Below are 115,343 nucleotides of genomic sequence, written 5' to 3'. Positions count from 1 at the left end.
CGACGTTATCGCTCTCATCCTTACCGGCGGGCACCGAGTCATGGGGCAGGTTCGGAATAGCCAGAGCCAGGGCTTCAAGCTCGGCCAGTACTTCATCCTGTTTGCGTTTGCAGTCGTCCAGCTCGGAGCCCAACTCACCTACCTGCGCCATCAGCGGTGCGACATCTTCGCCGCGACGCTTGGCGTCACCGATGGCCTTGGAACGGGCATTACGCTCGGCTTGCAACTCCTGGGTCCGGGTTTGCAACGTCTTGCGTTGCTCTTCCAGGCCATTGATACGAGCCACATCCAGAGTGAACCCCCGGGCAGCCAACCGTTCTGCCGCTTCGATGATATCAGCGCGCAAGTATTTGGGATCTAACATGTCTGACCTGCTTGTAGTTATTACTTGGTAATGAAAGAGAGCTTACCGATGCCGGGTTAACTCGCGCGCCACACAACAGAAGGCGGTGGCTCGGGTCAAGGCAAAGACAAACTTTTAGTTGGCAACGAGTCTATCAAAATCCGCCGCTGCCTGTCATGGTCGGCACCAGGATTCCTTGCGCCAAGGGTTCATTAGGCTTTCGTACCATACGACGCCTGAGTATCGATCAGCGATAGCGCTTGCGCGGGCTTTGGGCATCCAGCTCGGCCAGGTACGCCAGCTTCTGGGCAATCTGCTTTTCCAGCCCCCGATCGCTGGGGTGGTAGTACTGCCGATCAGCCAGCTCCGGCGGCAAGAAGCACTCCCCGGCGGCATAAGCACCCGGCTCATCATGGGCATAGCGATACTCGGCCCCATAACCCAGCTCACTCATCAAGCGGGTCGGCGCATTGCGCAGATGGGCCGGCACTTCGTAATCGGAGAGCTGCTTGGCATCCTGCAACGCCGCCTTCCAGGCGACATAGACAGCATTACTCTTCGGCGCACAGGCCAGATAGACGATGGCCTGGGCGATAGCGCGCTCCCCTTCGGCAGGACCAACCCGGGTAAAACAATCCCAAGCGGCCAACGCCACCTGCATCGCTCGTGGGTCGGCATTGCCTACATCTTCGGAGGCTATCGCCAGCAAGCGGCGCGCCACATACAGCGGATCGCCACCGGCCGCCACGATGCGGGCATACCAGTAAAGAGCCGCCTGGGGAGAAGAACCCCGGATCGATTTGTGAACCGCGGAGATCAGGTCGTAATAGACGTCGCCCTGATTATCAAACCGGGCCATTCGCTCACCGGTCACCTCGGCGAGCAAGCGCCTGTCAATCAGCTTGCGGCCATCCAGCTCCTCGACCATGTCATTGAGCAGCTCCAGATAATTCAGCGCCTTGCGACCGTCGCCATCCACCAGTTGCACCAGTGCCTGTAGCACTCCTTCGGCAAACTCCAGCGGCTCATGGGCCAGACCCCGGGGATCGGTCAGTGCCTGACGGATGATGGCTTCGATGGCGGTCTCATCCAGCCGCTTGAGCAGATAGACCCGAGCCCGGGAGAGCAAGGCGTTATTCAGTTCAAACGAGGGATTCTCGGTAGTAGCACCGATAAACGTGATGGTGCCATCTTCGATATGGGGCAAGAAGGCATCTTGCTGGCTCTTGTTGAAGCGATGGACTTCATCGACAAACAACAAGGTGCGCACGCCGCGAAATTTGTTATCCCGCGCCTTGTCGATGGCAGCCCGGATCTCCTTGACCCCGGAGGTGACCGCAGACACCCGCTCCACCTCAGCCTGGCAATAATGCGCCATCAGCTCCGCCAAGGTAGTTTTACCGGTGCCCGGTGGCCCCCAGAGGATCATGGAATGGCAATGCCCGGCTTCGATGGCACGACGCAACGGCTTGCCCGGGGCCAGCAGATGTTCCTGCCCGATATAGTGCTCAAAGCACTCTGGCCGCATACGGGCGGCCAGAGGTCGGAAATCAGCGGAAAAATCCAGTGACAGGGTACTCATCAGCGTTGATCGTCGAGAGTGACACCATCCGGAATCGTAAAGCGGAAGGTCTGCGCCTGGACCGCCGGATGCTGGTTGACCTGACTCAGCTGGAATTCGCTGCGTTGTCCTTGAGCCTCATTGACTTCGAAGCGGCTGATTTGTGATTTGCCATCAAACACGATGCGCAATGACTCGATGCGCTGGTTCTTCTGCTTGCTGGTGACAGTAAAGCTGTCGTCCTCTTTAAGAATTTCGTAGCGCTCCCACAGCTTGGGATCGCTGCTGGTGATCAGCAGGAATGGAGTATTTTGCACCGCAGTCGCCAACTTCATCACCGAAACCTGCTCGACGAAGGGATCGTATAACCAGACATCGGATCCATCAGAAACAATCAGGTTTTCATCCGGTTGCTTGGTATCCCAGCGGAAACGATCCGGCCGCGAGACCAGCATCTCACCCGATGATTGCTGCAACTTCTTGCCTTCAATATCGAACACCGTCTGTTCAAAATGGGCAGAAAACAACTTCACACTAGCCAGTTTGGCCTTCAGCTCTCCGGCATCATCGGCCATCACCGAGGTCGCCACCAACATCAGGGTCACCGCTACACGGTTATAAAACTTCATCGTGGATCCTCTTCCCTTGGTCGATTGAATCAGGCTAATGCTATTCATCACACATCGGCATTAATCGCGCATCGGTGCTGGCGCCAATACGTCACGCTGACCGTTGCTTCCGGGCGGACTGACGATGCCCTGCATCTCCATCTGATCAATGATCCGTGCCGCACGGTTGTAACCAATCTTGAAACGGCGCTGCACACTGGAGGTCGAGCCCCGACGGGACTCCACCACAAATGCCACCGCTTCGTCGAACAGAGGATCCAGCTCCTCATCGCTACCGGCATTCTGTTCGCCCGGTAACAGGGTATCACTGGTCATCTCACCGCTGAGAATTTCCTCAATGTAGTTCGGCTCACCACGTAACTTCCAATCCGCGACCACCTTGTGGACTTCATCATCATCGACAAAGGCACCGTGAACGCGGGTCGGAGTACTGTCGCCCGCGGGTAAATAAAGCATATCCCCCATCCCCAGCAGCGACTCCGCACCTTGCTGATCCAGGATGGTTCGGGAGTCAATCTTGGAAGAAACCTGGAACGAAATCCGGGTCGGGATATTGGCCTTGATGAGGCCGGTAATCACATCCACCGAGGGGCGTTGTGTCGCCAGAATCAAGTGAATACCTGCGGCCCGCGCCTTCTGGGCAATACGCGCAATCAGCTCTTCCACCTTCTTGCCGACGATCATCATCATGTCGGCAAATTCATCGATGACCACCACGATCTGCGGCAATTTTTCCAAGTCTGGTGCAATAGCATCAAAGGTATCACCCGGCTTCCAGAACGGATCCTTGATCGGATTGCCGCTGGCATGGGCTGCGGAAACCTTGGTGTTGTAGCCCTTGAGATTACGCACGCCCATAACCGACATCAACTTGTAACGCCGCTCCATCTCTCCGACACACCAGCGCAGGGCATTGGCGGCATCTTTCATATCGGTGACCACTTCGGTCAGCAGGTGCGGAATACCTTCATAGACCGACAACTCCAGCATTTTGGGGTCGATCATGATAAAGCGCAGCTCTTCCGGTGTGGCCTTGTAGAGCATGGAGAGGATCATCACATTGACCCCCACCGACTTACCGGAGCCGGTGGTGCCAGCCACCAGCAGGTGCGGCATCTTGGCCAGATTGACCACCACAGGATCACCTGCGATATCCTGGCCCAACACCATAGTCAACGGGCTTTCGGCACTGCGGAAACGATCGCAATCCAGGACCTCTTTCATATACACGGTCTGGCGCTTGGCATTCGGTAACTCAATGCCCACGTAGGGCTTGCCGGGAATTACCTCGACCACCCGCACACTGACCGCCGAGAGAGAACGGGCCAAGTCACGGGACAAGCTGGTAATTTTGCTGGCTTTCATCCCGGGAGCCAGGTCGAGTTCGAATCGGGTAATCACAGGGCCCGGATAACAACCGACCACCCGAGCCTGAACGTTGTAATCCGCCAGCTTGGCTTCTACCAGCCGGGCCATCCGCTCCAGTTCATCCGCAGACATCATCTGGGTCTTCACCGGCGGGGTATTCAGCAAATTCACTGAAGGCAGCTCCCCTTCCACCTTCGGCTTGGGCTTGATCGCCGCCAATGCCGAGGCCAGTGACTGGGGCAATGCGGTTTGCGCAACCGCAGGGACAACAGCAGGAACTGCAGCCTGTGCCGAGTTGTCCCATGGCAAGGTCAGCTCCTCCTCATCATCGTCATCCACTGCCGTCATCACTGGAGCCTGTGGGGCCGCTCTGTTCACAAGCGGTGCAGTGACGGCAGCTTGCATGGCCGATGATGGGGCCACAACGGTTGTTGATGCAGGCGCTTGTGTCGCAGAAAAATTCATCACCGGCTCACGGCGACCCGTGGTTGCCGTGACCGATGGGCTGGCGATATAGGGCTCATCGAAGCCATCATCTTCATCGTCATCATCCAGCTCGGGTTCAGGAGCAGGACGGCGGTTGAAGGAAAAACGAGGGGCTTTGGCTACCGGTTCACTGGCTGCAACCACAGGCTTGATCACAACGGGCAGATCATCGTCATCATCGTCAAATGCATCTGGATCGGAGATCGGCTGATAGCCTGCCTTACGAGCAAACCAACCCGCAATACGGCTCGGCAAGGTCACAAAGAAATGACCGGAGCCGGTTATGCACTCCCCCATCTTCTCGACGATCATGATCCACGACCAACCGGTAAACAGCGTGATACCGGCAGCAATGCAGCACAACAAGACCAGCGTACTACCCAGATCGCCCAGCACCGGCAGGATGCTGGTATAGATCATGTCGCCGATCAGACCACCGGAGGAGAAGTTATAGATATCGGTAAAGTTCATGCTTCCCAACGCCGACATCGACAGGAACAGCACCAGGAAACCGAGAATGCGCAAGCCCAAGGCCAGGTAATCAACCTCGAGCAAGCGGTAGGGACGCCAGAAAATACTCCAGCCTAAAAACACCAACACAGCCGGGATCAGGTAGGCAAAGATACCAAAGACAAAGAAGGTGAGATCGGCGATCCAGGCACCGGCACTGCCGGCGGCATTGTGTACCTTTCCGCCCCATGCGGTCTGAGACCAGCCCGGATCAGCAGGATGATAAGTCAATAGGGCCAGCAATAAGAAAAGAGCGCCAACGCTCAGGACAATGAGCCCTGTTTCGAAAATGCGCTGAAACCCGGAAATAGGTGTGAACTTGTTGCTAGCCGTCAAACCCCGACTCCTTTTTTAGAATAATTAAACCTGGGCTGGCCACCGTCGCTGACGGCGGTGCCAAGCCGCGACATTATACTCGGGAGAGGTCGCACAAATGCAAATAAGAAATGAGCGGCAGGCCGCTCATTTGCTGGATATCTATACATGAAGTTCAGTGAGCGTCAGATCTGCATCACTTGGTGCTGATCACCAGGCGATTACTCTGCTTGACTTCTTCCATGACCACATAGGTTCGCGTGTCATTAACACCCGGCAAACGCAACAAGGTCTCGCCCAGCAGACGACGATAGGCCGACATATCCGATACCCGGGTCTTCAACAGATAGTCAAAGTCTCCTGAGACCAGATGACACTCCTGGATCTCTTCCAGGGTTTGCACCGCTTTGTTGAATTGTTCGAAGACATCCGGAGCCCCCCGATTCAGGGTAATCTCGACAAACACCAACAATGAAGCATCCAGAAAATGCGGATTGAGGATTGCCGTGTAGCCTTCGATAAAACCCTGGCGTTCCAGGCGGCGCACACGTTCCAGGCAGGGAGTTGGACTCAAGCCCACACGCTTGGACAATTCAACATTCGAAATTCTGCCATCCTTCTGCAGCTCATTCAGAATATTGCGGTCAATCCGGTCCAAGTCTCTCAGCCGACTGTTCTCTTCCAGCATATTATTCCATCCTTTGACAAACTTTTAGAGCAAGACCTGGTGAATTTATATTCACACCAGCAATTAATGTCAATCTACGCCCGACATTCAAAATTATAATATTTGGGTATAACATTATAATAACAATATTCAAGCGTTGTATGCAGCCAAAATCGGTATAAAAATACAGCAATGAAGCATAATTATCCACTACTCAGTGGTGAATAAAACAACATATCTGGCTTTCAAACCGCCATAAACACCGGCTGCAACCCGATGCACTAGCATCGTCTGGCAGGGTTTATGGGAAAGAGGCGGAGTAAGACAGCAGAAACACTCCTTCCCTCGCTACGCTACAGAACTAACAATTGCCATATTTATGCATATTATTCAAGAGAATTGGCTTGATGAATGGCATAAAGCAGCATACTCCACCAAGAGGTCACACCAGATACCGAGGAACAGGGGGCCGGGCAACGACAAATCGCCGCATGAAATGCTTTTCTACTTGTCGCCCAATCCCGGAAAAGCGGTATGAGCTCCAGCGCGGCCCGACTGATGTTGGAAAAATCGATTGCCCCAATCGAATTATCGATCTTTACCCCCTGCCCCCCTTTACCTAGAATCGATGGGTCATTTACTGGAGAATTCGAGCATGAGTCAAATCAAGCACGCCAAGCTTTTGATCCTGGGATCAGGCCCCGCTGGCTACACAGCAGCCGTCTATGCCGCCCGGGCGAACCTCAATCCTGTTCTGCTGACTGGCATGCAGCAAGGCGGCCAGCTCACCACCACCACCGAAGTCGAAAACTGGCCCGGTGATGCCGAAGGCTTGACGGGGCCTGGCCTGATGGAGCGGATGAAAGCTCACGCCGAGCATTTCAATACCGAGATGGTCTTTGACCATATCCATAGTGTCAACCTGCAGCAAAAACCGTTTCGCCTGAGCGGTGACAGTGGCGAATACAGCTGTGATGCGCTGATCATCGCAACTGGCGCCTCTGCTCGTTACCTGGGCTTGGAATCCGAAGAGGCCTTCAAGGGCAAGGGGGTCTCCGCCTGTGCCACCTGCGACGGTTTCTTCTATCGCAAACAGAAAGTGGCGGTCATCGGTGGTGGTAATACCGCCGTCGAAGAAGCTCTCTATTTGGCGAATATTGCTTCCGAGGTTCATCTCGTTCATCGCCGTGATGAATTCCGTTCGGAAAAAATCCTGATCCAGCGTCTGCACGACAAGGTTGAACAAGGCATCATCAAGCTGCACCTGAACCAGACTCTGGATGAAGTCCTGGGTGATGAGATGGGTGTGACCGGGGTCCGGTTGCGCAGCACGAAAGATGGTTCAGTCTCCGAAGTCGACGTCATGGGTGTATTCATCGCGATTGGTCATAGCCCGAATACTGCGATCTTCCAAGATCAGCTGGAGATGAAAGACGGCTATCTGAAGGTCAAAGGCGGCAGTGATGGTTTCGCCACCCAGACCAGTGTGGAAGGTGTGTTTGCCGCAGGCGATGTTGCGGATCATATTTACCGTCAAGCCATTACTTCGGCTGGCACAGGGTGTATGGCTGCGCTAGATGCCGAGCGCTATCTGGACAGTCAACGCTAAAAAAGCGCAATTTGACAAAGGCACACCTTGGTGTGCCTTTTTCTTGTCCGCACGTTTGACACCGCCTTAGAAGGTTTTATCGACCCGCACACCGTCATCGAAATAGAGGATCCGGACCGGGTCCCCGGCCATGAACACCATAGCCGGATCATAATCTTGTATCACATTGATCAGCTTGCCCTTCTCATCACGAATGAGGAGTTCCACCAGTTGATATTCCCGGCTCTGGGGTTGCGTCCAAGCCTGCGTGGCACCCGCACCGACCAAGGCCCCCACCGCAGTCGCTATCTCCCGGCCGTGACCGCTACCGAACTGATTACCGACCAAGCCCCCTAGTACGGCACCACCCAAGGTTTTCCAACCGTTATATTCAGACTCCACCACTTGAGTCTGGGTAATATTCCTGACCGAATCGATTTTACCAAATACCACCTGATTGACGGGCCTGGCAACATTCCGTTGGTATGGAGCCGCTTGAACACCCACTACGGTGACAAGCAGCAGCACTATCGTTATGATCAGCCTGTACTCATTCATGAAGGTATCCTGCATCTATGTCTAGGTCGCTGGCGCAGTTAGAGCCGGGATCGCTATGGTTCCCCCAGCCGCATTCGGCGTTGCACGAACCCAATGGACTGTTGGCGATTGGCGGCGATTTGATGCCTGCTCGTTTGCTGCAAGCATACCACAATGGCATTTTCCCTTGGTATGGCGCCCATCAACCCATCCTCTGGTGGTCGCCGGATCCGCGAGGGGTTCTCCAGCCAAGTAATCTACACATCAGCCGCAGCCTGCAGAAACGTATCCGCAAGCAGGATGTCGCAGTCTGGATCAATCGTGATTTTATGGCCGTCGTTGCGGCTTGTGCCGCCCCGCGCCGTGACTGTTACGACACCTGGATCCACGAAGAACTGATGGCGAGCTATGCCCAACTGCATGCCGCAGGCCATGCCCACTCGGTTGAAGTCTGGCAGGGTGACGAGATGGTTGGCGGCCTGTACGGAATTTCGGTTGGACGGTTATTCTGTGGTGAATCGATGTTTTCACGACAAGCAGATGGGTCAAAGCTCGCGCTGGTCGCACTATGTCGACATTTTAGTCATAGTGGTGGTGAATTAATTGACTGCCAGATGCAAACTGAGCATCTACTCTCGTTGGGTGCTGAAGAGTGGCCCAGAGCTGCCTTCATCCAGCGATTGCATCAATTGCGTTCCCAATCCGTAACTCCTGATTGCTGGAAGCGCCAGCAGGTAGCCTTATGACAGAATTAGCGTTACGAATTGGTCTGACACCGGAACACAGCTGTAGCTACCTGCCGGGAGAATCCGAGCGGCTGATGGTGCTGCTGGAAGACAAGTTCAGAAATCCGGCTGGGTACGAAAATCTGCTGGTCGCCGGCTTCCGACGCAGTGGCAACGACCTGTATCGTCCTCATTGTCAACATTGTGAAGCCTGCCGCTCACTGCGGATCCCGGTGGCACAATTTACCCCCTCCCGCAGTCAAAAGCGGATCCGCCAGCTCAATCGCGATGTGCACATGGTATTGAGTACGCAAGATAAACCCGAGTATTACGACCTATTTGCTCGCTATATCAACGAGCGGCATTTTGACGGCAGTATGTTTCCCGCCACGCGGAATCAATACGACAACTTTTTACTCTGCGACTGGCTCCAACCCTACTATCTGGAATTTCGACTGGATCAGCATCTGATTGCGCTGGCAATAACCGATCCGCTCCCGCACAGTCTGAGTGCTATGTACACCTTCTTCGCTCCGGAGCACGCAGACCGCTCCCTGGGGACCCATGCCGTTCTCTCTCAACTGGATTTAGCCCGGCGCATGAACCGTAAGTGGCTCTATCTGGGCTACCAGGTAGATGCCTGTCGCAAGATGAAATACAAGACCCGCTTCCACCCTCACGAGTTGTTGTGTGGTCACGAATGGAAAACTAGCACGGCAAACGAGGAGTAAACTTTACACAGCGAGCTAAATCCGGCATGATCCGCACGTTTTTTATAGTGGCTATCACGAGGATTAAATGTCTAAAGAAGACAGTATTGAGATGCAAGGTACCATCCTGGAAACCCTGCCTAACACTATGTTTCGGGTTGAATTGGAAAACGGTCATGTGGTTATTGCCCATATTTCCGGAAAGATGCGCAAAAACTACATCCGCATCCTGACTGGTGACAAAGTCACAGTGCAGCTCACCCCTTACGACCTGTCTAAAGGCCGCATCGTTTTCCGCTCTCGATAAGCCCGGGAAAAATCATTTCAGCCCCCAGCAGATGCTGGGGGCTGAGCTTTTTATTGCCTAATTAACAGCCTCAACCGGTTGGTGTGCAGACTGGATGTCGAACTTCAATTCATCCTCCTGCAGATCAACGCGGACTGAGCCACCACCCACCAACTCACCAAATAACAACTCGTTTGCTAATGGCTTCTTGAGTTTGTCCTGGATTAAGCGGGCCATCGGTCGCGCGCCCATCGCCTTGTCATATCCCTTCTCGGCCAGCCAGTTACGTGCGGCAGACGTGATTTCCAAAGAGACACCCTTGGCATCCAGCTGAACCTGCAACTCAACCACGAATTTATCGACAACCTGATGAATCACCACCATATCCAGTTGGTTGAACCAGATAATATGATCCAGCCGATTACGGAATTCCGGACTGAAGGTACGGTTGATTTCCGACATCGCATCGAAACTGTGATCCTGTTGCTGGAAGCCAATGGACTTGCGCTGAGTTTCCTGAACACCGGCGTTGGTCGTCATCACCAAGATCACATTCCGAAAGTCCGCCTTGCGGCCATTGTTATCGGTCAAACTGCCGTTATCCATCACCTGCAACAGCAGATTAAAGACATCCGAGTGCGCCTTTTCGATTTCGTCCAGCAACACCACACAATGAGGATGCTTGATGACGGCATCGGTCAATAACCCTCCCTGTTCAAAGCCCACATATCCCGGCGGTGCACCAATCAGGCGTGAAACCGTATGACGCTCCATGTATTCAGACATGTCAAAACGCAACAATTCAACGCCCATCGCCTTGGCCAACTGCAGCGTGACTTCCGTCTTACCAACCCCGGTTGGACCCGCAAACAGGAAGGAACCTACCGGTTTGCGCTCATTACCCAAACCAGAACGGCTCAGACGAATAGCATCCGTCAACACATCAATGGCGCGATCCTGACCAAACACCACCAGCTTCAGGTTGCGTTCGAGGTTCCTCAACACTTCCCGATCGGAAGAGGAAACCGATTTTTCAGGGATCCGGGCGATCTTGGCGACGATCGATTCAATTTCACCAACATTGATCACCTTCTTGCGCCGGCTGACCGGCAACATCCGCTGGCTGGCACCCGCCTCATCAATCACATCAATGGCCTTGTCCGGCAAGTGACGATCATTGATGTACTTGGCGGCTAACTCTGCAGCCGCACGCAAAGCTTTGGCGGTATAGCGCACGTTATGATGAGCCTCATAGCGACTCTTGAGCCCCATCAAGATACGTGTCGTATCGTCCACCGATGGCTCCAGCACATCGATCTTCTGGAAACGACGGGCCAGCGCATGATCTTTTTCAAAGACCTGGGAATATTCCTGATAGGTAGTTGAGCCGATGCAGCGCAGCAAACCGGCAGAGAGGATCGGTTTGATCAGGTTAGCCGCATCCAGTTGACCGCCGGAGGCAGCGCCTGCACCTATGATGGTATGGATCTCGTCGATGAAAAGAACCGCACCTTCCTGTTTCTCCAGCTGTTTGAGGAGCACTTTGAAGCGTTTTTCAAAGTCGCCCCGATATTTAGTGCCAGCCAGCAAGGAGCCCATATCCAGAGAATAAATAACATTATTGGCAATAACTTCTGGAACATCGCCTTTAACGATCCGGTAGGCCAGTCCTTCGGCGATAGCAGTCTTCCCTACCCCTGCCTCACCAACCAGCAGCGGATTATTTTTACGACGGCGACAGAGGATCTGCACGGTGCGATTAACTTCATCATCGCGACCAATCAACGGATCAATTTTGCCTTCCAGAACCCGCTGGTTCAGATTGGTGACAAACTGTTCCATCTGGATGGAGCCGGATTCTTCGCCCGAACCGTCTCCGTCTGCAGAATGGCTTGCTCCCGGCGAGGAACCCCGCAATTCATCTCCCAGATGATTGTCCTTGCGGATACCGTGGGAGAGAAAATTCACCACATCCAGACGGCTGATATCGGATTTTTTCAGGAAATAGGCAGCTTGTGATTCTTGCTCACTGAATATGGCCACCAGAACATTGGCCCCGCTGACCTCGCTGTTCCCTGAGGACTGCACATGGAATACAGCTCGCTGTAATACTCGTTGAAATCCCAAGGTGGGTTGAGTCTCACGTTCAAAATCATCTTTCGGGATCAGCGGAGTCGTTTGCTGGATAAACCCGGTAATATCCTTGCGCAATTGTTCCAGATTGGCGCCACATGCCGTCAATGCATCCTTGGCAGAATGATTATCCAGCAAAGCTAATAACAAATGCTCCACCGTCATGAACTCATGATGGGCATCACGGGCATCTTTGAACGCAAGGTTCAGAGTTTGTTCTAGTTCTTTACTCAGCATGGGCACCTCCCCCCGAGAATACTGAATTCGCTCTGTAATGGGATACTCAAGCCTGCTCCATGGTACACAACAAAGGATGCAGGTTTTCCCGTGCATACTCGTTGACCTGTGCCACCTTGGTCTCTGCAATCTCCGCAGTGTAGATACCACATACCCCCTTTCCCTGGTAATGCACTGCGAGCATGACTTCTGTTGCTTGCTCCAGATTCATCCGAAAAAACTTCTGCAAAATCTCTACCACAAAATCCATCGGCGTGTAGTCGTCATTGTTAAGCACCACTTTATACATCGAAGGTGGTTGCAACACTGTAGCAGTGTCTGCGGACTCCTGATGCTGCGGTGAGGCGGCTTCCTTAAACTTACCCATAAACACGACCCTTACACTTAATTACTACCCTGACCACGGGCATTGTCAATATCACATTTGATTTACAACTTTTTATAACATGCGCACCTAGGCACACAATGAATCCAAGGCTTGACTTGGCGATTTTTCACACTAGATTGGTTCTTTGGTGACCAATCCCATCAATTCCTCGAGGTACCCCCTCAGTTATAAATGGCCTTGGTTACTGACTCAACGGCTTTAAGGTGTTTTTGATTAAGGACGTAGGCGTATGGCTACCGGAACGGTGAAGTGGTTTAACAACGCAAAAGGATTTGGGTTTATTTGCCCGGAAGGCGGTGGAGACGATATTTTCGCCCACTACTCCACTATCGATATGAATGGATACAAGACCTTGAAAGCAGGCCAGAGTGTTCATTTTGAGATGCAGGCAGGTCCCAAGGGGTACCATGCGGTGAGCATAGTACCGACCGGGGCACAAGAATCCTGAGCTCGTAACACCCCATTTGAGCATGAAAAAAGCGGGCCGAAAGCCCGCTTTTCATTTGTAGGGAAAAAGCGGTAGTTTCCCGCCGCTATAAGACATCACATCTGGGCAATCATATCGTCCGCAAACTCGGAACACTTGCGCAGAGTGGCGCCTTCCATCAAGCGTTCAAAGTCATAGGTTACTGTCTTGTTACGAATGGCAGCTTCCATGCCTTTGATGATCAGATCGGCCGCTTCCACCCAACCCATATGGCGCAACATCATTTCCGCAGAGAGGATTAGAGAACCCGGGTTCACCTTATCCTGACCGGCGTACTTGGGTGCAGTACCATGGGTCGCTTCAAACAGGGCCACGCCATCACCGATGTTGGCACCCGGTGCAATACCGATACCACCAACCTGAGCCGCCAGAGCGTCAGAGATGTAATCGCCGTTGAGATTCATACAGGCAATGACATCATATTCCGCCGGACGCAGCAGAATTTGCTGCAAGAAGGCATCGGCAATGACATCCTTGACCACAATGGTCTTGCCGGTCTTGGGATTCTTGAATTGACACCATGGACCGCCATCGATCAACTCGGCACCAAATTCTTCACGAGCCAGTTGATAGCCCCAATCCTTGAAGGCACCTTCGGTGAACTTCATGATGTTGCCCTTGTGAACCAGCGTCACGGACTCACGATCGTTATCGATTGCGTATTCAATAGCGGCACGCACCAGACGCTGGGTACCGGCTGCCGACATAGGTTTGATACCAATACCACAGTTTTCCGGGAAGCGGATTTTCTTCACACCCATTTCGGTACGCAGGAAATCGATGACTTTCTTGGCTTCGGCAGAATCAGCCTTCCACTCGATACCCGCATAAATATCTTCAGCATTTTCACGGAAGATCACCATGTCGGTCAGTTCGGGGCGTTTCACCGGACTCGGAGTCCCTTCGTAGTAACGCACCGGACGCAAGCAGATGTACAGATCCAGCTCTTGACGCAGGGCTACGTTCAAAGAACGGATACCACCACCGACTGGCGTGGTCAGCGGCCCCTTGATGGCGACATGGTATTCGCGGATCAGATCCAGAGTTTCGGCAGGCAACCAGACATCCGGACCATATAGCTGAGTGGATTTTTCACCGGTGTAGATTTCCATCCAGGAGATCTTGCGTTCGCCGTTATAAGCCTTGGCAACGGCAGCATCCACCACCTTGATCATCGGCGGGGTGACGTCCACACCAATACCATCACCTTCGATGAAAGGAATGATCGGGTGATTCGGCACTACCAATTTGCCATTGGCGTCCAGAGTAATTTTCTGACCTTCACTGGGTACGACGACTTTACTTTCCATCAGTGTCTCCTAACTTCCGGTTGTTATCATAGTGTCAATATACTGCCGGTCATCTTAGCCCAACCGATGTTATAAGCAAACCGCCATCACGCTCCTGCACCACCTCGATATCGAAGGTGATTGCAATTTGTTAACATAGGTCGCGCCGTTTTATGTTAACGGCTCGGGTCTGGATCGAACATCAGGATCCGACGCAAGGATCTTGGCTGGCACCCTCGGCAATGACTATTGTATCAGCACTTGATGTGTCGTCATGATCGTCAAGACTTCAGTGAAAGAAGAAGTAATCCAATATGAGATTTCGTCCCAACGTGACTGTCGCCGCCGTTATCCGCTGGCAAGATCGATTCTTGCTGGTCGAAGAGCGGGATCATGGCCATCAGGTTTTCAATCAACCGGCAGGACATCTGGAAGCCGGCGAGAATCTGATTGAGGCCGCCTGTCGCGAGATACAGGAAGAAACCGGCTTAACGCTACGCCCCGATGGCTGGCTGGGAACCTATATTTATTCCAGCCCCTATCGCAAGCTCACCTATCTGCGCTTTTGCTTTTATTGCGAACTGACCCGGGATCCCGGCGCCCACCTGCCCCAGGATCCCGATAACGATATTATTGCCTGTCATTGGCTGACTGAGCAGGAAATCCGCGCCTTGGGTCATAAGCTGCGTAGTCCGTTAGTGCTGGAGTGTCTGGAGGACTACTTAGAAGGTGTACGTCTGCCACTATCTAGCCTGAAAGACCGCCGCCGGGTGCAAAATCCAAATCGTTCGGGACGTCCAGCAGGTAACCCATACCGCTCGCGGGGACCGGAACAGAAGAACTGAGGTTTTGCGTGTTTGCCGGCGTGATCGTTGCCCCCCCTTTCTGTTACAATGCGCACAGTTTTTTGCAACCATAGCCAATTAGATGACAGATAAGAGCCAAATCAAGGTGATCGTCGGTATGTCCGGCGGTGTTGACTCCTCAGTTTCCGCCTACCTGCTGCAACAACAGGGGTACCAGGTAGAAGGCCTGTTCATGAAGAACTGGGAAGAGGATGACACGGACGAATACTGCTCCGCCGCTCAGGATTTGGCCGATGCCCAAGCCGTGTGTGACAAGCTGGGGATCGAGCTGCATACCATCAATTTCGCCGCAGAATACTGGGATAACGTATTCGAGCTGTTTCTTGCCGAATACAAAGCCGGACGCACGCCAAATCCGGATATCCTCTGTAACAAAGAGATCAAGTTTAAGGCCTTCCTGGAATTTGCCGCCGAAGAGCTTGGTGCCCGCTATATTGCCACTGGTCATTATGTGCGCCGCGATGACAGTACCGGTAAACCTCGTCTGCTGCGCGGTCTGGATAGCAACAAGGATCAGAGCTATTTCCTCTATACCCTGAGCGAACAGCAAGTCGGCCAGAGCCTGTTTCCGGTCGGAGATCTGGAAAAACCGGAAGTCCGGCGCATTGCCGAGCAGCTGGATCTGATCACCGCCAAGAAGAAGGACAGCACCGGCATCTGTTTTATCGGCGAGCGTAAATTCAAGGATTTCCTGGCCAAGTTTTTACCGGCACAGCCAGGCCCTATTGAAACCGTCGATGGCCAGATCATTGGTGAACACCAGGGGCTGATGTATCACACTCTGGGCCAGCGCAAGGGCCTGGGTATTGGCGGCATGAAAGACGCCGGTGATAACCCCTGGTACGTGGTGGATAAAGATGTCGAACGCAACGTTCTGGTTGTCGCTCAGGGCTACGAACATCCGCGTCTCTACTCCGATGGGTTAATCGCCAGTCAACTGCACTGGGTGGATCGCCAACCCATCCGTGAAGCGTTTGACTGTACCGTCAAGACCCGCTATCGCCAGCAAGATCTTCCCTGTCGCGTGGAACCTCTGGATGACCAGACCATCCGGGTGATTTTTGCCACGCCACAAGCTGCCGTAACCCCGGGACAATCCGCCGTCTTCTATCAGGGCGAAGTCTGTCTGGGTGGCGGCATCATCGAACAACGTTTTCGTCATCAGGAGTGAAGATGAGCGATAAACAAGCGATACGGACCATGGCTTTTGCCGCTATTTGCCAAGCGGCCCATCTGGTGCAGCAGGTGTCACGCACCGGTACTTGTGATGATGCAAGCCTCCGCCAAACTTTAACCGGTATCCTGGTTACCGACCCGGAGTCGCCCCAGGATGTCTTCGGAGAAGCCAACCTCAAAGAGGGTTACAAGGCCATCGTTGAACAACTGGGCCATGGCAGCAGCCCGAAAAACGCGGAGTTAACCCGCTACGTGGTCAGCCTTATCGCCCTGGAGCGTAAATTGTCAGGTCGTCGTGATGTGCTCAATATGCTGGGCGAGCGCATCAGTCAGGTAAAGCGTCAACTGCATCACTTCGATCTGCTGGATGAGCAGGTCCTCGCCAATCTGGCCAGCATCTACAGCGAGCACATCAGTCCGATTGGCCCGCGGATCCAGGTCGCCGGCACTCCGGTGTATCTGCAACAACCTCTGGTCCAGCACAAGGTTCGCGCCCTGCTGCTGGCCGGTATTCGCGCCACAGTCCTGTGGCGTCAGGTCGGCGGTCGCCGACGCCATATCCTCTTCTCCCGAGGCAAAATGGTGGCGTCAGCACGTTCGATGTTGAATCAAATCTAAACCCCTATTTCAGGAGCTTATTCCATGGACTTGTCAGCACTGACAGCGGTTTCCCCCCTCGATGGTCGTTATGGCGACAAATGTACGGCCCTGCGCCCCATTTTCTCCGAATACGGCCTGCTGCGCTTTCGCGTAGAAGTCGAGGTTCGTTGGTTGCAACAATTAGCCAGCCATCCCGGAATCCCCGAGGTACCGGCCTTATCCGCCGCTGCCAATGCCCTGCTCGACAGCATTGTCACCGACTTCAATGAAGAAGATGCCGGTCGCATCAAGGCCATTGAACGCACCACCAATCACGATGTCAAAGCAGTGGAATACTTCCTCAAAGAGAAAGTCGCCGCGAATGCCGAACTCCACGCGGTAAGCGAATTCATCCACTTCGCCTGTACCTCGGAAGACATCAACAACAACTCCCACGGCTTGATGCTCAAGACTGCCCGTGAAGAGGTGATCCTGCCATATTGTGAAAAATTGGTCGCCGAAGTAAAACGTTTGGCTCACGAATACCGGGACATGCCGCTGCTGTCCCGCACCCACGGTCAACCGGCCTCGCCGACCACCATGGGCAAGGAGATGGCCAACGTCGCCTACCGTCTGGAGCGCCAGGTCAAGCAGATCAAGGCGGTCGAGATCCTGGGCAAGATCAATGGTGCCGTGGGGAACTACAACGCCCATATCAGCGCCTATCCGGAAGTGGATTGGCATGCGTTCTCCGAACAGTTCGTCACCGGATTGGGGCTGATCTGGAACCCCTATACCACCCAGATCGAACCGCACGACTACATCGCCGAGCTATTTGATGCCATTGCTCGCTTCAACACCATAGTGCTCGATTTTGACCGGGATATCTGGGGTTACATCTGCTTAGGCCACTTCAAGCAGCGTACCATTGCCGGTGAAATCGGCTCCTCCACCATGCCGCACAAGGTCAACCCCATCGACTTCGAAAACTCCGAGGGCAACCTGGGTCTGGCCAATGCCCTGTTTGACCACCTGGCTGCCAAACTGCCGGTCAGTCGTTGGCAACGGGATCTGACCGACAGTACAGTGCTGCGCAACCTGGGTGTAGCGGTCGGCTATTCGCTGATTGCCTATCAAGCCACCCTAAAGGGCATCTCCAAGTTGCAAGCCAACGAAGCCGCCATGGCGGCCGACCTCGACAGCAACTGGGAAGTACTGGCCGAACCGATCCAGACGGTGATGCGCCGCTACGGCATCGAGAAACCCTATGAAAAACTCAAGGAGCTGACGCGTGGTCGCCGTGTGGATGCTCAGGGCATGCGGGAATTTATCGATACCCTGGAATTGCCGGAACACGTCAAGGCCGAGCTCAAATTGCTGACCCCCGCCAACTACATCGGCCGGGCGGTGAAACTGGTGGATGAGCTGTAATTCACAGCACAGTCACCCCGCTCAGGCGATATAGACGGTAATGCACAAACAGGAGGCCAATGGCCTCCTGTTTTTATGTAGGAAATGCAATGTGACCTCTAACTCAGACGATTCTCCGGCTCGGGACCGAGCGCCGAATTGCGGATTTCCATCATCTGCTCCGGTTGCGACAACTCGTTAAAACCGAGCTTGCGGTACAAGCCGTGAGCGTCTTGAGTCGCCAGCATGATGCGCCGTAATCCTTGCAGTTCAGGGTGGGCCAGAATACAACTCACCAGCCATTGTCCAAGCCCCTGGCCCTGAAATGCCTCCAGCACAAACACATCGCTCAAATAGGCAAAAGTCGCCTGATCCGTGATCACTCGGGCCAGGCCGATTTGTTCTTCATCCCGATACAGGCCAAAGCACAGGGCGCCGTCCAGCGCCTTACGAACCTGAGCCTCGGAGATATCCTTGGCCCAATAGGTCTGGCGCAGAAAATCGTGGATCACGGCCAACTGCAACAACCGGGGATCGGTCGAGACCCTAAACTCATAGCGCTGCCACTCCATCATTGACTCCTGTCTTGTTATCATCACCTTCAGTGTAGGCAGCCAGAGCCGAATTCAGCCAGCGGGCTCAGGGTGCCAGGCGATCAATGTGCCAGAGATCCGCCATCCGGGTAAACAGGAAGCGATCATGCAGACGGTGCGCCCCACCCTGCCAGAATTCGATGCTATCAAAACGCACCCGGTAGCCCCCCCAGAAACTGGGAAGCGGGATCTCGCCATTGGCAAATTTTTGCTTGAGCTCCATAAATTTGGACTCCAGCATGCTGCGTGCCGAAATACGGCTCGATTGTTGACTCACCCAGGCCGCGATCTGGCTGTCTTTGGGCCGGGAGTGGAAATACTTCACCACTTCCAGCGGCGACAAGGGTTCGGCCACCCCGGTAACATGCACCTGACGGTCCAGGTTATGCCAGGGAAACAGCAGGCTCACCTGGTTATTCTTGGCGATATGCTGCGCCTTGCGGCTGCCCAGATTTGTATAAAATACAAAACCTTGCTCATCATAGTGCTTAAGCAGAACGATCCGCTGAAACGGCTGACCGGAGCCATCAACTGTCGCCACACTCATGGCGGTCGGATCCGGCAATTTGGCATCACAGGCCTGACGCAGCCACGTTTCAAACAACTCCAACGGATTGACCGGCAAATCCTCGCGATGCAACCCGCCCTTGGTGTATTCCCGCCGCAGATCGGCAATATCCATCATGCTATTCCTTCTTCAAACCTGGGGGCATTTTGCGCCGAGCCCCCTCTGATCTCAAGGCGTTATCTCACCTTCCCTCACCTCCTCATCCCCCCAAGCTGGGCCGCAGACTAGCTCGCCCCTCCATCAGCCAGTAAGATAGTGACTCTCTTTCAGACTGGGTTTCCTACCATGCTACTGTTTCGACTACCACCACCGTTGATTTTTCTACTCACGGCCGGAGCCATGAGTCTGGTAGCTGATCTCTGGCCTGGAGCGGCACTGCCATTACCACTGCACGCCGCTTGGGGTATGGCAGCTGGCTGTGGGATTATCAGCCTGGTACTGAGTTGTTGGGCTAGCTGGAGCTTTCATCGTGCTGGCACCACGGTAGATCCTCGCCATCCGGAGCGGACTCACACCCTGATCACCCACGGCGTATACCGGCTCAGCCGCAATCCCATGTATCTGGCATTACTGTTACTCCTACTCGGCTGGTCGCTGATCCTGGCCAATGGTTTGGCCCTAATGGGGTTACCCCTGTGTTTCTGGTATCTGGATCGCTTTCAAGTCCGCACGGAAGAGCAGCAACTGCGGCAGCGCTTCACATCTGATTACTATGCCTATCAACGCCGAACCCGCCGCTGGCTCTAGTTGCAGGTACCGGCTGGCACTAATCCATGGCTCCAGAAGTACACGCCAGAGTAGTGCGCGACGCAGCCCAGCAACACCTGGCTTGATTCGACAACAGAAACCGGTGCGCGGGTTGCGTCTATACCGCTTAACCCCTATGATCGCAGCCGTTTTCCCTCCTCCCGTTGAGTCATCATGCTGAAGAATTCCTTGACCCTGCGCCAGGCCGAACTGGTCGTGGCGGTATTGAGCGACGTACTGGGTAATGGTTCCACCCTGGACCGTGCCTATGCCCGACAATTTGCCGAGGTGCGTCTGGCACCGACAGAACAGGCGAATATCGCCTTTGTCACCGGCGATCTGATGCGCCGCCTGAACCTCTACACCCTACTGGCTGGCGTCAGCATGGATGAGGCGGCGGTGGCGGGATGGAGTCTGCTCTGTGTCTGGCACCAGTTCTACAATCTGCCACTGCCGCCCTGCCCGGCCGCCAGTCTGTTTAATCTCAAGAGTTATGAAAGCCGCAAGGCCACGGCGCGCAATCTGCCGGCTCTGTGGGATGGCTGCCCGGAGTGGTTGGATGCCCTCGGCGAAGAGCAGTTAGGTGAAAGCTGGGCTGCCGAACGGCGAGCTTTGACCCAACATCCCAAACGCTTCCTGCGGGTCAATACCTTGAAGTGCGATCAGAATACCCTGACTCAACGGTTACTCAATGAGCGGGTCAATGTGCGTCCGGTTTCTGGCATTGCCAATGCGCTGGAAGTACTGAATGATGCCGCGCTGTTTCGTACCGACTCATTTCAGGAGGGCTGGTTCGAGCAACAAGATGCCGGCTCCCAGCAAATCGCCGAATTCCTCGATGTACAACCGGGTATGCGGGTTATTGATGCCTGCGCTGGAGCAGGCGGTAAAACGCTGCACCTGGCTGCCTTGATGCAAGGCAAGGGACGACTGCTGGCACTGGACGTCGAACAGTGGAAGCTGGATAACCTCAAACAGCGGGCTCGCCGTGCCGGTGCGCACAATATCGAAACTCGCCTTATCACCTCCAGCAAGACCATCAAGCGCCTCAAGGAGAGTGCCGACCGGCTGTTGCTGGATGTTCCCTGCTCAGGCCTCGGCGTGCTCAAACGCAATCCGGATGCCAAGTGGCGGGATGCGGCCGAGCGTTTGCCGATCCTGATGGCCCTGCAGGCCGACATTCTCAACCGTTACAGCAAGATGGTGAAGCCGGGTGGCGAGCTGGTCTACGCCACCTGCAGTATCCTGCCCTGTGAAAATCAGGATCAGGTTGCCAAGTTCCTCGAGGCCCATCCGGGTGAGTTCACCCTGGTACGCGAACGCGTGGTCAGCCCGGCCCAGAGCGGCTTTGATGGTTTCTATATGGCCTTGATCCGCCGTGAAGCCTCTCCAGCTTTGGCCGTGTCTGATCATGCCGGCGCAGGGGTGGAAGCTAAAACCGAGACGGCGGAAGCCAATATCGAATGATGTTGGTCCCGATATAAGAGGGCGCCTTCGTGGCGCCCTTTTACTATCCAAATAGCTATCTTTCACTATCCTTCCGGCGGCAATTGTTGGCATGGTTCCGGCAATTGCAGGCTGATAGCCTCAACAGACTGCAGCTGCAGCACATCATCATAGCCTGCCGCCGCGCCAGTACGTTGCTTGCCGCTGAGTTCTCCGACCAACTCTACGTAGATGGGCTGATAGGGACGCCGGGTATACTTGAGTGCATACTCCCGTAACGACAGCGCCACATCACTACTGCCATCCAGCCAATAGACCAGATTGCCCGGGCAAGGCTGAAAACTGTTGACCTCGGCCCCTGCTCGGTACAACCCCTGCCACACGGCGGCTTGCGCAGACATACAGACAAACCACAACCCCAGACACCGCCATACCATTGAAGACACAGCACACTCCCGCGAAGATCAATGCTCACCATGCTGCAGAATACCGAGCCCATACTCGGGCTGGTATAAGGGGTATATCAGCCATCTCAACAAGGATAGGCCATGCAAACGGGCTGGGGCTAACACGCACATCACGCGATTTCTAACCACATGGAGGGACTGAACCCATTAGATTGTCGCTTTCGATATCAAACTCAAAAAAAATGCCCCTGCTTTTCAGCAGGGGCATTCAGAACCAGTCGTTCAGATGACGGGATTAACGGTCGTTGCGACCACCTTTATCGAACTTCGGCTTGTTGTCGAACTTGCGCGGTGCACCGCTACGCTTGGCATCGCCAAACGGACGATCACGACCACCTTCCGGACGAGGAGAACGGCTGCCTTCCGGGCGTGGGCGGCGATCCGCGAACGGCTTGCCACTGCGCTCGGTGCGCTCTGGCATTTGACCGGTAAAATGGCTGATCTCCAACGGACGGCCACAGACGCGGGCGCGCTTGAGGATCTCCATGGTCTCGGTCGGCATGCCTTCCGGCAGATCGACGGTGGTAAAGGTATCGAAAATCTCGATATGGCCGATGAAGGCACTGCCGATGTCGGCTTCATTGGCAATTGCACCGACGATCTGACCCGGCTTGACGCCGTGTTCGTAGCCCACTTCAACGCGGTAACGCTGGGTCACCACATCCGGATGATCCTTCAGCGGACGAGCGCCGGCAGACGGGGTCTTGCTGCGCTCACGACGCGGACGATCTTCACTGCTGAAACGGTCGCTACGGTCATTGCGATCAAAGCGCTCATTACGATCATTACGCTCGGAGCTGCGTTGTGACGGCTCAGGTTGGCTCTCGTCCATAAACAGCGGCTCGTCACCCTTGACCATCTTGGCCAGTGCGGCGCACAGATCCAACGGCTCGACGCTGTCATCCTGCAGGAATTCGTTCACCACTTCCTGGTACTGCTCCAGATCGTCAGACAGCAGGGTGTCACGGATCTGTTGCTTGAACACTTCCATGCGATGCTTGTTGATGTCCTGGGCAGATGGCATATGCATCGGCTCAATCGGTTGACGCGTGGTGTGCTCGATGGCACGCAACATCCGGCGCTCGCGGGGCGCAACAAACAAGATGGCATCGCCGGTGCGGCCAGCACGACCGGTACGACCAATCCGGTGCACATAGGATTCGGTATCGTAAGGAATATCGTAGTTTACCACGTGGGTAATACGCTCAACATCCAGACCACGGGCCGCCACGTCGGTGGCAACCAGAATGTCCACTTGGCCGTTCTTGAGCTTTTCCACGGTGCGTTCACGCAATTTCTGCGGAATATCACCGTGCAGGGCTTCACAGGCATGGCCGCGGGCAGCCAGCTTGCTGGTCAGCTCTTCGGCAGCCGTCTTGGTACGGACGAAGGCCAGCAAGGCATCATAGGGCTCGACTTCGAGCAGACGGGTCATGGCATCCAGCTTGTGCAGACCGGAAACCAGCCAGTAGCGCTGACGCACGGTAGAAGCAGTGCTGGTCTTGGAGGCAATTTTCACCTCGGCCGGCTCTTGCAGGTGACGATGAGCAACACGACGGATCACATCCGGCATGGTCGCGGAGAATAAGGCAATCTGGCGATCGTGCGGGCACTGTTCGATGACCCACTCCACATCGTCGATGAAACCCATACGCAACATTTCGTCCGCTTCATCCAGAACCAGGGCGCGCAGTGCAGACAAGTCGAGCTTGCCTTTACGCATCAGGTCCATGACCCGGCCCGGCGTCCCGACGACAACCTGGGCACCGCGCTTCAATGCACGGATCTGAGTTTCGTAGGAAGAGCCGCCGTAGATAGGCAGCACATGGAAATCTGGCAGATATTTGGCGTAGCTCTGGCATGCTTCAGAAACCTGGATCGCCAATTCACGGGTTGGAGCCAGGATCAGGATCTGGGTGGCGGTGTCACGGGGGTTGAGGCGAGACAGCAGCGGCAGAGCAAAGGCAGCGGTCTTACCGGTACCGGTTTGCGCCTGGCCTAAAATGTCACGGCCTTCCAGCAGCGGCGGGATAGCGCCAGCCTGGATGGGGGATGGGGTTTCATAGCCAACATCAAGAATGGCTTTGAGGATCGGTTCAGCAAGGCCAAGCTCGGTAAAGCTCGGAACAGTTTCAACTTCAGACATAAGTTCTTCCGGTTAAGAGGAATGAAAACGGGCTCCTAGCGGCAAATCTCTCATGTCGCTGCTGGCCCGGTATCGCAAGGGGGGCAGATTATATACATAGCTTAGACATATTGTCGCGAGAAATGTGACAATTATCTCATTCAATTACTTTTTCTTCAGGATGGCCAAGGTGATCCGGCTGGTACAGATGAGCCGTTGTCGCTCATCGTGGATCTCGATCTGCCACAATTGAGTCGTCGCGCCCAGATGCAAGGCCCGGGTCGTTCCCGTCACATATCCATCCCGCTTCGCGCGTACATGATTGGCGTTGATTTCCAGCCCCACACAGTAATAATCTCGGCTGACGCACAGATTCCCCGCCACCGAGCCGAGCGTCTCGGCCAATACCACTGAAGCGCCACCATGCAACATACCCAAGGGTTGGTGCGTCTGCGGCCCGACGGGCATGGTGGCTTGCAAGTAGTCCTCGCCCACGTCGCTGTAGCAGATCCCCAGATGGGCCACGAGGGTATTTTCAGAGCCCTGATTCAGACTCTGCAGGGTAAAATCCCGTTTCCAGATGCTCATGTTGCCGATTGCTCCCATGAAAAAGGCGCACCTGGCGGTGCGCCTGCTAGTCTACCTGGCTTGCTGGTTGGCGTCCTGTCGCGTTACAGCAGACCTAACAACGCCTGTACCGGGTGTAACAGCTTCTCGCCTTCCATCCGTTTGACCTGGCTGCGGCAGGAATAGCCGGTGGCCAGACACTGACTCTTCGGCAAGTTAGCCATGGCTGGCCCCCAACTCATCTGGTAGATATCCTTGGAATCCTGCAAATGCTTCACATCATGGCCATAGGTTCCCGCCATGCCACAGCAGCCCACGGCGATGGATTTGAGTTCGACGCCAAAATGGCTGAACAGCTTGCTCCAGTCACCATGGGTCGAGGGTTTGACCGTCTTCTCGGTACAGTGTGCAAACAGGTAAAACGGTGCCTTGGCCTCGCGAGGCGCAATGTTTACCTGTGCCAATACCGACAGTAACCACTCCTGGGGCAGTTGAACGTTGAAATCCCCCCGCGCATCTCCCAGCGCCTTCGCATATTCATCCCGATAGCACAACACCATGGCTGGATCCGGCCCGACCATCGGGATACCCAGATGGTGCAGACGGTTAAAGAACTGGGCTGCGTTGGCCGCCGTGCGGGCAAAGCTGCGCAGGAAGCCTTTGATATGTTGTGGCTTGCCATTCGGTTTGAACGGCACCAGTAACGGACGGAAACCCAGCTTCTCCATCAGCAGAACCAGATCCCGCACCACGGGAGCATCGTAATAGGAGGTAAAAGGATCCTGCACCACCAGCACCACCTTCTGCCGCTCCTCGGTAGAGAGCGCCTCCAGCTGTTCCAGATTGAACAAGGAGGCGGCGTGTCCGGCCAGCTCCTGCTTGAGGGTCGGCTCGCTGAGGATCGGCACATCCACCATACCAATGGTTTTTTCGGTGGCCTTCTGGACCCAATTTTGCTTCAAGAAATAATTGACGACGCCGGGGGCCTTGGCCATCAGCGGCGCATAGGATTCCACCGTCGCCACGAAGTAGTCCTTGGCTGGACGCAGATAGCGTTGATGATAGATCTCCATGAACCGGGAACGGAAGGCCGGAACATCAACCTTGATCGGGCACTGACTGGCACAGGCCTTACAGGCCAGACAGCCCTGCATCGCCTCCATCACTTCGTGAGAGAAATCATACTCGCCCCGTGCCTTGCTCAGGGTATTGCGGACCCGGCCGACCAATTCACGCCAGCGCACACCGCCATGGTGGATTTCCACCTCTTCAGCTAAGGGATCATAGCCCTGTACCTCGAGCTGGCGCAGCCATTCCCGCATCAGGGTGGCACGCCCTTTCGGTGAGTGACGACGATCCCCCGTCAGCTTGAAGGAAGGGCACATGGGCGAGCTGTGTTCGAAGGTGAAGCACAGGCCATTGCCATTGCAGGATAAAGCATCGGTAAAACTGTCGCGCACCGCCACCGGGATCTGGCGGTCATAAGCACCGCGCTTGGTAGCGTCCACGGAGACCAGAGGCGTATCGACCCCCATCGGGGTGCAGATCTTGCCTGGATTCATCCGGTTTAGCGGGTCAAATGCCGCCTTGATCTTGCGCAACTCATCGAACAAGGTTCCGAAATAGGCAGGGCCATACTCGGAGCGGAAACCACGGCCATGCTCACCCCACATCAGACCACCATATTTGGCGGTCAACGCCACCACCTGATCGGAAATTTTGCGCAGCACAACCTCTTGCTCCGGATCGCACAAATCCAGCGCCGGGCGCACATGCAGAACCCCGCAATCGACATGACCAAACATGCCATAGGAGAGTTGGTTGGCATCCAGCAGGGCACGGAACTCCATGATGAAATCGGCCAGCTTCTCCGGAGGTACGGCTGTATCTTCGGTAAAGGGTACCGGCTTCTTGCGGCCCTTGGCGTTGCCGAGCAGGCCCACCGCCTTCTTGCGCATGGCGTAGATGGTTTCGATACTCGCCAGCTCATCACAAACCTGGTAGCCGATCACTCCGCCCTCTCCGGCGGCTAACAGCCCATCCAGACGAGCGGTCAGTGCCTGCACCTTGCGCGCCTGCTCGCTGGCATCATCACCCGCAAATTCGATGATATTAATCCCCAGCATGGTCTTGCCCGGGACATCTTCGATGAGTGATTTGACCGAATGCCAGATGATATCGCCACGGGCCAGATCCAGTACCCGCGAGTCGACAGTCTCCACCGATAAGGCCTCAGCCGCCACCATCACCGGAGCATTGCGCAAAGCCGATTCGAAGCTGTCGTATTTGACGTTGACGAGGGTGCGGAACGTCGGGATCGGCGTCAGATCCAGCTTGGCCTCGGTAATGAAGGCTAACGTCCCTTCCGAGCCGCACAGCAGACGACTCAAGTCCACCCCGTCGCAGGCGGGATCATAGACATGCTTGAGATCATAACCGGTCAGGAAGCGGTTAAGTTTGGGGAAGGTCGCTTCCACTTCAGCTCGTTTATCCCGCGCCGACGCCAGCACCTGACGATAGATAGCCCCTTCCCGACCGGTGTCAGCCAACTTGGCGTCCAGAGCCTCCCCCTGAACCGGATGGGCCTGCAGTAAGGAGCCGTCATCCAGAACGGCAGTTACCGCCAGTACATGGGCCGATGTTTTGCCATAGACTAAAGAGCCCTGCCCCGAAGCATCGGTATTGATCATGCCGCCAATGGTCGCCCGGTTGCTGGTTGACAACTCGGGCGAGAAGAACAGGCCGTGGGGCTTGAGGAATTCATTGAGTTTGTCTTTGACCAGCCCCGCTTGCACTCGTACCCAGCGCTCTTCGAGATTGAACTCCAGAATGCCATGCATATGACGGGAGAGATCCACGATGAGCCCATCGTTCAAGGACTGGCCATTGGTCCCGGTACCGCCGCCTCGTGCCGAAAAACTGATGCCACTGTATTTAGGCGCTCGCGCCAGCGTGGTCAGCAACACCACATCGGCGGTGCTGCGGGGAAATAACACCGCTTGGGGTAACCACTGATAGACGCTGTTATCCGTCGCCACGGCCAGACGGCTGGAGTAGGAGCTTTCGACATCACCGGCAAAACCGGCGTCAATCAGCGCCTCGATAAAGGTGTGATAAACGGGGGTAATTCCATCCTGGATATTGAGTCTCGGGATCATGGCTGCCTGACTTCCCTGGTTGCCACCGCGACCGCGGCGAGGTTCACGAAAAAAAAGGGCTATATGTATAGCAGCCACGCTCGTTGAACCAAAGCAAAATTATTGCTTTTTTGCCCTCAAAAAAACGATTGCGCTGCTCAAAACCAACCCAGGATCCTGAGGCTTATTCCAGCGCCGGTTCAGCCATGCTCTCACCGGAAAGATGGGGGCGAACCCGCGACAGAGAGAGTTGCCAATAGCCGATATCGATCCATTTTTCGCGCTTAAACCCCACCTCCTTGAAGTGAGCCACCTTGCTGAAGCCCATCTTCTCATGCAGATGAATACTGGCGGCATTCGGCAAGCTGATGCAGGCGACGGCCGTGTGGTAGCCTGCCTCTCTTAATCGGGGTAGCAGCTCACGATACAGCTCGGTGCCCAGATTGCGCCCCCGGGCACTGGGCGCCAGATAGACTGAGGTTTCGACGCTATAACGATAGGCGGCACGACTCTTCCAGGCACTGGCATAGGCGTAACCCAGCACTTGTTCCCCTTCGCAAAACACCACCCAGGGATACCGATCACTGATACTGGTGATTCGGGCTGCCATCTCCTGAGGCGTTACCGCCACCTCCTCAAACGATATATCACTCTGCTCGACATAATGGTTGTAAATGGCGCTGATGGCAGCGCCATCGTCCGGGGTGACGTTCCTGATCATGCTGCTCTCCTAACAAGTGGCAGACCTGAGGCGGGCCTGCTCCCAGATTAACCCAAAGCTGTGGTGCCTGCATCCACTCCCCCAAGCTCACGGCCGACATAACCAGTAAGTAGACCTCCAGTACGATCCAGGGCGAATGATTGAGGACCCGTAAATGGGGGCAGCTCACAAAGTAGAGGTACTGCACGTTGAGCAATTGCAAAATTAAATCGGTTTAGCTAATTTGTGTCCAGTTTATTTGTGAGGTGAGTTATGACAAATCGAGTCTGGGTATTGGGCGATGCCGTGGTGGACCTGGTGCCCGATGGCAGTGACCGCTATCTGAAATGTCCAGGAGGGGCTCCTGCCAATGTGGCAGTCGGCATCGCCAGACTGGCTGGCGACAGTGCCTTTATCGGTCGGGTCGGCGCCGATCCTCTCGGCAACTTTATGCGTCAGGTGCTGGCTGACGAAGGTGTGAATACCGACCATATGGCGGGAGATCCGCTGCATCGTACCTCGACGGTGCTTGTCGATCTGGATGATCACGGAGAGCGCAGTTTTACCTTTCTGGTTAAACCCAGTGCCGATCTATTCCTGCAACCTGATGAATTACCTGAATTTAGTGCCGGGCAATGGTTGCATCTGTGCTCCATAGCCCTGGCTCAGGAGCCCAGCCGCAGTGCCGCGTTGACAGCCATGCAAGCGATCCGGGCGACCCATGGTTATGTCAGCTTCGATCCCAATATCCGCCTGGAGGTCTGGCCTGACCCGAGCGAGATCCGCGCATGCCTGGAACAGGCACTGGCATTGGCAACCGTGGTCAAACTCTCCCGGGAAGAGCTGACCTATCTGTGTGGCCCGATAGATATGGAGATGGCTATCGAGCAGCTGATGGGACGTTATCCGATCCAGTTACTTCTGGTCACGCTAGGTGGTGATGGCGTACTGGCCCATGACGGCCAACAACTGCATCACCTGGCCGCACGCAGCATTCAAGTGGTTGATACGACAGGAGCTGGTGATGCCTTTGTCGCCGGGTTATTGGCCGGTCTGGCGGAACATCCTCAACTGCCGGGCTGGGAGCACTTGCTCCCAATCATCCAGCAAGCCCAAGGTTGTGGCGCTCTGGCTACCACGGCGCGAGGAGCCATGACGGCTCTACCGAGCCATCGTCAGCTAGCGGAGTTTTTGACTCATAAATTCCTGAGGGTGCCCTGACAGTGCGGGGTAGCCTGTGTGTCCCGGATTGGGATGCCACTTCTTGCCGGGCTTGTCCCGGTTTTTTTATCGGTCTCAGTTGCAGAACAGCCCTGCCCCATAGTGCTGGCCAGGACCATATCCTCCTTGGCGTTATCCCCTTCTCGAAGTCCGCCGTCTACCGGGTCGAGTGCAACCCGCTCCCGGTTGTCAGATGATTCCACACATAAATAACCCAAAAGAGTCTGTTTAATTTTAAAGCACAAGATGAATGCTAGGCAGATCACAAAGGCTGAAACGGGTTAGCAAACTTCTTTGCAAAGCAGGATTGTTTTGGCTAATTTCCAAACCAGCAAAACCGGTTTAGCTAATCGGTTAGCCATAACAAAAACTCTGTGCCCGATCAAAGGAAGATACCCACATGATAAAAATCAGCTACCTCGCCACGGCCGTCGCCCTGGCTACCACCATGAACATGGCTCAGGCCGCTTCGCCAAGCGCGGTCGAGATGCGTCTGCAAGCTCTGGAGCAACGTCTGGCAGAGGCCGAACAACGCGCCATGGCTGCCGAAGCCAAAGCCACGGCCGCTGAACAACAGACCCAACAGCTCGAAGCCCGAACCACGCAGAGCGAAGCGGCTACCGCAGAAGTCGCCAAACGTACCGAGGATCTGACCACTAACACCCTCGCTGGCAGTGGTGTGGAATTCCACGGTTATGCCCGCTCCGGCTTGCTGATCGGCGACGGTGGTACCGGCACGGAAGGTGGCCCCTATCTGACTCCAGCCGGAGAAACCGGCGGTGCCGTAGGTCGTCTGGGCAATGAACCGGATAGCTACGTCGAATTGAATCTGGAAAAGAAATCCACCCTGGATAACGGCGCTACGACCCGCTTCAAGGTGATGCTGGCAGATGGCCAACGCAGTTACAACGACTGGACCGGCTCCAGCAGCGCTCTCAACGTTCGTCAGTTGTTCGCCGAATTGGGCAGCATGCCAACGTTCACGGGCGTATTTAAAGATTCGACCCTGTGGGCCGGTAAGCGCTTCGACCGGGATAACTTTGATATCCATTGGCTCGATTCCGATATCATTTTCCTGGCCGGTACTGGCGCGGGCATCTACGACGTCAAATGGAGTGACAGCGCGAAGAGTAATTTTTCGCTCTATGGCCGCAGCTTTGGCGCCATCGATGATGTCAACGGCGACATCCAGAATTACATCCTCACCGCCAATAACAGTTTTGGTAACCTGCAGTGGATGATCAGCGGCCTGAAGGCGAAGGATAATGAAGCCCGGAGCAATACGGGGAGTCAAGGCGTACAGGACGCCGCCGACACGGGTGTCCATACCCTGCTGGCCTACCATGCCACCAGCTTTTATGGCTTCAAGGATGGCAGCTCCAAAACCGCCTTGTTGTATGGTCAGGGGCTGGGGGCCGAGGTCAAAGGCTTAGGCTCTGACAGCAATCTCTCGGAAGATGCCCAGACTGTGCGCTTTGCGACTTACGGCACAACAGCATTGGCCAGCAACTGGAGCATAGCGCCTGTGTTGATGGCGCAACGCAGCCAGGACCGTTACGTCAAAGACGATGACTATGGCTGGGTCACGCTGAATGCCCGAGTGGTGCAGGAGATCAACCCCAATTTCGCACTGGCTTACGAGGGGAGCTACCAGTACATGGATCTGGATCCACAGGGTTATAACTCCCGCCAGGCTGTGGATGGTGGCTTCTATAAGCTGACTTTCGCCCCAACCTTCAAAGCAGGTGATATCGCCAATTTCTTCAGTCGTCCCGAACTGCGTCTGTTTGCCACCTATATGGATTGGGACAGCAAGCTGGATGCCTACGCCCAGGATGACTCCTTGGGTGAAACCGGCTTCGGATCCGGTGGTCAGCTGAATTTCGGCGTCCAGATGGAAACCTGGTTCTAATCATTTTTCGGAACAGCAAGCAGCTCCATACTGGAGCTGCTTGACTAAGAACTATAGGACAAGTGTGTCGTGAGCCTGAAGGTTCACCCACCAGTGAGGATCAATATGAATTATCACACCACAGCCACAGCCCTGTTGCCCTTACTCGGCGGCAAGGAAAACATCGCCAGTGCCGCACACTGTGCCACCCGTTTGCGTCTGGTACTGGTCGATGACAGCAAGATTGACAAAGCCGCTATCGATCGCCTGGACGGGGTCAAGGGTTGCTTCAGTAATGCCGGTCAAATCCAGATTATTTTCGGTACCGGCATCGTCAACAAGGTCTTTGCCGAGTTCAGCAAAGTGGCCGGTATTACCGAAACCAGCAAAGCCGAACTCACCGATATCGCCGCGCAAAAACTTAATCCTCTGCAACGGGTTGCGCGCCTGCTGTCGAATATCTTTGTGCCCATCATTCCGGCGATTGTGGCCTCCGGTCTGTTGATGGGGCTGCTCGGAATGGTTCGCACCTACGGCTGGGCTAATCCGGATAGCGCCATCTTTATCATGCTGGACATGTTCAGCTCGGCGGCCTTTATCATTCTGCCAGTGCTGATTGGTTTTACCGCAGCGCGTGAATTTGGCGGCAACCCCTACCTGGGGGCGACGCTGGGGGGCATCCTGACCCATCCGGCCTTGACCAATGCCTGGGGCGTCGCCGGTGGCTTCAAAACCATGGACTTCTTCGGTCTGGACGTGGCCATGATCGGTTATCAGGGCACCGTCTTTCCGGTACTGCTGGCGGTCTGGTTCATGAGTTTGCTGGAAAAGCGCCTGCGCAAGGTGATCCCGAATGCCCTGGATCTGATCCTGACACCATTCCTGACCGTGATCATCACCGGCTTCGTCGCCTTGCTGTTCATTGGCCCAGCCGGTCGTGCCCTCGGTGATGGTATCTCCTTTGTGCTGAGCACCCTGATCGATCAGGCAGGTTGGTTGGCCGGTCTGGTCTTCGGCGGAACCTACTCTGCCATCGTAATCACCGGCATTCACCACAGCTTCCATGCCATCGAAGCAGGTCTGCTCGGTAACCCGAATATTGGCGTCAACTTCCTGCTGCCGATCTGGTCCATGGCCAACGTTGCCCAGGGTGGTGCTTGTCTGGCGGTCTACTTCAAGACCCGGGATGTCAAAATCAAGGCGATTGCTGTTCCCTCCGCGCTGTCTGCACTGCTGGGGATCACCGAGGCCGCCATTTTTGGTATCAATCTGCGCTTCATGAAGCCCTTCCTGGCTGCGCTGGCGGGTGGTGCACTGGGCGGTGCCTGGGTAGTAGCCAACCATGTGGGCATGACCGCGGTAGGCCTGACCGGTATTCCGGGGATTGCCATCGTGCAAGCCAGCTCGGTCATCAGCTATCTGATTGGTCTGGTGATTGCCTTCGGCGCCGCCTTCATCATCTCGTTCGTACTGAAATATCAGACCGATAGCGAATAATGGACGCCTGCTGATGGACGAAACAAGTTTACTCAAACAACTGGCCCGGTCCTTGATGACCGGGCAACCTATTGCGGCCGCCGACCCCTTGCGGCCTTGCTGGCATCTGGCGCCACCTGTCGGCTTACTGAATGATCCCAACGGCTTTATCCAGCACCAGGGACGCTACCACCTGTTCTACCAATGGAATCCGTTTGCCTGCGCACATGGTGCCAAATTCTGGGGCCACTGGAGCTCCACCGATCTGCTGCACTGGCGTCATGAGCCGGTGGCTCTGGTCCCTAGCGAACCCTACGAGAGCCATGGCTGCTACTCCGGATCGGCCGTGGTGCAGGATGATCGCATCATGCTGATCTATACCGGGAATGTGAAATACCCTGACGGCTCCCGCACCGCCAACCAGTGCCTGGCTATCGCCAATGAGCGTGATGAGTTTGACAAGTTGGGCCCAGTGCTGCCATTGCCTGCAGGCTATAGCGGTCATGTCCGCGACCCCAAGGTCTGGCAGCATGATGGACGCTGGTACATGGTACTGGGCGCCCAGGATTTACAGCAGCACGGCAAGGTGATCCTGCTGGTTTCCGACGACCTGCAGCAGTGGCACTCGTGTGGCGACATCGCCGGTAGCCGGCTCAACGGGCTAGGCGATTTCGGCTATATGTGGGAGTGTCCGGACCTATTCGAGTTGGAGGGACAGGATATCCTGATCTGCTGTCCACAAGGTCTGCCCGCGGAAGCCGAACGCTATCTCAATACCCATCAAGCCGGCTATTTTGTCGGTCAGCTCGACTATGCGCAGGCCTGTTTTCCCCATGGAGAGTTTCACGAACTGGATCTGGGATTTGAGTTCTATGCACCGCAAACCACCAGAGCGGAAGATGGCCGCCGGTTGCTGTTTGCCTGGATGGGCATTCCGGATCAGGATGAATTGCTGCAGCCCACGGTCGCCCAGGGCTGGATCCACACCATGACCTGCCCCCGCGAGCTGAGTTACCACCAGGGGCAACTCTATCAGCGACCGGCACGGGAGCTGCAGCTGCTGCGCGGTGCGCATAGTTACTGGCAAGGCGTGGCCGATGACGCCCCTCTTTATCCAGCAGACAGCGCCGAACTCAGGCTGCAATGCGATGGCCCTTTCCGTTTGCAGTTAGGCACCGCACTGAGCTTGGCGTGGGATGGCGAACGCCTGGTCTTGAGTCGCCCCCATATCCGGACCGCAGAGCCGGAACACAGGTATTGGCGCGGTAATCTGACCGATCTGCAGATCTTGTGCGACCACTCCAGCGTGGAGATCTTTATCAATGGTGGAGCCGCAGTGATGTCAGCGCGCTACTTTCCACAGCATAAATTGAGTTTTGACTTTACTGGCACGGCACAAGTCAACCTCCAGCACTGGCCGCTGGCTATGCCCGTGATAGAATGAGGACTCATTTTACGCATAGAACGATGCCGTGAAGACAAGCAAACGAATCACCATCAGCGATGTAGCCGGATTGGCGGGCGTCTCCAAGGCCACCGCCAGTCTGGTGCTTAATGGCCGCAGTAAAGAGTATCGCGTTGCCGACGAAACCCGCGATCGCATTCTGGCTATCGCGGCCGAACAACACTATCAACCCAGTATTCATGCCCGGGCCCTGCGTTCCAACCGTTCCCAGACTGTGGGGCTGGTGGTACCAGAAATGACCAACTACGGTTTCGCTTCGGTTGCCCGTGAATTGGAGACCCTGTGCCGCGAAGCCGGACTGCAGCTACTGATAGCCTGTTCGGATGAAAACCCCAGCCAGGAGATGATGGCGGTCAATAGTCTGATGCAGCGTCAGGTGGATGGGTTGATCGTGGCCTCCAGCTCGTTATCGGATAGCGAATACCAGAAAATCAGTACCCGCTTACCTGTGGTGCAACTGGATCGACGGATCGCGGAATCCACGCTGCCCTGGGTGATTACCGACTCGATTGAATCAACTGCCGAATTGGTGGAGAACCTGGCGATCCTGCATCCGGAAGAGATCTATTATCTGGGCGGCCAGCTGCGACTGGAGCCGAGCCGGGAGCGACTGGCCGGTTATGAATTAGGACTGCAGCGGGCAGGAGTCACGGGTAAACCGCATTGGATTCGTCACGGCAACTTCAGCCCCAGCTCCGGCTACGAAATGATGGCGCAGCTGTGTGCCGAACTGGGGCGCCCACCCAAGGCCTTGTTCACCGCGGCCTGTGGTTTGCTCGAAGGTGTCTTGCGTTATCTGAACCAGCATCAGCTGATGGATGCCGATATTCACCTCTGCAGCTTCGACGATCACTATCTGTTTGACTGCCTGCCGCTACGCATCGACACCATAGCCCAGGACTGTCCGGCCATGGCGGGCCGAGCCTTCGATCTGTTACGCCAACTCATCGAGCAGGAAACCGTGAACCAAAGCGGGCTCTTACTGCCAGCGCAAATCCACTGGCGTCATCCTGCATCCCGGCAACGAAAGCTATGACCAAAATGCCAATCGCCACCCTAGTGGCTATGTCCCTACTGTTGGTCATGGCGCCAACGTATGCCAAGACGCCGGCCCCCGCAGCCAATAAAGCATGGCCCCCGCAACAGCAAGCCGCCGCCGATAGCTGCAAAACCTATGTCAGCTTTCGTTTGGGCTCGCTATTGTCATTACATATCAATGAGGTCTCGGTACCCAAGCCGCCCGCCATCAACTGGGTCGTCATCGGCGAGGATAAAAGCAAAACTCCCACCATCAGTTTCATCTGCCATATGCGGCCGGGAAACCAGGGGTGGGAGTTAGAAAAGTTGGATCTGTTACAGTTGGCCGAACCGACGCTCGCTCAATCAGCTTCGGTTAGTGCATTCAATAGATGATCCAGATACTCCAGCAAGCTAACCCCAAACGGCGTCAGATAACCGCCATCAGCTGCGGTGATCACGCCCTTTTGAAACAGGCGCAGTGCTGATTCGCGCAACTCGGGATCGGAGTCCTGATGTAATTTGATGCCCAACTCGAGATTGGTCAGATCGTAACGAGCTAACAAGGCCAGATCTTGAATGAAGGCCGATTGCGAAAGCTGTTTTGCGCGCATAGTGTGATTCCTTACGAGGACAACTGGGGACAACCTCACCATATCAGAGCCCCCCCTTCACAAATGCGTGTCAGCGCAAACTCTCTAGTTTCACTCTGCTAGTGGATGCATACTCCTGCATCCCAGACAACGGACTAGAGCCAAATCAGCACTATGCCTCATGCATAACGAGGGTTCAGGAGTAGCCATGAAAATCATCGATAACGGCGTCTGCCAACAACTGCTTGCGGTGGCGCTTGCTAGCCCGCGGCGACGGACACACCAGCTGTGGCATAGTGACCATCAGGATCGGGTCCAGCGATTGGTCGTGGCCGCACAACCAGGTACCTATTTCCGCCCCCATGTCCATTCAGGGCAATGGGAGTTACTCCAGCCACTTTTCGGTGAGGGGGATTTGCTGACACTGGATGCTCAAGGCGTGGTCATGACCCGGCAGACACTGACGGTCGGCCAAGTGATCGAACTACCCGCCGGACTGATCCACACGCTGAGTGTCCAGCAGCCATTTTGCTTTTTCGAGGTCAAACCCGGCCCCTTTGTCGAAGCCCAAATCCCGGCTTGGTCTCCGCAAGAAACCAGCACCCAGGCGGCACTCGCTCGTGACTGGTTGCAACAGGCGACACCGGGCATGGACATGAGTCGTCTTGACGTTGGCCCAGGCTATTTCTGAACCGTCAAGCTCAAGCCGCAAAACAACCTGACGCGCATCAGGATGCATGCAGCGGAATCCGGACCTGGATCCGCAAGCCTCGGGGTTGAACAATGTTGTCAAACTGCAGGTTGGCTTGATGCAAGGCACAGATGCGGGCAACGATATTCAGGCCCAAACCAATACCGTTTCCCCGGCTATCGAGTCGCAAGAAGGCATCGGTAAGACGAGTCAGCTTATCGGCCGCCACTCCCGGCCCCTGATCACTCAACACCAGTTCAGCAAATTCGCCTTCAGGTAACACCAGTCGCCGAAATTGCAGGCGAACTTCACTGTTTGCATCGGCATAACGGCTGGCATTCTCCACCAGATTACGTACCAGCATCTGCAATAGTGACACCTCGCCTTGCAGGCGTAACGGCTCGACCTCTGCTACCAACGTCAAACCACGCCGTGCCAGCATTTGCCGACACTCAGCTTCCAGTGGCGCAAACACATCCCGCGCGAACTCGACATCACCCGCCACGCCGATGATCAGGTTGCGTTCCACCCGTGCCATATTGAGCAACTGCTCCACGGTATGGTGCAGAGCATCCAGTCGTTCGATCAGCGGCTGGGCACCTTGTACGCCCGCTTGCTGCATGAGCTCCAGATTAAGGCGCACCCCGGCCAGCGGAGTCCGCAGCTCATGGGCGACATCGGCACTGAACTGCCGCTCACGCTGCAGTGCCAGAGACAACCGCGACAGGACACCGTTCATCGCATCGACCACGGCCTGTAGCTCGGGCCCCGATGCATCCATCTGCAAGGGCTCCAGATTACTGGAACTGCGCTGTTGCAATAAATCGCGTAATCGCTCCAAAGGGCTAGTCAACCAGCTGATGGCCAGATAGGCCAGCAGCAGCCCCAAACTACCAAACACCATGGGTGGCACAAACAAGGCGGCTATGGTCTCCCGTTGCTCCTTGGCCAGTTCGTGGCTGGAGTGGCCGGGATCGAGCGCCAGTTGTACCAGCTCGCTAATCTGTTCCTGGCTTTCATGCCAGACCCAGTAGATGGACGCACAGTGAGTCAGTAATAAAATGGAAGCTAACAACCACAACAGACGGCTACGTAACCCTTGCCGCCTCAGCCAATGTCGGGTGCCAGACAAGAAGCTCATGCCTGCAGCTCCAGGCAATACCCCTCACCACGCACAGTCCGGATCCGGGTCGTTCCTAATTTACGCCGCAGATGATGGATATGAACCTCCAGGGCGTTGGATCCGATATCGTCTTGCCAGTCATAGATATCTTCTTGCAGGCGTTCACGGCTGACCAGCTTGCCCGCCTGCATCACCAACCGCCGCAACAGGGCGAACTCGCGACGGGTCAGGACCACCGGAGTCCCGGCCAGGGTGACAGTTTTTTGCTGCAGATCGAGCATCAAATCACCGCTGATGATCTGGTTGCTAGCCAATTTTTGATCCCGCCGCAGCAAGGCTCGCACCCGGGCCAACAACTCGGCCAGGGCAAAGGGTTTGACCATATAGTCATCCGCCCCGCGATCCAGCCCGGCGACCCGTTCATCCAGCGCATCACGGGCAGTCAGGATCAACACCGGCTGCACCATGCCCCGTTGCCGCCAGCGTTTGAGCAGGCTCATGCCATCCCCATCCGGTAAACCCAGATCCAGAATGATGAGCCCATACTCACTCACCTTGATCAGCGACTCCGCTTCGGCGCAATTGACCGCGACGTCACAGCTGTACTGCTCCTGGCTCAACGCCTGTTGCAACCCCTGCCGCAGCAGGGTGTCATCCTCAACTACCAGAATTTTCATGGCTCAATCCCATCACGAGGTCGTTATACCCCGCATGCTATCACTGCTCGAGTTTTTCCTGTAACGCCGCGATCTCGCGCTGACGGCCGGCATCAGCAATTTCCCGACCCGGACGAGGCGCTGCCGCCTTAGCCTTGAGCAAATAGGGTTTTGCCTCCTCCTTTTTGCCCTGATTGGCCAGAAAATCCGCATAGAAGTAGTTGCTGTCAATACCCTCCGGATTCAACTTCAGACCGCGCTGCAGCATAAAGGCGGCGCGCTCTTCATCACCAAAGCCCAACGGCCAGCCCGGAACCTTGTAATAGAGCACTCCCAGCGACGTCAGGGCCGAGCCCTTGAGCACCGAGGCATCCTTGGCGATCACCGCCTCGTAGTCGGCCTTGGCCTCCTCCGCCAATGACAGCGCACCTAACCCGCCTTTGGCTCCCGCATAGCTACCGATGATGATCCCGGCCCAGGTCTTGAGAGGCAAATCATCGGGACGTGCCGCACTGGCTGCCCGAACTTCATCCGCCAAGGTTGCCAGAGCCAGCTCCTGGGCATCACCTTGTTGCTGGTACTGAGCCTCGGCCCAGCGCTGCTGAAAAGCCAGGTAGGGTTCGGTATCAGCGGCCTGCAGGGAGGTGCCGACCAGAGATCCTGCCAACAGAACGCCACCGAGCCATGTTACGGACCAGAATTTCATGATTGTTTCTCCTCAGTAGGTAACACCGGAGCCTGACGGGCAGCCGGACGAATGGTTGCAAATCCACAGATCTGCTCGCGCTGTGCGCCGATGGCCCGATCCACCAGCCAGGGCAGCAAAGCGTTAAGGCGCACGAAGAGCTTCTCCGGCCAGCCGATAAAACGGCGGCGCTGACGACTGGCCAACAATTGCATCAACTCGCTGGCGACGCGGGCCGGTGAGTCAACTGCGGTGCCCAGCGCCTGATTCATGGCATCGACGGCGCCGTGATTCAATTCGGTCGCCGTGGCGCGGGGCACTAACAGACACACTCGCGGCCCCTCAGGCCCCAACTCGCGAGCCAGGGCTTCACTGAATGCGTGTAACCCGGCCTTGGTCGCGCAGTACACGCTAAAGCCCGGATAGCCGATGGCTCCGAAGGTTGACCCCACGGTAACAATGGTGCTGCCAGGAGCCATGACGGAGAGCAGGCTGCGAGTCAGCTGCATCGGCACCCGCAGGTTCAGCGCCAGTTGCTGCTCCATGGCGCTGTCATCCTGATCCTCAAGACAGGCAAAGCGTTGGCAACCGGCGGCATGGATCACCAAGTCGACCGTCTGCTGGGTTTCGCCCAGATAACTGAGTAACTCATCAATGGCATCAAGAGCGGTCAAATCCAGTGCCAGCCAGGCAATCTGCTCCAGCAACGCCGGATGGGCCTCGCCCAGCTCCAGACGCAACCGGGATAGGCGGGCCCCATCCCGGGCAATCAACAGCAGGGACCAGCCCTCAGCGGCCAATCGCTCGGCAACGGCGCGGCCAATACCGCCGCTGGCCCCCGTGATGATGGCGAATTTCATGCTGCAGACTCCATGGGTAAGGCGCGGAACAGATCGCCATACAGGCGGAACATGGCATTGGCCATATGGATCACCGCTCGCTGATCGGCTTCATGAGTCAACTGATCCATCAACCGCTGGAAGAACACGATATGCTCCTGATCCAGGCTGCCGTGGGAGGTGAGATAACTCATGGCTTGTTCCGGCAGGCCGAGTCGTGCCCGGATCAGTTCCGCCATCGGGGTTGCCAGGTTGACGCTGGTTCCTTCCAGCACATAGACCATGCCAAAAAATGACACCGGATTACCGCGCGTCACGCTATCCCAGGCGTAGCTGACCATCAGCTCGGTGGTAAAGTGCGGCATCCCCAGCTCCACCTGTGCAGCATCTCCGCCACACGCCGCGATATCATTCAGGATCCAGCGATCATGCCCCTTCTCCTCCTCGATATATTCGGTGATCGCATCCTGCAGCCAGCGATGGGGCTCTCCCAGGCGGCTACCACAGGCCATCAGCAACGGAATGGTTTGCCGCACGTGATAGTAAGCCTGGGTCAGAAAGGCGATATAGCGAGGTAGCGTGACCTCGCCGCGCTGACACGCCAGAATGGCCGGAGCCGAGAGCAGATAATCGCGGCCTGCCGCTGTTTCACTCACCAGTCGCTGATAAAAACTCATGATACTTCCTCATTCAAAATCACTGAGCTCGCTGCACCCTGCTGGATGCGCTGCTGGAATATAATGTGGCGTCGAACTCGACCATTGGCGGTGAGCTCACCGCGCTCACGGCTCAATGGGTCACGGATAAATTGCCATCCGCGCAGGCGCGCATAGTCGGGTAATCGGTTATTGCAGGCTTGCAACAACTCGTCGCCTTCCTGGGTACCTGCCAGGGTGGGAGCAAACAACAGCGCCTGGATCCCCTGCTCTTCATCCCCGTAGACAAAGCACTGCAAGACTCCGGGCACAGTGGCCAACTCGGCCTCCACCCATTCCGGAGCCACGTTGCGACCAAAGCCGGTGACCAGCGTCGATTTTTTCCGCCCCTGGATGGTCAAAAAGCCATCGGCATCCCATTCACCCCAGTCCCCGGTGGCCAGCCAGTCAGCCGTGGACGGAACCTCCGGGTCACCGATGTAACCCAGCATGGCATTGCCGCGGACCAGAACCTCGCCGTCATCGGCCAGACGGACTTCCAGATGGGACAAGGGTTTACCCACACTCCCCAGCCGACGGCACTCAGGCCCATTGAGAGCCACCACAGAGCCGACTTCCGACAAGCCATACCCTTCATAGACGGGCAGGCCCAGCGCATCGGCTTGCGCTAAGAGTTGCAGCCCACTCTTGCCGCCACCGACAGCCAGCAGCTTCCAGCGTTCAGCTGGCAACAAGTGCGACCGGGTTGCGGTCACTAACCACCCTAAGGTGGCAGGCAACAGGATCAGACTATCGGCATGGCTCGCAGCCAGGGTGGCGATAAATCGAGCCGGCTCCGGGCGCTGCATGGAGCCGAGCCCCAGGCTGCTCAATCCCGGCAACGAGACCCGCTTGCCCAGCCACAGCGGTAGATAAACCCCGGCTAGATTCTCCAGCAACACGGCCAATGGCATGGTGCACAGATGCTCTGTGACGCCCGAAGAGCCGATACGCTCGGCCAATGCCTCCAGCGTATTTTGCAGCGATCCGGCCCCGAGGCAGACACCTTTGGGCTCACCGGTACTGCCCGAGGTGTAGGTGATCTTGCAGGTATCGGAAGGCAGAGAAACCGCCTGGTTATCGAGCCACTGCTCGGTCCAGCCCTGCGCCGTCTGCGCTAATAACAGCACGCAGCCACTATCCCGCAACAAATGGGTCCGTTGCTCGGCATTGAAGAAGGGAGGAACCGGTACACAGGGGATCTGTGCCAGCATGCACGCCAGATCGCGCACTACCCAATCGATACCGTTGTCGGCCAAGAGTGCCACCGGGCGTCCAGACAGATGACGCTCGCTCAGCCGCTGGGTTAACGTCTCGGCTTCCCGGGTCACCCGCGACCAGAGCTCAGCATAGGTCACCTCATCGTGCTCACCGCGCAAGGCAACACTATTGCCCTGTAATTCAGACCATACGGCCAGACTATGGAGTAATTTCATCACACCTCCACCCGAGGTAAACGCTGCTCGCAGCGTGGTAATTGCTGTAATTTGGCTTGCCATTGGGGATGTTGCAGCAGCTGCTGATGTCCCAGACGAATATCGCCGGCCACCACTTGTGGATCATGTTCGTAATAACGACCCCATTGCTCCGGATGCGGGATCCGCTCCCGACTGGCCGTCTGCAGATATTGGGGCTTCAGCCCTAATGCCCGAAAAAGTGCTCGCACCTGATCGGTAGCGGTAAACACCACGTAGCGATAGCGCTGTTCAGCCAAATACTGGATCAGCGACAAGATCAGCAAGCGGGCATGACCATCCCAGGCGGCCAGATTCCCCACCTCCAGAATGTCGTCCCGCACTACGGGTTGCTGCAGACGGGCGGCCAGCTGTTGTTCAACCGGAGACTCGAGATAATGTTCGAGAAAGAGTGGTCCACTCCCTGCAGGATTGAGTCCGGCACTGGCCAGCAGTTGCCCTTGTTCATCCCGTAAGGTGCACTGCCAGGGCAGCAGCTGCTGAATGTTGGCCCCATGGTGCCGGGCAAAACGCTGACGCACAAAACTCAAGGTGGCATCATCCGGCGCCAGATGCAGATCCAGATGATATGGGGGAACAGAAGATTGGGCGGCTAGTTGCATATCGCTCTCCACGATGGATGCTATATCTGCAGACTAGAGAGCCAAGCTTAACGATTGCTTATGGGATGAAAAAAATAAGAAATAGTGTGGAGCCGCTTGCTGGCATGCTGAAATTACACGCCGGATTAAAGGAAGTAACACTGCCATAAGTTGAAAAAAAAGAGACAAGCGCTGGCTTGTCTCCTGATGCATTGGGCAATCGGTGCGGTTACTTACGGCGCCAGCTGGTCCCCTGAGCGCCATCTTCCAGCACGATTCCCATCTCGGTGAGACGGTTACGGGCCGCATCGGCGGCGGGCCAATTTTTCGCCGCCCGGGCATCATTACGGGCTTTGATCAGGGCTTCAATCTCCGCCACTTCGCTATCGGTTTCGACTCCGCCCTGGAGGAAGGCTTGCGGATCCTGCTCCAGCAGACCCAGCACGCCGCCCAACTCGCGCAGCCGTGCGGCCAAGGCTGGAGCATCTGCGGCGCCCTCACTCTTCAATCGATTCACCTCGCGGGCCAGCTCGAACAGCACCGAATAGGCTTCCGGCGTGTTGAAATCATCGTCCATAGCCGCACGGAAGCGCTCAACGAACACCTCGCCACCAGCCGCCGCCACCATCGGCAGGCCACGCAGCGCGGTGTAGAGACGCTCCAGAGCCGCACGGCCCTGATTGAGATTCTCGTCGGAGTAGTTGAGCTGACTACGGTAGTGACCCGACATCAAAAAGTAACGGACCGTCTCGGCGTCATAGACTTTCAGCACATCACGAATGGTGAAGAAGTTGCCCAGGGACTTGGACATTTTTTCCCGGTCGACCATCACCATGCCGGTATGCATCCAGGTGTTGACATACTGGGTATGGTGGGCGCAGCAGCTTTGGGCAATCTCGTTCTCGTGGTGCGGGAACATCAGATCCGAGCCGCCGCCGTGAATATCAAAATGGTTGCCCAGATGCTTGGAGTTCATGGCTGAACACTCGATGTGCCAGCCCGGACGTCCCGGCCCCCACGGCGATTCCCAGGTCGGCTCGCCCGGCTTGGACATCTTCCACAGCACAAAATCCAGCGGATTACGCTTGGCCTCTTCGACACTGACCCGGGCTCCGGCCTGCAGCTGCTCCAGATCCTGACCGGAGAGACGGCCATACTCGGCGAAACTGTCGATGGCAAACAACACATCGCCGTTATCGGCGACATAGGCGTTGCCATTGGCCAACAACTGCTCGACCAGGGCGATGATTTCGCTGATGTGCAGGGTGGCGCGCGGCTCGATATCCGGACGCTGCAGATTCAGGGCATCGAAGTCGGCATGCATCTCGCCGATCAACCGCTCGGTCAGGGCTTCGCAAGACTCCTGGTTCTCGGCGGCGCGCTTGATGATCTTGTCATCCACATCGGTGATGTTGCGCACGAAGGTGACCTTGTAACCCAGATAGCGCAGATAGCGCACCACCACATCAAAACCGACGAAGGTGCGGCCATGGCCGATATGACACAGATCGTAAATGGTCACTCCACACACATACATGCCCACCTGGCCGGGGCAAATTGGTTTGAATTCTTCTTTTTGACGCGTGAGTGAGTTGTAAATCTTCAGCATGGAGATGACCTGTCCCGAAAAAAGCGAGCGGACATTCTAGCGGCTCTCGGCAGAATTGACGAGGGGGCCGCACCGCGAGCCCCCTCGATAGGATAAATCCGGCGCGCCTATAGCTGCCAACCCCGACACAGATCATGGCTCTTGGCCAATTCAAGGCTCAACCGCACGGTCTGATCCGGCTCGCAGTAACCATATTCGAGGCAATCTGGCGGCAAACCAACCTCCTCACACAAGGAATCCCAGCCAGTGCATTTGTCATGCAGATAGCTTAAGGGCAACTCGATAAACACCTCATTGTCGTGCAGCACAACCACCTCCTGTCACCACGCGGATGACGTTCAGCCAGGTGACCAATCCACAGTTTCGACCCTGCGGCGCACTCGACACCGCATCACCGCCGGACTACAGCCACCACTCCTGACACAGGCCGTAGCGCTTGGCCATTGCCAGATCCAGGCTCACCCGATCATTGCTCAGGTAGACCCCCTGCTCCAGACCTTCGGCCTCCAACCCTAGTTCATGACACAAGCGTGACCAGGAGGTGCAATTTTCCCGGACATAGCCGATGGGTAACTCCAGCACGACATCCCGCTCCTCGTACATCATCACCACCTCCCGGCGGGCTCTAACCTGCCAGCCTCGTCTGTTGCGCTGCTACAAGTATAGAAGGGGTTCGCCCCGCCAGCCGCCCATGCGGCGCGAATACAGGGGGCAAAGGGTAGACTTTCGGCCATCAAGACCGCAGAATCGCACTCACTTGGCATGGTGCAGCCTTCAGGTTGCCACATGCCCCCGGAGCCCAGGTTCCGGCTTTCAATCCGCCCCCAGTGACGAGGACCGTTTCATGATCACACTGCACACCAATCACGGTGATATCACCATCGAACTGTTTGCCGACAAGGCACCGGAAACTTGTGCCAACTTCGAGCAATACTGCCGCGACGGCCATTACGATGGCACCCTGTTCCATCGGGTGATCAACGACTTCATGATCCAGGGCGGTGGTTACCTGCCAGGGCTCAAAGAAAAAGAGACCCGCGCTCCTATCAAGAACGAAGCCAACAACGGCCTGGGCAACACAGTCGGTACCCTGGCGATGGCCCGCACCAGCGATCCGCACTCTGCCAGCGCCCAGTTCTTCATCAACCTGGTCAACAACGATTATCTGAACTTCAGAAACGAATCGACCCAAGGCTGGGGCTACTGCGTGTTCGGTGCCGTCACCGAAGGTATGGATGTGGTCAACAAGATCAAGCTGGTCAAGACCGGCCGTGCCGGTGGCCACAGCGATGTGCCAAAGGAAGACGTAATCATCGAACGCGTCACCGTAGCCTGATAGCTCCCCAAGTTGATCCGGCAAGGGCATGGCGACGACCATGCCCTTGTTCCCTCCAGCTGGCGTTTCCCGCCCTCAGTACCGAGCCGCGATGACAATCCTGTTTATCTCCGATCTGCATTTAAGCGAGCACAGACCCGATCTGACTGCTGCCTTCCTGCGTTTTTTGCAGCAACAAGCGCCTGAGGCCGAGGCTCTGTATATCCTGGGCGATCTCTTTGAATTCTGGATTGGCGATGACGAGCGTTCACCGCTGCAGCTGGAAATCGCTAGCGCCCTGGCCACCCTGAGCCAGCAGGGCACGGCCCTCTTCTACATTCATGGCAACCGGGACTTCATGATCGGCAAGTCCTTCGCCCGGGCAGCCAGCATGACACTGTTACCCGCCGAGTTCGTCCTCGAGCTCTATGGCCGCCGAGCCTTGTTGTTACATGGGGATCAACTCTGCACCCTGGACGAGAAGTACCAGCGTTTTCGCCGCATCACCAGTTGGCGCTGGCTGCGCTGGATCTTCCTGCGCCTGCCGCTGTCCAAACGCATGGAAATTGCCGGCAAGATGCGGCAGGGCAAAAAGGGCAAGTCCCTGATGCTGATGGATGTCACTCCGGACGCCGTGGCACAGGCCATGCACCGCCACCAGGCCAGCCTGATGATCCATGGCCATACCCATAAACCGGCGCGACACGACCTGGGATTCGAGGTGCTGGAACCCAGTGGCCGCCGCCGAGCGGCCGAGCGTATCGTGCTGGGGGATTGGGATGAAAAATTCACCTACCTGGAAGCCAGCCATCAAGGAGTGCAACTGATCGAGCAGGCGATTACCACCGCCGATTAATGGTCATATCTGTCAGCCTCACCGCTCGCGGTGGGGCTGAGTTTTCCTAGCGCAAACCGCTCACCCGAGCCTCTTCACTGACCCGCATTCTCTCTCCCAGCCCACACTCATCAGGGCTCATGCTTTTTGCCGATGCCATATTCCCGCAGTTTATTCGCCACCGCGGTATGGCTGACGCCCAAACGAACCGCCAGTTGCCGACTGGATGGATAAAGCGGATAGAGCCGCTCCAGCATCGCCTTTTCGAAGCGTTTACTCGCATCGGATAAGGACCCCTCAAACCACTGCTCCAGCGAGTGCGCCGCCACCTCCACATGGGGCAAGCGCAGATCCCGAGGCTCCAGCTCATCGCCTTCGAGCAGGGTTAACGCCTGGTAGAGCGCATTGCGCAGCTGTCGAACATTACCCGCCCAGGGATAGCCGAGCAAAAATTCGTCCAGATGACGGGAGAAACGCGGTCGTGAGCGCTGCAATTCCTCGCAGATCCGCCCAACCAGTTGCTGGGCCAGCGGCAGTATGTCCGCCTGACGCTGGCGCAGCGGGGGCATCTCCAGTTGCAGCACGCTGAGGCGAAAGAACAGATCCTCGCGAAACAGGCCTTGCTGTACCCGCTCCTGCAATGAATGCCGCGAGGTACAGAGGATCCGCACATCGACCAGTACTTCCTCGGTCTGGCCGACGCGATGGAAGCGGCCATCCTGCAGCACCCGCAGCAATTTACTCTGCAGCAGCGGCGACATTCCGGAGACCTCATCCAGCAGGAAAGAGCCACCACTGGCCTGCTCCAGCAGCCCCTTCTTACCCGGCCACTGGGCACCGAAGGCTCCAGGTGCCGAGCCGAACAACTCATGTTCGGCCACCTCATCGGGCAAGGCGGCACAATTGAGCACCAGCAGAGGGCCTTGCGCCCGCAGGCTCTCGCGATGGCAAGCCCGGGCCAGCATCTCCTTGCCAGAGCCGGTTTCGCCCTGGATCAGCAGGGGCAAGTCCTGGGCCGCCAGCCGACGAGCCTGATGCAGCAGGGCTTGCATCACACTGCTGTGGGCCATAAACAGCTCGAATCGGCTCTCATCCCGGGATTGCAGCAGATTGAAGTGATGGCCGACCCGCCGGGCCGACTTGAGGATCACCAGAGCCCCGGCCAGGGCACTGGCCGGTACCGGGTGGCTATCCGCGCCAGCCAGCCGCGGTTCGGGAATGGCGATCGGCAAGATATCGCCCAGATAATCCTCACCGGCAAAGGCCAGCTTGCAGGTTTCACCCTGCCGCGCGCCCTCCTGCAGCCAGGATGGGAAGTTGAATCCTTTAAGAAAGGAGCCGACTTGCAGACCGAGCACATCCTTGAGATCCAGTCGCAATATGTTCAGCACCGCATCGTTGACATGGGAGATCTTCCCCCGGACATCGATGGTGAAGATGAGATCCGGCAACGCCTTCATCAGCGCTTGCACCTGATGGTGCTCGCGCTCCGAGGGCATGAAGGGAACCGTTTTGACATCCAGCACGCCCTTGATGCGGCGAATTTCCGGCATCAGCTGCTGCAGGCGCTCAAACCCCAGCTCCGGAAAATGAAGATAGATAAAGCCGCTGACATCCAGCTCGATCCCGCGCAGGTCGATAGCATGCTCCTCCAGCCGGGCCAGCAATTCGCGGGTCAGGCCGAGCCGATCTTCACAACTGACTTGTAGACGCATGAGACCTCAGCGCAGTAACAACGACGATTCCAGAGCTGGAGTGCGTACAACGCGGAGATAGGATGCTATCCCCTACCGCACATCCGGCTGCTGCCTTGAGCGGCATAGTAAAACAGTCCAACGGCGCAGCAAAGCAGGCAGCAACGGATCTCCCCAGAAGAGGTGTCCGTCAGGGCGTGACACCTTCGGCGGCCAGGGGTTGTGCGGTGGCGAGTGCCGACCGGGAGCGCAACTGACTCAGAACGACGCCGGCAAACACCACACCGCAGGCCAGCAACTGTTGGCTATTCATGGTTTCACCCAGCAGCAGATAAGCCAGCAGCAGGGTAAAGACCGGGATCAGGTTGCTGTAGGCCGCCGCCATGGTGACCGGCAGTTTGGTGATCGCCCAGTTATTCAACAGATAGGCGCCGAGCGTGACACAAGCCCCCAGATAGAGCACATAGCTGAACTCTTGCCAGCCCAACTGCAGCGGAGCCGGTTCAAACCAGGCCATGGGGGCGAAAAATAGCACGCCGGTAAACGCCTGGATGGCGGTAAGAAACAGTGGACTGTAACGACTGGAGAGTTTCTTCAGTAACACGGCATAAAACGAGGCACAGGCCATGGCCCCCAGCTCCAGCAGGTTACCCAGCAAGGGAGCCGGTGCGCTGTCCTGCTGGTCACCCGCCAGGGTCAGCCACACCACACCGCTGATGGCCAGCAAAAAACCGAAAAGCTGACGGGAGCTAATGCGCTCCCCCAGCATGAAAAATGCGGTGAACGACACCATCAGCGGCAGGGTAGCCGTGACCATGCCGGCCTGCCCGGCACTGGTATACGTCAAGGCATTGGCCTCCAAGGAAAAGTACAGGCAGGGCTCGGCCAGGCTCATCAGCGCCAACCAGCGCCAATCTCCGGCTTGATAACGGATATGCCGCCAATATTTCAGCAAGATCAAAAAACAGATCGAGGCCACCAGCATACGGGCAAAAATAACCTGCCCCGGACCCCAGACCGCCAGAATGTTCTTCAAGGCGATAAAGGCACTGGACCAGAGCGCCATCGCCAGGGTCAGTGCAAGCATGGGCAGCCAGCTTGGCGAGGATTTAGACACTTTTCATTATTCCTTGCTAGATGAAGCATTTTTACGCGATAGATTCCGTAATCGAAGGGGGCGAACACAGAATAAAACGCTAGGGGAAATCGGCAGAACGCCAGTCTAGCGAGCCGTGCGGCGGATCGCCAGCCATATACCCCTGATCCCGAGTTGTTATACGGTTTTTGAGGTTGTTATGGGCTCGCCAAGGGACGATAATGACGGCCATTTTTCCGGAGCCAACCGATGTTATGAGTGAATATTTGCTGCTGTTCATCAGTACTGTGCTGGTCAATAACTTCGTACTGGTCAAGTTCCTCGGCTTGTGTCCCTTCATGGGAGTTTCCAAAAAACTGGAGCCCGCGGTCGGCATGGGACTGGCGACCGCCTTCGTATTGACCTTGACCTCGGCCCTCTCCTATCTGGTGGATCATTGGCTGCTGATCCCGCTGGATATTGCCTATCTGCGCACCATGGCGTTTATCCTGGTTATCGCCGTGGTGGTGCAATTTACCGAGATGGTGGTGCACAAGACCAGCCCGGATCTCTATCGCCTGCTGGGCATCTATTTGCCCCTGATCACCACCAATTGCATCGTGCTGGGCCTGGCTCTGCTCAACGTCACCGAACGCCATGACTTCCTGCAAAGCGTGGTCTACGGCCTGGGCGGTGGATTGGGATTCAGCCTGGTTCTGATGCTGTTTGCCACCCTGCGGGAGCGGTTGGCGGCCGCGGACGTGCCCTTGCCGTTTCGTGGCATCGCCATCGCCATGATTACTGCCGGCCTGATGTCGCTGGCTTTTATGGGCTTTACCGGACTGATCAAATCCTGATATGAGCCATATTCTGATTGTTCTTGCGTTATTTGCGCTGCTGGCGTTGCTATTCGGTCTGCTGCTGGGCTACGCCGCGGTTCGCTTCCGGGTCGACGCCGATCCGATTGTCGAAAAACTCGATGCCCTGCTGCCCCAGACCCAGTGCGGGCAGTGCGGCTATCCAGGCTGTCGTCCCTATGCCGAGGCGATAGCCAATGGCGATGTCATCAACAAATGTGTTCCCGGTGGCGAGCCCACCATCAAGCGCATCGCCGACTTGATGGGGGTCGAGGTGCCCAGTAGTGACGAAATCGAACGCCCCATCAAACGAGTCGCCTTTATTCACGAGGATCTGTGTATCGGCTGCACCAAATGCATCCAGGCCTGCCCGGTGGATGCCATTGTCGGTGCCGCCAAGATGATGCATACCGTGATCAAGAGTGAATGCACCGGCTGCGATCTCTGTGTCGATCCCTGCCCGACCGACTGCATCGAGATGATCGACGTTCCCACCACCCCGGACTCCTGGAACTGGGATCTGGAAACTATTCCGGTAAGGATGATCAAATGACTCTGAGTCGTGTCATTGACAAGATCTGGAGTGGCAAGCTCTGGGACTTCCACGGTGGTATCCATCCTGAAGAACACAAGCTCGAATCCAGCGAAGTGCCGCTGGTCGAAGCGGCAATCCCCCCCTTGCTGGTGCTGCCCCTCAAGCAACATATCGGCTCCAGTGCCGAGGTGATCGTGAAACCGGGCGACCGGGTCCTCACCGGCCAGCCCTTGACCCGACCCGAATCCCGGATGCAGGTACCGATCCATGCCCCGACCTCGGGCATCATCAGCAGCATAGAGCCCCATACCGTGGCTCACCCTTCCGGGCTCAGCGAGCTGTGCATTCATCTCAAACCCGATGGTCTGGATGAGTGGCGCGAACGCTTCCCACTGCCGGATTATCAGAGCCTGACACCGCTGGAGCTCGTCGGTCGCATCCATGAGGCCGGGATCGCCGGCTTGGGCGGCGCCGGTTTCCCCACCGATGTAAAACTGGCCACTGGTCGGGAAAAGGTTGAAATCCTGATCATCAATGGCGCCGAGTGCGAGCCTTACATCAGCTGCGATGACCGTCTGATGCGCGAGGAGGCACAACGCATCGCCGAGGGGATCGAGGTGGTCCGCCATATCCTCAAACCCCGGCTGGTGCTGATCGCCATCGAGGACAACAAGCCTCAAGCGATTGCCGCCATGCAGGCCGTGGTCGATGGCGAGCAGGTCCAGGTCCGGGTCATCCCGACCAAGTACCCCTCGGGCGCAGCACGGCAACTGATCGAAATCCTGACCGGACGGCAAGTCCCCTCCGGCAAGCGCTCTTTGACCCTCGGGGTCATCATGCTCAACGTGGGGACCGTGTTCGCCGTGCGCCAGGCGGTGCTGGAGGATGAGCCGCTGATCCGCCGCGTGGTCACCCTGACCGGGGATCGCTTCGGCAAACCGGGCAACGCCTGGGTGCGCCTGGGCACCTCGGTGCGCTGGTTACTGGGCCAGTTCCAGCTCGATCCCGAGCCCCGGCAACGCATCATCATGGGCGGCCCCATGATGGGCTTTACCCTGCCCCATGCCGATGTGCCTATCGTCAAGATCAGTAACTGCCTGATGGCTCCCAGCGAAGCGGAGTTGCCGCCTCCTGGCGAGGAGATGAATTGCATCCGCTGCGGTCAATGCGCGGATGCCTGCCCGGTCAGCCTGCTGCCACAACAGCTCTATTGGTACAGCAAAGCTGGCGAGCACGAGAAAGCCCAGGAGTACCATATCGATGACTGCATCGAATGCGGAGCCTGCGCCTGGGTCTGCCCGAGCAGCATCCCGCTGGTGCAGTACTATCGGGAAGAAAAAGCCGAATTGCGTCGCCTGGAGGAGGAAGCGCAGCAAGCCGAACGTGCCAAGCAGCGCTTTGAAGCCAAGAAACAGCGACTCGAAGCCGACCGTCTGAGCCGGGAAAATCGCCACCAGCAAGCCAGTCAGGCCCGCCGTGAGCAGATGACCCAGCAAGCGGGCGGTAGTGATCCTATTGCCGCCGCCCTGGCCCGGGTCAAGGCCCGGCAGGCGGAATTGGCGGCCAGTGCAGCCACTCCCGGGCTCCCCAATCTGGGCAGCGAAGCCATTCAGGCCGCACGCGCGGCCCGTAAGCAGCAGGCGCTCCAACGCCAGCAAGAGTCTGCCACGGCATCTACCCCGGTTGCTCCGACCGAGGGGTGCCAGGCCAACCGCCTGCTGCAGATCGAAGAGCCCACGCCACAGGAGCAAATCGAGCCAATCGACTCCCAGGCGTTGATGGCGGCCAGTGCGGATCAAAACAGCACAGATCCAAGCAGCAGCGACCCGAAACAAACGGCGATTGCCGCGGCCGTCGCCCGTGCCAAGGCGCGCAAAGCGGAGCAACAAGCGGCGGCTCAGCCTGCCGAGACACCGACACCCGAGGCACCAGCTTCCGAAACTGCGAAGCTGGATCCCAAGAAGGCGGCGATTGCTGCCGCCGTCGCCCGCGCCAAGGCCCGCAAGGCGGAGCAACAAGCGGCTGCCACTCAGCCAGCCGAGACACCGGCACCCGAGGCACCAGCGTCCGAAACGGCAGAGCTGGATCCCAAGAAGGCGGCGATTGCTGCCGCTGTCGCCCGCGCCAAGGCGCGCAAGGCAGAGCAACAAGCGGCTGCCACTCAACCAGCCGAGACACCGGCACCCGAGGCACCTATACCTGACAAAGCTGTGCCCGAAACTGCGGAGCTGGATCCCAAGAAGGCGGCGATTGCTGCCGCCGTCGCCCGCGCCAAAGCCCGCAAAGCGGAGCAACAAGCGGCTGCCAATCAGCCAGCCGAGACACCGGCACCCGAGGTACCTATACCTGACAAAGCTGTGCCCGAAACTGCAGAGTTGGATCCCAAGAAGGCGGCGATTGCTGCCGCCGTTGCCCGCGCCAAGGCCCGCAAGGCGGAGCAAGTGGCGGCCCAGCAAGCAGAGCAATCAGCGTCCGCAGCCGCTGACCCAAGCCCATCCTCTTCCACGGAGTCTCACTGACCATGGCATTTACCATTGCAAGCGCGCCCCATGGCCATAGCCAGCAGACCACCACCACCATGATGCGGATGGTCCTGCTGGCCCTGTTACCTGGTGTGGCGGTACAAGTTCATTTCTTCGGCTATGGCGTCATCATCCAGCTGTTACTGGCCACTGTGACCGCCCTGCTGACCGAATCCCTAGTGCTGCTGTTGCGGCAACGTCCCATCGGACCCGCGCTACGCGACAGCAGTGCCATTCTCACCGCGGCGTTGCTCGCCGTCGCCCTGCCGCCGCTGGCCCCCTGGTGGCTGGTAGTTCTGGGGACGGCGTTTGCGATTATTGTCGCCAAGCAGCTCTACGGCGGCCTGGGTCAGAATCCGTTTAATCCGGCCATGGTGGCTTATGTGTTGCTGCTGGTCTCCTTTCCCAGCCAGATGACCAGCTGGATGCCGCCGCAGGGGGTGAGCCAGCAACAACCGGATCTGACCCGTGCCGCGGCGCTGATCCTCCACGGCAACACGGCTGACGGCATCAACCTGATGCAGATCCGCCAGAGCGTGGATGGCACCACCAGCGCCACGCCACTGGATACCATGAAGACCCAGCTCGGCCTCGGTAAAGCGGTACAACAGGTGCAACAAGAGCCGCAATTTACCCCACTCGGTCAGTGGGGCGCAGGCGGTATCGGCTGGATGTGGGTGAATCTGGCCTTTCTGGCTGGCGGCCTGTTTCTGATCGGACTGGGAACCATCGCCTGGCATATTCCCACCGCTTTTTTGCTCAGCCTGACGGCTTGCTCCGCGATCGCCTGGCATCTGGATCCGGTCCACTTTATCTCCCCGACGCTGCAGCTGTTATCCGGCGCCACCATGCTGGGTGCCTTCTTTATCGCCACCGATCCAGTCACGGCAGCGACGACGCCCCGGGGGCGATTATTGTTTGGTGCCCTGATCGGAGCACTGGTGTTTATTATCCGCCACTGGGGCGGATACCCCGATGGCGTGGCATTTGCCGTGCTGCTGGCCAATATCTGCACGCCCCTGCTCGACTCCATCACGCGGCCGGTGGTTTATGGCACCCGCAGCAATTCGAAAGGAGGCTAGACGATGTTTCATTCCATGACGAAAAATGGCGTGCGTCTGGCCCTGTTTGCCCTGGGCTGTACCGCACTGGTCGCCATCACCGACCAGGTTACCCGGGAGCGCATTGCCGGGCAGAGTCAAAAACAGTTGCAGCAAACGCTGGGCGAGCTATTGCCTGCGCAGCTGTACGATAACGACCTGTCTGCCAGCTGTGTGCAGCTGCGCCTGCCCGAATTGCTGGGCGACGACTTGCCGCATCCGGTGTATATCGCGCGCAAGGGCGAGACGGTGACCGGGTATATCGTCGAGTCGGTGGCCCCCCAGGGTTACTCCGGGGCGATTCGCTTGCTGACGGCGGTGACCACGGACGGAAAAATCAGTCGGGTCCAGGTACTGGCTCACCGCGAAACCCCGGGGCTGGGCGACAAGATAGAGCGCAGCAAATCAAACTGGATCGATAGCTTTACCGGTCAGGCACTGCTGGGCGATCCGGATCCCCGCTGGGCCGTCCGCAAAGATGGCGGTATGTTTGACTCGTTCACCGGCGCTACCATTACGCCCAGAGCCGTGGTCAAAGGCGTTAAAAATGTGCTGTTGCTGCTGCAACAACATGCCCAGGAACTGATACAGGCCCCGGCTTGCCAGGAGACACCATGAGCGACAGCGAACTCAAAGCATCAGGGCAACTCGCCGACATCGCCAAGCAAGGGTTGTGGAAAAATAACCCGGCACTGGTGCAAATTCTCGGTCTCTGCCCGACCCTCGCCGTCACCACCTCGGCGACCAACGCCTTGGGACTGGGAGTGGCAACGGCGGCGGTGCTGATGCTCAGCAACCTAGCCATCTCCCTAGTGCGCAACTGGGTGCCCAATGAAATCCGTATCCCGGTGTATGTGATGATCATTGCGGCTCTGGTGACCTGCGTGCAGCTGGTCATGAACGCCTACCTCTATGACTTGTACCAGGCACTGGGGATCTTTATCGCCTTGATCGTGACCAACTGCATCATCATTGGTCGGGCCGAGGCGTTCGCCAACCGCAATCCGCCGCTGCTGGCGGTATTTGATGGCTTGATGATGGGACTCGGTTTTACCCTGGTGCTACTGGTCTTGGGCGGGCTGCGCGAAATTCTCGGCCAAGGCACCCTGTTTGCTGGCGCCGAGCAGCTGCTCGGGCCATGGGCGGCCGGATTGAAGATTGAACTCTTTACCGCCGATAGCGGCTTCTTGCTGGCCATCTTGCCACCGGGCGCGTTTCTGGCCTTGGGCTTTATCATCGCCATCAAGAATCTGATCGATGCCCGCCTCTCCCGCCGCACCCTGGTGGTCAAGGCACAGGTCGAGCGCGCACGGATGACGACTCTCTAGGACGAATACGAGGATCTGGCTCCATGAACAAGGATAAACGTCGACTGATCCTCGAGCGTCTGCGCGAGGCCAATCCCCACCCGACCACAGAGCTGCACTACAACTCGCCCTTCGAGTTGCTGATTGCGGTGATCCTCTCGGCGCAGGCCACCGATGTCGGAGTGAACAAGGCCACCGCCAAGCTCTATCCGGTCGCCAATACCCCGGCCGCCATCCTGGAGCTCGGTCTGGATGGCCTCAAGTCCTATATCAAGACCATAGGCCTGTATAACGCCAAGGCCGAGAATGTCATCAAGACCTGCCAGCAACTGCTGACCCTGCACGGCGGTGAAGTGCCGGAGGATCGAGCCGCACTGGAAGCCCTGCCCGGAGTCGGCCGCAAGACCGCCAACGTGGTACTCAATACTGCCTTCGGCTGGCCTACCATCGCCGTGGATACCCATATTTTCCGCGTGGCCAACCGCACCGGTTTTGCTCCTGGCAAGAACGTGGATGAGGTGGAGCAGAAACTGCTCAAGCATGTCCCGGCGGAATTCAAGCTGGATGTGCATCACTGGTTTATTCTGCACGGCCGTTACACCTGCATCGCCCGTAAACCGCGCTGTGGCTCCTGCCTGATTGAAGATCTGTGCGAGTTCAAGGAAAAGGCTGAATAACACAGAGATAAACAATTAATTCAAATTAAAAGTCCCGGTTACGATGCCGGGATTTTTATTTAATAGTCGTTATTATCTGAAAAAAATAGGATGCATTGCATTATATTATCACGAAATATAATTCCTCTAGATATCTCTAGCACTGCACCAACTTCGGCCTTTACCGCGGGTTCACCAAGATCACATTGCATAAAATTTCAAATATAATTCAATGTGATATCATAATTAATAGTCAATATTTCAATATTTCAATATTTCCAGAACATCCTATTCAATGATCAGTCTCTATAGATGAATGAATATCAGCGCTATGACGTAATTATTCATGCCATGTTTTTCAAAGACAAAAAAACGGGATCAGAGACTGATCCCGTTTTTATATTCATCACTACCCGATAAATAATACCGCTATTGAGTGGCGATTATTCATCATCTTCCAGATAGGCATAGCCTTGCAGGCCTGCATCCAGATCCGCCAACAGGGCGGTTCGGGTCTCTTCATCCAGTGACGGATGGGAGGCCAGAGCCTGGTAGTTCTCGCGGATGCGCTGGGGATCGATATTCACATAACGCAGCAGGTTATCGACGTTGTCACCGCGGATCACATGACTGATCACCGGCTTGCCATCAGCATCCATCGAGATATCTGCGCTGTGGGTATCGCCAAACAGATTGTGCAAGTCGCCCAGGATCTCCTGGTAAGCGCCCACCAGGAAGAAGCCCATGTAGCAGCTTTCATCCTCGGCGAACTCCGGCATCGGCAATGTGCTTTCCACGCCCACGCCATCCACATAGTGATCCACCATGCCATCGGAGTCGCAGGTGATATCGAATACCACGCCACGGCGTACCGGCGGACGATCCAGCCCGGAAAGCGGCATCACCGGAAAGATCTGATCGATACCCCAGGCATCCGGCAACGACTGGAACAAGGAGAAGTTGACGAAGCACTTGTCCGCCAGCTTGTCGTTCAGCTCATCGAGCATGGCGCGGTGCTGACGATTGATGGGGTTCAGCAACTCCTTGACCTTGAGGCAGAGGTTGAGATGCAACTCTTCCGCCCAGGCCCGTTCAGTCAGATTGAGCAGCCCCATGGTGTACTGGCTGTGCACATCGGCCAAATCGGCACCGGAATCATGGAAGATTTCCAGCAGACCCGGATCCTCATCATTCAATTCGAGCCAGCTTTCCCACATGTTTTGCAATAGCAAGGGTGCGGTCTCATCCGGCGCATTCAGCTCGCGGCTCTCGACTTTTTCCGTACCGATGACGTTGGAAATCAGCACCGCATGGTGCGCGGTAATGGCACGCCCGGACTCACTGATAATGGTCGGATGGGGTAATTCGAACTCGCGGCAGACATCGCCGATGCCCCAGACCACGTTGTTGGCATATTCACGCAGGCTGTAGTTGGCCGAACAATGGCTTTGCGAGCGGGAGCCTTCATAATCCACACCCAGACCACCGCCAACGTCCACCACATCAATGGCGGCACCCAGACGGCGCAACTCGGCGTAGAAACGGCCGCATTCGCGGATCCCACTCTGGATATCCCGGATATTGGCAATCTGGGAGCCCAGATGGAAGTGCACCAGCTGCAACCACTCCAGCTTGCCGGAGTCACGCAGACGCTCGACCAGACGCAGGATCTGTGCCGCCGACAAACCGAACTTGGACTTTTCGCCACCACTCGCTTGCCACTTGCCGGCACTCTGGTGCGCCAGACGGGCCCGTACACCGATGCGGGGCGCAATCTTCAGACGCTCTGCTTCATCCAGCACCAGCTCCAGTTCGGAGGGTTTCTCGATCACAATGTAGACATGATGTCCCATCAGGCTGCCCAGCAGGGCGTGCCGGACATATTCCCGATCCTTGTAACCATTGCAGATGATGACGGTGCCCCGCTCATGGCGATGGGAGAGCACGGCCAGCAGCTCCGGTTTGGAGCCCGCCTCCAGGCCCAGACGCGGTTTGTCGTCATAGGCTTTGGCAATCGACTCGATCACCTGATTCTGCTGGTTCACCTTGATGGGATAAACGCACTGATAGTGCCCTTCATAGCCATAATTCTCTATCGCTTGCTGAAAGGCGTTAAACAACGCATCGACCCGGCTCTTGATGATGTCCGGAAACCGCAACAGGACAGGGGCTGCATAGCCCTGCTTGCGCAGCTCCTCGATGATATCGACCAGGGCTACGCGGTGGTCAGGCCGGCTTTTATCCGGTGCAACCACTACCTGTCCCTTGTCATCTAAATGAAAAAAGCCACCGCCCCAGTAAGGCAGGTTATAGACCTTGAGAGCGTCCGCTGAGGACCAGTTAGTCATGGGCTATGCCTCGCAATAAGAGTCCCGTCGTCGGGTACTCGTTACTGGCCAAATCAAATCCAGCAGATCCGGTCTGCACCGGATCTCTGGGGTAGCTGATTGCCCGCCGTCGCGTTGGCCCGAATGCGCTGCGGCATGACGGCGGGCCTTTTTCATTCCCACAACTTGCGCCATGGTTTGATTGCCCTGTCGGGCTCACTACTTGCGTGCCAATCCGGCTCCATACCCGACCCGGCCAGCAGGCCTGCGGGTGATGAAGCGGGATAAACCGGGGATCGGAACGAAAGCAGAATACGGGGAGTTCAACCGGGCAACACATAACACCGGGGATGGGGCAATGATCAGAGCAGGCCCAGGGGCGTCATCATGCATGCCGGGTGGTAACTCCTTGTCTCGAGGCGCCTCTTGCTGTGGCCGCCGAACCAGTGAAAAGCCCCTCGGCAAAAACCGAAGGGCTTGACCATTCATCCTGTATGCACAGCCCACCGGGTTCAGGTAAGAGGGCTGTGGTTTGCGCGGAGTTTACACACAGTTTTTTTCATTTGCTACCGGAAATCTCAGCGTTAAAAACTCCATAAAAGTGATGAGTTTCAGCACAAATGCGTAATCATTAATTCTGAGTGAATAAAATCACAAAATCAGCAGGGAAGCTGTGTATGGCATGGGTTCAGACTGACCACAGGATCAGCAATTCAGCTCGCCTTTTAGCAGCAGAATCCGCCAAAAACCTGCGATGACTCAAAAATAGCCACTAATGAAGACGGCATACTCTAGCCTCCTTGATCCTCATAGATGTTGCTTATGAATAATCTTCTTGCCCGCTTCTTCAGCTATATCGAATTCGACACCCAGGCGGATGAAAGCCAGAGCGGCTGCCCCTCCACCGCCGAACAATTAAGACTGGCCCGCCAACTGGCCAGCGAGCTGGAAACCCTGGGGTTGCAGCAGATTGAACTGGACGCCAATGGCTATTTGACCGCCTTGCTGCCCGGCAATGTGACCACGGAAGTCCCCGCCATCGGCTTTATCGCCCATATGGACACAGCGCCAGACTTCTCCGGTCACAAGGTCCAGGCGCAGCTGGTCGAAGCCTACCAGGGCGGTGACATTGCACTGGGTAATGGTCAGGAAGTCTTGAGCCCGGGAGATTTTCCCTCCCTGCGCAACTATCTGGGGCAGGATCTCATCACCACCGATGGCACCACCCTGCTGGGTGCCGACGACAAGGCCGGGATCTGTGAAATCATCACCGCAGTCGCGCATCTGCTGGCCCACCCGGAAATTCCTCATGGCGATATCTATCTGGGCTTTACTCCGGATGAGGAGATTGGTCGCGGTGCGGACTTGTTCCCCCTGGATCGCTTCAAGGCCCGGTGGGCCTACACAGTCGACGGCGGTGAGTTGGGTGAGCTGGAGTATGAAAACTTCAATGCAGCCACGGCCATCATCCGGGTACAGGGCAACAATGTGCATCCCGGCACCGCCAAAGACATCATGGTCAATAGCCAGACGCTAGCCGCCCAGTTCCACGCCAGCATGCCGACCGCTGAAACACCGGAGTGTACCGAGGGCTATCAGGGCTTCTATCATCTGATCGGGATGCAGGGCTCGGTGGAAGAGACCACCCTGACCTATATCGTCCGTGACTTCGACAACGACGGCTTCGCCCGGCGCCAGCAGTTCCTGCTGGATCAGGTCGCCGCCTGGAACGCCCGCCCGGGTCCGCCACGCTTTAGCATCGCCATCAAGGAGAGCTACCGCAACATGCGCGATCAGGTACTCCCCCATCGCCACATCATCGATATTGCCGAACAAGCGATGCGTGAGGCCGGTGTGACACCGAAGATCAAGCCCATCCGCGGCGGCACCGATGGTTCGCGGCTGTCGTTTATGGGCTTGCCCTGTCCCAACCTGTTCACCGGCGGCCACAACTTCCACGGCAAGCATGAGTACATACCGGTCCCGTCGATGGAAAAGGCAGTTGCCACCCTGATTGCCATCGCGCGTCTGACCGTCACACACTCGTCACCGCGCTGACCTGCAGCTGTCATGAGCCGCTAGCAAGCTGGCCTCCGGTATAACTGCCGGAGGCCAACCATGATCAGCGTCGATGCCCTGCTTAGCCAATACTTCCCCACCCAGTCGCACCATCATTGGTTCAAGCCCCTGCTCCGCCGGGTGCTGTATGAACACGATCTGCAGCAATTTGCTGAACAGTATCCCCATCTCCACGGTCTGGATTTTATCGAGCAGGTGCTGGGCTACTTCGACTTTGCCTGTGAAGTCGCGGATCATGAGCTGGAGCACATCCCCAGCAGCGGCCCCGTAGTGCTGGTTGCCAACCACCCGATCGGAACACTGGATGGTATGGCGCTGTTGCGAGTCGTGGCCAAGGTGCGCCCCGATGTGCGGATCATGGCCAATCAGATGCTGGCCCATGTCGCGCCAATGCGACCGCTGCTGTTTCCGGTGGATAACATGGGCAGCCGGACCAATCGCCAGCAAATCGAAGCCATGCGCGAGCATCTGGCCGAAGGGCGAGCCTTAATCGTCTTCCCGGCCGGCGAGGTCTCCCGTCTGCGGCCGCAGGGCGTGCGGGATGGTCGCTGGAATCCTGGTTTTTTACGTTTAGCCGCCCGCAGCCGCGCCCCGATCGTGCCTCTGTATGTCAGGGGCCGTAACTCGCCGCTGTTCTACCTCACCTCCATGCTCTACAAGCCGCTGGCGACTCTGCTGCTGGTGCGCGAGATGTTTGCCCATCGTCGCGGCCGGATCCATTTACGCATTGGCGCCCGCATCCCCTATGCCGCCTGGGCTGACAAGGACCTCACCCTGGAACAACTGGCCAAGCGTTTCCGCAAGCACCTGTATCGCCTGGCCAAGGGAAAATCTGGACTCTTCAAGTCCGAATCGCCGATTGCCCTGCCCGAGGAGCGCGCCCTGCTCAAACGCGAAGTCGAGCACTGCGAACATCTGGGCCAAACCCCGGATGGCAAGCAGATCTATCTGTATCGTCGGCAGGATCAGCCCCATGCCCCCATCCTCCGCGAGCTGGGACGACTACGGGAAATCGCTTTTCGCGCCGTCGGTGAAGGTACGGGACAGCGCCGGGATCTGGATAAATACGATGATGACTACCTGCATCTGCTGCTCTGGGATCCGGGCGTGCTGGAAATTGTCGGCGCCTACCGGTTTATCCCCACTGCCGAGCAACTGGCCAGCAAGGGCCTCGCCGGGCTTTATAGCCACAGTCTCTTTGCCTATGGCGAACAGATGGATGACGTACTGCAGCAGGGGCTGGAGCTAGGTCGCAGCTTCATTCAACCCGCCTACTGGGGGCGTCGTGGACTGGACTATCTATGGCAAGGGATCGGGGCTTTCTTGGCGCGCCACCCCGAGTATCGTTATCTGTTTGGCCCTGTGTCCATCTCGGGCTCCCTACCCATGGCGGCCCGGGATCTGCTGATCGCCTTCTATCGGCTCTACTTTCCGGCCAAGCTGGGTGTCGCCCACTCACGTCGCCCCTACCCGGCCTCGCTGCCGCAAGTGCTGGAGCAGTTTAGCGGGCAGGATTATGCCGCAGACTTGGCCCGGCTTAAATCCATGCTGGATAACCTGGGCTGCGCCATTCCGACCCTTTACAAGCAGTACTCGGAATTGTGCGAAACCGGTGGCGTGCAGTTTATGGATTTCGGCACCGATCCGGACTTTGCCGATTGCGTGGATGGCCTGGTCTTGGTGGACTTATCCCGTCTCAAAGCCGCTAAATACCAGCGCTATATTGCCATTCATCAGTCAGCCGGGAAGGAAGTTGCGGCCTGACGAGGAATGCCACTCCAGTTGCAAGTGCAATAGACCCGAGCGACCAACAGCCCCGAACTATCAGCAGCCCCATACCACAAAGGGAACCCGAGGGTTCCCTTTGTGCAATGACACGTAGCAGCCAGTCACTCGTCGCACGCTCATAGCCCGCGCAAATGGCAATACTAGAAGTTGCCCAAAAACTCCTGCCGGGACGCCAGATTGCTCTTGAACATGCCACCCAGGGCCGTGGTGGTGGTCAGACTGCTGGCATCCATGACGCCCCGGGATTTGACGCAATAATGGGTCGCCGTCATGGAAATAGCCACATTCTCGGTTTCCAGCAAGGTTTGTAAGGCCACCAGGATCTGCTGGGTCAGACGCTCCTGTACCTGGGGACGCTTGGCAAAAAACTGCACGATGCGGTTTATCTTCGACAGCCCGATCACCTTGCCGCGAGGGAAATAGGCGACCTTGGCCAGACCATCGATGGTCACAAAATGATGCTCACAGGTGCTGGTCACCGTAATGTTACTCACCTTGACCATCTCATCGACCCCCATCTTGTTATCAATCAGGGTGATCTTGGGAAAAGCCTGATAGTCGAGTCCAGAGAAGATCTCTTCCACATACATTTTGGCAATCCGCTGGGGAGTCTCGGCCAGACTGTCGTCCGCCATGTCCAGCCCCAGCACTTCCATGACACCCCGCATATGCGCTTCGATGCGAGTCTTTTTTTCCGCATCCGTCAGCGGGTTTGCAATCCGTGGGGTCTCGAGTCCTCTGGCTTCCAGCGCAGAGCGAACCAGGATGGCTTCTTTACTCAAGGTTGACATCACATCTTCTCCATCACCATCAAGGTGGCCAATCATACCATCAATCCAGGCTTAGGTTAAAAACCAGCACCTTCACCCTCAAGCCGCACAGGATACCCCAGACCATCGATTCGTAACATTTCATTTACCGCACGACAGACGATGGCCCCATGATGGACCTGTTAGTTTTTGCAGGTCACTAATCAGTGGAATTTGCAAAACGCTAATGCATTCGCATTTTGCAATGACCGATTTGCAAAAAGCGGAATCCAATGAGCCCTTTTTAGAGTAAAGGTGTAAAAATAGACCAATATGGCCATTTATCCGCTTAAAAAAGTTGGCACGATAATTTCATATATAAATCTGTAAACCAGTTTTATCCCGTGCTCTCTTCAGCGACAGCTGAAGTTTGGCCAACCTAGAGTTGGCCATTTTTTTTGCCCATTACATCAAAGAGTGCCATATGAAGCCTCCTTGAGGTCACAGGTTTACTCACCAGTTCACTCATCCCCGCCTGACGACAGGCGTTACGATCCTCCTCGGAGGCATTGGCGGTCAATGCGACGATAGGCAACTCGGGATGAGTTTGTTTGATGCGCCGAGTTGCCTCCAGGCCATCCATTTCCGGCATCCGTAAATCCATCAATACCAGGTGCGGATTGGTAGCGGCCACGGCGGCAACCGCTTCACGTCCATTACTGGCTAACGTCACCTGGTGTCCCAATTTCCGCAGCATGGCCTGAATGACCTGCTGATTGACCGGGCTGTCTTCTACTAACAAGATCTGCAAGGTCGGTAAAGTTTCGGGCTCTCTCGACACCATGACCTCGGCCCCTGCTCCCCCTTGCACCTCGTAACAGGGGATACGGAACCAGAAACAGCTACCCACACCGAGTTGACTCTCGACACCAATTTCCCCCCCCATCAAGGAGACCAGGCGCTGGCTGATAGCCAGCCCAAGACCTGTGCCACCAAAGCGCCGGGTCATGGAGGGATCCAACTGACGGAAGGGTCGAAACAGTTCGCTACATAGCTCTGGCGGTATACCAATACCGGTATCCTGGACTCGGAAATGCAACCAGCGGTTCTCGCGCCGGACACTCAGCTTGACCTGGCCCTGAGCGGTAAACTTGATGCCATTGCCCAACAGATTAAACAGGATCTGGGTCAGACGAAGTGGATCCCCCTGCAACAGCGGTGGCAGTTGCGGATCCAGCTCAACCAGCAAACCAATCTGCTTACTGCGAGCACTTTCTTCCAACTGGGTGATCACCGAGTTGATGACGAAGTGACTCTCGAAAGGGATCGACTCCAGCGTCATCTCGCTGGATTCAATACGCGACAAATCCAGAACATCATGCAGCAATGTTTGTAGCAGGGCCGCCGAATGGGTGACGTGACGGATCAACTCCCGTTGCTTGCTGGTCAACTCGCTCTGATCCAGCAACTCCAGCATGCCGAGAATGGCCTGCATCGGTGTCCGGATCTCGTGGCTCATCACCGCCAGAAACTGCGACTTGGCCTGATTGGCGGCATCGGCGCGCATCTTGGCGCGTTTTAGCTCCTGATTGCGCACAACCTGACTGGTTATATCATTCACGGTGCCACGATAACCGAGGAACTGTGAGCGATCATCGTAATAAGCATCGGCATTGATCGACAGCCAACGGCTCTGGCCGTTGAAAAATACTTCGAAACGAAAAGCACGGATCGGCTTGTGCTCTGCCAGATCCTGCCGATGGCGTTGCCATTTCTCCGCCTTACTGCGTTCGCGGTCGGTCAGATAATCCATGAAACACTTGCCGCGGATCTGGGACATCAGGCTGGAGGTGAATTCCTCGCCTTCCACATCCTCGGCGAACTGGATGAATTGGTGGTTTGCATCCGTCAACCAGAACCAATCACTTGCCATCTCGGCAAACTGGCGGAAACACTGCTGGGATTGGCGCAAGGCCCGGGTCTTCTCCTCGACCAGAAGCTCCAGCCGGGATCGGTAACCTACGTTCAACAGAGCCTGATCCATCAAGGGTCGATAGCGCTCCAGCAGATCCCGCGCCTGCAGATCCAGACGATGACGCGCCGAGTGACAGCAGATCAGCATCATCCGGCCCTGCACCAGGTTTAAAGAGGTCAGCAAGACGCTCCCCGCCATGCGCTGGACATCCGGGTGACAAGCGGCAAACTCCTGGGTTAATTCGGGCGCAAACAGCGCCACCGTCTCGCCGGTCAAGACTCGCTCGAACAAGGGACCGCGTTGCCAGTTCTGCTGTTGCAGCAAGGGATGGCTGGCCACAGCACAGCGTAGCTGCGGCTCCTGTTTTTCCAGCACCAGAATGGCCGCATGTTCAAAACCAATCAGTGGCCGCAAGATAGCAATCAGCGCATCAAACAGGCTATGAATACTCTGCGGCCGCGTCAGCATGGCCATGCCTTTGAGCAGCCAGCTATTCTCGGCGCTGCATTTACTTTCCCGCTCCTGACTGGCCGCCAACTGCAGACGCAATTCGTGCAGCTCCAGCTCCAGCTCTGCCGGACTCTTCGCCTGCTGGTTCATGCCACATCCTTTTTCCGGTAGAAGACCACGGTGGAGATCATCAAATTGCCATGGGCATTCTCACCACCACTGAACCGCCCCTGCTCCCCGAAGGTATAGGGGCCAATAAATGGCACCCCCTGACGGGCCAGCAATAGCGCATCAACCACCTGATCCATCGCCGAACTCAAGGTCAACATGCAGCCGGCACAGAAGATATTCAGCGCCGCGACTTGTTCCATGTCCCCCTGTCCTAACGTCAGGTTGCTGGAGCGTACTGCGCGATCCAGTAATCCGGAGCGGTTCCCCTCCATTAAAATCACGGCATCCCCTTCTTGAATATCGGTAAACAGCCGCAAGCCACCTCGAGTCGTAACCTCCTCGGGGTGTGATAGCTTGTAATACGGCACTCCCGACAACAGCCCCCCCTGCCGGGCCAGGGGAAACAAGGTGGTCTGGGCAAAGACACTGCCGCCCGACATGGCATTGGCGATACATCCCTGAGTCCACTGGTTATACACGGCAGCAGCCGGCTGATGATCGATGGTTAGCAATTCGCGGCCCTCGACCCGGGTCGCGATGCCCCGGGGGCCGGCCGGCATATAGGTGGAGTGAAAACTGGTGGCAATCTGGCAATCCGGATAAAACAGCGTGATGGCGATCCCCTGCTGCAGACAACCATCCTGAGTCAGTAACTGACAGCGCTGACCGCGCAGATTGTGCGCGGCACTCCCCCCCACAATGGCCACCGAACGGCCCAGTCGAGCCTCGATCGCGGCCATGATTCGTTCTTCGTGGCCGGGACTGGCATGTAACCAGACCAACTGCGGCAGCTCACCTGGGCGCTCGCAACGGCGCATCGCCTGTTCCAGCAAGCCTTGAACCGTAGCCTCGATACTCTGGGTCAGTGGAGCCAAGGCACAGCCATACGCACCCTTCTCATCTCGAAGCGCCCAACACGCCAGCGCCCGGCCCTCCGTCGAGTGGTAACCCGCCTCGGTCATGATTCCCTGACACGAGCTACAGCCGGTGATCTGGCACTCGGGAAAGGCCGCTTTCAATTGCGTCAGCAGAACATTGCCATCATGGAGCTCGGTAAAATAGATCAGCAACAGATGGGGCGCGGCGCCCAGTTTCTGGCGAATATCCTCGATGACTTCTTGTACCGCGAGCTCGCTCCCGGCCTGTAATGAAAATGCAGTCGCGACCTTCACGGCCTCTCCTTTTTCTGTGAGCACTCCGCAAGAGCGCACGGGAATGGTTATGTAACCCGACCGGGAAATTATATGATTAAAGCTCGACTGAACCTAAGACTCTGATGACTATCTGATATGCAGCCACCGCTCCATCAATTCACCAACATAGTCGCCCTCGGTGGAGGTCATGGCTTGGGACGCCTGCTCTCAGCGCTGCAAGGTGTTGGCTCCCGGCTGACGGGTATCGTCACCACCAGTGACAATGGCGGCTCGTCGGGCCGATTGCGCCAGACGCAGGGAGGCATTGCCTGGGGCGATCTACGCAACTGCATCAACCAGTTGGTGACCGAACCCAGCACCGGCAGCCGCTTGTTCGAGTATCGCTTCAGTGGTGAAGGCGAACTGGCCGGGCATAATCTGGGCAATCTGATGCTGCTGGTACTAAACCACATGTCAGTCCGCCCCCTGGAGGCGATTACCCTCATCCGGCATATGCTGGGGGTGCAGGCCCAGATCATCCCGATGTCAGAAACGCCGACCGACCTGATGGGATTGAGCGCTTGCGGTACCCGGGTGTTTGGCGAAACATCCATCGATGCCTGGCATGACTTGCCCGAGCAATTGCTGCTTTCCCCGGCCGTAGAGGCCACACCAGAAGCAGTCGATGCTATTTTGCAGGCAGATCTGCTGTTGATTGGCCCCGGCAGCTTTCTTACCAGTCTGCTACCACCGCTATTGGTTCCTGAGTTAACTCAAGCCATCCGTCAGACCCGGGCGTGCTGCATCTTTCTCGCGAACCTGGAGCCCGAGCTGGGGCCTGGCGGGCAATTATCACTCAGCGAGCAAGTCCGCTGGCTGACCCAGGTCACCCAACGCCCGCTGGATGCAGTCATAGCAGGGCCCCATGCTCCCGAGCTGGAGATCCCCTGTTTCCGGGTGCCCCTTGCAGAATCGGGATGTCGCTGGCGCCATGACCGAATCCGCTTACTGGCCGCACTGGAGACCTTCGCCTGGCAAACCAGAGATAAGGATCAGGCCGGGTGAACCGCAGGAAGAAGAGATAACAAGGCCGAGCAACTGGCTGGAAGACTGATTTGCAAGTTAGCAACCTCTTGCTCCATCACGGTCCACGCCTGCTGGCGACAGCCATTTTCCAGTGCCAAGGCTTCGTCATGGCAACGCATGGCGCCATAAGTGGCACACACGGATTTGAGGGTATGCGCCAGCAACAGCAAGTGCTCGGCATCACGCGTCTGTAGCGCGTTGACTAACGCATCCAGGTTTTTCTGGCCATCTTCGATAAAGATGGCCACTAATTGCGGCAACAACTCTTCACCGGCATCCCGGCCCAGTTGTGCGAGGATCCCTTCATCGATCCATTGCATGATGGTAACTCTCCCGTGCTCACAGGACTTTCTTATTTATGGTTATCAGGCAGCAGCCCTTGTTCCTGCCATCCCTGTAATTTGCGATACAGAGTGGAGGGACTGACCTCCAGCAGACGCGAGGCGTGGGGGATATTCCCGCGACATGCTTCAATAGCCTGAAGGATAGCGTCTCGTTCAACCACAGCCAAGGGGCGAATGGAACCTTCACTGGCAATCGTCGTCTTCATCAGAGTCTGCGGCATCGGCTCCGGCGTCTGCGATTGCAAGCGATGATCTTGCCGCAACAAGGCGGGCAGCATATTCAGCGTGACATCCAATCCGTCGTGTAACACCACAATCTGGCGGATCGCGTTCTGTAACTGGCGAATATTGCCTGGCCAGTGATAGACCAACAAGGCACGGCGAGCCTCGTCGCTGAAGCGTAAAAAACGTTTACCCTCCTCGCGCGCAAAGTTTTGTAAAAAAACCTCGGCAATGCGCAGAACATCATCACCACGCTCACGAAGCGGAGGCAGTTGCAACGGAATGACATGCAGCCGGTAATAGAGATCTTCCCGAAAACGCCCCGCAGCGACTTCGAGCAGGGGATCCCGATTGGTGGCACAAATAATCCGCACATCCACTTGTTCGGTGATGGAAGAGCCAACTTTTTGAAAGCATCCGGTCTGCAAAAAACGCAGCAGTTTACTTTGCAGCTCCAGATCCATCTCACACACTTCATCCATAAACAGGGTGCTGCCATGAGCGCGCCCGGCGGCACCAATCCGCTCACTGACTGCACCGGTGAACGCGCCTTTGACGTGGCCGAAGATTTCACTTTCCATCAGATCCTTGGGGATCGCCGCACAGTTCAACGCCACCAAAGGCCGGTTATGGCGACCGCTGAGCCGATGGATCGCTTCCGCGCAGACTTCTTTGCCGGTACCGCTTTCCCCGGTAATAAAAATGGTAGCGCGCGAAGAGGCTGCGGTTTCTATGGTGTGATAAACCTCCTGCATGCTAACGCTGGCACCGACAAAACCTTCAAATTGGTCACGGGGATAGACGTTCTGATAGCGACTGACCAATGCATTCAAACGGCGATACTCGATGGTATTGCGTAGGGTGACGCGCAGGCGATCCGCATCGACAGGTTTGGCGATAAAATCATGAGCTCCCAAGCGCATGGCATCCACCGCCATGTCCAAAGAGCCATTGGCAGTCATGACAATGGTGCTGATCCCCAAAGCCGACGCCTGGACATGCTTGAGAATTTCCATCCCTGACATATCGGGCAGATGCAGATCCAGTAGCAGGATATCCGGTTGCAGCAGCGGCAACTGCTGTAATGCCTCGGCACCACTGGCCACCGAGATCAGAGTCACTGCTTCGTGTTTGAGATAGGCTTGATAAACGGCGCTGAGCGGGGCTGAGTCCTCCACCATCAACACCGTGGGGATCTGGTATTCCATGTAACCTCCCGGCTGTCAGGCGCTAGGGTACCTGTCTCGGGAATGAAGGACAAGACAACACGGGGAGCCCGGCGGTCAGCCCTTTCTTTTTTATGCACTTGCGTCAATGCTTAAGGCAGCTCCCCTCTAGAGCATCACTCACGATGGGAATCAGATGACAACACATCTACGCCGCCGGATCAGTTTCGGTTTATTCTTGCTGCTGTTGCTTCCACTCGGCTTCTACGAAGCTAGGTCTCTGGTTGCCTCCTCCTCACAGCGCCTAAATCCAGCGACACTTCAATCTCTGGTCACCAGCTATCAGTGGCAACTGCAACAACGCCTGGCGCAGGCGGCCTCTGCTGCCCAGCTCCAAGCAGATCTGCCCCCCGAATTCAGTGCCTACTGGCAAAAAGACCAACAAACCTGGCAGGGCAAGCGCCGCGTCCCCTCACTGGCTGAAACAAGCTGCCCTCCCGCACCAGGACGCATCATGCCCCTTGCTTCGGCCCACAGGATCCAGCTCTATCTGTGCATGGAGGAGCCGACGCAAAAGCAGCTGTTCTTACTGAACGTACCAGTATTGCTATCGCAACCATTGGCCCTCGAGACGCTCTCACTGGCGTTAGTAGATCCGGAGCAGCAGCGCCTCTTTCGACTCGATGCCCATTCGGGTGAGCTGGTATCGACACCGATCCTTAAGGACTCCCCCTACCAGCCCATGCTGACCTCGGCCAGCAACACCCAACTGGGCCCCCTGCAAGATGCCAGCTGGATCACCACATCTTTTGGCTGGCGCCTGATCTTGCTGCAACATCACGAACGCGATCCATGGCACTGGCTCTGGTTGACCGCCACCCTGGGACTATGTCTGCTGTTGAGCTGGATTCTGCCCGCCTGGATCGGTGGTTACATCTACCGCCGTTTTCGTTATCTCACCCAGGCTGCCGCCCAGATAGCCCTGGGTAACTTCACCTTTCGGCTCCCCTCCGAAACCCATGACGAACTGGAGCTAATTAACACCGTTTTCAACCGGATGCTTGATGAAATCCAGATCCAGAAACAGCGTCTGCAGGAACAAAATGATGCCTTGCAAGCAGGCAACGAAAGCCTGCAGGAAACGCTGGAAACCGTGCAGAATATGCAAAGTGAACGCTTTGTTACGGCAAGCCGCATCTTGCAGCATGCCGAATCGCAAATTTTACGCCAGCTTCTCAAGTGGCCCATCCAGCAGATGACCGAGCTTGGCCGTCAGCTCCAGCAACAACAAGAACTGCTGGATAGTCAACTGCACCAGACGGCCATCGACCGCAATCAACTGCATCACTCCAGTCAGAACACTCTGGCGCTATTTCGGCAACTGCAAATCCAGTTGAATCAAGCAAAGTATTTATTGGATCACTATCAGCCCGAAACCAATAAGGAGGATCTGGGGGAAAAACAACATATCCATCTGGCGCAGCTACTGCAGGAAACTGTCCATCGTTTGATGCCGCACTGGCAGCCACCAGGTCACCAGGTGTATATCCGCTGTCCGCCCCACATCACCCTCGACAGCTATCCACTGGCCATTGCTCAGGTGATCAACAACCTGATGATGAACGCCCTACACCACGGTTTTTCCCCCGACGATGCCGGAGAGATCGTGATCAGCGCGAAGCAGGATGCACAGCATGTGGTGATTACATTCCGCGACAATGGTTGCGGGATACCGGAGAAGCTGGAAGAGAAGTTGTTTCAGCCGTTCCAGAGTGCCAACCCTGGCGCTACGGGCAACAGTCTGGGGCTTTACCTGACGCGCCAACTCATACAGCAACTGCTCAACGGCAGTATTATCTACCAGCCTACCGAGTCACCCGGCGCCTGTTTCATCATCACGCTGCCACTAGATGTCGCAGCCGAACAACCCGGGATCTAGACCGGATTGTCGATATCGATAAATTGCACCTCGAGCCCGAATTCTGCGGTCAGCCGCTCTCCAAGGGCCTTGACGCCATAGCGCTCCGTGGCGTGATGCCCTGCCGCATAAAAATGGATCCCCATCTCGCGCGCGACATGCACAGTTTGTTCGGAAACCTCACCCGAAAAGAAAGCATCAATGCCCTGTTCAGCGGCGAGAGTGATATAGCTTTGCCCACCACCACTGCACCAGGCGACGGTACGAATGGATCTACCCTCCTGCCCGATGCACAACAAGGGCTCACGCCCCAGAGCCGAGGCCAGCCGCTGGGCAAACTGCTCGGCACTGAGCGGCACAGCCAGTTCGCCGACCAGCGACAAAGAGCACGGATTATCGCTCTCCAGTGGGCGAACGACCTGAATATCCAGCAGTCGGGCCAGCTGCGCGTTATTGCCCAGAACTGGATGTGCATCGAGCGGCAGATGGTAGGCATACAGGTTGATGTCGTGCTGTAACAGCGTCTGCAGACGCCGTTTTTTCATGCCGCGGATCTGTGCCGACTCCCCGCCCCAGAAGTATCCATGGTGGACCAAAATCGCATCGGCTTGCAGCCGCACTGCCTCATCCAGCAACGCCTGACTGGCAGTGACCCCGGTGATCAGACGCCGGATTTGCTTTCGCCCCTCCACTTGCAAGCCGTTTGGGCTGTAATCTTTGAATTGGCGACTCTCCAGCAAGGTATCCAGGTATGTTTCCAGTTGCAGATTATCCACGACAAGACTCCGAACCATGATTGGTGCTGGGGACAATAAAAAAAAAGAGGTGAAGAATCACCTCTTTTTTGTAGCGCTTCCGAAGGAGCGTTTTCTTTAACCCAATGGACTATAGGCAATGACCTTGGCCGAGGTGCCGGCAATCTGGCTGACACGAGGCACCAGGCTGTCCAGCTTGGCACGGGAAACATCTGGGCCCACGGTCACCCGGTACAGGGTCGATCCACCACTGCGGAATGAACTGACATTGGCGGGCAAACCGCTAGCTCTCAACTTACCTACCAGCACGCGCGCATTGTCGCCACTGGAAAACACACCCGCCTGAATGGTCCAGGCGGCGCGGCTGGTCGCCGCTGAAGAGGATAACGGTTTAGCCTGCGGCGCCTGATACTTATTGGCTGCACTCCCGACAGAGGTCGGTTGCGCTTCCACGACTTCGACGAAGGGCTTGATTTGTCCCGCTTGCAGCGTGGGCTTGGCAGGCTTCGGCTCGACTGGTTTCACCTCGCTCGGGACGACAGCTGGCTGCGCTTTGGTTGCCACACTTTGCGGCTCACTCTTGGGTTTTGCCGGTTCAGTCGCGGCAGGCTTGACCGCAACTGGCGCCTGATTAGCCGCCACGACAGTTCCAGGTTGCGCTACAACCACTTGACCTGCCGTATCGTTGCCCGCCACTACGGTTGGAGCAACCTCATCCACCGACCACTGCTCGTCAGCCGCCTGATTGACCACAACGCCCTCTGGCGTCGCCATGCCGGCACTTGCCGAATGAGCCATTTGCGTCGCCGTCGCCGCAGAGATTGCGGGCAAAGGGGCCGCCGCATCTGGACGCAGGGGAACGCTGGCAATCGGATCATGATGATTCGAGCGCTTGCCACTCAAGAGATCTGGCAAAAAGATGACCCCTAAAGAAACCAGAATCACAGTTCCTATCAGCCGGTTCTGAAATTGCGTTGCCAAGATTAACTCCCTAATGTTCCTGTCATATCCAATTCTTCTGCTATCACATCCGCAACCGTATAAAACGATCCCAAGACGATGATTTCATCCTCTGCCCCGGCCGCTGTCAGGGCCGCTTGGTAAGCCTTCCGTACGGCATCATAGCAATGCCGAATGGCATCGGGACGCAGCACTGCCGCTAACTCACACGCAGTCGCGGCTCTGGGCCCTAACAGATCAGCCAGAAACCACTCATCAATCAGTGGATCCAGCTCGCTGAGGGTATGCTGTATATCTTTGTCTTTGAGCATCCCGGCAACAGCCAGACGGCGGCCGGTTTGTGGTCGCAGACGTAATTGCTGCGCCAGATAATGAGCCGAATGCGGGTTGTGCGCCACATCCACGATCACGGAGGGCTGCTGCCGCAACCGTTGCATGCGCCCGGCTAATCGCGCCCGACGCAAACCGGTATGCACAGCCGCCTCATCCACCACCAATCCCAACTGCTCAACCACCGCCAGCGCGGTCACTGCGTTGGCCAAGGGCAACTGAGGATAGGGTAATCCCGACCACCGTTCGCGCTGGCCATGAAAAGTCCAACTCTCTGCGGACTCGGTGCGCCCAAAATCTTCGCCAACCTGTAGCAAGTGAGCACCAAGGGCATGCGCGGTCGCCGCCAGGGTTGCCGGAGGTTGTGGCTCACCGGAGATAGCCGGTTTCTGCGCCCGGAATATACCCGCTTTTTCGGTGGCAATCGCTTCTCGGGTATCGCCCAACCAATCACAATGATCCAGCGCTATGCTGGTGACAACCGCCAGGTCCGACTCCACCAGATTGGTAGCATCCAATCGACCACCGAGCCCAACCTCCAGCAACACCAGATCAGGGGCTGCTTCTCGAAACAACCACAACGCCGCCAGGGTACCGAACTCAAAGAAGGTCAGCGAAATATCCTGGCGCACGGCCTCGATTGCCGCAAATGCGCGACAGAGATCCCCATCGGAGACATCTTGTCCATCCAGCCGCACCCGCTCGTTATAACGCAGCAAGTGGGGCGATGAGTAGACCCCGACTCGATAACCGGCAGCCCGATAAATGGCTTCCAGCAAGGCACAGGTCGTTCCCTTGCCGTTCGTCCCGCCGACCGTCACGACACTACAGGGTAAGTGACGCAGCGCCAAGCGGTCAGCCACCACGCCAACACGATGCAATCCCAAGTCGATGACGCTGGGATGCAACTGTTCTAAATAAGAAAGCCAGTCAGATAATGACTGGCTTTGCGCCATTACGGATTGCGTCATGACAGAATCAACTATTCCTCAAGCACGGAGACGTGCATCAGCTTGCCGAGCAGCGCCGCTAACCGATCTCGCATCTCCCGACGATCGATGATCAGATCGATGGCACCTTTTTCCAGCAAAAATTCCGAACGCTGGAAACCTTCCGGCAACTTTTCACGCACGGTTTGCTCGATCACGCGGGGACCAGCAAAGCCAATCAATGCCTTGGGCTCACCGACGTTGATATCACCCAGCATGGCCAGACTGGCTGATACACCACCCATGGTCGGATCGGTCAGTACGGAGATGTAAGGTAAACCTTCAGCGCTCAGTCGCTCCAGAGCCGCACTGGTCTTGGCCATCTGCATCAACGAGAAAAGAGCCTCTTGCATCCGCGCACCACCGGAGGTAGAGAAACAAACCAGACCTCGGCGCTCCTTGATACAAGTCTCCACCGCCCGTACGAAACGAGCGCCAACCACGGACGCCATGGAGCCGCCCATAAACGAGAATTCAAAAGCACAGGCCACCACGGGTACACCTTTGACTTGCCCCTTCATGGCAATCAAGGCATCTTTTTCATTGGTCTCTTTTTGCGCGGCAGTGAGGCGATCCTTGTAACGCTTGGAGTCTTTGAACTTCAACACATCTTGTGGTTCCAGTTCAGTTCCCAGCTCCAGACGATGATCGGCATCCAGAAAGCGATTCAACCGCTCACGGGCACCGATGCGCATATGGTGGCTACACTTGGGGCAAACGTGTAAATTGCGCTCGACTTCAGCTCGGTACAAAACCTGCTCACAACCATCACACTTGCTCCATATCCCTTCCGGAATATTATGACGGCGGGCGTTATCGCTCTTCGGAAGAATTTTCTCAAGCCAGCTCATGAAATACCTTTATTTCATCATCCAGAATTACCAGGCTGCTGTATCGGTTCATCAAATCAACCAACTCAGCAACGGCACATGACCGAGCATTTAAGCACAAGTCATTCGTTTTGTTTACTTAAAACTGGTCGTACCCGGGGCATTGTCCGGTAACCAGAGTGGTCCCAGTGGCAGTATGGGTAAGGCGAAATGCTCCGGATACGTCACATCGACCAGATACAGCCCTCCTGCTTTCGCCGTAGCGCCAGCACGTTCCCGATCCCGGGCGGCAAGCACATCGACAATCCAGCTCTCGGGTTGATTCCCCATCCCCACCTCCAACAAGGAGCCGGTGATGTTACGCACCATATGGTGTAAAAACGCATTGGCACGGATATCCAGAATCACATAAGGCCCCACCCGCGACACGGCCAGATGGGTGATATTACGCCATGGTGTTTTCGACTGGCATTGTACGGCGCGGAATGAAGAGAAATCGTGCTCGCCCAACAGGCATTGCCCGGCCTGGTGCATCCGCTCCGCATCAATTTCCCCATGATAGTGGCTGATGCCACCGGCCAATATCGCTTGGCGTAAATTAGCGTTCAGGATGATGTAACGATAGCGTCGCGCCGTGGCAGAGAAACGGGCATGAAACTCATCGGGTACCACCTGCGCCCATTTCACCGCAATATCGCGCGGCAGATTGGAATTAATGCCCAAGGTCCAGGCCGATAAATTGCGCTCGGCATGGGTGTCAAAGTGCACCACCTGCCCGGTCGCATGTACGCCCGCATCGGTACGGCCAGCGCATTGAACCTCGACCGTATGATTGGCAATTTGCGACAAGGCTCGCTCCAGCTCAGCCTGGATGCTGTTTACTTCGCGTTGCCGCTGCCAGCCAAAATACCGGCTGCCGTCATACTCAATGCCCATGGCGATGCGCATATCTGTTCCTTCGCTCTATTACTTCGGGCCGCGATTATACGAGATGCGCCCCAAAAAAGAAGCGGCGACCGAGGTCACCGCTTCATCTCCAGTCTGACGCTCAAGCCAGGCGCTTGAGCAAACGCTGGGCCTCGTCTTTTTGCTGGCTGGTCCCATTGGCCATGACTTCATTCAACAGCTCAATGGCACTGCTCTTGTCGTCGATTTCCAGATAGGCACGCGCCAGATCCAGTTTTGCACCCAGCTCCCCGTCTGCATCCACATCGACGCTATCACCCTCGGGCAACACTTCAGGGAATTCATCCAGACCGACATCCAGAGACAACCCCTGATAAGGCTCGTCGCTTTCGGTTGCCAGATCGGCTTCAGCCAGCAGTTCGTCGATCTCCTTAAACGATGGTTTAGGTTTGACCGCCGGTGCCGATTGTGCCAGCAGAGCATCAATGTCATCCACATCGACCGGAGCGTTCAGCGACTCTGCCGGCTCCTCGTTGTACCAATCAGCAGCAGGGACCTCGCTGGCTTCCGCACTGGCTTGCAGCTCTAGCGATGCCAAGCTGTTTTTGAGGTTAATCTCCTCTTCACTGGTAGAGACAGGTTCACTCTCCAGCACTTCAATCTCGGTCTCGCTATCATCACTTCCCTCCAGATTGACAAAGGAAGGGTCACTCTCCAGCTCATCCATATTACTGAACAGTGCATCCAATTCGTCATTGGAGAGATTCAGATTTTCCCGAGGAACGAACTCATCATCCGCTACCACCACCGGCTCAGGCATCAAAGGTGCGGCCGCAGCCGAACTCAGATCCGCTGCAACAGGCTGTGTCTGGGTTTCACTCACACCCAGGGCTGACAAAAACTCGGATTCATCCAGCGGTTCGCTCGCTCCCCAATCTGGCTCGGAGATTGGAGATTGGGATTCAGAAGCAGAGACCGACAGATCCAGATCCAGGTCCTCATCCAATCCTAAATTGCCACCCCGAGGTTCAGCACCTAAATCAGGGACCAGCTCGGAATCTGACGAATCACGACGAGACGCGGATTCACTCAGGGCGAACGAGCCAGGAATGGAGAAGGCAGGCTCCTTGCGCTCATCCAGAATGATCTCCGGCTGCGGTTGCAGGGTTTCATCCTGCTGCTCCAGATCGGGCAGATCACTGATCGCCACCATATCGGCAGCCAGCAGATGATCAAAGTGGGAATCCCCCTGCGCCATCAGCAAGTCGGTGGACTCGGCATCCTCGAGCTCACGAGCCGCCTGATCCCGTTTGCTTCTTGCCATCCACCAGAGGCTCACCAGCGCCAATGCCAGCAGAAACGGGAGTAGCAGGGTCAATGCCAGGTTCAGCGGTGTGGAGACTAACTGGCTCCAGAAACCACTGTCCGCATCTGTAGCTGGCGCCGTATCCGCCGCCGACACCGCGGGTTCAGCGGGCGCGGCCACCTTGGCCTCCAGCAATGACTTCAGCTCAGCCACATCCTGTGTCAGTTTGGAAACCTGAGACTCTAACTGACCATTGGCTTTGCTCAACTCCTCAATTTTACCTTTATATTCATCCTGTAAAGTCGGACCTGCGGGTACAGTCGGGGCCGCAGACGAGCTCTGGGCCACCAACGCAGTCACAGCGGCGTCGACATTATCAGACACTGTGCTCGCTGAACTAACAGCCGCAGCCGGTGTGCTGGCTATCACCACCTTGTCGCTGATGACATCCGCGGCGGCAGAGACTGCCGACGCGGTAACCGCTGCCGTCGCGACGTCCGCGCTGGTACTGGCAGCAGACACAACCGCTACCGGTTCCGCCGCTGCAATGCCCGGCTTTTCCGGCGTCAGCTTGACCACAGGTTTGGTAACAGGGACGGCCGCAGCCGTGGTATCCGCAGCAGGCTCGGTCTTGGGTGACAATTTGACCACGCGCGTGGGTGTCGAACTGGTACGAGCCGGTAAAGCCATACCATTTCGCCGCACAACCTGCTGTGCCTGAGCCTCGCTTTCGCTCTGGATTTGCGCCAGCGTCGGCAAATTCAGTCGAGAGCCTTTGTACAATCCACTCAGACGTCCCCCCGCAAACGCCTGAGGATTTTTGCGATAAATCGCCAGAAGAGTCTGATGAATAGAAACCTGACTGCTCGGCCTTACCTGTTGGGCAATCGACCATAGGGTATCGCTGCTCTTGACCGGACCGTAAACTCCCGCCGAAGCACCATCATCGATAACCGCAACGTCTGTACCTTCCGTCGCCAAAAACGGCTGCGGAACACCTACCTTGAGCGTGGATTTTTTCGATATCGGCTTGGCAAGCGGCTTCACCTGGACAGGTTTCTGCTCAACTGGCGTTGCCAGCGGCTGACTGCTCGCCGGGACCAGAGGCGCAACCTCGGTTTTATCCGGTCCCTTGATCTCGATATAAAACTCATCCAGCTGTTCCGCCGCATGCAGTGGTGTCGCCAGTTGCATTGCGAGGGCGACAGCTAACGCCAGACGGGAGAAGTGCAGTCCCATAATCGTTCCTTCGTGATAGGCCTACCAATAACGTGGGGAAGGCAGAGGCAAGACAGCTCCAATATAAAACACTCCCCCGCGCTGTACCAGTGAGATACGGGAGGAAGAATATTACCGTAAGTCTAGGAAAAATCTGATTTGATTGATATTTTCAGCTAAAAGACGGGCCGCTGAATGCGGCCCGGGTCACATCACAGATGGTCCTGGATCAGGCTTTCTGCAATCTGCAAGCAGTTCAGCGCGCCACCTTTGCGAATGTTGTCCGTCACCAGCCAGAAATTAAAACCCTGGGGATGGGTCTTGTCCTGACGCAGACGAGAAATAAACACGCCACTTTGTCCAGCGCCGTGAGTAACGGGCGTCAGTAATTCGTCATCGATGAGGCTCACCCCGGGGGCAGCCTCCAGAACCCGTTTTATCTCTTCCAGATCGCAGCCATGCTGGGTCTCCAGATGCACAACCTGGCTATGGCCGTAGAACACAGGGACCCGGATGCAGGTCGCATTCACCCCGATGCGCTCATCCCCGAGCAAGCGCTGAGTTTCGCTCTCTAACCGCTGCTCCTCCAGCGTAAAGCCGTCGTCAGCGAGACTATCGATCTGCGGCAGCAGGTTAAAGGCAATTTGCGCCTCATAGGTGTGCGACTCGGCAGGACGGCCATTCAGCAAACTGGCGGTTTGTTTGGCCAACTCCTGAATACCGGCTTTACCTGTTCCCGAGACCGATTGCAGGCTGACAATATTCACACGCGCCACCCCGACTTCATCATGGATCGGCTTCAGAGCCAGCATCAGCTCCGTCACGATGCAGGTCGGGCTGGCCACGATATTGCGTTGGCGAACATCGGCCAACTCGTCACTATTCACTTCAGGAATAATCAGAGGCACCGAGAAGTCATCCCGGAAATGCAGACTGTTGTCGATCACCACGCAGCCGGCATCCGCCGCGACCTGCGCCCACTCAGCACTGGCTGCCGAGCCGGCCATGAAAAATGCCAGCTGAACCTGGCTCCAATCAAAATCGGCAACCGGCTCTACGCTCAGGGTTCGACCGCCAAAGCGCACACTTTCCTGCTCACTCTCACTGACGACCAGCGGGTATAAATTACCGACCGGGAACTCGCGTTCTTCGAGCAACTCCAGCAGGGTTTCACCACCCAGACCATCAACGCCCAGAATGGCAATATCAAAACGCTGGCTCATTGTTTAAACCTCATCATGTTGCTTGTTAATTGGAGAATGATTAATCGTTCACGGAAAAACCAAGCGCCGTCAGGCGTGGGTCTGCAGCTCCCTGTACTCGCAGGGAGGACCACTCGCGACGCTCGGGATACTGTTTACGCATTTCATCAAAACTGGCTGGACCCTGATATGCCATCCGGAAGCGGGCGTCATCGCGCCGCACATCGTACACCAGGTGAACCAGTTGCTTGATCTGTGCCGGTGTTAACGGCTCACTCACCTGGACCTGCGACACCGCTGGAGCAGGTAATAAGTCCTGCCAGCTTCGGGTGAGAGGTTTGCCAGCAAACTGGCAATAGGCCTGATAGAGCTGATAAGTACCCATGATCTTGCCTTCCAGGCTGTACCCGGCGATGTGGGGTGTCGCTAATTCGGTGTAAGGGATCAGCTCTTGCAGAATATCCGGTTCATGCTCCCAGACATCCATCACCAAGCGCAAGGGTTCGGACGTCTGCTGACGCAGGAGTAAAGAGAGGTTATCCCAGACTTCGCCGCGACTGGCATTGATCAAAAACTGACCAGCAGGTAGTTGTGCAATCCGTTCAGCATCCAGCAAATGGCGTGTCGGATAGCGTCCGTCATCACTCAGGGGGACATGAAACGACACCACATCACAGGCCAAGGCCACATCGTAGGAGACAAAGTCCCGGGGATCCCCCGCCTTGGCCAACGGCGGATCGCACAGGCAAACCTGCATCCCCAGTGCCTGGGCCTTGGCGGCGACCGAAGAACCGGTATTCCCCGCCCCTATGATGCCCAGCGTCATACCCGCCAGACAGAGCTGATAACGTTCGGCCAAGACCAGCAAGGCGCTGATGACATACTCTCCAACGCTGACTTTGTTACACCCCGGCGCGCTGCTGAAGGCAATGCCACGGGCCGCCAATGCCTCTTGATCGATATGATCAGTGCCTATGGTCGCAGTGCCGACAAATTTCAGCCGTCGGGCTTGCGCCAGCAACGCAGCATCGACCCGAGTCACTGAACGCACCAATAACAGATCCGCATCGGCCACTTGTGCGGCTGTCATCTGGCGACCCGCAACCCGGATCACCTCACCGAAGTCGGCAAATAGCACATCCGCCACAGGCATATTTTCATCAATCAGGATCCGCATTGTCTCTCCTTCTGTCGGCAAGTGTTCAGTCAGGCCCAGTCCCCAAGGCCCATCATTGTAGCCATATGTCCCCGGCTTGGGCAGCATCGCGTGTAGTCCCATCACCGGCCACTGCGTGGCGGCCAGTGATGACAAAACTCGATAAATTCAGCCAGGACAGGATGCAGATACTTCTCCTTATGCCATGCCAGTCGTAGCGGGCGCTGGATCCCGGGCTGCAAATCCAGTACCACCACGCGTCCATCCTGGACCGCCGCTGTGGCGGCAAGCCCGGAGAGCAGACACAATCCCAACCCCGCAGCTACCGCATTCAAAATGGACTCTGTGGTATTAAGCTCCAGTCCGGCCTGCCAACTCTGCAGATGGGATCCAATCAAGCGCTGGAACTGCTCGCGACTCCCGGATCCTGGCTCCCGTAACAGCCAGCGCTGCTGCTCCAAATCCGCCATGCTCAGGCGCCCGGCCAAAGCCAGCGGGTGATTGGGCGCCGCAACGACATGCATACTATCGGGCATCCACTCCTGCAGGCGGAGATTACTATCGCTGCTATTCCCCTCCAGCAATGCCATATCCAGACGAAAATCAGCGAGCTGTTCCACCAAAGTACGGGTGTTACTGATCTCGATCTTAAAATCGACATCCGGGTGATTCTGCAGAAAGTCAGCCAGCAGGCGCGGAAGCAGATAGTTGCCGATGGTATGGCTGGCTCCAATCCGCAGGACACCGCTGGCGCGATCGGAGCGCTGGAACAGATGTTCTATGGTGTCCAGCCGCTGCAGCAGCTCATCGGCTAGCGGTAACAGCTGGGCCCCCTGGGTATTGAGTTGCAGACGATTACGGACCCGATCAAACAACCGGCAATCGAGTTGTTTCTCCAACTCCTGCAGTGACATGCTGGCTGCCGCTTTGGTAATAAACAGCCGCTCGGCAGCCTCCGCCAGATTTCCGGCTTGCACGACGGCGACAAAAAGTCGTAACTGTTTCAGAGAAATGTTCATATTGTTCAGAAATACTAAACACTGGGTTCAGTTGATTCAAATATTCTTAAATTATGCCACGTCTTATCATGACTGCCATCATCGCGAGGCAGGAGCATCGATATGTTCAAACGGGTACAACATAAGTTGACACGACTCCCCACCCCACTGGCCGGGTTGGCTCTAGCCATTGCCGCCCTGGGCTGGTGTTGGGAAAACGCCCTGCCGCTGCAACACTACGCCAAGTGGACTGGCGCGGTCATCGCTGCTTGTTTATTGCTCAGCCTTGGCATCAAATTCGTGCGCTTTCCCCGTCTGCTGCGCGACGATTTGGCTCATCCAGTGGTTGGCAGCGTGGTTCCAACCTTCGCCATGGGTTGGATGCTGGTATCTAGCAGTGTAGGAGAATGGCAGCCAGTGCTGGGACAAGCAATCTGGCTAGGTGCCATCACCCTGCATCTGGTATTTCTGGGCTGCTTCATCCATTACCGGGCCAAAAAATTTGCCCTACACCATATGCTGCCAAGCTGGTTTGTACCGCCGGTCGGCATCATAGTCGCCGATGTCGCCTTTCCCGGTGGCGCCTTGCAACCACTGGCGGATGCCCTGTTGCATCTGGGGCTTACTTGTTATGCCATCCTATTGCCGATCATGATCTATCGCCTGATATTTGAGCGGGATATTCCGGATCCGGCCAAACCCACCCTCGCCATCCTGGCCGCTCCTGCCAGCCTGTGTCTGGCCGGTTACCTGACCGTGAGCCAGGAACCATCGGCTCTGGTGGTCGCCCTGCTGGCAAGCATTGCCGTGCTGATGACCGCCATCATTTATGTCGCCTTCTTCTCATTGCTGCGCTTGCCGTTCAACCCGGGATATGCCGCTTTTACCTTCCCCATGGTGATCGGGGCGACGGCCTTGTACAAGCTGGCGACACAACTGAGTCGCTGGCAGCTGGATGCCAGTAGTATTCAGCTGGTACGGCACCTGGCGCTGGCCGAGCTCATGATTGCCACTGGAGTCGTCGGCTACGTCGCCCTTCGGTACCTGCTGCATTATGGCCGCAAAACACAGCCTCTCTTGACGCAGGAGCTTGCCTGACACTGCGCGGGCACTGCAGACTCCGCCACTCCCCTTGCACCTTCCCCTTGACGGATAGCCCGCTTTCCTTGGCATAGCCCGTTGGCTGGTTGATTGTTGATGGTCGAAGATCTTGGAGGGCTAACCGGTGATCACATGGCAGGGTAAATCTCAGATAAAGCAAAGGGGACCCGAAGGTCCCCTTGTTCTATCACAGTTGATGCTTAGGCCACGGTGCAGGGCTTCAGATACCAAATGTTATCGCAGTAGTCCTGGATGGAGCGGTCGGAGTTGAACTTGCCCATGGTGGCAGAGTTCACGATCACAGCCTTGGCCCATGCCTTCTTGTCACGGTACATGGCATCCACCTTCTTCTGGGCTTCGGAGTAGGACTCGAAGTCAGCCAGAGCCAGGTAGGTATCACCGCCATCCAGCAAGGCACGCTTGATGGAGGAGAGTTCACCTGGACGACCCGGAGTGAAGAAGTCAGTGTCGAACCAGTCGAGCACAGCCTTCAGCTCAGGGTTGGCATAGTAGTAATCCCAAGGATTGTAGCCAGCGGCCTTCAGTGCCTTCACTTCGTCCACTTCCAGACCGAAGATGGCATTGTATTCAGCGCCCGCTTCTTCGGCGATTTCGATGTTCGCGCCGTCCAGAGTACCTAGCGTGATGGCACCGTTCATCGCCAACTTCATGTTACCAGTACCAGAGGCTTCGTAACCGGCAGTGGAGATCTGCTGGGATACGTCAGCCGCCGGGATCAGCTTCTCAGCCAGGCTCACACGATAGTTCGGCATGAATACAACCTTCAACTTGCCCTGGATGCGCTCATCACTGTTCACACGCTCAGCAACCTTGTTGATGGCGTAGATGATGTCCTTGGCCAGCTTGTAGCCAGGAGCGGCCTTGGAGCCGAAGATGAACACACGCGGGTGCATGTCGTAGTCCGGATTGGCCAGCAGACGACGATACAGAGCCATGATGTGGATCAGGTTCAGCTGTTGACGCTTGTACTCGTGCAGACGCTTGATCTGGATATCGAAGATCGCCTCGGCACTCACGTCGATGCCAGTTTCAGCCTTGATGACTTTAACCAACTTCTGCTTGTTCGCCAGCTTGATGTCCATGAACTTCTTCTGGAACGCTGCATCGTCGGCATGAGCCAGGGCGCCACGCATCTTGTCCAGTTGCAGCGGCCATTCATTACCCACGGTTTCGGTGTACAGCTTGGCCAGCTCAGGGTTACAGGAGAGCAACCAGCGACGCGGAGTCACGCCATTGGTCACGTTGCACATCTTCTCCGGCCACAGTTCGGCAAACTCGGGGAACAAGTCTTCCTTCACCAGCTTGGAGTGGATTTCGGCAACGCCGTTGACCTTGTGGGAGCCGATCACGCACAAGTTACCCATGCGGACCTTGCGCGCGCTGCCTTCTTCGATGATGGACAGCTTGGCCTTGATGGCGTCATCGCCAGGCCACTTGGCTTCAACCTTGTCTTCCAGGAAGCGACGGTTGATTTCGTAAATGATTTCCAGGTGACGTGGCAGTACACGTTCAAACAGATACACAGCCCACTTCTCCAGCGCTTCTGGCAGCAGAGTGTGGTTGGTGTAAGAGAACACCTTGTAGCAGATGTTCCAGGCGGCATCCCACTCCAGCTCTTCTTCGTCGACCAGGATACGCATCAGTTCCGGGATGGCGATAGTCGGGTGAGTATCGTTCAGCTGCACAGCGATTTGATCGGCAAACTTGCTGAAGTCATTACCATGCACACGCTTGTAACGACGCATGATGTCCTTCAGGGAGCAAGCACAGAAGAAGTACTGTTGCACCAGACGCAGGATCTTACCGGCCTCGGTCTCATCGTTCGGGTACAGAACCTTGGAGATGGTTTCGGCCTGAGCCTTTTCAGCCTGGGAGTCGATGTAACCACCGGCGTTGAAAACGTCCCAGTCAAAGAATTCGGAGGCGCGGGATTCCCACAGGCGCAGGATGTTGACGGTCTTACCTTGGTAACCCACAACCGGGATATCCCACGGCAGGCCCTTGATCTTCTGACCGGCATGCCACACTTTCTTCATCTTACCATCTTCGCCAAATACGGTTTCAACATAACCGTACAGCGGAATTTCCTGGGCAGATTCAGGGCGGCAGATTTCCCAAGGGTTGCCATATTCGCGCCAGGAGTCTGGACGCTCGATCTGACGGCCATCGCGGATTTCCTGACGGAACAGACCGTGTTCGTAGTGGATACCGTAACCAACCGCTGGCATGTTCAGGGTTGCCAGAGAGTCGATGAAGCAAGCAGCCAGACGACCGAGGCCACCGTTACCCAGCGCCATATCCGGCTCTTCTTCACACAAGTCGGCGATGTCGATGCCCAGATCCTTGAGTGCATCACCGCATACTTCGTACAGCGAGAGGTTATGCAGATTGTTGGCAGTCAGACGACCCATCAGAAATTCGGCAGACAGATAGTGAACTGCACGGGTATTTTCCTGGAAGTGGGTTTGCTGAGTCTGAGTCAGACGCTCAAACACCAATTCGTTTACTGCAGCGCAGGTAGCCTTCCACCAAGCTTGTCTGCTCGCTTTTTGCTCGCTGGTACCCAGCGTGGAGCGCAGGTGGTGAACGATATCCTGCTTCAACTGCTCTTTATTCAGGGCGCTGAGCTGTTCAACTTTTTTCTTCGCCATAACCGATTTCCTTCGTTACTCGAGAGTAGTGAGCCAAATTTCAGGCTGCCGGGCGTGAATTATAAGGGCTGTAGATCCGGCAGCAGAATACTAACCAAAGGTCTGACCCCAAAATATAACCCAGGTCACATTTTTTTCTGGTAAACGGATACATTGCTCATGAAACTATTTTCAGAAAACAAATAACTCCATAAAAACAAAAAACCAATAAACTCAATTACTTAATCAAATAATCACGGATGAAAAGGTTATTTTCATCCCCTGAGCTTGAAATGTCCTGAAAATACCTGAAAATACGCAACAATTTCACCTGATGAGAAAGCGATTTCAACATCAGGATGTCGACATATTATTTTATCCCCTACCGTTAAATAGCCTCGCCTCAGGTTTCTACGCTACGCCAACCCACAGACTCAGATAAATTTACTATTTTGTAACAATTCGTTATCTGCGGAATATTTCTCAGGGAAAGTTCTATTTTGGTGCATCCCCATCCATCAGCCGAAGGAGAGACTGCCGATAGAACGCGATACGCCGACAATGGAACCAAGCCTCCAGGCACAAGCCATGAACGAAAGGTTACTGTACCGCAAAAACAAAAACGCCAGCGATAGACAATCGCTGGCGTGATGTGGGTGCCTAATCGACCGTCAGGTGTCAGACACCGGCTTTGGCCAGAGCAGCAGAGACAATTTCTTGCGCCTCTTTCTGGATCCGATCCAGATGGGCCTCACCCTTGAAGCTTTCCATATAGATCTTGTAGATAGATTCAGTGCCACTCGGTCGAGCGGCAAACCAGCCGTTTTCCGTGACAACCTTGAGCCCACCAATGGCGGCGCCATTACCCGGAGCAGCGGTCAGCTTGGCAATAATCGGCTCACCAGCCAACTCCGCGGCTTCGACCATCGCCGGGTCCAGCTTGGAGAGAACATTCTTCTGCTCGGTGTTGGCTGGCGCATCGATACGACGATACAAAGGCGCGCCAAAGCGCGTCGTGAGCTCATCGTAGTGAGTCTGCGGATCCTTGCCGGTCACCGCCAGAATTTCAGCGGCCAGCAAACAGAGCAGGATACCATCCTTGTCGGTGGTCCAAACGCGACCATCCTTACGCAGGAAGGAAGCCCCCGCACTCTCTTCGCCACCGAAGCCGAAGCTGCCATCAAACAAGCCATCCACGAACCACTTGAAGCCTACCGGTACTTCTTTGAGTTCACGGTTAATGGAAGCCGCAACCCGATCGATAATCGATGAAGAGACCAGCGTCTTGCCGACGGCGGCCTGTGCTGGCCAACCCGGTCTGTGGGTAAAGAGGTACTGGATGGCCACGGCCAGATAATGATTCGGGTTCATCAGACCCGCCTTGCAGACGATGCCATGACGATCGTTATCCGGATCGTTCGCCACCGCGATATCGAACTTGTCTTTCAGATCGATCAAGCTGGCCATGGCCCATGGGCTGGAACAGTCCATGCGGATCTTGCCATCTTTATCCAGCGTCATGAACGAGAAGGTCGGATCGACCGCATAGTTGACGACTTCAATATTCAGACCATAGGTCTTGGCAATCAGGTCCCAGTACGCCACACCGGCGCCACCCAAGGGATCTACACCAATTTTGACCCCAGCCTTCTTGATGGCCTCCATATCGATAACCTGAGCCAGGTCATCAATATAAGGCGTCATCATGTCCAGCTCCTGAACATTGGCCAGCTGACGTGCCTCGGCAAACGCAACGCGCTTCACACCGGCAAGCCCCTGCTCCAGCAACTCATTGGCGCGGTTTTCTACCCACTTGGTGATCTCGCCTTCCGCTGGGCCACCATGGGGCGGATTGTATTTGAAACCACCATCTTCTGGCGGGTTATGGGACGGCGTAATAACGATGCCATCCGCCTGATCGGCATGACCGGCGCCGTTGTAGCGCAAAATGGCGTGGGAAATCACTGGCGTCGGGGTATAACCCAGACCTTTTTCGATAAAGACCTGCACGCCATTGGCAGCCAGCACCTCGACAGCGGATGCCAGAGCGGCTTCGGACAAGGCATGGGTATCCATACCGATGTACAAGGGACCCGTGATCCCCTGTGTGGCACGATACTCGGCAATCGCCTGGCTCACCGCCAGAATGTGGGATTCGGTAAAAGCGCTGAGCAAGGCACTACCGCGATGTCCCGAGGTACCGAACGCAACACGTTGTTCCGCCTTGCTCATATCGGGCTTATTCAGGTAATACGCAGACATCAGACGCGGAATATTAGTCAGGTCTTCCAGACGGGCCGGTTTCCCGGCATGGGAATGTTGAGCCATTTGATTACTTCCTGATTGTATTTGTGAATTAAATCTTCTCGCACACCTGCTCGGTGAATTCGGCGGCGTAGCCCATCGCGGTCATCAACAGAGCGACGATGTTGCGCTTGCGCCCGGTATTGGTATTGGAAATGACCCAGTACGGAGTACCAGGTACCGGCTTTGGTTTGGTGGTGTTGCCGGTAGCTCGCAGTTCTTCTTCGCTACGCGCAAAATAGATACGCTTGCGGCCCTTGATTTCGGTCGCGCTGGTAAAGGCATCCGGGTTAGCTTGATAAAGAGAACTCAGGATCAGCATGAAACGGTCGATGGCACTTTCTTTGGCCGCCAACTCACTGCTATTGAGCAACTCGGAAAGTTCAACTGTTTGAGCAGCTTCAGCAAGAGGCGACTCTTCTGTTTCTGGATACACAGACAAATAAGTCTCTTCGCCATTGAGTGGCGTCATGCCAAGCAGGCGACGCAAGATTTCAGAAGCACTCTCTCCGATATGCTGGGTTTGGCGGGCTATGTAGCGATAGAGCTCTTCATCAACCTCAATGGTCTTCATACAGTTGGGTCACCTCGTGAAAAACAAACGCGCGGATTATACATCGCCAGGGGAGCAAGCCCAACAGATGGCCTGTGCTTTTGCGACGATGACAAGGGGTTGTCGAAGAACTATTCGGCAGCTTGAGTGCCAGAGCATCAGCAACTGCCTGGAATATGAGCTTTAGGTTACAATGAGGTTCCAAAATTGTTAGCACCGACTCGAGGTATGCTCTTGTTACATTACCGCCATCAAGGAGTGACCTCTGCGCCTCCCGTTGTGTTATTGCATGGATTATTTGGCGATCTGGATAACCTGGGTGCCCTCGCCCGGACTCTGGCCAGCCATCATCAGGTCATTCAGCTCGACTTACCCAACCATGGTGCATCCCCACAGTCGGCAGATATGCACTGGGCAACCATGTGCCAGCAATTATTAGCGCTGCTCGATCATCAGGGTTGGGAACAGGTCAGCCTCGTCGGCCACTCGCTGGGAGGCAAGCTGGCGATGCAGTTTGCGTTACGTTATCCGCAACGGGTCACCCATCTGGTGGTGGTCGATATTGCCCCAGTCCGCTATGCACCGCGTCATGATAGCGTCATCGCCGCCTTGCAAGCAGTTGCCACCCAACCAGAAATCAGCCGGAAAGAAGCCGACGACCTCATGACCCCCTGGCTTGCTGACGCCGGTGTGCGGCAATTCCTGCTCAAGAGCTTTGCTCCCGGCAAGGGATGGCGTTTTAACTTATCGGCACTGGTGGACAACTACCCAACGCTGATGGACTGGGAGGAACTGCCGGGGAGGTTTGATGGTGCGGCTCTGTTTATCAAGGGAGGGAGTTCGGATTATCTGTTGCCGGAATATCAAGCCCGGATCCTGGCGCTCTTTCCGCGTGCCAAAGCCCGAATTATCCAGGAAGCAGGCCACTGGCTGCATGCCGAAAAACCGGCATTGTTCAACAAACTTGTTGTGGATTTCCTGTCGACAAGCCGTTAACAGTGGCTTGAAGCTTATGCTATAGTTCGCGCCCTGATGCTCAACCCCGCCGGAGACAAGCACTCGAATCGAGTCACGGTGGCAGACACAAGCCCGTTGCATCATGGGGCAGGAGCCTGGGTTGATCAGCCTGGTCATTCAGGATGAACACGAACACCTCGCATGCTCCGAACAGGCATGAAGGTGATGAATTCATCGTTTGGTTGGTTCTGCAAGTGCGACATACCCAGGTATGACGAAGTGCACAGCTGAGCCGGATTGGGTCAAGTTCGTAGTAGATGTAGCATGGCAAAACACCAAGAAGACCGAACCACCCTGGATCTATTCGCGGAAGAAAAGCGCCCGGGTCGCCCCAAAACCAATCCGCTACCCCGAGCCTTGCAGTTGAAGGTGAATAAACGCAATCAGCTCAAACGAGATAAGGCCAATGGCCTGCGGCGGGTAGAGTTGAAGGTTGAGGCCGAGTTGCTTGAACAACTCAACGAATTGGCGAAACGGCAGAATCTGAGTCGAGCGGATCTGATCCAGTTAGTATTGAAGCAACATATCGAAACAGAGACTGTGCACCAGTCCCTGGCTTAATTCATAATCAACCATCATTTAACACCAAGGGTATACAACCACTATGGCAAGTGTAGGTCTGTTTTTCGGTAGCGATACCGGTAATACGGAAGCCGTGGCAGGCATGATCCAGAAAGAATTGGGCTCACATCTGGTCGATGTCTTCGATATCGCCAAGAGCACCAAGGCCGATATCGAGAGCTTCGATCTGCTGATCCTGGGGATCCCGACCTGGTACTACGGTGAATCGCAGGCTGATTGGGATGATTTTTTTCCGGAGCTTGAAGAGATCGACTTCAACAACAAGTTGGTCGCTATCTTCGGGTGCGGCGATCAGGAAGACTATGCCGAGTACTTCCTGGATGCGATGGGCACCTTGCGTGACATCATAGAGCCTCGCGGTGCCATCATCATTGGCCACTGGCCGACCGATGGCTATCAATTTGAAGCCTCCAAGGCACTGGTCGATGACAAGCACTTTGTCGGTCTGGGGATCGATGAAGATCGACAACCGGATCTGACTGCCGCCCGCGTGGAAGCCTGGTGCAAGCAGTTGTTTGACGAGATGTGTCTCGCCGAACTGCAATAAACCTCTGGCCCGCGACTGCGGGCCTGTTTTATGGTGGGCCCCCACAACTCACTTTCAAGGGCCCCCATGTCGACGCTGTTTATCTCTGGCCTGACCAATGTTGAAACCACGGTCGCCATTCCAGGATTCCCCCTCCCTTATGCTCCAGTGCACTATCCCTTTCATGGCATCCAGAGCACAGTTTCTGGTGTGGGCGTCAATGTTGCCAAGGCATTGCATCGTTTGGGGCACAGTGTCCAACTGCACAGTCTGATTGGCCCAGATCTGGCGGGTGACACCGTCATGATGGCTCTCGAGCAAACGGGCATTCCGGCGCATGGAATGAGCCGAACCCTGAGCGCCACCCCGCAGAGTGTGATCCTCTACGATCCAGACGGCCGCCGACAGATCCAGGTCGACTTGAAGGAATGTCAGGAGATGTCGTTGCCTGACGGCTATGAGTCCGCTCTGCAGCAGTGCGAGCTGGCGATTTTATGCAACATCAACTTTTCCCGGCCCTTACTGGCCACCGCCAAACGCCTGAACAAGCTGATTGCCTGTGATGTCCACGTCCTGTGGGACATAGATGACGATTACAATCGGGAGTTCATGGCCGCCGCCGATATTCTGTTTTTGAGTGACGAAGGTCTGAATGGTCGCCCTGCAGAAGCGTTTATCCGCTCTTTAGCCCAGCGATATCATAACTGTTTCATCATCATGGGATGTGGACGCAACGGAGCCCTACTCTATCAATCCGCTCTGGATGAGTTTTTTCATGCTCCAGCCATAGCCCCTCGCGGGGTCATCAACACCATAGGTGCCGGTGATGCGCTGTTTTCAGCCTTTATCCATGAGTGGTTACAACACGGAGATCCACAGCTAGCCTTGCGCCGGGCCTGTCTGTTCGCCGGTTGGAAAATTGGTACCGTGGGCGCCGCCGATGGGCTTCCAGATGTGAAGGAATGGCAGCAGTTGTTAATGCAATATGGGCTTTGAACAGAAAAATGCTAACATTGGTTATCCCAGCAATTAGGGGAACAGTTCTCCAGACGGTTCCATTTCATAGTGAGTGGACCCTATAATGCAACTTCCTGATGCCAGCTTGCGGCCCTTGCCGCCTCAGAAGACAGAGTGCCATGACCTCAAATAATCAGCAGCTTAAAGATGCCGGACTGAAGATCACCTCCCCCCGCATCAAGATCCTCGAGTACCTGCAAACGCCGGAATGCCAACACATCAGTGCCGAGGAGCTCTATAAAAAACTGCTGGATCAAGGCGAAGAGATTGGCCTTGCTACCGTCTATCGGGTATTGAACCAGTTTGATGATGCCGGGATTGTCACTCGCCATCACTTTGAAGGTGGCAAGTCAGTCTTCGAACTGGCCCACCAGGAACATCATGATCACCTGGTCTGCCTGGATTGTGGCCGCGTGATCGAGTTTCATGACGATGTGATTGAACAGCGGCAAAATGAGGTCGCACAAAAATACGGTCTCGAGCTAACCCATCACAGCCTGTATCTGTATGGTCACTGCAATCATCCTGATTGTGTCGCCAAGCGCAGCAAGAACAAATAAGCATCAGCAGAACAACCAACATTCGGGGTTCTGACGCTGATGAAACAAAAAACCGCCATCTCTGGCGGTTTTTTGTTTCTAGCCACAGCCTGTTATTAGCCCTGCCAAGTATCACGCAGTGCAACCGTCAGGTTGAACACGAGCGACTCTGGCGAGGATAACTTGCTATCCGCACAGAAATAGCCTTCCCGCTCGAACTGATAAGCCTGTTCGGGGGCTGCCTGTTGCAGACTTGGTTCGACACGAGCCCCGTCAATCACCGTCAAGGAGGCAGGATTGATAGTGGTCAGGAAATCCTCCGCCGCACCCGGGTTTGCCACGGCAAACAGACGATCATACAACCGGACTTGAGCGGGCAGCGAATGCTCAGCACTGACCCAGTGGATCACGCCTTTAACCTTGCGACCATCCGCCGGATCGGTACCCAGCGTCTCCGGATCGTAGCTGCAGTAGATGGTCGTGATCTTGCCATCCACATCTTTTTCGACCCGCTCAGCCTTGATTACATAGGCATGACGTAACCGCACTTCCTTACCCAGCACCAAACGCTTGAACTGCTTATTCGCTTCCTCGCGAAAATCTGCTTCATCAATCAGAATTTCACGGGCAAACGGCAAATCATGAGTTCCCAGTTCCGGCTTGTTCGGATGATTGGGCGAACTGAGGATCTCGACCTTATCCTGCGGATAGTTTTCGATCACCACGCGCACCGGCCGTAACACTGCCATAGCCCGAGGTGCGTTCTCGTTCAAGTCTTCACGGATGCAAGACTCCAGAGCGCTCATCTCGACCGTATTATCCTGCTTGGTGACACCAATGCGACGACAGAACTCGCGGATCGCCTCGGGGGTGTAGCCACGGCGACGCAAACCGGAGACGGTGGGCATCCGCGGATCATCCCAACCCTCGACAATGTTCTCGGTCACCAGCAAGTTCAGCTTACGCTTGGACATAATGCTGTATTCGAGGTTCAGACGGCTGAACTCATATTGGCGCGGATGACAGTCGATGCTGATGTTGTCGAGAACCCAGTCATACAAGCGGCGGTTATCCTGGAACTCCAGAGTGCAGATGGAGTGGGTAATTCCCTCCAGCGCGTCCGAAATGCAATGGGTGAAGTCATACATCGGGTAGATGCACCACTTATTGCCTGTCTGATGATGCTCGGCGAACTTGACGCGGTAAATCACCGGATCCCGCATCACGATAAACGAAGAGGCCATGTCAATCTTGGCCCGCAAACAAGCCTCGCCTTCCTTGAAGCCACCGGCACGCATTTTCTCGAACAACGCCAGATTCTCTGCAACCGAGCGGTCACGGAATGGACTGTTCTTGCCTGGCGCCGTGAGTGTGCCCCGATATTCGCGGATCTGCTCGGCCGTCAGCTCATCCACATAAGCCAGCCCCTTTTCGATCAGCTCGATGGCATAACCATACAACTTATCGAAATAGTCCGAAGAGTAACGAACCGCTCCGTTCCACTGGAACCCTAACCACTGCACATCGCGCTGAATAGACTCGACGTACTCCACTTCTTCTTTAGCTGGGTTGGTATCATCAAATCGCAGATTACAGGTTCCCTGATAATCCTGGGCGATACCAAAATTCAGACAGATGGATTTAGCATGGCCGATATGGAGATACCCATTCGGTTCGGGCGGGAAACGGGTCGCAATACTGCTGTGTTTCCCACTCGCCAGATCCTCATCGATAATCTGACGAATAAAATTGCTGGGGCGATGTTCCGCCTGAGTCATTCACTTCACCTCAAGAGATAATAGCTGCAACTGCGCGATAACCGCTTATGATCCATGAATCTCCACCCTGGCTCAAGGGATTTATCTGTTGTCTCCGTCCACTGTCAGACGAAATAAATCCGTCCAAGACGAGAAAAAAAGAGGTTCATCGCGACACTCTGGACAAAGTGGCGCTTATTTCGGAATCCCCGGACAGCCCGACGCCACGGTACGGATAGAACAACGGTTATGCTCACATCGGAGTATCGGGCCGGAGAAAACGGTCGCGCAGATGACGAACGAGATCATCGCCAAGAAAAACGGTTGGAGTCACTGTATTTGGGTGCGCCAACACAGTGAACTATCCAACCGTTCTTACAGGCTACTAATCCATATACCTGAGCCGCGGGTTATACCTGGTCCGCGTGATTCCGGAGCGCAGGGTTTCCAGACAAGAGAATTAGCTCGGTAATACCACAGTACGCAAGTCGGTATCTGCCGGGATCTTCTTCATTTCACCGGCGATAATCTCCGCCAGCGGACCGAGTACGACTTGCAGATTATTCTCTCCAAGTTTCACGACGCCCGAAGCACCCAGAGCTCTAAGCACTCGCTCGCTGACAACCGAGCGATCCCTGAGCGTCAACCGCAAGCGGGTAATACAAGCATCGATACTCAGCAGATTGTCATATCCTCCCAACGCTTTGAGATATTGTTTGGCCAATTCACTACGGTTGGTAGCAACCACACCCTGAATAGCAGAGCTTGAATCAACGGTGTCATCCTCTTCCCGACCTGGTGTTTTCAGGTTGAAGCGACTGATGACCATGCGGAAGACGAAGTAGTAGATAAAGAAGAATGCAATCCCTTGCAGCAGCAACATGTACCACTGGACCGCTAACGGATTGCGCGAGGAGAGCACCATGTCAACCAGACCGGCACTGAAGCCAAACCCGGCAATCCAGTGCATGGATGCGGCGATAAATACCGAGATACCGGTAAGCAGCGCATGCAGCACGTAGAGCAGTGGCGCCACAAACATGAACGCAAACTCCAGCGGCTCGGTCACCCCGGTAAAGAAGGCGGAAAAGGCGGCGGCAATCATGATCGAAGCCACCTTTTCCTTATTTTTGGTCTTGGCGGTTTGGTAAATCGCCAGCGCTGCGCCCGGTAAGCCGAACATCATGATGGGGAAGAAACCCGCCTGATACATACCAGTGATACCGACCACAGCCTTGCCTTCGGCCAGGGATTTAGCGCCGCCCAGAAAGTTAGGAATGTCATTGATACCGGCCACGTCAAACCAAAACACAGAATTCAGCGCATGGTGCAGACCAATCGGTATCAGCATGCGGTTGAAGAACGCATAAATGCCTGCGCCCGTTGCCCCCATGCCCTGAATTTGCTCACCAAAACTGACCAATCCATCATAGATCACCGGCCAGACATACATCAGCACGAAGGCCAGCGGGATCATGGCAAAGGACGTCAGGATCGGGATCAGACGACGGCCGCTGAAGAAAGCCAGAGCCTTATGCAATTCGACACTACTGAAACGATTGTAAAGCTCGGCGGCAATAATACCGGTCAGAATACCGACAAACTGGTTCTGAATTTTATTAAACGCCGCTGGTACATCGGCCGGCACCAATCCGAGAATTTGCGCAACCGCACCGGGAGAACAGAGGGTGGTCAGCACCAGAAAGCCGACAAACCCCGCTAACGCAGCGGCACCATCCTTATCTTTGGACATGCCATAAGCCACCCCCACCGCAAACAACACCGACATATTATCGATGATGGCGCTACCCGATTTGATAAAGAACGCCGCTAATGCACTGTTGCCACCCCAGGCTACCGGATCAATCCAGTAACCCACCCCCATCAGAATGGCTGCCGCAGGCAGTGTTGCGACAGGCACCATCAAGGCACGGCCGACTTTTTGTAGATAACCGAGAATATTCACATCCTTCTCCTATAACTGACCAAGTGACCCTGGCGGATAAGCAAAAACAGGTCGCCGATCCACTTCATTCACCACTGACTAAAACTGCTGGAACTCGTAACACGACGGCAACTGCTCCCGGTACACCTCGGATAAAGGATGTTCCCTCGCCGGCACCGCAGTCACCGGCATCCATGACAGACGACGAAGCCGCCGTGCAGTGACCATCGTAGAAATAAACTAACTAAAACAAACAATTACACATCAAATTTGATATTCACCCCAGGATCGTCAAACCAAATTGAAGATATCAGGGGATGGGATCAGTCTAGAACAGTTATTTCGCGACAATAACAAACCATGATTAAAATCGTGACAAAAATCACCATGAAATGCGAAAAAGACATAAATTAATAGCCACAAATCAGATCTTGGTTTACATTGTGAATTAAGATACTGCAACATACAACGCCACGAGGAATCACTGATGCGCCTGATCCCACTCAAAGAAACTGCTCATGTTGGTTACTGGTCTGCTCGCTACATTGTTGATCGCATCACTCAATTTGCGCCGACTCCAGAGCGGCCGTTTGTACTGGGCCTGCCCACGGGCAGCACTCCTCTGAATACCTACCGGCGTTTGATTGAGCTCTATCAGCAAGGTGAGGTTAGTTTCGCGAATGTGGTGACATTCAACATGGATGAATACGTCGGCCTACCGGAAAACCATCCGCAGAGCTATCACAGCTTCATGTTCGAAAATTTCTTCGACCACATCGATATTCGCCGTGAAAATATCAATCTGTTGGATGGCAATGCCCTGGACTTGATAGCGGAATGTCAGCGTTACGAAGATAAAATCAAATCCTATGGCCGCATTCATCTCTTCATGGGCGGAGTTGGTAACGATGGCCACATCGCCTTCAATGAGCCGGCATCCTCCTTAAGCTCCCGAACGCGGATCAAGACGCTGACCGAAGATACCCGTATCGCTAACGCCCGGTTTTTTGATGATGTCAGCCAGGTGCCACGCCTGGCGCTCACGGTAGGGGTCGGAACCCTGCTGGATGCTGAAGAGATCCTGATCCTGGTCACCGGACACGCCAAGGCACAAGCACTGCAAGCAGCCGTCGAGGGTAGCGTCAACCATATGTGGACCATTTCCGCCCTGCAGCTGCATCCCCGTGGCATCATAGTGTGCGACGAGCCCAGCACCATGGAGCTCAAGGTCAAGACAGTGCGTTACTTCCAGGAGTTGGAAGCCGAAAACATTAAGCGGATTTGAGGGTGAGCAGATGTTTGTATTGCGTAATGGGCTAGTCCATTCCGAAACCGGGTTACTCCAAGGGCATGGGGTATTAATCGACCAGGGCCGCATCGCGGCTATTCGCCCGCTCTCTGCCTTCAGCCCAGACCTGCCTGCTTATGATCTGCAAGGCCAGCACCTCAGCGCCGGTTTTATCGACCTCCAGCTCAATGGCTGCGGCGGCGTCATGTTCAATGCAGCACAGACACAGGAAACTTTGGCAGTGATGCAGGAAGCGAACTTGAAGTCTGGCACCACCAGCTTCTTGCCGACGCTGATCACCAGCCCGGATACGGATATGCGCTGCGCCATTGAGGCGACTCGCGATTACATGCAGGCACACCCCAATCAGGTGCTAGGTCTCCACCTTGAAGGGCCATATACCAATCCGATCCGCAAAGGCATTCATCCTGCCGCCCAGATCCGCCATCCCACCGAGGAGATGATCGAGTATCTCTGCCAGAACGCGCCCTGGATTGCCAAGATCACGTTAGCTCCGGAGCAAAATGATTTGAACCACATTCGGCGACTCAGCGAGGCCGGAATACTGGTTGCGATCGGCCACAGTGCAGCCAACTACGAGCAGGCAATCGCCGGATTCAACGCCGGGATCCGTTTTGCCACCCATTTGTATAACGCCATGACCCCTACCCTGAATGGCCGGGAGCCCGGTATTGTGGGGGCTATCTACGATCGGCAAGATATCTACGCCGGGATCATTGTGGATGGTCACCATGTCCATCCGGCAAACGTCCGTCTGGCGCATCGTATCCTCGGCGAACGTCTTTGTCTGGTCACCGATGCAACCGCCCCGGCCGGGGCGCCGGCCGACTTTGATCATTTTGATTTTTGTGGCACCACGGTCTTCTACCGTCATGGGCAATGCGTGGACAAGAATGGTACACTCGGCGGCTCGGCGCTTACCATGATCGAAGGGGTTCAAAACCTGGTACTACAGGTCGGGATCCCGCTCGAAGAGGCCTTGCGCATGGCCAGCCTCTATCCAGCCCGCGCCATCGGCCGAGCAAACGATCTGGGTAGCATTGCCCAAGGGAAAGTTGCCAATCTGGTCATCTTCGATGATGCATTCAACGTCACGGCAACTCTGGTCCACGGAACCTACCAAGAACACCGATAAATGACAGACGGACAAATAGCGAACATCGAACTGGTCAAACAGGTTAATGCGGCAGCGGTTTATCGCATTATCGACCTGCAAGGGCCCATATCCCGAGTCAAGGTGGCCGAGATCAGCCAGTTAGCTCCTGCCAGTGTGACCAAAATTACCCGGCAACTGCTGGAGCACGATTTGATCCGTGAGGAGGCGCTGCAAGAGTCTACGGGCGGACGTCGGGCCATCTCCTTGATGACAGTACGGGATCGCTTCCAGTTCGTATCCTGTCGGTTGGGACGCCGCACCCTGTACTTGGCACTTTGCGATCTGGCGGGCCGCGAACTGGTCCAGATGCGACGCGAACTCGTGGGTCAATCAACCATTGACGAGGTGCTGACCACGCTGATCGCAACAATTGACGAGCTGATTAGCAATAACCCACGCAAGATCCGCAAACTGATCGGCTTGGCCGTGACCTTGCCTGGACTGGTCAATCCGGAGTCAGGCGAGGTGCTGTATATGCCCACGCTGACGTTGAATAAAGTGCCCCTTGCACAGCTATTGGAAACTCACTTTGCACTCCCCTGCTATGTGGGAAATGACACCCGCTCCCTGGCGCTGGCGGAGCATTTTTTTGGCGCCTCGCAAGACACTCAAGATGCCATACTCATCACCATCCACAACGGGGTGGGCTCTGGCATCATCAGCAAAGGGCGGGTCCTGTTAGGGCAAAATCGCAACGTCGGCGAAATAGGCCATATCCAAGTCGAACGATTTGGCCGCCGCTGTCACTGCGGTAACTTTGGTTGCCTGGAGACCATAGTCTCCAATGCAGCCATCGTGGAGCGCAGCCAGGAATTGCTGGCTCGCGGTCATGCATCCTCGCTGTCATCTGCTTCTACCTCATTGACCATCGAGCAGATCTGCCGGGCTGCCAATGCGGGAGATGCCCTGGCATGCCAAATCATTCAGGAAACGGGAGAATATTTGGGGCGAACCATTGCTATCATGGTGAATCTGTTTAATCCCGAGAAGATCCTGTTGGCTGGCGAGGTGGTCGAAGCGGACAAAATCTTGTTCCCCGCCATCCGACGGTGTGTGGAACAGCAGTCTCTCCCCAGCTTTCATCAAAACCTGCCCATCGAACGTGCCTATTTTCAGGGACAGCACACCATGGGGGGCGTTGCCTTGATCAAACGAGCCTTGCTCGAGGGCGACCTCTTACAACGCATCATGGAAATGTGACAAACCACGAGAATAAATAAACCGGAACTTCCGGTTTTTTTAACACCGCTTGCAAGCCGTTTTTGGTAAAAATCCTGATTTGTATGTTTTTTCAGCTATTTAAGCCAGTTTATTCGTCATTGTGTGAAACTTTTGCAGCTTGAACAGTGCAGAATGACGAACGATAAATATAATTTATCATCACATGAAAAAACTCGATTTTTAACTCTTTCCATGGCTGAACATACTTCCCCGCGATAGGACAACAACAATAGCAATGACTACCATGAGCTTTGTATCTGATAAGCGTTTTAACGACTTCCAACATTTCCCACGCGGCCTGCGCCGTAGCGGGCAGTTCACTGTTGCCGAAGCCGATACTCTGGAACAGTGTGGCCAAGCCATGCTCGAACTCTACCAAGGCAAGCGCGAGCCCGCCGATGAGGTAGAAAAAACTTTCATTGAGCGAGTCCAGGCCGGAGATGCCACAGGCAGCCCTCATGCCAAGGTATGGTTCAAGTATCTGAAAGTGATAGGCCCGCGTCGGGTGCATCGCCTCTGCACATCAGGTGGCAATGCAACGGATGATGCCAGCTTCGAGCCCGTCGAAGAGTCTCTGGATTAATGGATACGGATCTGCTGCGTACCTTTATCGAGGTCAGTAAAAGCCGACATTTTGGTCGCGCAGCAGAAACCCTATATTTGACGCAATCAGCCGTCAGTTTTCGCATCCGTCAGTTGGAGCAACAACTGGGGGTGACCCTCTTTGCTCGCCATCGTAACAATATCCAGCTCACCAGTGCCGGAGAGCGCCTGTATCCCTATGCCGAAGCCATATTGCAAACCCTGGGACGCGCCAAGCAGGAAATGGGGCAGCAAGGTGATGTACAACGTCAACTCGCAGTAGGTGCACCGTTATTCTGCTGGGAAATGGGGTTGCAAGAATGGCTCGATCCCTGGTTTGAGCAGGCATCGCAACCGCTATTAAGGTATGAAATTGGCAACCGCGAGCAACTCTGTCGCCAGTTGCTGGAAAGAACCCTCGATGTAGCCATCTTGGGAGAACCAAGCAAAATTGATGAGGTCTCAGTCCGTCCTCTGGCCGAATACCATCTCAGTCTAGTGAGTCGGCAAGCAGGCTTGGCCCTGTCGCAAACACAGCAACAGCCGCTGATGATGATTGAAACCCATGCCCATTTTACACACACCAATTTCCCCGCCGAACTGCAGGGTCGTGTACCCACCTTGCTGACGCCTTCCCTGCGACAAGCAGAGCAACATCTGAAGCAACACGGTGGCATTGCTTACTTGCCTCATCCGGCGGTCGCTCCGGCGTTGAAACAGGGTCTTTTGCACATGGTGGATGGCGCTCCACACCTACCCCGCACTCTCTACTTGGCTTATCGCTCCAGCGCGACGCAGCAAGAGTCGTTATCAGGTTTGCTCAATAGCAATTGGCGTATTGGCCAAAAATCAAGCCGCCCTACCCCAAGCACCCCACGCTAAGCACGATACAACTCCGATTACGACCAGGAACGCTCGGCGAGAAGAGATCCGCTCGCCACATCCCGAATTGAGAAACAACCATTCTGATAGAGCCCGAAGCTGGCCGGCCCCTGTCTGGGCATGGCAATAGATCCTGGATTCATCGCGAGCAGACCGGGAGCAGGCTCCGAGAACCCCGCCATGTGAGTATGCCCGGAAAGCAGGACATCCCCGGAGCCTAGCGCCAGTTGCTCAATCGAATACAGATGGCCATGAGTCATGCAACAGCGTCGACGCCCCAGCAACAAAAAGTTGCAGGGAGACAAACAGGGAAAGGCCAATAACATTTGATCGACTTCGCTATCGCAGTTACCTCGCACCGCAAGGATCCGGGTACGTAGTTGATTCAAGGACTCGGCGACTGCGGCCGGAGAATAGCCCTGAGGCACCGGATTACGCGGACCATGGTTCAGGATATCGCCCAGTAGCAGGTAGTAATCCGGTGCATAGGGTTGTAGCTGGCGAAGCGTCTGTTCCAGAGCAGGTAAACAACCATGAATATCGGAAAGGATGGCTAGAGTTGTCACATCAATACCTGAGCATTATGCCAAATGAGGAAAGCCAGCTTACCTCAATGTCACTGCAGGTGACGAGGCAGTAGTCCATAACAGACTCTTGAGCCCCCGCCCTTTTCACACCAGCAAAGCATCAACAGTCGCGCGATAGCGATAGTCAAACACTACTCGTGAGCATCGTTCGCGGAAAAAGTCAGACAAACACTATTCACGCAGTAGCGCCGTTTGGTCGGCGTTGGTCCATCCTCGAAAACATGCCCTAGATGGGCACCACACTGCTGGCAGAGGATCTCGGTGCGAACCATTCCGTGAGACTTATCTTTTTCATAACGTACCGCACCGGCTATGGCAGTATCAAAACTCGGCCAACCACAACCAGAATCAAATTTTGAAGAGGAGGAAAATAGGGTGTTGTTACAACACACACAATGATATTCCCCAGTCTTGCGATTATGCAGCAAGGCGCCGGAGAAGGGGCGCTCTGTGCCTTTTTCCCAGCAAACCCGATACTGCTCCTCGGTCAGTTGTTCTCGCCAAGAATCGAGGGTGGGTATTTCCATCTTGTTAGCCTTGTTACCAATTTGTAACAGAAAGCATACCTGATCTTGTCGTGCCTCTCACCCCTTAACCACAGAAACTGCACTCGCATCACAAATCCTCTGCCGCAACAGTTTGACAGAGTGAGCACGTCCAACCGCTATCTGACGGCGAACATCATCGGGTAGCAGGAAACCATCGACAGCTGCCGTGTCGATCACCTGCTCCCATTCCATGGAATCGGCCGCGGCCGGTAAACGAAAATGGATGTCGTAGCCGCTGGCATTAAACAGAGCTAACCAACGCTCACCCGTGCCTTTGAGATCGCCAATATCCATCACAAACACCTGCGACACCGGCGCATTCCAATCGGCATCCGATAATAAGTGCCCATCCGGGTGATACCAGGCCACCTGGTGCAAAGCCCCATGCGACCCCAAATAATGATCATCGATCAACCGCAATCCCGAAAAGACGGCAGAATTGCGTCGTAACTGGATCATCTGTTTAACGAACTCCAGCAGGCGTTCGTCCTCTTCTCGCAGTTCCCAACTCTGCCAGCTGATCCGATTATCCTGACAGTAGGCGTTATTGTTGCCCATTTGGCTGCGACCAATCTCGTCCCCGGCCAACATGTGCGGCGTGCCTTGCGACAGCAACAGCGTTGCAATCAGATTACGCTTTTGCTGCTGACGCATATGACTGATCCGCAGATCCGCGGTGGGTCCTTCAATACCGTAATTGGCTGACAAATTATGCCCATGACCATCCCGGTTATCTTCGCCATTGGCCTGATTATGACGCTGGTTGTAACTGACTAAATCTTCAAGTGTGAAACCATCGTGGTAGCAGATGAAATTAACGCTAGCGTGGATCGAGCGGTAGGACTTGGGAAAGACATCCCGTGAACCGAGCAGGCGTGTCGCAAAGTCGGCCATACGTCCGGTATCACCACGCCAAAATGAACGAGCGGTATCCCGGAAACGATCATTGGTTTCCTTCCACTGACTGGGGAATTGCCCAAGCCGGTAGCCGAAGGGGCCAATATCCCAAGGTTCGGCGATCAATTTAGCCTGACTAATCACCGGATCCTGCATGATAGCCTTGAAAAAACCACCGCAGGGATCAAACTCGTTGCCTTCCCGAGCCAGAGTTACTGCCAGATCGAAGCGAAAACCATCCACCTGCATTTCTTCCAGCCAATAACGCAGGCTGTCCATGACCAGACGCAGAACGTTGGGATGATCAACGTTCACACTGTTGCCACAGCCAGCTACGTTAATGTAACGCTGATAATCAGGACCATGGCTGCCATTTTCAAAGGTGTAGTAGTTGCGGTTATCCAGTCCCTTGAAGGAGAGGATGGGACCGCCCTGACCGGATTCAGCCGTATGATTGAACACCACATCAAGAATGACCTCGATACCCGCGCGATGTAATTCCCGGACCATGGTCTTGAACTCGGTCACCGCATCGGTCACCGCATAACGAGGATCGGGGGCCATAAAGCAAACCGGGTTGTAACCCCAATAATTGACCAGATCCAAACCGATCAATCGCGGTTCACTCATGAAGCTGGCCACGGGCATCAGCTGAAGCGTCGTAATGCCGAGAGCCGTCAGATATTCGAGAACAGCAGGCTGACACAAAGCCAGATATGTTCCTCGATACGCCTCTGGAACATTCGGGTGTAACCGGGTAAACCCCTTCACATGGGTTTCATAAAGGATAGTCTGATGGTCGGCATATCCCGGCTTGCTCACGCCTTGCCAGTCGAAATCATCTGCCGTCACCACAGATTTACTCATCATCTGCTGGCTGTCGCCCTCATACAGGGTCTCATTCCAGAGTAATGGTCGATTGATGTTTTTGGTATAGGGATCAAGCAGCAGCTTTTGCTCATCAAACAGCAACCCCTGCTCCGGATGGTGAGCACCTGCGACTCGCCAGCCATATAACTGTCCTGCAACAACGCCTTCGACATAACCAAACCAGTAATGTCCTTTGCGCTCACGTAACGAAATACGCGCCGTCTCTTTTTCATCGCGATCAAACAAACACAAGGTGACGCTGGTGGCATCCGGCGCCCAAAGAGAAAAGTTGCATCCCTTACTATCGAGAGAGGCCCCTAAAGGGGCCTCTCTACCAGGCTTGAGCATGAAGCTATCGCCCATTGGATTAATCCCCAATCCGCTTGATAAAGACTGTTGCTAACGGAGGTAGATTAATCAGAATTGATTGCGCTTGTCCATGTATAGTAACCGCCTCACTTTGGAAGCTGAGACCACCCATATCGTAATCACTACCCCAGTAGTAACTACTATCGGTATTTAAGACCACCTGATAGGTTCCGGTCTCCGGCACACCCAAACGGTAACCATCAACCGGAGTCGGTGTGAAATTACCCACCACGAGAACAGAGCGATCGCCCGTTTTGTTACGGCGCAACATGGCATAGACACTGCGTTGATAATCGCTGTGATCCAGCCAAATAAAACCACCACGCTCATAATCAGCCTCATACATGGCCGGTTCGTTGCGGTAGAAATGGTTCAAGTCCCGGATCACACTCTTCTGACCACTGTGCTTATCAAATTGCAGCAACCACCACGACAGCTGAGCATCATGGTTCCACTCGCTGGATTGCGCTATTTCCGTGCCCATGAAGTTCGACTTTTTCCCAGGATGGGCATACATGAACCCCATGTATGCACGCAAATTTGCGGCTTGCTGCCACTCATCGCCTGGCATCTTATACAGCATGGAGTGCTTGCCATGTACCACTTCATCATGGGACAACGACAGGATAAAGTTTTCATCGTAGTGATAGACCATCGAGAAGGTCATCTCGCTGTGATGATACTGGCGATGAATGGGATCCTTCTTCATGTATTCCAAGGTGTCGTGCATCCACCCCATATTCCACTTGAAGCCAAATCCAAGGCCACCGGTAAAGGTGGGGCGAGACACGCCCGCAAATGCAGTCGACTCTTCAGCAATCGTCATGGCCTGCGGATAGTGCTTATACACTTCCTCATTGAACCAGCGCAACAAGCTGATCGCTTCATAGTTGTGGTTGCCGCCATGGATATTGGGCACCCACTCCCCATCTTTACGGGAATAATCCCAATACAACATGGAAGCCACAGCATCAACACGCAGGCCATCAATGTGGAAATGGTCTAACCAATACAAGGCACTGGCGACCAGGAATTGCCGTACATGGTCGCGGCCAAAATCATAGATGTAGGAATTCCAGTCCGGGTGCCAGCCGCGACGGGGATCTTCATATTCATATAAAGGAGTGCCGTCGAACCGCGCCAAGCCATGGGAATCAGAAGGGAAATGTGCAGGAACCCAGTCGAGAATGATACCTATCCCGGCTTGGTGACACTGATCGACAAAGTATTTGAAATCGTCCGCCGAACCGAAACGACTGGTAGGCGCAAACATCCCCACCGGCTGGTACCCCCAGGATCCGGAGAAAGGGTGCTCCGAAATCGGCATCAGCTCGATATGGGTGTATCCCATCTCCTGAATGTAGGGAATCAGTTCAGCCGCCATCTCGCGGTAGCTCAATGAAGAGCCGTCATCATGACGCTTCCAGGAGGCGAAATGGAGCTCGTAGATGGACATCGGTTGTTCGAGCTTGTCATTCAATTGTGACGCTAACCAATCGGCATCATGCCATTCATACTGGGCGTGATCATAAACTACCGAGGCAAAGGAAGGGTATTGCTCGGCATAAAAACCAACGGGATCCGCCTTATGAGGCAAACGATTACCCATCGGATCTTTGAGTTCATATTTATAGTGTTCACCAGCTTGCAGTCCAGGAACAAATAGCACCCAGTGACCACACAAGCTGCGTTGCATCGGATGACGGCGGCCATCCCAAAAGTTGAAATCGCCAATTAAGCTAACAGACGTCGCGCTGGGAGCATAAACAGCAAACCGGACGCCAGAGACTTTGACGCCATCGACTTCGGTTTCGATCAGTTGCGCACCGAGTGTTTTATAAAGGTTGGCGGCTTGCAGTTTCATCTCAGCAAGGCCTGCGTAGGCCTCAGCATGGAATTGATAAGGATCGACAATCGTCGTATCTGTATCTGGATATTGAACCTGCAGGGCGTAGGAAAAGTTTTTTTTCCGACGCGGGAAGCTAGCTTCGAAGAGTCCAAGCTTGTCGACACAAACCATGGCTGCGATCACCTTGTCGCTGCCCAGCTCCTTGACCTCAACAGACAGGGCGCCAGGCAACCAGGCGCGTAACAGTAAACCAGAGCCATCTGGATTAACCACTAAACCTAAATTTTCAAACGGTTTGCCACAACGGGCCCCCGTTAATTCTTTTATCAGCATGCCATCACCCTTTATAAAACGAACCCATCAGCCCGCCCATCGGATACGGGCTAATGGGTCACGTCATCTTATTGTTATAAAAATTAGCGGCCAGCTTTGTTCCGAGCCTCAGTCATCCGTTTTGCCAATTGGGCCAATGCCGGATTAGCAAAGATCTCGCTCAGGTTTTTCGTCAACTTACGACGCCAGTTCGGATATTCGGTACTGGTACCCGGAACGTTAACCGGTTTATCCATTTCCAACCAATCTTCAAGCTGGGTGCTGAACAAAGCGCAATTGCCTTGGCACATATGGATCTGCATGCCGTGGTTCAGCTCGGTACTCATCCCAGCCCAATTGACATCGCGCGGAACTGAATCTGGCAAAACACCATGGCCATGCAGACTATCCAAGATCCGTTGTTTAGCTTGATGACGATCGGCACGAAGCGAATTCAGCACCTCTTCATCAGGATAGAGCCCCAGCTCGCGACCCAGAGTCAGATCATCACAGTGCCAGTAACCACGCAGTGTCGGCATATCGTGAGTGGTCAAAGCCGCCATAGCCTGCTCTGGATAATGAGCCGGAGAGATGAAACCGCCATCGGTCTTGGAACGCTCGAAGAAGAAAATCCGGTAGGAGTGAACACCATTTTCCTTCAACAGCACATCCATGCCATCCGGAACTGTGCCCAGATCTTCGCCGATGATCAGGCACTGATTACGGACTGATTCCAGTGCCAGAATGCCCAGCAGATCGTTGACGCGGTAGTAAATGTAAGCGCCCTTGGCAGCAGAAGCTCCTGGCGGTACCCACCACAGACGCAGCAACGCCATGGCATGGTCAATTCGCAGCGATCCACAAGAACGCATATTGGAGCGGAACAGATCGATCATCGGTTGATATTTGGCCTCCAGCAGCTTGGACGGATCCATCGGTGGCAAGCCCCAGTTCTGTCCGAGCGGACCGAGAACGTCAGGCGGCGCACCCACGCTGGCTTTCGGGCAATACAGCTCGCTATTAGCCCAAATTTCTGTGGAACCTTCAGAAACACCAACCGCCAGATCGCGGTAGATACCCATCACCATGCCTGAGCTCTTGGCTTTGGCATCGGCTTGCGCCAACTGTTCATCCGCTAGGAACTGCAAATACATGTAAAAGCGGACATCGGCTTCATGCTCATCCGCCCACTTGGCTACGGCCGGTTTGTGGTATTCACGGAACTCTTCAGGCCACGCTGGCCAGCCCCAGGCATTTTGTCCCTCAGCATACAAGAAGGCCTGCAGAGCATCGTAGATGGCCTGCTGCTTGAGGCTCTCGCCACCCTCGGCAATAAACGCAGCAAATGCCTTGCCGCGATTGGTATTCTTGCCCAGCTTGGCGCCGGCGAACACCTTGCGCAGGATTTCAATCTTGGCCTGAGTTACGCCGGTATAGTCAATATTTTCCAGGTCACGGAGTGACTGCAAACGTTGTTGGAAAGCAGGCGATTCAACCTCACTCTTCACCGCATCATTTTGCTGATACTCAGGAACATTCAGCACATCGATATAAACAACGTTCAACCAACGACGTGATGACGGGCTGTATGGGCTAGCACTTTCCGGATTCGCAGGGTACAACGCATGGATCGGGTTCAAACCGACAAAATGTGCCCCCCATCGTCCCATATTTTCGACCAGAACACCGAGGTCAGTGAAATCACCAATCCCCCAGTTATTCTCGCTACGCAAGCAATATAACTGGACGCTAGGTCCCCACACCTTGCGACCATTAACAAACGGCTCCTGCTTGAAACAAGATTTGGGCGCCACAATCAAGCGCTGTGAACCCAGGACTTGGCGCGCACTCTTCTTGATGACAAGTTCGTGGTAACCAAGGGGTAAATCAGCACTAATAGCGACGTGATAAGCTTGATATTCAACATCATCGATATGAACAACAGCCACCATTTCGCCATTGACTGGCACTAAAGAGCCCTTGAGGCTATTTCCCTCTTCCGTTTTGACTTCCCAGCTCAATTCGTTATTGACCAAGTCGATCGGTAAACGCAGTTCTAAACCGATAACATCGCCACTACGAACGACCTGCACCGGATCCATGGGCTGAGTCCAATGAGCGCGATTCTCTTCGTCGAGCTGAAGCTGTAACGCCGCCTCATCGTCAACCTTGTAGCCCATAGCACCCAGCATGGCGGCCTTACTTTCCTGACTCACCAATGCCGGGTTTCCCCACGCATCCACATAATCATTGGCAATGCCTTTGGCACTCGCCAATTGTTCAATCAAAGTTGTCATATTGGTATTTTCCCGCTGTTACGCTTTTTTGATTGAGTCTCTATCCAGAACATCTTCTTTTCCAAAAAACAAGGTGGCATAAAGCAGACCGCCTGTTAGTCTGACTCGCGACTAATCCTAGCTTTACACGCGCCTCGGTGACGAATTTTCTCATATCAGCCCGCGTGCGAATGTGACCTCACAAACACTCATGAGCGGCGGTTTTGGTCGATTGGTCGCGAATCAATCACCAGTGTGCAATTTACAACCAGTTTGGACATTGATGCAGTCCACGTTGCAATGTCATCAAATTTCAATCAAATGTAATATCCGAAAGCAAGTTTCAGGCTTTTTTATGATATTGCGCAATTAAAAAGGGGTTGATGGTTGACTCCCCCCCGTGATCTTGTAAATTTATTAGCGGATTTTTTCTGTTGAACAACAAACGTTGGGTACAACTATTATGACTATCAAAGTAGGTATTAACGGTTTCGGCCGTATCGGTCGCTTCGTATTCCGTGCTTCTTTCGAGCGCGCTGATCTGGGCATCGAAGTTGTCGGTATCAATGATCTGATCGACGTTGAATACATGGCTTACATGCTGAAGTACGACTCAACTCACGGCCGTTTCAAGGGCACCGTTGAAGTTAAGGATGGCAACCTGGTCGTTAACGGTAAGACCGTTCGCGTTACCGCTGAGCGTGACCCGGCTAACCTGAAGTGGGATGCTATCGGTGTTGACGTTGTTGCCGAAGGTACCGGCCTGTTCCTGGACGATGCTACCGCTCGCAAGCACATCACTGCTGGCGCCAAGAAGGTTGTCATGACTGGCCCGTCCAAGGACGCTACCCCGATGTTCGTAATGGGTGTTAACCACACCGAATACGCTGGCCAAGACATCGTTTCTAACGCTTCTTGCACCACCAACTGCTTGGCCCCTATCGCCAAGGTTCTGAACGACACTTGGGGTATCGAGTCTGGTCTGATGACCACTGTTCACGCTACCACTGCTACCCAGAAGACCGTTGATGGTCCGTCCGCTAAGGACTGGCGTGGTGGCCGCGGCGCGGCTCAAAACATCATTCCGTCTTCTACCGGTGCAGCCAAGGCCGTTGGCGTTGTTATCCCTGAACTGAAGGGCAAGCTGACTGGTATGGCTTTCCGCGTTCCGACTCCGGACGTTTCTGTTGTTGACCTGACCGTTAACCTGAAGAAGCCGGCTACCTACGCTGAAATCTGTGAAGCTATGAAGGCTGCTTCTGAAGGCGCCATGAAGGGTGTTCTGGGCTACACCACTGATGAAGTTGTTTCCAACGACTTCGTCGGCGAAACCTGCACTTCCGTGTTCGACGCCAAGGCTGGTATCCAGCTGACCGACACCTTCGTTAAGGTTGTATCCTGGTACGACAACGAAATCGGTTACTCAAACAAGGTTCTGGAGCTGATCGCTCACATCTCCAAGTAATTTGGAGCTGTAACCCTGTTAGATGAAAGGCGGCTATGAAGCCGCCTTTTTCTTTGGAGGAGATCTGTTATGTCATCGCTGCTCAATCTTGAAACGGTACGCCAACTTACAGAAACCACGCGCTTGGCACGTAATAGTGCTGGAATCGAATTTTTGGTGGTAAATCGACCACAATCCGAAGCCATCATCAGTTTATTTGGAGCCCATCTACTCCACTTTGCCCCCCGAAATAGCACTCCTTGGTTCTGGCTAAGCTCCGAAGCTATCCTGGATGGAAGTCGCGGGATCCGGGGTGGCGTCCCCATTTGTTGGCCCTGGTTTGGCCCTTCACCTGAGCGAGTTGGATTGGGGAAGCCCCAACATGGCTTTGCTCGGACATCCCTCTGGCAACTTGATGGTATTAGTGACTCACCTGACAGCACCTTGTTGCACCTGTCACTGCAAGATTCGGAAGCAACGCGAGCGATTTGGCCTCATTCCTTTACGCTGGAATATGATCTGCTGATTGGTGATGACCTGACGCTCATGCTCACCAGCCGCAATGAAGGGGATACACCCTTGGTGTATAGCGGTGCCTTGCACAGCTATTTCACGATTTCAGCGCCTGAGAAGGTCCAGATCCATGGATTAGGCGCTAGCTATGTGGATAAGCTGGATAGCAGTCGAGAAAAAGAAGCCGGTATATTCAGCCTGGATAGAGCCATCGATCGCGTCTATACCCAACCCGGACCATCCACAGAGCTGCAGACCGGGAGCCATCATCTGGTACTGGATCATGGGAATGCGGACTCCATCGTGGTCTGGACGCCCTGGGTCGAAGGTTCGACCGCGATGAATGATGTGAATAATAACGCCTGGGCTCAGATGGTCTGCGTGGAAACGGCCATCACAGCGCCGAGTGGCATCGCCGTACAACCGGACGACGAGCACTCATTGTTTGTAAAAATTAGCTCGCGATAAGCATTACAACTGCTGAGATCAAATAGGGTGAAGGGCCGCAGGCCCTTCATATTACTAAATATTATTCTGCACTTTATGCTGTAACTCAGCGGCAAATGCCAGCATACGATCCAGTGGTACCAGAGCTTTCTGACGCATGCCTTCATCCACTAGAATTTCATGTTCCCCCGCAGACTCCTGCAATGCAGCATGAATGGCGACCAAGCCATTCATCGCCATCCACGGACAATGGGCACAACTACGGCAGGTTGCACCATCACCTCCGGTCGGAGCCTCAATCATGATTTTGTCAGGACAGGCTTGTTGCATCTTGTAAAAAATACCGCGGTCTGTCGCTACTATTAACGTCTGCTGTGGGAGTTGCTGGGCGGCTTTAATCAACTGACTTGTTGAGCCCACCGCATCCGCAATCGCAATCACAGCTTCCGGTGACTCGGGATGCACCAACACCGCAGCATCCGGGTGTTGCTGCTTGAGCTGCAATAGTGCCTTGGCCTTGAATTCATCATGCACAATACAAGCAGCTTGCCAACGGAGCATATCTGCGCCCGTTTTCTTGGCGATATAGGCCCCTAGATGACGATCGGGAGCCCAAATAATTTTTTTACCTTGGGCATCCAGATGCTCAATTAACTCAACTGCAATACTGGAGGTTACAATCCAGTCCGCTCGCGCCTTGACGGCAACCGATGTGTTGGCGTACACCACGACAGTATGGTCAGGATGAGCATCACAAAAAGCACTGAACTCATCGGCAGGACACCCGAGGTCTAACGAACATTCGGCCTTCAACGTTGGCATTAAGACCTGCTTCTCCGGGCTCAGGATCTTGGCCGTTTCTCCCATGAAACGAACGCCGGCAACAATCAATGTCTGCGCCGAATGCTGTTTGCCAAAACGCGCCATTTCGAGCGAATCACCCACAAAGCCGCCCGTCTCCTCGGCAAGAGCCTGGATCTCGGGATCCGTATAATAGTGAGCAATCAGAACCGCATTCCGCTGCTTTAACAGAGCGCGGATCTTGGTTTTATAGTCCTGCTGCTGCTCTGGCGATAATGGGACAGGCTTGGGAGGAAACGGATAATCCAAAGCAACGACACCAACCGTACTGTTCATCAAGTCACACCTAAAGCTCAGAAAGTTGATTGATTATACCGCCAAGTGCACTAGATCCCAATCTTTGCGGCCGCACCCTCGATTGCCTCTCCCCGTGCCCATTAATGACTATTCTATAACTGGGTCCTCTGCGAGATGCGCATCATGAATGAAATGTCGCTCCGAAATAAGTTACTCCTGTTTGTTACAGCTATATTGTTATCCAGCAGTATCATTACCACCTATTTCCTCTGGTCCGCGCTAGAAAATGCGAATGCAGCCATAGTCACCAAGTCGAAAAGTGCTTTGGAAAATGAAGTCCGTCATAGCTTGGCGCGACAAACCGGCTTGTATGGTGAGCGGATTGCCACGTTCATTAACCAAGCCTACCGCATCCCCGCGGTAATAAGCGGCACCATCGAACAGGCCTATAAAAAACCAAGCACGGCGCCATCGCGGGAACAATTGCAGGAGATTTTGCGCGGTATCATCGGCAAAGACACGCAGATAAGCTCAGTTTATGCGCAATTTGAAAGTGGTGGGTATTTGGATACCGATGCGGAATGGAGCAAAGGAGCTCAACATTCGGTGGTCGATAAAGGAAGTCTGGAGATTTATTTTGTCCGCAATGCAGATGGTTCGATCAGCCAGCAACCGATTGACCTAGCGACCAGTAATGCCAAATATGATGAAACCCTGAATGAATTTGGTATTCGCAATGGGGAATGGTACCTGTGTGCAAAAAACAAATTACAACCATGCCTGATGGAGCCTTACCTCTACGAGATATCCCCAGGCCATAACGAATTAATGACCAGTCTAACCTTCCCCGTACTGCGGGACGGCAAATTCACCGGTGTTGTTGGTGTCGATCTAAACTTGCCATTATTCCAGAAACAGGCCGAGGAGTTATCCAAAACGCTTTACGCCGGAACCGCATCGGTACTACTGCTCAGCAGTAAGAAACTCATCGTCAGCAGCAGTCAGCACAAGGATAAATTGGGCAGACCGCTGAATGAGTTAGCCGGAGATGAGGCAGAAAACTGGAATCGACTACTAACAAGTGATACGCCGACACTGGTTAACAACCACTTTATCTGGGCTCGCTACCCAATCGACATTTCCATGGCAGGCCAGACATGGACCTTGCTGCTATCGGTTCCCCAAGAGCAAGCGACCGCTCAAGCCAACCTGATAGCCAGGGAGCTGCACGAATTGATGAAAGATGTCGAGGTGAAACAAATCATCATTGGCATGGCAATCACCTTGGTTGCAATCATATTGCTGGTGATATTGCTCAGCTCAATCGCAAAACCGCTACGCCTTATTACGACTCATGTTGCAGATTTGACCTCTGCAGAGGGCGATTTGACACAAAAAATAGGCGTAAAGAGCCATGCAGAACTGATTACTCTCGCCCGTCATCTCAATCTTTTTATATCCAAGCTCCGCGATATCATTGTCGAACTGAAAAAAGTTGGTCATGAGGTGAGTGCCGAGTCCGTTCGTGTAGGCACCATCGCAGATGAGATCCAGGACAGTGTCTCCTTGCAACACCGCGAAATTGATAGCGTGGTGACAGCGATGCACGAAATGAGTACCACCGCATCGGATGTTGCTCGTTATGCCGCAGAGGCCGCAACTGAAGCGGAACATGCAACCAAACAAACCGAACACGCTCAGCAGACACTCTCCCGAACTAAACAGGAAATTGAATTGCTGGCCGCCGAGATGGGCACGGCAAATAAGGCAATCAGCCAGGTGGCTACCAGCAGTGCCAATATCAGCGGCATTTTGGATGTCATTCGCGCCATCTCAGAACAAACCAATTTGTTAGCCTTGAATGCGGCCATAGAAGCGGCCCGAGCAGGAGATATGGGGCGTGGATTTGCCGTCGTAGCCGACGAGGTAAGGGCCTTGGCATCAAAGACCAGAGTATCGACCGATGAAATCGGTACGCTCATCAGTACCTTGCAAAATGAAGTCGCGAATACGCTGGGGATCATTAATTCTGGAGTCGATCGAGCACATACTACTGTACGTAGCTCAGATGAGGCATATACCAGCTTGTTGCACGTCGTGCAGCAGATCCAGGCTATGTATGACCATATTACCCAGGTAGCAACGGCAGCCGAGGAGCAAAGCTCTGTCAGTGAAGAGATCAATATGAATTTGACCCGGATTGGTGATGCCGCAGGGGTACTCACCCAACAGGCGGACCGAGCCAACCAGGGTAGTTCGAGCTTGAAACAACAAGTTCGTCATCTGGAAGATCAACTGGGCAAGCTCCGCACTTAATTGAATAAAACGTGCATAAAAAAATCCCGCCTTGACGCGGGATTTTTAATTTGGTGGGTCGTGC

At 55.4% G+C, this 115,343-nt stretch carries 100 protein-coding genes (1 of these 100 running past the window's edge); 45 read left to right on the top strand and 55 right to left on the bottom strand.

Annotation, left to right across the window (positions count from 1 at the left end):
* The 5 genes from serS to lrp form a co-directional block, all read right to left on the bottom strand.
* Window positions 1–364: the beginning of a serine--tRNA ligase gene (gene serS, locus ACZYUB_RS09345; RefSeq protein ID WP_463947365.1), read on the bottom strand. The gene continues 935 nt to the left of window position 1, outside the view; only the first 364 of its 1,299 coding nucleotides appear in the window; it begins with the start codon at window positions 362–364; its stop codon lies off the left edge, out of view.
* A 226-nt stretch (window positions 365–590) separates the two neighbouring features.
* Window positions 591–1,925, bottom strand: coding sequence for a replication-associated recombination protein A (locus tag ACZYUB_RS09340; RefSeq protein WP_463947363.1), 1,335 nt, complete (start codon window positions 1,923–1,925; stop codon window positions 591–593).
* Window positions 1,925–2,533: an outer membrane lipoprotein periplasmic chaperone LolA gene (lolA, locus tag ACZYUB_RS09335; protein ID WP_463947361.1), complete on the bottom strand. Its 609-nt coding sequence runs from the start codon at window positions 2,531–2,533 to the stop codon at window positions 1,925–1,927. Before lolA ends, ACZYUB_RS09340 begins: the two co-directional genes overlap by 1 nt.
* A gap of 60 nt (window positions 2,534–2,593) precedes the next feature.
* Window positions 2,594–5,233, bottom strand: coding sequence for a DNA translocase FtsK (locus tag ACZYUB_RS09330; RefSeq protein WP_463947359.1), 2,640 nt, complete (start codon window positions 5,231–5,233; stop codon window positions 2,594–2,596).
* Between the two features lie 175 nt (window positions 5,234–5,408).
* On the bottom strand, window positions 5,409–5,900 hold the full coding sequence (gene lrp / locus ACZYUB_RS09325; protein ID WP_463947357.1) for a leucine-responsive transcriptional regulator Lrp: 492 nt from the start codon (window positions 5,898–5,900) through the stop codon (window positions 5,409–5,411).
* A gap of 634 nt (window positions 5,901–6,534) precedes the next feature.
* Here lrp and trxB point away from each other — a divergent pair.
* Complete coding sequence (gene trxB / locus ACZYUB_RS09320; RefSeq protein ID WP_463947355.1) at window positions 6,535–7,488, top strand: thioredoxin-disulfide reductase; 954 nt, start codon at window positions 6,535–6,537, stop codon at window positions 7,486–7,488.
* A 66-nt stretch (window positions 7,489–7,554) separates the two neighbouring features.
* Here the strand turns inward: trxB and ACZYUB_RS09315 are convergent, their stop codons facing one another.
* A complete protein-coding gene (locus ACZYUB_RS09315) occupies window positions 7,555–8,025 on the bottom strand; it encodes an outer membrane lipoprotein (protein ID WP_463947354.1) in 471 nt (156 codons plus the stop codon).
* Between the two features lie 17 nt (window positions 8,026–8,042).
* Between ACZYUB_RS09315 and aat the strand changes: the two genes are divergently transcribed.
* The 3 genes from aat (at window position 8,043) to infA (ending at window position 9,746) form a co-directional block, all read left to right on the top strand.
* A complete protein-coding gene (gene aat / locus ACZYUB_RS09310) occupies window positions 8,043–8,750 on the top strand; it encodes a leucyl/phenylalanyl-tRNA--protein transferase (protein WP_463947352.1) in 708 nt (235 codons plus the stop codon).
* Window positions 8,747–9,460, top strand: coding sequence for an arginyltransferase (locus ACZYUB_RS09305; RefSeq protein ID WP_463947350.1), 714 nt, complete (start codon window positions 8,747–8,749; stop codon window positions 9,458–9,460). Before aat ends, ACZYUB_RS09305 begins: the two co-directional genes overlap by 4 nt.
* A gap of 67 nt (window positions 9,461–9,527) precedes the next feature.
* The gene (infA, locus tag ACZYUB_RS09300) at window positions 9,528–9,746 is read left to right on the top strand and encodes a translation initiation factor IF-1 (protein WP_460884534.1); all 219 of its coding nucleotides are present in this window, start codon (window positions 9,528–9,530) and stop codon (window positions 9,744–9,746) included.
* Between the two features lie 57 nt (window positions 9,747–9,803).
* Here infA and clpA read toward each other — a convergent pair whose 3' ends face one another.
* Complete coding sequence (gene clpA, locus ACZYUB_RS09295) at window positions 9,804–12,095, bottom strand: ATP-dependent Clp protease ATP-binding subunit ClpA (protein ID WP_463947348.1); 2,292 nt, start codon at window positions 12,093–12,095, stop codon at window positions 9,804–9,806.
* Between the two features lie 46 nt (window positions 12,096–12,141).
* Entirely contained in the window at window positions 12,142–12,462 is a 321-nt protein-coding gene (gene clpS / locus ACZYUB_RS09290) for an ATP-dependent Clp protease adapter ClpS (RefSeq protein ID WP_463947346.1), read from the bottom strand.
* A gap of 250 nt (window positions 12,463–12,712) precedes the next feature.
* On the opposite strand from clpS, the gene cspD reads away from it, so the two are divergent.
* Window positions 12,713–12,931: a cold shock domain-containing protein CspD gene (gene cspD, locus ACZYUB_RS09285; RefSeq protein ID WP_463947344.1), complete on the top strand. Its 219-nt coding sequence runs from the start codon at window positions 12,713–12,715 to the stop codon at window positions 12,929–12,931.
* Between the two features lie 95 nt (window positions 12,932–13,026).
* On the opposite strand, the gene icd is transcribed toward cspD, so the two are convergent.
* The gene (icd, locus tag ACZYUB_RS09280) at window positions 13,027–14,280 is read right to left on the bottom strand and encodes an NADP-dependent isocitrate dehydrogenase (protein ID WP_463947342.1); all 1,254 of its coding nucleotides are present in this window, start codon (window positions 14,278–14,280) and stop codon (window positions 13,027–13,029) included.
* Window positions 14,281–14,573: 293 nt separating this feature from the next.
* Here icd and ACZYUB_RS09275 point away from each other — a divergent pair, with 293 nt between their 5' ends.
* The 4 genes from ACZYUB_RS09275 to purB all read left to right on the top strand — a co-directional run bounded on the left by ACZYUB_RS09275 (window position 14,574) and on the right by purB (window position 18,311).
* Complete coding sequence (locus ACZYUB_RS09275; RefSeq protein ID WP_463947340.1) at window positions 14,574–15,104, top strand: NUDIX hydrolase; 531 nt, start codon at window positions 14,574–14,576, stop codon at window positions 15,102–15,104.
* A gap of 82 nt (window positions 15,105–15,186) precedes the next feature.
* Window positions 15,187–16,296: a tRNA 2-thiouridine(34) synthase MnmA gene (mnmA, locus tag ACZYUB_RS09270; protein ID WP_463947338.1), complete on the top strand. Its 1,110-nt coding sequence runs from the start codon at window positions 15,187–15,189 to the stop codon at window positions 16,294–16,296.
* 2 nt (window positions 16,297–16,298) lie between these two features.
* The gene (gene hflD / locus ACZYUB_RS09265; RefSeq protein ID WP_463947336.1) at window positions 16,299–16,919 is read left to right on the top strand and encodes a high frequency lysogenization protein HflD; all 621 of its coding nucleotides are present in this window, start codon (window positions 16,299–16,301) and stop codon (window positions 16,917–16,919) included.
* Between the two features lie 24 nt (window positions 16,920–16,943).
* Entirely contained in the window at window positions 16,944–18,311 is a 1,368-nt protein-coding gene (gene purB, locus ACZYUB_RS09260) for an adenylosuccinate lyase (protein ID WP_463947334.1), read from the top strand.
* Between the two features lie 98 nt (window positions 18,312–18,409).
* On the opposite strand, the gene ACZYUB_RS09255 is transcribed toward purB, so the two are convergent.
* Window positions 18,410–18,865: a GNAT family N-acetyltransferase gene (locus ACZYUB_RS09255; protein WP_463947332.1), complete on the bottom strand. Its 456-nt coding sequence runs from the start codon at window positions 18,863–18,865 to the stop codon at window positions 18,410–18,412.
* Between the two features lie 64 nt (window positions 18,866–18,929).
* Window positions 18,930–19,568 (bottom strand): pyridoxamine 5'-phosphate oxidase, encoded by a 639-nt coding sequence (gene pdxH, locus ACZYUB_RS09250; protein WP_463947330.1) that lies wholly within the window; start codon window positions 19,566–19,568, stop codon window positions 18,930–18,932.
* A gap of 222 nt (window positions 19,569–19,790) precedes the next feature.
* Here pdxH and ACZYUB_RS09245 point away from each other — a divergent pair, with 222 nt between their 5' ends.
* Together ACZYUB_RS09245 and ACZYUB_RS09240 are read left to right on the top strand one after the other, a co-directional pair.
* Window positions 19,791–20,198 (top strand): methyltransferase family protein, encoded by a 408-nt coding sequence (locus tag ACZYUB_RS09245; RefSeq protein ID WP_463947328.1) that lies wholly within the window; start codon window positions 19,791–19,793, stop codon window positions 20,196–20,198.
* 174 nt (window positions 20,199–20,372) lie between these two features.
* Entirely contained in the window at window positions 20,373–21,665 is a 1,293-nt protein-coding gene (locus ACZYUB_RS09240) for an RsmB/NOP family class I SAM-dependent RNA methyltransferase (protein WP_463947326.1), read from the top strand.
* 65 nt (window positions 21,666–21,730) lie between these two features.
* Here the strand turns inward: ACZYUB_RS09240 and ACZYUB_RS09235 are convergent, their stop codons facing one another.
* From ACZYUB_RS09235 to ACZYUB_RS09215, 5 genes are all read right to left on the bottom strand, one after another.
* Entirely contained in the window at window positions 21,731–22,090 is a 360-nt protein-coding gene (locus ACZYUB_RS09235) for a hypothetical protein (protein ID WP_463947324.1), read from the bottom strand.
* A 256-nt stretch (window positions 22,091–22,346) separates the two neighbouring features.
* The gene (locus tag ACZYUB_RS09230) at window positions 22,347–24,257 is read right to left on the bottom strand and encodes a DEAD/DEAH box helicase (protein ID WP_463947322.1); all 1,911 of its coding nucleotides are present in this window, start codon (window positions 24,255–24,257) and stop codon (window positions 22,347–22,349) included.
* A gap of 144 nt (window positions 24,258–24,401) precedes the next feature.
* Complete coding sequence (locus ACZYUB_RS09225) at window positions 24,402–24,824, bottom strand: hotdog fold thioesterase (RefSeq protein WP_463947320.1); 423 nt, start codon at window positions 24,822–24,824, stop codon at window positions 24,402–24,404.
* Window positions 24,825–24,907: 83 nt separating this feature from the next.
* Window positions 24,908–27,961, bottom strand: coding sequence for a D-2-hydroxyglutarate dehydrogenase YdiJ (gene ydiJ / locus ACZYUB_RS09220; protein WP_463947318.1), 3,054 nt, complete (start codon window positions 27,959–27,961; stop codon window positions 24,908–24,910).
* Between the two features lie 163 nt (window positions 27,962–28,124).
* On the bottom strand, window positions 28,125–28,661 hold the full coding sequence (locus tag ACZYUB_RS09215) for an arsinothricin resistance N-acetyltransferase ArsN1 family B (protein ID WP_463947316.1): 537 nt from the start codon (window positions 28,659–28,661) through the stop codon (window positions 28,125–28,127).
* A 252-nt stretch (window positions 28,662–28,913) separates the two neighbouring features.
* Between ACZYUB_RS09215 and ACZYUB_RS09210 the strand changes: the two genes are divergently transcribed.
* The 6 genes from ACZYUB_RS09210 (at window position 28,914) to ACZYUB_RS09185 (ending at window position 36,106) form a co-directional block, all read left to right on the top strand.
* On the top strand, window positions 28,914–29,861 hold the full coding sequence (locus tag ACZYUB_RS09210; protein WP_463947314.1) for an aminoimidazole riboside kinase: 948 nt from the start codon (window positions 28,914–28,916) through the stop codon (window positions 29,859–29,861).
* A gap of 400 nt (window positions 29,862–30,261) precedes the next feature.
* A complete protein-coding gene (locus ACZYUB_RS09205) occupies window positions 30,262–31,773 on the top strand; it encodes a carbohydrate porin (protein WP_463947312.1) in 1,512 nt (503 codons plus the stop codon).
* Between the two features lie 105 nt (window positions 31,774–31,878).
* Window positions 31,879–33,249, top strand: a complete 1,371-nt coding sequence (locus ACZYUB_RS09200) for a sucrose-specific PTS transporter subunit IIBC (protein WP_463947310.1) — start codon at window positions 31,879–31,881, stop codon at window positions 33,247–33,249.
* 13 nt (window positions 33,250–33,262) lie between these two features.
* Complete coding sequence (locus ACZYUB_RS09195; RefSeq protein WP_463947308.1) at window positions 33,263–34,672, top strand: glycoside hydrolase family 32 protein; 1,410 nt, start codon at window positions 33,263–33,265, stop codon at window positions 34,670–34,672.
* 28 nt (window positions 34,673–34,700) lie between these two features.
* On the top strand, window positions 34,701–35,729 hold the full coding sequence (locus ACZYUB_RS09190) for a substrate-binding domain-containing protein (protein WP_463947306.1): 1,029 nt from the start codon (window positions 34,701–34,703) through the stop codon (window positions 35,727–35,729).
* Window positions 35,726–36,106: a hypothetical protein gene (locus ACZYUB_RS09185; RefSeq protein WP_463947304.1), complete on the top strand. Its 381-nt coding sequence runs from the start codon at window positions 35,726–35,728 to the stop codon at window positions 36,104–36,106. The genes ACZYUB_RS09190 and ACZYUB_RS09185 overlap by 4 nt, the downstream gene beginning before the upstream one ends.
* On the opposite strand, the gene ACZYUB_RS09180 is transcribed toward ACZYUB_RS09185, so the two are convergent.
* Window positions 36,073–36,324: a TIGR02647 family protein gene (locus ACZYUB_RS09180; RefSeq protein WP_463947302.1), complete on the bottom strand. Its 252-nt coding sequence runs from the start codon at window positions 36,322–36,324 to the stop codon at window positions 36,073–36,075. The two genes, ACZYUB_RS09185 and ACZYUB_RS09180, sit on opposite strands and share 34 nt — an antisense overlap.
* Window positions 36,325–36,511: 187 nt before the next feature.
* Between ACZYUB_RS09180 and ACZYUB_RS09175 the strand changes: the two genes are divergently transcribed.
* The gene (locus tag ACZYUB_RS09175) at window positions 36,512–36,994 is read left to right on the top strand and encodes a WbuC family cupin fold metalloprotein (protein ID WP_463947300.1); all 483 of its coding nucleotides are present in this window, start codon (window positions 36,512–36,514) and stop codon (window positions 36,992–36,994) included.
* 37 nt (window positions 36,995–37,031) lie between these two features.
* Here ACZYUB_RS09175 and pmrB read toward each other — a convergent pair whose 3' ends face one another.
* The 10 genes from pmrB to ACZYUB_RS09125 all read right to left on the bottom strand — a co-directional run bounded on the left by pmrB (window position 37,032) and on the right by ACZYUB_RS09125 (window position 45,263).
* A complete protein-coding gene (pmrB, locus tag ACZYUB_RS09170; protein WP_463947298.1) occupies window positions 37,032–38,135 on the bottom strand; it encodes a two-component system sensor histidine kinase PmrB in 1,104 nt (367 codons plus the stop codon).
* Window positions 38,132–38,794: a response regulator gene (locus ACZYUB_RS09165; protein ID WP_463947296.1), complete on the bottom strand. Its 663-nt coding sequence runs from the start codon at window positions 38,792–38,794 to the stop codon at window positions 38,132–38,134. Before ACZYUB_RS09165 ends, pmrB begins: the two co-directional genes overlap by 4 nt.
* Window positions 38,795–38,834: 40 nt before the next feature.
* A complete protein-coding gene (locus ACZYUB_RS09160; protein ID WP_463947294.1) occupies window positions 38,835–39,479 on the bottom strand; it encodes a hypothetical protein in 645 nt (214 codons plus the stop codon).
* On the bottom strand, window positions 39,476–40,318 hold the full coding sequence (locus tag ACZYUB_RS09155) for an SDR family oxidoreductase (protein WP_463947293.1): 843 nt from the start codon (window positions 40,316–40,318) through the stop codon (window positions 39,476–39,478). The genes ACZYUB_RS09160 and ACZYUB_RS09155 overlap by 4 nt, the downstream gene beginning before the upstream one ends.
* Window positions 40,315–40,974, bottom strand: a complete 660-nt coding sequence (locus ACZYUB_RS09150) for a TenA family transcriptional regulator (RefSeq protein ID WP_463947291.1) — start codon at window positions 40,972–40,974, stop codon at window positions 40,315–40,317. The genes ACZYUB_RS09155 and ACZYUB_RS09150 overlap by 4 nt, the downstream gene beginning before the upstream one ends.
* Window positions 40,971–42,428, bottom strand: coding sequence for an AMP-binding protein (locus tag ACZYUB_RS09145; protein WP_463947289.1), 1,458 nt, complete (start codon window positions 42,426–42,428; stop codon window positions 40,971–40,973). Before ACZYUB_RS09145 ends, ACZYUB_RS09150 begins: the two co-directional genes overlap by 4 nt.
* Complete coding sequence (locus ACZYUB_RS09140; protein WP_463947288.1) at window positions 42,428–43,069, bottom strand: thermostable hemolysin; 642 nt, start codon at window positions 43,067–43,069, stop codon at window positions 42,428–42,430. The genes ACZYUB_RS09145 and ACZYUB_RS09140 overlap by 1 nt, the downstream gene beginning before the upstream one ends.
* Before the next feature lie 208 nt (window positions 43,070–43,277).
* Entirely contained in the window at window positions 43,278–44,657 is a 1,380-nt protein-coding gene (gene cysS, locus ACZYUB_RS09135; protein ID WP_463947286.1) for a cysteine--tRNA ligase, read from the bottom strand.
* Window positions 44,658–44,764: 107 nt separating this feature from the next.
* Window positions 44,765–44,965, bottom strand: a complete 201-nt coding sequence (locus tag ACZYUB_RS09130; RefSeq protein ID WP_460884568.1) for a hypothetical protein — start codon at window positions 44,963–44,965, stop codon at window positions 44,765–44,767.
* A 94-nt stretch (window positions 44,966–45,059) separates the two neighbouring features.
* Window positions 45,060–45,263 carry a hypothetical protein gene (locus ACZYUB_RS09125; RefSeq protein WP_463947284.1) on the bottom strand — a complete coding sequence of 68 codons (204 nt, stop codon included), beginning with the start codon at window positions 45,261–45,263 and terminating at the stop codon, window positions 45,060–45,062.
* A 238-nt stretch (window positions 45,264–45,501) separates the two neighbouring features.
* On the opposite strand from ACZYUB_RS09125, the gene ACZYUB_RS09120 reads away from it, so the two are divergent.
* Window positions 45,502–45,993, top strand: a complete 492-nt coding sequence (locus tag ACZYUB_RS09120; RefSeq protein WP_460884570.1) for a peptidylprolyl isomerase — start codon at window positions 45,502–45,504, stop codon at window positions 45,991–45,993.
* A 91-nt stretch (window positions 45,994–46,084) separates the two neighbouring features.
* A complete protein-coding gene (locus tag ACZYUB_RS09115) occupies window positions 46,085–46,828 on the top strand; it encodes a UDP-2,3-diacylglucosamine diphosphatase (protein ID WP_463947282.1) in 744 nt (247 codons plus the stop codon).
* A gap of 110 nt (window positions 46,829–46,938) precedes the next feature.
* Here the strand turns inward: ACZYUB_RS09115 and tyrR are convergent, their stop codons facing one another.
* Window positions 46,939–48,522: a transcriptional regulator TyrR gene (gene tyrR, locus ACZYUB_RS09110; RefSeq protein ID WP_463947280.1), complete on the bottom strand. Its 1,584-nt coding sequence runs from the start codon at window positions 48,520–48,522 to the stop codon at window positions 46,939–46,941.
* A 169-nt stretch (window positions 48,523–48,691) separates the two neighbouring features.
* Complete coding sequence (locus ACZYUB_RS09105) at window positions 48,692–49,588, bottom strand: DMT family transporter (RefSeq protein ID WP_463947404.1); 897 nt, start codon at window positions 49,586–49,588, stop codon at window positions 48,692–48,694.
* Between the two features lie 263 nt (window positions 49,589–49,851).
* On the opposite strand from ACZYUB_RS09105, the gene rsxA reads away from it, so the two are divergent.
* Genes rsxA through nth form a run of 7 tightly spaced genes read left to right on the top strand, consistent with a single transcriptional unit; the run spans window position 49,852 to window position 56,574 of the window.
* Window positions 49,852–50,433: an electron transport complex subunit RsxA gene (gene rsxA / locus ACZYUB_RS09100; protein WP_460884573.1), complete on the top strand. Its 582-nt coding sequence runs from the start codon at window positions 49,852–49,854 to the stop codon at window positions 50,431–50,433.
* A 1-nt stretch (window position 50,434) separates the two neighbouring features.
* Window positions 50,435–50,986 (top strand): electron transport complex subunit RsxB, encoded by a 552-nt coding sequence (gene rsxB, locus ACZYUB_RS09095; protein WP_463947277.1) that lies wholly within the window; start codon window positions 50,435–50,437, stop codon window positions 50,984–50,986.
* Entirely contained in the window at window positions 50,983–53,487 is a 2,505-nt protein-coding gene (gene rsxC, locus ACZYUB_RS09090) for an electron transport complex subunit RsxC (RefSeq protein WP_463947275.1), read from the top strand. Before rsxB ends, rsxC begins: the two co-directional genes overlap by 4 nt.
* Window positions 53,488–53,489: 2 nt before the next feature.
* Window positions 53,490–54,572 carry an electron transport complex subunit RsxD gene (gene rsxD / locus ACZYUB_RS09085; protein ID WP_463947273.1) on the top strand — a complete coding sequence of 361 codons (1,083 nt, stop codon included), beginning with the start codon at window positions 53,490–53,492 and terminating at the stop codon, window positions 54,570–54,572.
* A 3-nt stretch (window positions 54,573–54,575) separates the two neighbouring features.
* Window positions 54,576–55,208 carry an electron transport complex subunit RsxG gene (gene rsxG / locus ACZYUB_RS09080; protein ID WP_463947271.1) on the top strand — a complete coding sequence of 211 codons (633 nt, stop codon included), beginning with the start codon at window positions 54,576–54,578 and terminating at the stop codon, window positions 55,206–55,208.
* Complete coding sequence (locus ACZYUB_RS09075) at window positions 55,205–55,918, top strand: electron transport complex subunit E (protein WP_463947270.1); 714 nt, start codon at window positions 55,205–55,207, stop codon at window positions 55,916–55,918. Before rsxG ends, ACZYUB_RS09075 begins: the two co-directional genes overlap by 4 nt.
* A 23-nt stretch (window positions 55,919–55,941) precedes the next feature.
* On the top strand, window positions 55,942–56,574 hold the full coding sequence (gene nth, locus ACZYUB_RS09070; protein WP_463947268.1) for an endonuclease III: 633 nt from the start codon (window positions 55,942–55,944) through the stop codon (window positions 56,572–56,574).
* Window positions 56,575–56,996: 422 nt separating this feature from the next.
* On the opposite strand, the gene speA is transcribed toward nth, so the two are convergent.
* On the bottom strand, window positions 56,997–58,901 hold the full coding sequence (gene speA, locus ACZYUB_RS09065) for a biosynthetic arginine decarboxylase (RefSeq protein ID WP_463947266.1): 1,905 nt from the start codon (window positions 58,899–58,901) through the stop codon (window positions 56,997–56,999).
* Window positions 58,902–59,702: 801 nt separating this feature from the next.
* On the opposite strand from speA, the gene pepT reads away from it, so the two are divergent.
* Together pepT and olsF are read left to right on the top strand one after the other, a co-directional pair.
* Window positions 59,703–60,938 carry a peptidase T gene (gene pepT, locus ACZYUB_RS09060; RefSeq protein WP_463947265.1) on the top strand — a complete coding sequence of 412 codons (1,236 nt, stop codon included), beginning with the start codon at window positions 59,703–59,705 and terminating at the stop codon, window positions 60,936–60,938.
* Window positions 60,939–60,998: 60 nt separating this feature from the next.
* Window positions 60,999–62,723 (top strand): bifunctional ornithine lipid synthase OlsF, encoded by a 1,725-nt coding sequence (olsF, locus tag ACZYUB_RS09055; protein WP_463947263.1) that lies wholly within the window; start codon window positions 60,999–61,001, stop codon window positions 62,721–62,723.
* 164 nt (window positions 62,724–62,887) lie between these two features.
* Here olsF and folE read toward each other — a convergent pair whose 3' ends face one another.
* The 3 genes from folE to ACZYUB_RS09040 form a co-directional block, all read right to left on the bottom strand.
* Entirely contained in the window at window positions 62,888–63,538 is a 651-nt protein-coding gene (gene folE / locus ACZYUB_RS09050) for a GTP cyclohydrolase I FolE (protein ID WP_463947402.1), read from the bottom strand.
* Between the two features lie 397 nt (window positions 63,539–63,935).
* Window positions 63,936–66,071 carry an ATP-binding protein gene (locus ACZYUB_RS09045; protein ID WP_463947262.1) on the bottom strand — a complete coding sequence of 712 codons (2,136 nt, stop codon included), beginning with the start codon at window positions 66,069–66,071 and terminating at the stop codon, window positions 63,936–63,938.
* Window positions 66,068–67,264: an FIST signal transduction protein gene (locus ACZYUB_RS09040; protein ID WP_463947260.1), complete on the bottom strand. Its 1,197-nt coding sequence runs from the start codon at window positions 67,262–67,264 to the stop codon at window positions 66,068–66,070. The genes ACZYUB_RS09045 and ACZYUB_RS09040 overlap by 4 nt, the downstream gene beginning before the upstream one ends.
* A 117-nt stretch (window positions 67,265–67,381) precedes the next feature.
* Here ACZYUB_RS09040 and ACZYUB_RS09035 point away from each other — a divergent pair, with 117 nt between their 5' ends.
* Entirely contained in the window at window positions 67,382–68,290 is a 909-nt protein-coding gene (locus ACZYUB_RS09035) for a gluconeogenesis factor YvcK family protein (RefSeq protein ID WP_463947258.1), read from the top strand.
* On the opposite strand, the gene ACZYUB_RS09030 is transcribed toward ACZYUB_RS09035, so the two are convergent.
* Together ACZYUB_RS09030 and ACZYUB_RS09025 are read right to left on the bottom strand one after the other, a co-directional pair.
* Window positions 68,278–68,631: an Hpt domain-containing protein gene (locus ACZYUB_RS09030; protein WP_463947257.1), complete on the bottom strand. Its 354-nt coding sequence runs from the start codon at window positions 68,629–68,631 to the stop codon at window positions 68,278–68,280. The genes ACZYUB_RS09035 and ACZYUB_RS09030 overlap by 13 nt on opposite strands.
* 32 nt (window positions 68,632–68,663) lie before the next feature.
* Window positions 68,664–70,085: a sigma-54-dependent transcriptional regulator gene (locus tag ACZYUB_RS09025; protein ID WP_463947255.1), complete on the bottom strand. Its 1,422-nt coding sequence runs from the start codon at window positions 70,083–70,085 to the stop codon at window positions 68,664–68,666.
* A gap of 154 nt (window positions 70,086–70,239) precedes the next feature.
* Here ACZYUB_RS09025 and ACZYUB_RS09020 point away from each other — a divergent pair, with 154 nt between their 5' ends.
* Window positions 70,240–71,982 carry a sensor histidine kinase gene (locus tag ACZYUB_RS09020; RefSeq protein ID WP_463947253.1) on the top strand — a complete coding sequence of 581 codons (1,743 nt, stop codon included), beginning with the start codon at window positions 70,240–70,242 and terminating at the stop codon, window positions 71,980–71,982.
* Here ACZYUB_RS09020 and ACZYUB_RS09015 read toward each other — a convergent pair.
* From ACZYUB_RS09015 to ACZYUB_RS08975, 9 genes are all read right to left on the bottom strand, one after another.
* On the bottom strand, window positions 71,979–72,755 hold the full coding sequence (locus ACZYUB_RS09015) for a Nif3-like dinuclear metal center hexameric protein (protein WP_463947251.1): 777 nt from the start codon (window positions 72,753–72,755) through the stop codon (window positions 71,979–71,981). The two genes, ACZYUB_RS09020 and ACZYUB_RS09015, sit on opposite strands and share 4 nt — an antisense overlap.
* A 78-nt stretch (window positions 72,756–72,833) precedes the next feature.
* A complete protein-coding gene (locus tag ACZYUB_RS09010) occupies window positions 72,834–73,697 on the bottom strand; it encodes an SPOR domain-containing protein (protein ID WP_463947249.1) in 864 nt (287 codons plus the stop codon).
* 2 nt (window positions 73,698–73,699) lie between these two features.
* The gene (folC, locus tag ACZYUB_RS09005; RefSeq protein ID WP_463947248.1) at window positions 73,700–74,977 is read right to left on the bottom strand and encodes a bifunctional tetrahydrofolate synthase/dihydrofolate synthase; all 1,278 of its coding nucleotides are present in this window, start codon (window positions 74,975–74,977) and stop codon (window positions 73,700–73,702) included.
* 11 nt (window positions 74,978–74,988) lie between these two features.
* A complete protein-coding gene (gene accD / locus ACZYUB_RS09000; protein WP_460884168.1) occupies window positions 74,989–75,846 on the bottom strand; it encodes an acetyl-CoA carboxylase, carboxyltransferase subunit beta in 858 nt (285 codons plus the stop codon).
* A 114-nt stretch (window positions 75,847–75,960) separates the two neighbouring features.
* On the bottom strand, window positions 75,961–76,773 hold the full coding sequence (truA, locus tag ACZYUB_RS08995) for a tRNA pseudouridine(38-40) synthase TruA (RefSeq protein WP_463947246.1): 813 nt from the start codon (window positions 76,771–76,773) through the stop codon (window positions 75,961–75,963).
* Between the two features lie 100 nt (window positions 76,774–76,873).
* A complete protein-coding gene (locus ACZYUB_RS08990) occupies window positions 76,874–79,276 on the bottom strand; it encodes a FimV/HubP family polar landmark protein (RefSeq protein WP_463947244.1) in 2,403 nt (800 codons plus the stop codon).
* 191 nt (window positions 79,277–79,467) lie between these two features.
* Window positions 79,468–80,478, bottom strand: a complete 1,011-nt coding sequence (locus ACZYUB_RS08985) for an aspartate-semialdehyde dehydrogenase (RefSeq protein ID WP_463947242.1) — start codon at window positions 80,476–80,478, stop codon at window positions 79,468–79,470.
* Window positions 80,479–80,518: 40 nt separating this feature from the next.
* On the bottom strand, window positions 80,519–81,634 hold the full coding sequence (locus ACZYUB_RS08980; RefSeq protein ID WP_463947240.1) for a 4-phosphoerythronate dehydrogenase: 1,116 nt from the start codon (window positions 81,632–81,634) through the stop codon (window positions 80,519–80,521).
* A 101-nt stretch (window positions 81,635–81,735) separates the two neighbouring features.
* On the bottom strand, window positions 81,736–82,632 hold the full coding sequence (locus ACZYUB_RS08975) for a LysR substrate-binding domain-containing protein (protein ID WP_463947239.1): 897 nt from the start codon (window positions 82,630–82,632) through the stop codon (window positions 81,736–81,738).
* Between the two features lie 102 nt (window positions 82,633–82,734).
* Here ACZYUB_RS08975 and ACZYUB_RS08970 point away from each other — a divergent pair, with 102 nt between their 5' ends.
* On the top strand, window positions 82,735–83,709 hold the full coding sequence (locus ACZYUB_RS08970; protein WP_463947237.1) for a TDT family transporter: 975 nt from the start codon (window positions 82,735–82,737) through the stop codon (window positions 83,707–83,709).
* A gap of 203 nt (window positions 83,710–83,912) precedes the next feature.
* Here ACZYUB_RS08970 and ACZYUB_RS08965 read toward each other — a convergent pair whose 3' ends face one another.
* From ACZYUB_RS08965 to seqA, 3 genes are all read right to left on the bottom strand, one after another.
* The gene (locus ACZYUB_RS08965; RefSeq protein ID WP_463947235.1) at window positions 83,913–86,384 is read right to left on the bottom strand and encodes a glycogen/starch/alpha-glucan phosphorylase; all 2,472 of its coding nucleotides are present in this window, start codon (window positions 86,382–86,384) and stop codon (window positions 83,913–83,915) included.
* A gap of 657 nt (window positions 86,385–87,041) precedes the next feature.
* A complete protein-coding gene (gene pgm, locus ACZYUB_RS08960; RefSeq protein ID WP_463947233.1) occupies window positions 87,042–88,691 on the bottom strand; it encodes a phosphoglucomutase (alpha-D-glucose-1,6-bisphosphate-dependent) in 1,650 nt (549 codons plus the stop codon).
* Between the two features lie 28 nt (window positions 88,692–88,719).
* Window positions 88,720–89,241: a replication initiation negative regulator SeqA gene (gene seqA / locus ACZYUB_RS08955; RefSeq protein ID WP_463947232.1), complete on the bottom strand. Its 522-nt coding sequence runs from the start codon at window positions 89,239–89,241 to the stop codon at window positions 88,720–88,722.
* A gap of 207 nt (window positions 89,242–89,448) precedes the next feature.
* Here seqA and ACZYUB_RS08950 point away from each other — a divergent pair, with 207 nt between their 5' ends.
* From ACZYUB_RS08950 to fur, 5 genes are all read left to right on the top strand, one after another.
* Window positions 89,449–90,216 (top strand): alpha/beta fold hydrolase, encoded by a 768-nt coding sequence (locus ACZYUB_RS08950; protein ID WP_463947230.1) that lies wholly within the window; start codon window positions 89,449–89,451, stop codon window positions 90,214–90,216.
* A 285-nt stretch (window positions 90,217–90,501) separates the two neighbouring features.
* Window positions 90,502–90,798: a LexA regulated protein gene (gene ybfE / locus ACZYUB_RS08945; protein WP_463947228.1), complete on the top strand. Its 297-nt coding sequence runs from the start codon at window positions 90,502–90,504 to the stop codon at window positions 90,796–90,798.
* Between the two features lie 43 nt (window positions 90,799–90,841).
* Window positions 90,842–91,366 (top strand): flavodoxin FldA, encoded by a 525-nt coding sequence (gene fldA, locus ACZYUB_RS08940; RefSeq protein WP_463947227.1) that lies wholly within the window; start codon window positions 90,842–90,844, stop codon window positions 91,364–91,366.
* A 66-nt stretch (window positions 91,367–91,432) separates the two neighbouring features.
* Window positions 91,433–92,341: a carbohydrate kinase family protein gene (locus tag ACZYUB_RS08935; protein WP_463947225.1), complete on the top strand. Its 909-nt coding sequence runs from the start codon at window positions 91,433–91,435 to the stop codon at window positions 92,339–92,341.
* Window positions 92,342–92,481: 140 nt separating this feature from the next.
* Entirely contained in the window at window positions 92,482–92,922 is a 441-nt protein-coding gene (gene fur / locus ACZYUB_RS08930; RefSeq protein WP_463947223.1) for a ferric iron uptake transcriptional regulator, read from the top strand.
* A 95-nt stretch (window positions 92,923–93,017) separates the two neighbouring features.
* Here the strand turns inward: fur and glnS are convergent, their stop codons facing one another.
* Together glnS and nagE are read right to left on the bottom strand one after the other, a co-directional pair.
* On the bottom strand, window positions 93,018–94,679 hold the full coding sequence (glnS, locus tag ACZYUB_RS08925) for a glutamine--tRNA ligase (RefSeq protein WP_463947221.1): 1,662 nt from the start codon (window positions 94,677–94,679) through the stop codon (window positions 93,018–93,020).
* Between the two features lie 439 nt (window positions 94,680–95,118).
* Entirely contained in the window at window positions 95,119–96,624 is a 1,506-nt protein-coding gene (nagE, locus tag ACZYUB_RS08920) for an N-acetylglucosamine-specific PTS transporter subunit IIBC (protein ID WP_463947219.1), read from the bottom strand.
* A gap of 466 nt (window positions 96,625–97,090) precedes the next feature.
* Here nagE and nagB point away from each other — a divergent pair, with 466 nt between their 5' ends.
* The 5 genes from nagB to ACZYUB_RS08895 all read left to right on the top strand — a co-directional run bounded on the left by nagB (window position 97,091) and on the right by ACZYUB_RS08895 (window position 101,753).
* The gene (gene nagB / locus ACZYUB_RS08915; protein WP_463947218.1) at window positions 97,091–97,888 is read left to right on the top strand and encodes a glucosamine-6-phosphate deaminase; all 798 of its coding nucleotides are present in this window, start codon (window positions 97,091–97,093) and stop codon (window positions 97,886–97,888) included.
* Between the two features lie 10 nt (window positions 97,889–97,898).
* On the top strand, window positions 97,899–99,047 hold the full coding sequence (nagA, locus tag ACZYUB_RS08910; protein ID WP_463947217.1) for an N-acetylglucosamine-6-phosphate deacetylase: 1,149 nt from the start codon (window positions 97,899–97,901) through the stop codon (window positions 99,045–99,047).
* Window positions 99,048–100,268 carry an ROK family protein gene (locus ACZYUB_RS08905; protein WP_463947215.1) on the top strand — a complete coding sequence of 407 codons (1,221 nt, stop codon included), beginning with the start codon at window positions 99,048–99,050 and terminating at the stop codon, window positions 100,266–100,268. It abuts the gene before it with no gap.
* A 265-nt stretch (window positions 100,269–100,533) separates the two neighbouring features.
* A complete protein-coding gene (locus ACZYUB_RS08900) occupies window positions 100,534–100,872 on the top strand; it encodes a MaoP family protein (RefSeq protein ID WP_463947214.1) in 339 nt (112 codons plus the stop codon).
* On the top strand, window positions 100,872–101,753 hold the full coding sequence (locus ACZYUB_RS08895) for a LysR family transcriptional regulator (protein WP_463947213.1): 882 nt from the start codon (window positions 100,872–100,874) through the stop codon (window positions 101,751–101,753). Before ACZYUB_RS08900 ends, ACZYUB_RS08895 begins: the two co-directional genes overlap by 1 nt.
* 17 nt (window positions 101,754–101,770) lie before the next feature.
* Here the strand turns inward: ACZYUB_RS08895 and yfcE are convergent, their stop codons facing one another.
* The 5 genes from yfcE to malQ all read right to left on the bottom strand — a co-directional run bounded on the left by yfcE (window position 101,771) and on the right by malQ (window position 109,482).
* On the bottom strand, window positions 101,771–102,319 hold the full coding sequence (gene yfcE, locus ACZYUB_RS08890) for a phosphodiesterase (protein WP_463947211.1): 549 nt from the start codon (window positions 102,317–102,319) through the stop codon (window positions 101,771–101,773).
* A 152-nt stretch (window positions 102,320–102,471) separates the two neighbouring features.
* Window positions 102,472–102,867 (bottom strand): peptide-methionine (R)-S-oxide reductase MsrB, encoded by a 396-nt coding sequence (gene msrB / locus ACZYUB_RS08885; protein ID WP_463947209.1) that lies wholly within the window; start codon window positions 102,865–102,867, stop codon window positions 102,472–102,474.
* A 57-nt stretch (window positions 102,868–102,924) separates the two neighbouring features.
* The gene (gene glgX, locus ACZYUB_RS08880) at window positions 102,925–105,018 is read right to left on the bottom strand and encodes a glycogen debranching protein GlgX (protein WP_463947208.1); all 2,094 of its coding nucleotides are present in this window, start codon (window positions 105,016–105,018) and stop codon (window positions 102,925–102,927) included.
* A gap of 4 nt (window positions 105,019–105,022) precedes the next feature.
* The gene (gene glgB, locus ACZYUB_RS08875) at window positions 105,023–107,206 is read right to left on the bottom strand and encodes a 1,4-alpha-glucan branching protein GlgB (RefSeq protein ID WP_463947207.1); all 2,184 of its coding nucleotides are present in this window, start codon (window positions 107,204–107,206) and stop codon (window positions 105,023–105,025) included.
* An 83-nt stretch (window positions 107,207–107,289) separates the two neighbouring features.
* The gene (gene malQ, locus ACZYUB_RS08870; protein ID WP_463947205.1) at window positions 107,290–109,482 is read right to left on the bottom strand and encodes a 4-alpha-glucanotransferase; all 2,193 of its coding nucleotides are present in this window, start codon (window positions 109,480–109,482) and stop codon (window positions 107,290–107,292) included.
* Between the two features lie 442 nt (window positions 109,483–109,924).
* Between malQ and gap the strand changes: the two genes are divergently transcribed.
* Window positions 109,925–110,926, top strand: coding sequence for a type I glyceraldehyde-3-phosphate dehydrogenase (gene gap / locus ACZYUB_RS08865; RefSeq protein ID WP_463947203.1), 1,002 nt, complete (start codon window positions 109,925–109,927; stop codon window positions 110,924–110,926).
* Window positions 110,927–110,995: 69 nt separating this feature from the next.
* Entirely contained in the window at window positions 110,996–111,886 is an 891-nt protein-coding gene (locus tag ACZYUB_RS08860) for a D-hexose-6-phosphate mutarotase (protein WP_463947201.1), read from the top strand.
* A gap of 54 nt (window positions 111,887–111,940) precedes the next feature.
* Here the strand turns inward: ACZYUB_RS08860 and nadA are convergent, their stop codons facing one another.
* Entirely contained in the window at window positions 111,941–113,002 is a 1,062-nt protein-coding gene (nadA, locus tag ACZYUB_RS08855) for a quinolinate synthase NadA (protein WP_463947200.1), read from the bottom strand.
* Window positions 113,003–113,146: 144 nt separating this feature from the next.
* Here nadA and ACZYUB_RS08850 point away from each other — a divergent pair, with 144 nt between their 5' ends.
* The gene (locus tag ACZYUB_RS08850) at window positions 113,147–115,279 is read left to right on the top strand and encodes a methyl-accepting chemotaxis protein (protein ID WP_463947198.1); all 2,133 of its coding nucleotides are present in this window, start codon (window positions 113,147–113,149) and stop codon (window positions 115,277–115,279) included.
* The last annotated feature ends 64 nt before the right edge of the window (window positions 115,280–115,343 follow it).

It is taken from the genome of Pseudaeromonas sp. HNCC25DJ182 (assembly GCF_055413365.1).
This window is presented reverse-complemented; position numbering and strand designations above follow the sequence as displayed.

Coding starts and splice junctions, on each gene's coding strand:
- icd (WP_463947342.1), bottom strand. CDS start 14,280: ATGGAAAGTAAAGTCGTCGTACCCAGTGAAGGTCAGAAAATTACTCTG.
- ACZYUB_RS09200 (WP_463947310.1), top strand. CDS start 31,879: ATGAATTATCACACCACAGCCACAGCCCTGTTGCCCTTACTCGGCGGC.
- glgB (WP_463947207.1), bottom strand. CDS start 107,206: ATGCTGATAAAAGAATTAACGGGGGCCCGTTGTGGCAAACCGTTTGAA.
- ACZYUB_RS09245 (WP_463947328.1), top strand. CDS start 19,791: ATGAGTCTGGTAGCTGATCTCTGGCCTGGAGCGGCACTGCCATTACCA.
- nadA (WP_463947200.1), bottom strand. CDS start 113,002: ATGAACAGTACGGTTGGTGTCGTTGCTTTGGATTATCCGTTTCCTCCC.
- ACZYUB_RS09105 (WP_463947404.1), bottom strand. CDS start 49,588: ATGCTTGCACTGACCCTGGCGATGGCGCTCTGGTCCAGTGCCTTTATC.
- ACZYUB_RS09045 (WP_463947262.1), bottom strand. CDS start 66,071: ATGAACCAGCAGGCGAAGAGTCCGGCAGAGCTGGAGCTGGAGCTGCAC.
- ACZYUB_RS09195 (WP_463947308.1), top strand. CDS start 33,263: ATGGACGAAACAAGTTTACTCAAACAACTGGCCCGGTCCTTGATGACC.
- ACZYUB_RS09120 (WP_460884570.1), top strand. CDS start 45,502: ATGATCACACTGCACACCAATCACGGTGATATCACCATCGAACTGTTT.
- ACZYUB_RS09210 (WP_463947314.1), top strand. CDS start 28,914: ATGACAAATCGAGTCTGGGTATTGGGCGATGCCGTGGTGGACCTGGTG.
- folE (WP_463947402.1), bottom strand. CDS start 63,538: ATGTCAACCTTGAGTAAAGAAGCCATCCTGGTTCGCTCTGCGCTGGAA.
- trxB (WP_463947355.1), top strand. CDS start 6,535: ATGAGTCAAATCAAGCACGCCAAGCTTTTGATCCTGGGATCAGGCCCC.
- ACZYUB_RS08860 (WP_463947201.1), top strand. CDS start 110,996: ATGTCATCGCTGCTCAATCTTGAAACGGTACGCCAACTTACAGAAACC.
- gap (WP_463947203.1), top strand. CDS start 109,925: ATGACTATCAAAGTAGGTATTAACGGTTTCGGCCGTATCGGTCGCTTC.
- lrp (WP_463947357.1), bottom strand. CDS start 5,900: ATGCTGGAAGAGAACAGTCGGCTGAGAGACTTGGACCGGATTGACCGC.
- ACZYUB_RS08985 (WP_463947242.1), bottom strand. CDS start 80,478: ATGAGCCAGCGTTTTGATATTGCCATTCTGGGCGTTGATGGTCTGGGT.
- hflD (WP_463947336.1), top strand. CDS start 16,299: ATGAGCGATAAACAAGCGATACGGACCATGGCTTTTGCCGCTATTTGC.
- ACZYUB_RS09215 (WP_463947316.1), bottom strand. CDS start 28,661: ATGATCAGGAACGTCACCCCGGACGATGGCGCTGCCATCAGCGCCATT.
- nagB (WP_463947218.1), top strand. CDS start 97,091: ATGCGCCTGATCCCACTCAAAGAAACTGCTCATGTTGGTTACTGGTCT.
- clpA (WP_463947348.1), bottom strand. CDS start 12,095: ATGCTGAGTAAAGAACTAGAACAAACTCTGAACCTTGCGTTCAAAGAT.
- ACZYUB_RS09255 (WP_463947332.1), bottom strand. CDS start 18,865: ATGATGGAGTGGCAGCGCTATGAGTTTAGGGTCTCGACCGATCCCCGG.
- ACZYUB_RS09175 (WP_463947300.1), top strand. CDS start 36,512: ATGAAAATCATCGATAACGGCGTCTGCCAACAACTGCTTGCGGTGGCG.
- rsxC (WP_463947275.1), top strand. CDS start 50,983: ATGACTCTGAGTCGTGTCATTGACAAGATCTGGAGTGGCAAGCTCTGG.
- ACZYUB_RS08895 (WP_463947213.1), top strand. CDS start 100,872: ATGGATACGGATCTGCTGCGTACCTTTATCGAGGTCAGTAAAAGCCGA.
- lolA (WP_463947361.1), bottom strand. CDS start 2,533: ATGAAGTTTTATAACCGTGTAGCGGTGACCCTGATGTTGGTGGCGACC.
- ACZYUB_RS08990 (WP_463947244.1), bottom strand. CDS start 79,276: ATGGGACTGCACTTCTCCCGTCTGGCGTTAGCTGTCGCCCTCGCAATG.
- ACZYUB_RS08975 (WP_463947239.1), bottom strand. CDS start 82,632: ATGAACATTTCTCTGAAACAGTTACGACTTTTTGTCGCCGTCGTGCAA.
- pdxH (WP_463947330.1), bottom strand. CDS start 19,568: ATGATGGATATTGCCGATCTGCGGCGGGAATACACCAAGGGCGGGTTG.
- rsxB (WP_463947277.1), top strand. CDS start 50,435: ATGAGCCATATTCTGATTGTTCTTGCGTTATTTGCGCTGCTGGCGTTG.
- ACZYUB_RS09150 (WP_463947291.1), bottom strand. CDS start 40,974: ATGAGTTTTTATCAGCGACTGGTGAGTGAAACAGCGGCAGGCCGCGAT.
- nagA (WP_463947217.1), top strand. CDS start 97,899: ATGTTTGTATTGCGTAATGGGCTAGTCCATTCCGAAACCGGGTTACTC.
- ACZYUB_RS08905 (WP_463947215.1), top strand. CDS start 99,048: ATGACAGACGGACAAATAGCGAACATCGAACTGGTCAAACAGGTTAAT.
- pgm (WP_463947233.1), bottom strand. CDS start 88,691: ATGGCTCAACATTCCCATGCCGGGAAACCGGCCCGTCTGGAAGACCTG.
- cysS (WP_463947286.1), bottom strand. CDS start 44,657: ATGCTGAAGATTTACAACTCACTCACGCGTCAAAAAGAAGAATTCAAA.
- ACZYUB_RS09165 (WP_463947296.1), bottom strand. CDS start 38,794: ATGAAAATTCTGGTAGTTGAGGATGACACCCTGCTGCGGCAGGGGTTG.
- truA (WP_463947246.1), bottom strand. CDS start 76,773: ATGCGCATCGCCATGGGCATTGAGTATGACGGCAGCCGGTATTTTGGC.
- ACZYUB_RS09340 (WP_463947363.1), bottom strand. CDS start 1,925: ATGAGTACCCTGTCACTGGATTTTTCCGCTGATTTCCGACCTCTGGCC.
- clpS (WP_463947346.1), bottom strand. CDS start 12,462: ATGGGTAAGTTTAAGGAAGCCGCCTCACCGCAGCATCAGGAGTCCGCA.
- ACZYUB_RS09020 (WP_463947253.1), top strand. CDS start 70,240: ATGACAACACATCTACGCCGCCGGATCAGTTTCGGTTTATTCTTGCTG.
- seqA (WP_463947232.1), bottom strand. CDS start 89,241: ATGAAGACCATTGAGGTTGATGAAGAGCTCTATCGCTACATAGCCCGC.
- ACZYUB_RS09145 (WP_463947289.1), bottom strand. CDS start 42,428: ATGAAATTACTCCATAGTCTGGCCGTATGGTCTGAATTACAGGGCAAT.
- msrB (WP_463947209.1), bottom strand. CDS start 102,867: ATGGAAATACCCACCCTCGATTCTTGGCGAGAACAACTGACCGAGGAG.
- ACZYUB_RS09230 (WP_463947322.1), bottom strand. CDS start 24,257: ATGTCTGAAGTTGAAACTGTTCCGAGCTTTACCGAGCTTGGCCTTGCT.
- ACZYUB_RS09205 (WP_463947312.1), top strand. CDS start 30,262: ATGATAAAAATCAGCTACCTCGCCACGGCCGTCGCCCTGGCTACCACC.
- olsF (WP_463947263.1), top strand. CDS start 60,999: ATGATCAGCGTCGATGCCCTGCTTAGCCAATACTTCCCCACCCAGTCG.
- purB (WP_463947334.1), top strand. CDS start 16,944: ATGGACTTGTCAGCACTGACAGCGGTTTCCCCCCTCGATGGTCGTTAT.
- ACZYUB_RS08850 (WP_463947198.1), top strand. CDS start 113,147: ATGAATGAAATGTCGCTCCGAAATAAGTTACTCCTGTTTGTTACAGCT.
- ACZYUB_RS08980 (WP_463947240.1), bottom strand. CDS start 81,634: ATGCGGATCCTGATTGATGAAAATATGCCTGTGGCGGATGTGCTATTT.
- malQ (WP_463947205.1), bottom strand. CDS start 109,482: ATGACAACTTTGATTGAACAATTGGCGAGTGCCAAAGGCATTGCCAAT.
- rsxD (WP_463947273.1), top strand. CDS start 53,490: ATGGCATTTACCATTGCAAGCGCGCCCCATGGCCATAGCCAGCAGACC.
- ACZYUB_RS08965 (WP_463947235.1), bottom strand. CDS start 86,384: ATGGCGAAGAAAAAAGTTGAACAGCTCAGCGCCCTGAATAAAGAGCAG.
- ACZYUB_RS09035 (WP_463947258.1), top strand. CDS start 67,382: ATGCAGCCACCGCTCCATCAATTCACCAACATAGTCGCCCTCGGTGGA.
- fldA (WP_463947227.1), top strand. CDS start 90,842: ATGGCAAGTGTAGGTCTGTTTTTCGGTAGCGATACCGGTAATACGGAA.
- ACZYUB_RS09240 (WP_463947326.1), top strand. CDS start 20,373: ATGCTGAAGAATTCCTTGACCCTGCGCCAGGCCGAACTGGTCGTGGCG.
- rsxG (WP_463947271.1), top strand. CDS start 54,576: ATGTTTCATTCCATGACGAAAAATGGCGTGCGTCTGGCCCTGTTTGCC.
- ACZYUB_RS09225 (WP_463947320.1), bottom strand. CDS start 24,824: ATGAGCATCTGGAAACGGGATTTTACCCTGCAGAGTCTGAATCAGGGC.
- aat (WP_463947352.1), top strand. CDS start 8,043: ATGTCTAGGTCGCTGGCGCAGTTAGAGCCGGGATCGCTATGGTTCCCC.
- glnS (WP_463947221.1), bottom strand. CDS start 94,679: ATGACTCAGGCGGAACATCGCCCCAGCAATTTTATTCGTCAGATTATC.
- ACZYUB_RS09180 (WP_463947302.1), bottom strand. CDS start 36,324: ATGCGCGCAAAACAGCTTTCGCAATCGGCCTTCATTCAAGATCTGGCC.
- ACZYUB_RS08900 (WP_463947214.1), top strand. CDS start 100,534: ATGAGCTTTGTATCTGATAAGCGTTTTAACGACTTCCAACATTTCCCA.
- ACZYUB_RS09315 (WP_463947354.1), bottom strand. CDS start 8,025: ATGAATGAGTACAGGCTGATCATAACGATAGTGCTGCTGCTTGTCACC.
- ACZYUB_RS08970 (WP_463947237.1), top strand. CDS start 82,735: ATGTTCAAACGGGTACAACATAAGTTGACACGACTCCCCACCCCACTG.
- ACZYUB_RS09075 (WP_463947270.1), top strand. CDS start 55,205: ATGAGCGACAGCGAACTCAAAGCATCAGGGCAACTCGCCGACATCGCC.
- ydiJ (WP_463947318.1), bottom strand. CDS start 27,961: ATGATCCCGAGACTCAATATCCAGGATGGAATTACCCCCGTTTATCAC.
- ACZYUB_RS09015 (WP_463947251.1), bottom strand. CDS start 72,755: ATGGTTCGGAGTCTTGTCGTGGATAATCTGCAACTGGAAACATACCTG.
- infA (WP_460884534.1), top strand. CDS start 9,528: ATGTCTAAAGAAGACAGTATTGAGATGCAAGGTACCATCCTGGAAACC.
- ACZYUB_RS09125 (WP_463947284.1), bottom strand. CDS start 45,263: ATGATGTACGAGGAGCGGGATGTCGTGCTGGAGTTACCCATCGGCTAT.
- cspD (WP_463947344.1), top strand. CDS start 12,713: ATGGCTACCGGAACGGTGAAGTGGTTTAACAACGCAAAAGGATTTGGG.
- folC (WP_463947248.1), bottom strand. CDS start 74,977: ATGACGCAATCCGTAATGGCGCAAAGCCAGTCATTATCTGACTGGCTT.
- mnmA (WP_463947338.1), top strand. CDS start 15,187: ATGACAGATAAGAGCCAAATCAAGGTGATCGTCGGTATGTCCGGCGGT.
- fur (WP_463947223.1), top strand. CDS start 92,482: ATGACCTCAAATAATCAGCAGCTTAAAGATGCCGGACTGAAGATCACC.
- ACZYUB_RS09030 (WP_463947257.1), bottom strand. CDS start 68,631: ATGCAATGGATCGATGAAGGGATCCTCGCACAACTGGGCCGGGATGCC.
- ACZYUB_RS09115 (WP_463947282.1), top strand. CDS start 46,085: ATGACAATCCTGTTTATCTCCGATCTGCATTTAAGCGAGCACAGACCC.
- glgX (WP_463947208.1), bottom strand. CDS start 105,018: ATGGGCGATAGCTTCATGCTCAAGCCTGGTAGAGAGGCCCCTTTAGGG.
- ybfE (WP_463947228.1), top strand. CDS start 90,502: ATGGCAAAACACCAAGAAGACCGAACCACCCTGGATCTATTCGCGGAA.
- ACZYUB_RS08935 (WP_463947225.1), top strand. CDS start 91,433: ATGTCGACGCTGTTTATCTCTGGCCTGACCAATGTTGAAACCACGGTC.
- tyrR (WP_463947280.1), bottom strand. CDS start 48,522: ATGCGTCTACAAGTCAGTTGTGAAGATCGGCTCGGCCTGACCCGCGAA.
- rsxA (WP_460884573.1), top strand. CDS start 49,852: ATGAGTGAATATTTGCTGCTGTTCATCAGTACTGTGCTGGTCAATAAC.
- ACZYUB_RS09155 (WP_463947293.1), bottom strand. CDS start 40,318: ATGAAATTCGCCATCATCACGGGGGCCAGCGGCGGTATTGGCCGCGCC.
- ACZYUB_RS09140 (WP_463947288.1), bottom strand. CDS start 43,069: ATGCAACTAGCCGCCCAATCTTCTGTTCCCCCATATCATCTGGATCTG.
- pepT (WP_463947265.1), top strand. CDS start 59,703: ATGAATAATCTTCTTGCCCGCTTCTTCAGCTATATCGAATTCGACACC.
- nth (WP_463947268.1), top strand. CDS start 55,942: ATGAACAAGGATAAACGTCGACTGATCCTCGAGCGTCTGCGCGAGGCC.
- ACZYUB_RS09185 (WP_463947304.1), top strand. CDS start 35,726: ATGACCAAAATGCCAATCGCCACCCTAGTGGCTATGTCCCTACTGTTG.
- accD (WP_460884168.1), bottom strand. CDS start 75,846: ATGAGCTGGCTTGAGAAAATTCTTCCGAAGAGCGATAACGCCCGCCGT.
- ACZYUB_RS09160 (WP_463947294.1), bottom strand. CDS start 39,479: ATGAAATTCTGGTCCGTAACATGGCTCGGTGGCGTTCTGTTGGCAGGA.
- pmrB (WP_463947298.1), bottom strand. CDS start 38,135: ATGAGCTTCTTGTCTGGCACCCGACATTGGCTGAGGCGGCAAGGGTTA.
- ACZYUB_RS08950 (WP_463947230.1), top strand. CDS start 89,449: ATGCTCTTGTTACATTACCGCCATCAAGGAGTGACCTCTGCGCCTCCC.
- speA (WP_463947266.1), bottom strand. CDS start 58,901: ATGACTAACTGGTCCTCAGCGGACGCTCTCAAGGTCTATAACCTGCCT.
- ACZYUB_RS09305 (WP_463947350.1), top strand. CDS start 8,747: ATGACAGAATTAGCGTTACGAATTGGTCTGACACCGGAACACAGCTGT.
- ACZYUB_RS09275 (WP_463947340.1), top strand. CDS start 14,574: ATGAGATTTCGTCCCAACGTGACTGTCGCCGCCGTTATCCGCTGGCAA.
- ACZYUB_RS09025 (WP_463947255.1), bottom strand. CDS start 70,085: ATGGAATACCAGATCCCCACGGTGTTGATGGTGGAGGACTCAGCCCCG.